The organism is Bradyrhizobium ottawaense, assembly GCF_900099825.1.
GTDB classification, from domain to species: Bacteria; Pseudomonadota; Alphaproteobacteria; order Rhizobiales; family Xanthobacteraceae; genus Bradyrhizobium; species Bradyrhizobium ottawaense_A.
Map to the genome: position 1 here is coordinate 2506784 of NZ_LT629693.1, position 110607 is coordinate 2617390.

At 63.8% G+C, this 110607-nt stretch carries 118 protein-coding genes, 1 pseudogene and 1 riboswitch (1 of these 120 running past the window's edge); of the genes and pseudogenes, 56 read left to right on the forward strand and 63 right to left on the reverse strand.

The genetic code is table 11. The features are described 5' to 3' along the window. Positions 1 to 128: 128 nt before the first annotated feature. Complete coding sequence (locus BLR13_RS11650) at positions 129 to 308, reverse strand: hypothetical protein (protein WP_143039745.1); 180 nt, start codon at positions 306 to 308, stop codon at positions 129 to 131. A gap of 499 nt (positions 309 to 807) precedes the next feature. Between BLR13_RS11650 and BLR13_RS11655 the strand changes: the two genes are divergently transcribed. The 3 genes from BLR13_RS11655 to BLR13_RS11665 are packed head-to-tail and all read left to right on the forward strand — an operon-like array spanning position 808 to position 3853. Next, complete coding sequence (locus tag BLR13_RS11655; protein WP_074831631.1) at positions 808 to 1737, forward strand: DMT family transporter; 930 nt, start codon at positions 808 to 810, stop codon at positions 1735 to 1737. Between the two features lie 51 nt (positions 1738 to 1788). After that, the gene (locus BLR13_RS11660; RefSeq protein ID WP_074824152.1) at positions 1789 to 2598 is read left to right on the forward strand and encodes an MlaD family protein; all 810 of its coding nucleotides are present in this window, start codon (positions 1789 to 1791) and stop codon (positions 2596 to 2598) included. A gap of 37 nt (positions 2599 to 2635) precedes the next feature. Next, positions 2636 to 3853 carry an alpha-hydroxy acid oxidase gene (locus BLR13_RS11665; protein ID WP_244525159.1) on the forward strand — a complete coding sequence of 406 codons (1218 nt, stop codon included), beginning with the start codon at positions 2636 to 2638 and terminating at the stop codon, positions 3851 to 3853. A gap of 159 nt (positions 3854 to 4012) precedes the next feature. Here the strand turns inward: BLR13_RS11665 and BLR13_RS11670 are convergent, their stop codons facing one another. Further along, a complete protein-coding gene (locus BLR13_RS11670; RefSeq protein WP_074824149.1) occupies positions 4013 to 4414 on the reverse strand; it encodes a DUF1330 domain-containing protein in 402 nt (133 codons plus the stop codon). A gap of 99 nt (positions 4415 to 4513) precedes the next feature. Here BLR13_RS11670 and BLR13_RS11675 point away from each other — a divergent pair, with 99 nt between their 5' ends. After that, entirely contained in the window at positions 4514 to 5449 is a 936-nt protein-coding gene (locus BLR13_RS11675; RefSeq protein ID WP_074824147.1) for a DMT family transporter, read from the forward strand. 102 nt (positions 5450 to 5551) lie between these two features. Continuing rightward, positions 5552 to 6523, forward strand: a complete 972-nt coding sequence (locus BLR13_RS11680; protein ID WP_074824143.1) for a Bug family tripartite tricarboxylate transporter substrate binding protein — start codon at positions 5552 to 5554, stop codon at positions 6521 to 6523. A 161-nt stretch (positions 6524 to 6684) separates the two neighbouring features. On the opposite strand, the gene BLR13_RS11685 is transcribed toward BLR13_RS11680, so the two are convergent. Then, the gene (locus BLR13_RS11685; RefSeq protein WP_074824141.1) at positions 6685 to 8370 is read right to left on the reverse strand and encodes a methyl-accepting chemotaxis protein; all 1686 of its coding nucleotides are present in this window, start codon (positions 8368 to 8370) and stop codon (positions 6685 to 6687) included. A gap of 263 nt (positions 8371 to 8633) precedes the next feature. On the opposite strand from BLR13_RS11685, the gene BLR13_RS11690 reads away from it, so the two are divergent. From BLR13_RS11690 to BLR13_RS11710, 5 genes are all read left to right on the forward strand, one after another. Beyond that, positions 8634 to 9677 (forward strand): C-terminal binding protein, encoded by a 1044-nt coding sequence (locus BLR13_RS11690; RefSeq protein ID WP_074824138.1) that lies wholly within the window; start codon positions 8634 to 8636, stop codon positions 9675 to 9677. A gap of 68 nt (positions 9678 to 9745) precedes the next feature. After that, positions 9746 to 11080: an ABC transporter substrate-binding protein gene (locus BLR13_RS11695; RefSeq protein WP_074824132.1), complete on the forward strand. Its 1335-nt coding sequence runs from the start codon at positions 9746 to 9748 to the stop codon at positions 11078 to 11080. A 110-nt stretch (positions 11081 to 11190) separates the two neighbouring features. Beyond that, on the forward strand, positions 11191 to 12147 hold the full coding sequence (locus BLR13_RS11700; RefSeq protein ID WP_074824130.1) for a carbohydrate ABC transporter permease: 957 nt from the start codon (positions 11191 to 11193) through the stop codon (positions 12145 to 12147). A 49-nt stretch (positions 12148 to 12196) separates the two neighbouring features. Then, positions 12197 to 13039 carry a carbohydrate ABC transporter permease gene (locus BLR13_RS11705; protein WP_433994280.1) on the forward strand — a complete coding sequence of 281 codons (843 nt, stop codon included), beginning with the start codon at positions 12197 to 12199 and terminating at the stop codon, positions 13037 to 13039. A 155-nt stretch (positions 13040 to 13194) separates the two neighbouring features. Beyond that, positions 13195 to 14547, forward strand: a complete 1353-nt coding sequence (locus tag BLR13_RS11710) for an esterase-like activity of phytase family protein (RefSeq protein ID WP_074824119.1) — start codon at positions 13195 to 13197, stop codon at positions 14545 to 14547. A 196-nt stretch (positions 14548 to 14743) separates the two neighbouring features. On the opposite strand, the gene BLR13_RS11715 is transcribed toward BLR13_RS11710, so the two are convergent. Both BLR13_RS11715 and BLR13_RS11720 read right to left on the reverse strand, forming a co-directional pair. Beyond that, complete coding sequence (locus BLR13_RS11715) at positions 14744 to 16414, reverse strand: mucoidy inhibitor MuiA family protein (RefSeq protein WP_074824115.1); 1671 nt, start codon at positions 16412 to 16414, stop codon at positions 14744 to 14746. A 161-nt stretch (positions 16415 to 16575) separates the two neighbouring features. Continuing rightward, positions 16576 to 17220 carry a response regulator transcription factor gene (locus tag BLR13_RS11720; RefSeq protein ID WP_074824112.1) on the reverse strand — a complete coding sequence of 215 codons (645 nt, stop codon included), beginning with the start codon at positions 17218 to 17220 and terminating at the stop codon, positions 16576 to 16578. Positions 17221 to 17447: 227 nt separating this feature from the next. Here BLR13_RS11720 and BLR13_RS11725 point away from each other — a divergent pair, with 227 nt between their 5' ends. Then, positions 17448 to 18473 carry an AraC family transcriptional regulator gene (locus BLR13_RS11725; RefSeq protein WP_074824109.1) on the forward strand — a complete coding sequence of 342 codons (1026 nt, stop codon included), beginning with the start codon at positions 17448 to 17450 and terminating at the stop codon, positions 18471 to 18473. Between the two features lie 20 nt (positions 18474 to 18493). Here BLR13_RS11725 and BLR13_RS11730 read toward each other — a convergent pair whose 3' ends face one another. The 11 genes from BLR13_RS11730 to BLR13_RS11780 form a co-directional block, all read right to left on the reverse strand. Next, the gene (locus BLR13_RS11730; RefSeq protein WP_074824105.1) at positions 18494 to 20467 is read right to left on the reverse strand and encodes a methyl-accepting chemotaxis protein; all 1974 of its coding nucleotides are present in this window, start codon (positions 20465 to 20467) and stop codon (positions 18494 to 18496) included. A gap of 191 nt (positions 20468 to 20658) precedes the next feature. After that, complete coding sequence (serA, locus tag BLR13_RS11735) at positions 20659 to 22248, reverse strand: phosphoglycerate dehydrogenase (protein ID WP_074824102.1); 1590 nt, start codon at positions 22246 to 22248, stop codon at positions 20659 to 20661. An 18-nt stretch (positions 22249 to 22266) separates the two neighbouring features. After that, positions 22267 to 23031 carry an enhanced serine sensitivity protein SseB C-terminal domain-containing protein gene (locus tag BLR13_RS11740; RefSeq protein ID WP_074824098.1) on the reverse strand — a complete coding sequence of 255 codons (765 nt, stop codon included), beginning with the start codon at positions 23029 to 23031 and terminating at the stop codon, positions 22267 to 22269. Between the two features lie 62 nt (positions 23032 to 23093). After that, entirely contained in the window at positions 23094 to 24266 is a 1173-nt protein-coding gene (locus BLR13_RS11745) for a phosphoserine transaminase (protein WP_074824095.1), read from the reverse strand. A gap of 257 nt (positions 24267 to 24523) precedes the next feature. After that, positions 24524 to 24994, reverse strand: coding sequence for a GNAT family N-acetyltransferase (locus BLR13_RS11750; protein WP_433994265.1), 471 nt, complete (start codon positions 24992 to 24994; stop codon positions 24524 to 24526). Between the two features lie 20 nt (positions 24995 to 25014). Continuing rightward, the gene (locus BLR13_RS11755) at positions 25015 to 25605 is read right to left on the reverse strand and encodes a glutathione S-transferase family protein (protein WP_074824091.1); all 591 of its coding nucleotides are present in this window, start codon (positions 25603 to 25605) and stop codon (positions 25015 to 25017) included. Between the two features lie 67 nt (positions 25606 to 25672). Beyond that, the gene (locus tag BLR13_RS11760) at positions 25673 to 26497 is read right to left on the reverse strand and encodes an outer membrane protein (RefSeq protein WP_171944971.1); all 825 of its coding nucleotides are present in this window, start codon (positions 26495 to 26497) and stop codon (positions 25673 to 25675) included. Positions 26498 to 26709: 212 nt separating this feature from the next. Further along, a complete protein-coding gene (locus tag BLR13_RS11765; protein WP_074824088.1) occupies positions 26710 to 27540 on the reverse strand; it encodes an outer membrane protein in 831 nt (276 codons plus the stop codon). Positions 27541 to 27818: 278 nt separating this feature from the next. Beyond that, on the reverse strand, positions 27819 to 29090 hold the full coding sequence (locus tag BLR13_RS11770) for an MFS transporter (protein ID WP_074824085.1): 1272 nt from the start codon (positions 29088 to 29090) through the stop codon (positions 27819 to 27821). A 203-nt stretch (positions 29091 to 29293) separates the two neighbouring features. Next, the gene (gene glmM / locus BLR13_RS11775) at positions 29294 to 30640 is read right to left on the reverse strand and encodes a phosphoglucosamine mutase (protein ID WP_074824081.1); all 1347 of its coding nucleotides are present in this window, start codon (positions 30638 to 30640) and stop codon (positions 29294 to 29296) included. A gap of 213 nt (positions 30641 to 30853) precedes the next feature. Further along, complete coding sequence (locus tag BLR13_RS11780; RefSeq protein WP_074824077.1) at positions 30854 to 31033, reverse strand: hypothetical protein; 180 nt, start codon at positions 31031 to 31033, stop codon at positions 30854 to 30856. 99 nt (positions 31034 to 31132) lie between these two features. Here BLR13_RS11780 and BLR13_RS11785 point away from each other — a divergent pair, with 99 nt between their 5' ends. Beyond that, positions 31133 to 32269 (forward strand): alpha-hydroxy acid oxidase, encoded by a 1137-nt coding sequence (locus BLR13_RS11785; protein WP_074824075.1) that lies wholly within the window; start codon positions 31133 to 31135, stop codon positions 32267 to 32269. A gap of 9 nt (positions 32270 to 32278) precedes the next feature. Here BLR13_RS11785 and BLR13_RS11790 read toward each other — a convergent pair whose 3' ends face one another. Next, positions 32279 to 33001, reverse strand: a complete 723-nt coding sequence (locus BLR13_RS11790; RefSeq protein ID WP_074824072.1) for a CBS domain-containing protein — start codon at positions 32999 to 33001, stop codon at positions 32279 to 32281. Positions 33002 to 33241: 240 nt separating this feature from the next. After that, positions 33242 to 33979 carry a Crp/Fnr family transcriptional regulator gene (locus BLR13_RS11795; RefSeq protein WP_074831625.1) on the reverse strand — a complete coding sequence of 246 codons (738 nt, stop codon included), beginning with the start codon at positions 33977 to 33979 and terminating at the stop codon, positions 33242 to 33244. A 164-nt stretch (positions 33980 to 34143) separates the two neighbouring features. Between BLR13_RS11795 and BLR13_RS11800 the strand changes: the two genes are divergently transcribed. After that, a complete protein-coding gene (locus tag BLR13_RS11800) occupies positions 34144 to 34560 on the forward strand; it encodes a hypothetical protein (RefSeq protein WP_091976449.1) in 417 nt (138 codons plus the stop codon). 9 nt (positions 34561 to 34569) lie between these two features. Here BLR13_RS11800 and BLR13_RS11805 read toward each other — a convergent pair whose 3' ends face one another. The 4 genes from BLR13_RS11805 to BLR13_RS11820 form a co-directional block, all read right to left on the reverse strand. Continuing rightward, the gene (locus BLR13_RS11805) at positions 34570 to 35184 is read right to left on the reverse strand and encodes a hypothetical protein (RefSeq protein WP_074824068.1); all 615 of its coding nucleotides are present in this window, start codon (positions 35182 to 35184) and stop codon (positions 34570 to 34572) included. A gap of 157 nt (positions 35185 to 35341) precedes the next feature. Beyond that, positions 35342 to 35920: a hypothetical protein gene (locus tag BLR13_RS11810; RefSeq protein ID WP_171945052.1), complete on the reverse strand. Its 579-nt coding sequence runs from the start codon at positions 35918 to 35920 to the stop codon at positions 35342 to 35344. Between the two features lie 154 nt (positions 35921 to 36074). Further along, entirely contained in the window at positions 36075 to 36917 is an 843-nt protein-coding gene (locus tag BLR13_RS11815; RefSeq protein ID WP_074824062.1) for a shikimate dehydrogenase, read from the reverse strand. Positions 36918 to 36948: 31 nt separating this feature from the next. Next, complete coding sequence (locus BLR13_RS11820) at positions 36949 to 37587, reverse strand: YoaK family protein (RefSeq protein WP_074824059.1); 639 nt, start codon at positions 37585 to 37587, stop codon at positions 36949 to 36951. Between the two features lie 97 nt (positions 37588 to 37684). Here BLR13_RS11820 and BLR13_RS11825 point away from each other — a divergent pair, with 97 nt between their 5' ends. After that, positions 37685 to 37963, forward strand: coding sequence for a BrnT family toxin (locus BLR13_RS11825; RefSeq protein ID WP_074831620.1), 279 nt, complete (start codon positions 37685 to 37687; stop codon positions 37961 to 37963). After that, positions 37923 to 38213, forward strand: coding sequence for a BrnA antitoxin family protein (locus BLR13_RS11830; RefSeq protein WP_349517965.1), 291 nt, complete (start codon positions 37923 to 37925; stop codon positions 38211 to 38213). The genes BLR13_RS11825 and BLR13_RS11830 overlap by 41 nt, the downstream gene beginning before the upstream one ends. Positions 38214 to 38330: 117 nt before the next feature. Here the strand turns inward: BLR13_RS11830 and BLR13_RS11835 are convergent, their stop codons facing one another. From BLR13_RS11835 to BLR13_RS11850, 4 genes are all read right to left on the reverse strand, one after another. After that, entirely contained in the window at positions 38331 to 40379 is a 2049-nt protein-coding gene (locus BLR13_RS11835) for an elongation factor G (protein ID WP_074824055.1), read from the reverse strand. 162 nt (positions 40380 to 40541) lie between these two features. Then, the gene (locus BLR13_RS11840) at positions 40542 to 41024 is read right to left on the reverse strand and encodes a DUF992 domain-containing protein (RefSeq protein ID WP_074824051.1); all 483 of its coding nucleotides are present in this window, start codon (positions 41022 to 41024) and stop codon (positions 40542 to 40544) included. Between the two features lie 268 nt (positions 41025 to 41292). After that, positions 41293 to 41805, reverse strand: a complete 513-nt coding sequence (locus tag BLR13_RS11845) for a DUF992 domain-containing protein (protein ID WP_074824047.1) — start codon at positions 41803 to 41805, stop codon at positions 41293 to 41295. A gap of 166 nt (positions 41806 to 41971) precedes the next feature. Next, positions 41972 to 43174 (reverse strand): pyridoxal phosphate-dependent aminotransferase, encoded by a 1203-nt coding sequence (locus BLR13_RS11850; RefSeq protein ID WP_074831619.1) that lies wholly within the window; start codon positions 43172 to 43174, stop codon positions 41972 to 41974. Positions 43175 to 43379: 205 nt separating this feature from the next. Between BLR13_RS11850 and BLR13_RS11855 the strand changes: the two genes are divergently transcribed. The 4 genes from BLR13_RS11855 to BLR13_RS41070 all read left to right on the forward strand — a co-directional run bounded on the left by BLR13_RS11855 (position 43380) and on the right by BLR13_RS41070 (position 46106). After that, entirely contained in the window at positions 43380 to 44624 is a 1245-nt protein-coding gene (locus BLR13_RS11855) for a glycosyltransferase family 87 protein (protein WP_074824044.1), read from the forward strand. Between the two features lie 169 nt (positions 44625 to 44793). Beyond that, positions 44794 to 45447, forward strand: a complete 654-nt coding sequence (locus tag BLR13_RS11860; RefSeq protein ID WP_074824042.1) for a glutathione S-transferase family protein — start codon at positions 44794 to 44796, stop codon at positions 45445 to 45447. Positions 45448 to 45629: 182 nt separating this feature from the next. After that, a complete protein-coding gene (locus BLR13_RS41065) occupies positions 45630 to 45806 on the forward strand; it encodes a hypothetical protein (RefSeq protein ID WP_171944970.1) in 177 nt (58 codons plus the stop codon). A gap of 159 nt (positions 45807 to 45965) precedes the next feature. Then, positions 45966 to 46106 (forward strand): hypothetical protein, encoded by a 141-nt coding sequence (locus tag BLR13_RS41070; protein ID WP_171944903.1) that lies wholly within the window; start codon positions 45966 to 45968, stop codon positions 46104 to 46106. Between the two features lie 75 nt (positions 46107 to 46181). Here BLR13_RS41070 and BLR13_RS11865 read toward each other — a convergent pair whose 3' ends face one another. After that, a complete protein-coding gene (locus tag BLR13_RS11865; protein WP_074831617.1) occupies positions 46182 to 46532 on the reverse strand; it encodes a DMT family protein in 351 nt (116 codons plus the stop codon). A gap of 205 nt (positions 46533 to 46737) precedes the next feature. Here BLR13_RS11865 and BLR13_RS11870 point away from each other — a divergent pair, with 205 nt between their 5' ends. From BLR13_RS11870 to BLR13_RS11880, 3 genes are all read left to right on the forward strand, one after another. Further along, on the forward strand, positions 46738 to 47556 hold the full coding sequence (locus tag BLR13_RS11870; protein ID WP_074824039.1) for a PAS-domain containing protein: 819 nt from the start codon (positions 46738 to 46740) through the stop codon (positions 47554 to 47556). A 142-nt stretch (positions 47557 to 47698) separates the two neighbouring features. After that, positions 47699 to 48160: a GNAT family N-acetyltransferase gene (locus BLR13_RS11875; RefSeq protein ID WP_074824038.1), complete on the forward strand. Its 462-nt coding sequence runs from the start codon at positions 47699 to 47701 to the stop codon at positions 48158 to 48160. A gap of 283 nt (positions 48161 to 48443) precedes the next feature. Continuing rightward, complete coding sequence (locus BLR13_RS11880; RefSeq protein WP_074824036.1) at positions 48444 to 49382, forward strand: aldo/keto reductase; 939 nt, start codon at positions 48444 to 48446, stop codon at positions 49380 to 49382. A gap of 102 nt (positions 49383 to 49484) precedes the next feature. Here the strand turns inward: BLR13_RS11880 and BLR13_RS11885 are convergent, their stop codons facing one another. Then, positions 49485 to 50732: a DUF1501 domain-containing protein gene (locus BLR13_RS11885; protein ID WP_171944969.1), complete on the reverse strand. Its 1248-nt coding sequence runs from the start codon at positions 50730 to 50732 to the stop codon at positions 49485 to 49487. A gap of 5 nt (positions 50733 to 50737) precedes the next feature. Beyond that, positions 50738 to 52330: a DUF1800 domain-containing protein gene (locus BLR13_RS11890; RefSeq protein ID WP_074824034.1), complete on the reverse strand. Its 1593-nt coding sequence runs from the start codon at positions 52328 to 52330 to the stop codon at positions 50738 to 50740. Between the two features lie 100 nt (positions 52331 to 52430). On the opposite strand from BLR13_RS11890, the gene BLR13_RS11895 reads away from it, so the two are divergent. From BLR13_RS11895 to BLR13_RS11905, 3 genes are all read left to right on the forward strand, one after another. Continuing rightward, positions 52431 to 52634, forward strand: a complete 204-nt coding sequence (locus tag BLR13_RS11895; protein WP_074824031.1) for a cysteine-rich CWC family protein — start codon at positions 52431 to 52433, stop codon at positions 52632 to 52634. After that, on the forward strand, positions 52631 to 53314 hold the full coding sequence (locus tag BLR13_RS11900; RefSeq protein ID WP_074824030.1) for an HAD family hydrolase: 684 nt from the start codon (positions 52631 to 52633) through the stop codon (positions 53312 to 53314). Before BLR13_RS11895 ends, BLR13_RS11900 begins: the two co-directional genes overlap by 4 nt. 270 nt (positions 53315 to 53584) lie before the next feature. Continuing rightward, on the forward strand, positions 53585 to 54085 hold the full coding sequence (locus BLR13_RS11905; protein ID WP_074824028.1) for a peptidoglycan-binding domain-containing protein: 501 nt from the start codon (positions 53585 to 53587) through the stop codon (positions 54083 to 54085). Between the two features lie 76 nt (positions 54086 to 54161). Here BLR13_RS11905 and BLR13_RS11910 read toward each other — a convergent pair whose 3' ends face one another. After that, positions 54162 to 54770, reverse strand: coding sequence for a TetR/AcrR family transcriptional regulator (locus BLR13_RS11910; protein ID WP_074824025.1), 609 nt, complete (start codon positions 54768 to 54770; stop codon positions 54162 to 54164). Between the two features lie 85 nt (positions 54771 to 54855). Between BLR13_RS11910 and BLR13_RS11915 the strand changes: the two genes are divergently transcribed. Next, on the forward strand, positions 54856 to 55647 hold the full coding sequence (locus tag BLR13_RS11915) for a crotonase/enoyl-CoA hydratase family protein (RefSeq protein WP_074824022.1): 792 nt from the start codon (positions 54856 to 54858) through the stop codon (positions 55645 to 55647). 146 nt (positions 55648 to 55793) lie between these two features. Continuing rightward, positions 55794 to 56396, forward strand: coding sequence for a hypothetical protein (locus BLR13_RS11920; RefSeq protein WP_074824018.1), 603 nt, complete (start codon positions 55794 to 55796; stop codon positions 56394 to 56396). A gap of 23 nt (positions 56397 to 56419) precedes the next feature. On the opposite strand, the gene BLR13_RS11925 is transcribed toward BLR13_RS11920, so the two are convergent. Then, the gene (locus BLR13_RS11925; RefSeq protein ID WP_074824016.1) at positions 56420 to 57115 is read right to left on the reverse strand and encodes a glutathione S-transferase family protein; all 696 of its coding nucleotides are present in this window, start codon (positions 57113 to 57115) and stop codon (positions 56420 to 56422) included. A 143-nt stretch (positions 57116 to 57258) separates the two neighbouring features. Further along, positions 57259 to 57966 (reverse strand): glutathione binding-like protein, encoded by a 708-nt coding sequence (locus BLR13_RS11930; protein WP_074824011.1) that lies wholly within the window; start codon positions 57964 to 57966, stop codon positions 57259 to 57261. A 222-nt stretch (positions 57967 to 58188) separates the two neighbouring features. Here BLR13_RS11930 and BLR13_RS11935 point away from each other — a divergent pair, with 222 nt between their 5' ends. Further along, entirely contained in the window at positions 58189 to 59304 is a 1116-nt protein-coding gene (locus tag BLR13_RS11935; protein ID WP_074824008.1) for an MBL fold metallo-hydrolase, read from the forward strand. A gap of 74 nt (positions 59305 to 59378) precedes the next feature. Beyond that, the gene (locus tag BLR13_RS11940) at positions 59379 to 59954 is read left to right on the forward strand and encodes an SCO family protein (RefSeq protein WP_074831614.1); all 576 of its coding nucleotides are present in this window, start codon (positions 59379 to 59381) and stop codon (positions 59952 to 59954) included. Here BLR13_RS11940 and BLR13_RS11945 read toward each other — a convergent pair. Together BLR13_RS11945 and BLR13_RS11950 are read right to left on the reverse strand one after the other, a co-directional pair. Then, positions 59935 to 60195: a hypothetical protein gene (locus BLR13_RS11945; RefSeq protein ID WP_074824004.1), complete on the reverse strand. Its 261-nt coding sequence runs from the start codon at positions 60193 to 60195 to the stop codon at positions 59935 to 59937. The two genes, BLR13_RS11940 and BLR13_RS11945, sit on opposite strands and share 20 nt — an antisense overlap. Positions 60196 to 60216: 21 nt before the next feature. Next, positions 60217 to 60978 (reverse strand): sulfite exporter TauE/SafE family protein, encoded by a 762-nt coding sequence (locus BLR13_RS11950; protein ID WP_074824001.1) that lies wholly within the window; start codon positions 60976 to 60978, stop codon positions 60217 to 60219. Positions 60979 to 61232: 254 nt separating this feature from the next. On the opposite strand from BLR13_RS11950, the gene BLR13_RS11955 reads away from it, so the two are divergent. The 5 genes from BLR13_RS11955 (at position 61233) to uvrB (ending at position 67094) form a co-directional block, all read left to right on the forward strand. Beyond that, positions 61233 to 62138 (forward strand): LysR substrate-binding domain-containing protein, encoded by a 906-nt coding sequence (locus BLR13_RS11955; RefSeq protein ID WP_074823997.1) that lies wholly within the window; start codon positions 61233 to 61235, stop codon positions 62136 to 62138. Then, a complete protein-coding gene (locus BLR13_RS11960) occupies positions 62128 to 63351 on the forward strand; it encodes an NAD(P)-binding domain-containing protein (RefSeq protein ID WP_074823994.1) in 1224 nt (407 codons plus the stop codon). The genes BLR13_RS11955 and BLR13_RS11960 overlap by 11 nt, the downstream gene beginning before the upstream one ends. Before the next feature lie 120 nt (positions 63352 to 63471). Further along, the gene (locus tag BLR13_RS11965) at positions 63472 to 63687 is read left to right on the forward strand and encodes a hypothetical protein (RefSeq protein ID WP_074823991.1); all 216 of its coding nucleotides are present in this window, start codon (positions 63472 to 63474) and stop codon (positions 63685 to 63687) included. An 11-nt stretch (positions 63688 to 63698) separates the two neighbouring features. After that, positions 63699 to 63914 (forward strand): hypothetical protein, encoded by a 216-nt coding sequence (locus BLR13_RS11970; protein ID WP_074823988.1) that lies wholly within the window; start codon positions 63699 to 63701, stop codon positions 63912 to 63914. Between the two features lie 180 nt (positions 63915 to 64094). Beyond that, positions 64095 to 67094, forward strand: coding sequence for an excinuclease ABC subunit UvrB (gene uvrB / locus BLR13_RS11975; protein ID WP_074823986.1), 3000 nt, complete (start codon positions 64095 to 64097; stop codon positions 67092 to 67094). A gap of 205 nt (positions 67095 to 67299) precedes the next feature. Here uvrB and BLR13_RS11980 read toward each other — a convergent pair whose 3' ends face one another. The 3 genes from BLR13_RS11980 to BLR13_RS11990 all read right to left on the reverse strand — a co-directional run bounded on the left by BLR13_RS11980 (position 67300) and on the right by BLR13_RS11990 (position 70446). Continuing rightward, entirely contained in the window at positions 67300 to 68907 is a 1608-nt protein-coding gene (locus BLR13_RS11980; protein ID WP_074823984.1) for an IS1182 family transposase, read from the reverse strand. A 903-nt stretch (positions 68908 to 69810) separates the two neighbouring features. Next, positions 69811 to 70002, reverse strand: a complete 192-nt coding sequence (locus tag BLR13_RS11985) for a hypothetical protein (RefSeq protein ID WP_074823982.1) — start codon at positions 70000 to 70002, stop codon at positions 69811 to 69813. Between the two features lie 198 nt (positions 70003 to 70200). After that, positions 70201 to 70446, reverse strand: coding sequence for a hypothetical protein (locus tag BLR13_RS11990; protein WP_074823980.1), 246 nt, complete (start codon positions 70444 to 70446; stop codon positions 70201 to 70203). Between the two features lie 286 nt (positions 70447 to 70732). Between BLR13_RS11990 and BLR13_RS11995 the strand changes: the two genes are divergently transcribed. The 6 genes from BLR13_RS11995 (at position 70733) to BLR13_RS41075 (ending at position 74359) form a co-directional block, all read left to right on the forward strand. Next, on the forward strand, positions 70733 to 71179 hold the full coding sequence (locus BLR13_RS11995; protein ID WP_074823977.1) for a nuclear transport factor 2 family protein: 447 nt from the start codon (positions 70733 to 70735) through the stop codon (positions 71177 to 71179). A gap of 192 nt (positions 71180 to 71371) precedes the next feature. Next, on the forward strand, positions 71372 to 71638 hold the full coding sequence (locus BLR13_RS12000; RefSeq protein WP_074823973.1) for a hypothetical protein: 267 nt from the start codon (positions 71372 to 71374) through the stop codon (positions 71636 to 71638). 199 nt (positions 71639 to 71837) lie between these two features. Then, on the forward strand, positions 71838 to 72272 hold the full coding sequence (locus BLR13_RS12005; RefSeq protein WP_074823970.1) for a nuclear transport factor 2 family protein: 435 nt from the start codon (positions 71838 to 71840) through the stop codon (positions 72270 to 72272). Positions 72273 to 72487: 215 nt separating this feature from the next. Next, positions 72488 to 73402, forward strand: coding sequence for a hypothetical protein (locus BLR13_RS12010; protein ID WP_074823968.1), 915 nt, complete (start codon positions 72488 to 72490; stop codon positions 73400 to 73402). Between the two features lie 173 nt (positions 73403 to 73575). Continuing rightward, positions 73576 to 73995 (forward strand): hypothetical protein, encoded by a 420-nt coding sequence (locus BLR13_RS12015; RefSeq protein ID WP_074823966.1) that lies wholly within the window; start codon positions 73576 to 73578, stop codon positions 73993 to 73995. Between the two features lie 226 nt (positions 73996 to 74221). Then, positions 74222 to 74359, forward strand: coding sequence for a hypothetical protein (locus tag BLR13_RS41075; protein ID WP_171944968.1), 138 nt, complete (start codon positions 74222 to 74224; stop codon positions 74357 to 74359). 69 nt (positions 74360 to 74428) lie between these two features. Here BLR13_RS41075 and BLR13_RS41080 read toward each other — a convergent pair whose 3' ends face one another. The 3 genes from BLR13_RS41080 to BLR13_RS12025 all read right to left on the reverse strand — a co-directional run bounded on the left by BLR13_RS41080 (position 74429) and on the right by BLR13_RS12025 (position 75649). Continuing rightward, positions 74429 to 74572, reverse strand: a complete 144-nt coding sequence (locus tag BLR13_RS41080; protein ID WP_171944967.1) for a hypothetical protein — start codon at positions 74570 to 74572, stop codon at positions 74429 to 74431. A gap of 130 nt (positions 74573 to 74702) precedes the next feature. Further along, the gene (locus tag BLR13_RS12020) at positions 74703 to 75185 is read right to left on the reverse strand and encodes a MaoC family dehydratase (protein ID WP_074823964.1); all 483 of its coding nucleotides are present in this window, start codon (positions 75183 to 75185) and stop codon (positions 74703 to 74705) included. A gap of 5 nt (positions 75186 to 75190) precedes the next feature. Next, positions 75191 to 75649: a MaoC family dehydratase gene (locus BLR13_RS12025; RefSeq protein WP_074823963.1), complete on the reverse strand. Its 459-nt coding sequence runs from the start codon at positions 75647 to 75649 to the stop codon at positions 75191 to 75193. A 202-nt stretch (positions 75650 to 75851) separates the two neighbouring features. Here BLR13_RS12025 and BLR13_RS12030 point away from each other — a divergent pair, with 202 nt between their 5' ends. Then, complete coding sequence (locus BLR13_RS12030; RefSeq protein ID WP_074823961.1) at positions 75852 to 76145, forward strand: DUF4282 domain-containing protein; 294 nt, start codon at positions 75852 to 75854, stop codon at positions 76143 to 76145. A gap of 93 nt (positions 76146 to 76238) precedes the next feature. Here BLR13_RS12030 and ychF read toward each other — a convergent pair whose 3' ends face one another. The 5 genes from ychF to BLR13_RS12055 all read right to left on the reverse strand — a co-directional run bounded on the left by ychF (position 76239) and on the right by BLR13_RS12055 (position 79864). Beyond that, positions 76239 to 77336, reverse strand: a complete 1098-nt coding sequence (gene ychF, locus BLR13_RS12035; RefSeq protein ID WP_074823958.1) for a redox-regulated ATPase YchF — start codon at positions 77334 to 77336, stop codon at positions 76239 to 76241. 39 nt (positions 77337 to 77375) lie between these two features. Then, the gene (pth, locus tag BLR13_RS12040) at positions 77376 to 77981 is read right to left on the reverse strand and encodes an aminoacyl-tRNA hydrolase (protein ID WP_074823956.1); all 606 of its coding nucleotides are present in this window, start codon (positions 77979 to 77981) and stop codon (positions 77376 to 77378) included. Positions 77982 to 78002: 21 nt separating this feature from the next. Continuing rightward, on the reverse strand, positions 78003 to 78770 hold the full coding sequence (locus BLR13_RS12045; protein ID WP_074823953.1) for a 50S ribosomal protein L25/general stress protein Ctc: 768 nt from the start codon (positions 78768 to 78770) through the stop codon (positions 78003 to 78005). A 210-nt stretch (positions 78771 to 78980) separates the two neighbouring features. Then, the gene (locus BLR13_RS12050; RefSeq protein WP_074823950.1) at positions 78981 to 79586 is read right to left on the reverse strand and encodes a YdeI/OmpD-associated family protein; all 606 of its coding nucleotides are present in this window, start codon (positions 79584 to 79586) and stop codon (positions 78981 to 78983) included. A 29-nt stretch (positions 79587 to 79615) separates the two neighbouring features. After that, positions 79616 to 79864 carry an accessory factor UbiK family protein gene (locus tag BLR13_RS12055; RefSeq protein ID WP_074823948.1) on the reverse strand — a complete coding sequence of 83 codons (249 nt, stop codon included), beginning with the start codon at positions 79862 to 79864 and terminating at the stop codon, positions 79616 to 79618. Between the two features lie 201 nt (positions 79865 to 80065). On the opposite strand from BLR13_RS12055, the gene BLR13_RS12060 reads away from it, so the two are divergent. The 6 genes from BLR13_RS12060 to BLR13_RS12085 all read left to right on the forward strand — a co-directional run bounded on the left by BLR13_RS12060 (position 80066) and on the right by BLR13_RS12085 (position 85427). Then, positions 80066 to 80800, forward strand: coding sequence for a dienelactone hydrolase family protein (locus BLR13_RS12060; protein WP_074823945.1), 735 nt, complete (start codon positions 80066 to 80068; stop codon positions 80798 to 80800). A gap of 13 nt (positions 80801 to 80813) precedes the next feature. Beyond that, on the forward strand, positions 80814 to 81644 hold the full coding sequence (lgt, locus tag BLR13_RS12065) for a prolipoprotein diacylglyceryl transferase (RefSeq protein ID WP_074831612.1): 831 nt from the start codon (positions 80814 to 80816) through the stop codon (positions 81642 to 81644). Positions 81645 to 81664: 20 nt separating this feature from the next. After that, positions 81665 to 82789, forward strand: a complete 1125-nt coding sequence (locus BLR13_RS12070; protein WP_074823942.1) for a class I SAM-dependent methyltransferase — start codon at positions 81665 to 81667, stop codon at positions 82787 to 82789. Continuing rightward, a complete protein-coding gene (pgeF, locus tag BLR13_RS12075; protein WP_074823939.1) occupies positions 82786 to 83553 on the forward strand; it encodes a peptidoglycan editing factor PgeF in 768 nt (255 codons plus the stop codon). The genes BLR13_RS12070 and pgeF overlap by 4 nt, the downstream gene beginning before the upstream one ends. A gap of 127 nt (positions 83554 to 83680) precedes the next feature. Further along, positions 83681 to 84301, forward strand: coding sequence for a hypothetical protein (locus BLR13_RS12080; protein WP_074823936.1), 621 nt, complete (start codon positions 83681 to 83683; stop codon positions 84299 to 84301). 172 nt (positions 84302 to 84473) lie between these two features. After that, positions 84474 to 85427 (forward strand): ribose-phosphate pyrophosphokinase, encoded by a 954-nt coding sequence (locus BLR13_RS12085; protein WP_074831611.1) that lies wholly within the window; start codon positions 84474 to 84476, stop codon positions 85425 to 85427. Between the two features lie 250 nt (positions 85428 to 85677). On the opposite strand, the gene BLR13_RS12090 is transcribed toward BLR13_RS12085, so the two are convergent. The 11 genes from BLR13_RS12090 to BLR13_RS12140 form a co-directional block, all read right to left on the reverse strand. Next, on the reverse strand, positions 85678 to 86193 hold the full coding sequence (locus tag BLR13_RS12090; protein ID WP_244525161.1) for a phosphatase PAP2 family protein: 516 nt from the start codon (positions 86191 to 86193) through the stop codon (positions 85678 to 85680). A gap of 223 nt (positions 86194 to 86416) precedes the next feature. After that, a complete protein-coding gene (locus BLR13_RS12095) occupies positions 86417 to 87226 on the reverse strand; it encodes an SDR family NAD(P)-dependent oxidoreductase (protein ID WP_074823931.1) in 810 nt (269 codons plus the stop codon). Between the two features lie 66 nt (positions 87227 to 87292). Beyond that, positions 87293 to 87751: an SRPBCC family protein gene (locus BLR13_RS12100; protein ID WP_074823928.1), complete on the reverse strand. Its 459-nt coding sequence runs from the start codon at positions 87749 to 87751 to the stop codon at positions 87293 to 87295. Positions 87752 to 87760: 9 nt separating this feature from the next. Next, a complete protein-coding gene (locus BLR13_RS12105; protein WP_074831609.1) occupies positions 87761 to 88597 on the reverse strand; it encodes an XdhC family protein in 837 nt (278 codons plus the stop codon). Positions 88598 to 88608: 11 nt separating this feature from the next. Then, entirely contained in the window at positions 88609 to 89823 is a 1215-nt protein-coding gene (locus tag BLR13_RS12110; RefSeq protein WP_074823926.1) for a vWA domain-containing protein, read from the reverse strand. Beyond that, positions 89820 to 90692 (reverse strand): AAA family ATPase, encoded by an 873-nt coding sequence (locus BLR13_RS12115; RefSeq protein ID WP_074823924.1) that lies wholly within the window; start codon positions 90690 to 90692, stop codon positions 89820 to 89822. The genes BLR13_RS12110 and BLR13_RS12115 overlap by 4 nt, the downstream gene beginning before the upstream one ends. Positions 90693 to 90826: 134 nt before the next feature. Beyond that, a complete protein-coding gene (locus BLR13_RS12120) occupies positions 90827 to 93247 on the reverse strand; it encodes an aerobic carbon-monoxide dehydrogenase large subunit (RefSeq protein ID WP_074823922.1) in 2421 nt (806 codons plus the stop codon). Beyond that, positions 93244 to 93744, reverse strand: coding sequence for a (2Fe-2S)-binding protein (locus tag BLR13_RS12125; RefSeq protein WP_074823919.1), 501 nt, complete (start codon positions 93742 to 93744; stop codon positions 93244 to 93246). The genes BLR13_RS12120 and BLR13_RS12125 overlap by 4 nt, the downstream gene beginning before the upstream one ends. Positions 93745 to 93756: 12 nt before the next feature. Further along, on the reverse strand, positions 93757 to 94620 hold the full coding sequence (locus BLR13_RS12130) for an FAD binding domain-containing protein (protein WP_074823916.1): 864 nt from the start codon (positions 94618 to 94620) through the stop codon (positions 93757 to 93759). A gap of 354 nt (positions 94621 to 94974) precedes the next feature. Next, the gene (locus BLR13_RS12135) at positions 94975 to 96183 is read right to left on the reverse strand and encodes an MHYT domain-containing protein (RefSeq protein WP_074823914.1); all 1209 of its coding nucleotides are present in this window, start codon (positions 96181 to 96183) and stop codon (positions 94975 to 94977) included. A 239-nt stretch (positions 96184 to 96422) separates the two neighbouring features. Next, positions 96423 to 97019: a 6,7-dimethyl-8-ribityllumazine synthase gene (locus tag BLR13_RS12140; protein WP_074823911.1), complete on the reverse strand. Its 597-nt coding sequence runs from the start codon at positions 97017 to 97019 to the stop codon at positions 96423 to 96425. A gap of 75 nt (positions 97020 to 97094) precedes the next feature. Next, positions 97095 to 97260, reverse strand: a riboswitch (FMN riboswitch). Positions 97261 to 97539: 279 nt separating this feature from the next. On the opposite strand from BLR13_RS12140, the gene BLR13_RS12145 reads away from it, so the two are divergent. After that, positions 97540 to 98517 (forward strand): Bug family tripartite tricarboxylate transporter substrate binding protein, encoded by a 978-nt coding sequence (locus BLR13_RS12145; RefSeq protein WP_074823908.1) that lies wholly within the window; start codon positions 97540 to 97542, stop codon positions 98515 to 98517. A gap of 22 nt (positions 98518 to 98539) precedes the next feature. Here BLR13_RS12145 and BLR13_RS12150 read toward each other — a convergent pair whose 3' ends face one another. After that, on the reverse strand, positions 98540 to 99346 hold the full coding sequence (locus BLR13_RS12150) for an LON peptidase substrate-binding domain-containing protein (RefSeq protein ID WP_074823905.1): 807 nt from the start codon (positions 99344 to 99346) through the stop codon (positions 98540 to 98542). Between the two features lie 510 nt (positions 99347 to 99856). On the opposite strand from BLR13_RS12150, the gene BLR13_RS12155 reads away from it, so the two are divergent. Further along, positions 99857 to 100357 carry a YbjN domain-containing protein gene (locus BLR13_RS12155; protein ID WP_074823902.1) on the forward strand — a complete coding sequence of 167 codons (501 nt, stop codon included), beginning with the start codon at positions 99857 to 99859 and terminating at the stop codon, positions 100355 to 100357. A 166-nt stretch (positions 100358 to 100523) separates the two neighbouring features. Next, entirely contained in the window at positions 100524 to 101378 is an 855-nt protein-coding gene (gene proC, locus BLR13_RS12160; RefSeq protein ID WP_074823899.1) for a pyrroline-5-carboxylate reductase, read from the forward strand. Between the two features lie 136 nt (positions 101379 to 101514). Here the strand turns inward: proC and BLR13_RS12165 are convergent, their stop codons facing one another. The 3 genes and pseudogenes from BLR13_RS12165 to hisS all read right to left on the reverse strand — a co-directional run. Next, a complete protein-coding gene (locus BLR13_RS12165; RefSeq protein WP_074823896.1) occupies positions 101515 to 101910 on the reverse strand; it encodes a thioesterase family protein in 396 nt (131 codons plus the stop codon). A gap of 152 nt (positions 101911 to 102062) precedes the next feature. Then, entirely contained in the window at positions 102063 to 102266 is a 204-nt protein-coding gene (locus BLR13_RS12170; RefSeq protein ID WP_025590867.1) for a tautomerase family protein, read from the reverse strand. A gap of 246 nt (positions 102267 to 102512) precedes the next feature. Further along, positions 102513 to 103896: pseudogene (hisS, locus tag BLR13_RS12175) on the reverse strand (histidine--tRNA ligase); the annotation flags it as partial. Between hisS and BLR13_RS40105 the strand changes: the two are divergent. Continuing rightward, positions 103895 to 104068 carry a hypothetical protein gene (locus tag BLR13_RS40105; RefSeq protein WP_154070836.1) on the forward strand — a complete coding sequence of 58 codons (174 nt, stop codon included), beginning with the start codon at positions 103895 to 103897 and terminating at the stop codon, positions 104066 to 104068. The pseudogene hisS and the gene BLR13_RS40105 overlap by 2 nt on opposite strands. Here BLR13_RS40105 and BLR13_RS12180 read toward each other — a convergent pair. Next, complete coding sequence (locus tag BLR13_RS12180) at positions 104052 to 105131, reverse strand: branched-chain amino acid aminotransferase (protein ID WP_074831608.1); 1080 nt, start codon at positions 105129 to 105131, stop codon at positions 104052 to 104054. The two genes, BLR13_RS40105 and BLR13_RS12180, sit on opposite strands and share 17 nt — an antisense overlap. Positions 105132 to 105573: 442 nt before the next feature. Between BLR13_RS12180 and BLR13_RS12185 the strand changes: the two genes are divergently transcribed. The 3 genes from BLR13_RS12185 to BLR13_RS12195 are packed head-to-tail and all read left to right on the forward strand — an operon-like array spanning position 105574 to position 108270. Continuing rightward, positions 105574 to 106122 carry a MarR family winged helix-turn-helix transcriptional regulator gene (locus tag BLR13_RS12185; RefSeq protein ID WP_074823890.1) on the forward strand — a complete coding sequence of 183 codons (549 nt, stop codon included), beginning with the start codon at positions 105574 to 105576 and terminating at the stop codon, positions 106120 to 106122. Between the two features lie 9 nt (positions 106123 to 106131). Continuing rightward, positions 106132 to 106866, forward strand: coding sequence for a response regulator (locus BLR13_RS12190; protein ID WP_433994266.1), 735 nt, complete (start codon positions 106132 to 106134; stop codon positions 106864 to 106866). Between the two features lie 18 nt (positions 106867 to 106884). Then, on the forward strand, positions 106885 to 108270 hold the full coding sequence (locus BLR13_RS12195) for an ATP-binding protein (protein ID WP_074823885.1): 1386 nt from the start codon (positions 106885 to 106887) through the stop codon (positions 108268 to 108270). 235 nt (positions 108271 to 108505) lie between these two features. Here BLR13_RS12195 and BLR13_RS12200 read toward each other — a convergent pair whose 3' ends face one another. After that, positions 108506 to 109051, reverse strand: a complete 546-nt coding sequence (locus BLR13_RS12200) for a DUF3617 domain-containing protein (protein ID WP_074823883.1) — start codon at positions 109049 to 109051, stop codon at positions 108506 to 108508. Positions 109052 to 109106: 55 nt separating this feature from the next. Continuing rightward, a complete protein-coding gene (locus BLR13_RS12205) occupies positions 109107 to 109397 on the reverse strand; it encodes a hypothetical protein (RefSeq protein WP_074823880.1) in 291 nt (96 codons plus the stop codon). A 167-nt stretch (positions 109398 to 109564) separates the two neighbouring features. Here BLR13_RS12205 and BLR13_RS12210 point away from each other — a divergent pair, with 167 nt between their 5' ends. After that, complete coding sequence (locus BLR13_RS12210; protein WP_074823877.1) at positions 109565 to 110032, forward strand: hypothetical protein; 468 nt, start codon at positions 109565 to 109567, stop codon at positions 110030 to 110032. A 146-nt stretch (positions 110033 to 110178) separates the two neighbouring features. Further along, positions 110179 to 110607, forward strand: the 5' portion of a protein-coding gene (locus BLR13_RS12215) for a ribonuclease T2 family protein (protein ID WP_074823873.1). It continues 267 nt past the right edge of the window; the window shows 429 of its 696 coding nt (coding positions 1-429); it begins with the start codon at positions 110179 to 110181; its stop codon lies beyond the right edge, outside the window.

The window sequence follows — 110607 nt, forward strand, 5'->3', positions numbered from 1 at the left end:
ATAGCCACACACTTTCCGTCATGCCCGGGCTTGTCCCGGGCATCCACGTCTTTTACTAGCCGATATAGCTAGGACGTGGATGGCCGGGACAAGCCCGGCCATGACGAGAGACTATTTCTGAGTTCAGACTAAGGCTGCGTCTGCGCCCACAGCATCGCCTCGACGATCGCCTCGCGCAGTTTCGGGCGCAGATCGTCGTCGCATTCGATGAACGCCAGAATGGAGCTGGCACGAACCGCGAAGCGGTGACGCTTTTCGGCTTCGGCCTCTTCGGCCGACAATGGTTCTTTCAAAAACGGTTTTTTCAACAATTTGTCCCATCCGTTGCCAAATCCGACCGCACGAAAAACGAACTGCGAGATCCGCAATCGTCCCAAATCCGTGGTCCACCGGTCGAACGGACACTCAATTCTTCAATTCAAAACGCGAACTCGATAGCTCAACTCAATTGTTACGCATAATGCCTGTATTACGCATAATGCCTGCGCCTCCCGCTTGTCTCCCAAAAAATCGGGTTGGTACACCCTTCCAAAATCACCTCTAGATTGCATACTCGCCCCCTCCGTGGCAACCCCGAAGCGCCATGGCGCGCGCCGCGCCCGGCGTTTCGAGCCGCGCATGGTCGCGATGCATCTGCCCCATTGATGAAGCCGTCAAATCCGTGTCTGTGGCTTGAGCCGGGCGATCATTCCGGCCCGGCCACCCGCGCCGGGCGGGGCCGCGGCGCCATGAACCGGGCCCTCTTGTTTGACGCGTTTTCTCAAGCGCGAACCGGTTTCCACCTCGCTCGAAACCGCGTTGGACCGAATGTCCGCTTCCGAACCGACGTCAAGCGCTCCGGCAGGCAACTGGCTCGCCAACCAGCCTTATCTGCTGCTCTCGGTCACCGCGATGTGCTGGGCCGGCAACGCCATCGTCGGCCGGCTCGCGGCCGGGCATATCGCGCCGGTCACGCTTTCCTTCCTGCGCTGGACGTTCGCGTTTCTGATCATCCTGCCGTTTGCCTGGAAACATCTGGCGCGCGACTGGCCCGCGATCCGCGGCCGCCTCGGCATCATGATCGTGCTCTCGATCACCGGCATCGGCGCCTTCAACACCCTGCAATACTGGGCGCTCGAGCATACCCAGGCGCTCAACACGCTGCTGCTGCAATCGGCGGCACCTTTGGTGGTCGCAATATGGTCTCTGCTGCTGCTCGGCGTGCGGTTGACGCTGGCGCAGGCGTTCGGCGTGCTGCTGTCGCTGTGCGGCGTGCTGGTGATCCTGCTGCATGGCGACCTCACCACGCTGTCCAAGATCGATTTCAACAAGGGCGACCTGATCTTCATCGTCGCGCTGGTGATCTTCGCGCTGTATTCGGTGCTGTCGCTGAAGCGCCCGAATATCCACGCGCTGTCGTTCGTCGCCTTCACCTTCGGCGCCGGTGCGGCCTGCCTGATCCCGCTGTTCATCTGGGAACTGTTCGCGCGCCCGCCGATGGAATTCAACACCGCCAACCTGCTGACGCTGGTCTATGTCGTGGTGTTTCCCTCCACCCTCGCCTATCTCTGCTTCAATCGCGGCGTGCAGTTGATCGGCGCCAACCGCGCCGCGCCGTTCTTTCATGTGGTGCCGGTATTCGGCACCGTGATGTCGATCGTGTTCCTCGGCGAACATCCGCAGGCCTTCCAGCTCATCGGCTTTGCGCTGGTGCTGACCGGCGTGTTTGTGGCGTCGCGAAAGCAGCAAAGCGCCTGACTTGCCGGATCAAATCCGCTATCGTTCCGGAATGCTTTGCAAGGCATTGAAATGAGAGCGCGCGCCAGCAACCTGATGATCGGCACCCTGACCCTGGCGTTGATCGCCGGGTCGCTGGGCGGTTTCCTGACCTACCGCAAGATCGCCGGCATCCGCCAGCAGGTGCCGTTCCGGGTGATTTTCGAGGGTTCCGCTTCCGGCCTGCGCAAGGGGGGCAGCGTCAATTTCGCCGGCATCCGGGTCGGCGAGGTGGTGTCGCTGAAGCTCGACCATCCGCGCCGCGTCGTCGCCCTCACCATGATCGACGGCGCCACGCCGGTCCGCAAGGACACCCAGGTCGGCCTCGAATTCCAGGGCCTCACAGGAATTGCGGCGATCTCGTTCACCGGCGGCTCGGACGGCGCGCCGCCGCCGCCCAAGGGGGAGGACGGCATTCCGGAACTGACCGCCGATGCCGAAGGTACGCTCGGCCTGCAGGAGAAAATCCGCCGAGCGCTGCGCAACGTCGACAAGGCGATCACCGACAACGAGACGGCGGTCAAGGACACGCTGCTGAATTTCGAAACGTTTACCGCCTCGCTGTCCGGCAGCGGCGAGCGGATCACCAATGTCATCAACACGGCGGACGCCGGCATCAGCAGCGTCGACAATGCGCTGATCAAAACCCAGAATTTTCTCGGCGGCCTTGCCAGCGACAAATATGGCGGCGAGCTGCTGCCGACCGTGGCCTCGATGCGCGAGCTGATCGAGAGCTTTGACAAGAAATCCGACAAGGCGTTGAACGATGCCCGAAAGATGCTCGGCGAGCTCAGCCAGTCCATCAACAGCAGCAAGTTTGGCTCCAGTCCGGCGAGACGATAGGCTGACGCCGCAATAATAATCAAAACAGGGAAACGCCGTGCTCGACAAATCCGCCACCGTAACGCCGCCGCCCACCACCGTCACCCGCGCCGAAAACACCGTGCCGCGGAGCTTGAAGAAGTATCTGGCGCTGGACGATTTCGAAGCGACGGCGCGCCGGAGAATTCCGAAATTTCTCTACGGTTACATTTCCGGCGGCGCCGAGAGCGACGCCGCGGTGCGCGACAACCGCAAAGCCCTCGACGAATACGGTTTCGTGCCGCGCGTGCTCAACGACGTTTCCGGCCGCGACCAGACCGCGACGTTGTTCGGCAAGAGCTGTGCCTCGCCGTTCGGGATTCCGCCGATGGGCTCCTCGGCGCTGTGCGCCTATCGCGGCGACATCGTGCTGGCGCAGGCGGCGCGCGCGGCCAACGTGCCGATGATTCTCAGCGCCTCGTCGCTGATCACGCTGGAGGACGTGCGCCGCGCCAATCAGGACGCGTGGTACCAGGCCTATCTGGCCGGCGTGCCGGAACGGATCGAGCCGCTGGTCGACCGGGTGGCAGCGGCCGGCTACGACACCTTCGTCGTCACCGCCGACGTGCCGGTGCCGCCGAATCGCGAGAACAACATCCGCAACGGCTTTCAGGTGCCGCTTGCGATCACGCCGCAAGTCGCCTGGGATGTCGCGACCCATCCGCATTGGCTGTTCGGCACCTGGGCGCGCACCGTGATGAACCACGGCATGCCGCATTTCGAGAACATGGATGCGAAGCGCGGCCCGCCGGTGCTGGCAAAGAACCTGATGCGCAATATCGGCCATCGCGACCAGCTCGCCTGGAAACATGTCGAACTGATCCGCCGCCGCTGGAAGGGCAAGCTCGTGGTCAAGGGCCTGGTCTCGCCCGCGGATGCCAGGATCGCGCGAGAGAGCGGCGTCGACGGCCTGATGCTCTCCAACCATGGCGGCCGCCAGCTCGACTACACCCTATCGGGCCTGCGCACGCTGCCGGAGATCGCCGCCGAGGCCAAGGGTATGACCATCATGGTCGACGGCGGCATCCGCCGCGGCACCGACGTCATCAAGGCTTTGGCGCTCGGCGCCCATTTCGTCTGGATCGGACGCCCGTTCCTCTATGCGGCGATCGCCGGCGGCGAGGCCGGCGTGGCGCGTGCGATCACGCTGCTGCAGGCCGAGATCGACCGCGACCTCGCGCTACTGGGGATTCGCAGCCTCAGCGAGATCACGCCGGATCTGGTAAGGCGGTTTTGAAGCGGCCTGCTTGAACCTCGCCCCGCTTGCGGGGAGAGGTCGGATTGCGAAGCAATCCGGGTGAGGGGGTACAGGTCTATTCACGCGCATCGAATTCGCGGAGAGAGCCCCTCACCCCAACCCTCTCCCCGCAAGAGCGGGGCGAGGGAGCAGACTGTCTCACCCCACCTTGAACTTGCTGTAGGCTTCCTTGGTCGCGATGATGACATGCTCGGCGCAGCCGTTGGTGCGGTGCGGGTCGCAGCGGGTCTCATAATCGGCCGACGTCATCATGTCGATGAAGGCGGCCACGGTTGGATAATACACCAGCGCCAGATAATCCCACTGGTTGCCGGCCTCGACGCCGAGCGCGACCGCCTTGGCGTCCCCGGTCCACAGCAGCGTGCCGCCGCGCGCCTTGATCATCGGCACCGTCAGCGCGCTGTAGCGCAGATAGGCATCCCAGCCCGAGCCGTCGCCGTCGAGCGAGCGCTCGCGAAACCGCATCAGGTTCACCATCACGACCGGCGCCTGAAGCTCCATCGCCTCAAGACCCCTGACATTCAACAAATTCACACCCATCACCTGCTCCGGCGGTATCAGACAAAGCCAACACATTGTAGCATTGCAGGCGCGGGACTTGTCGCGTGATATGATTCCGGCGCAACTTCATCCGAGATCATGTCCCAGCCCGCACCAGCGCCTTCCGCCCTCGATCCGGTCCGGTGGCTCAACAACCAGCCCTATATCCTGCTGACCCTGACCTCGCTGTTCTGGGCCGGCAATATCGTGCTGGCGCGTCACGTCGCCGGCCACGTGCCGCCGCTGACGCTGTCCTGTCTGCGCTGGATCGGCACGTTCCTGATCCTGCTGCCGTTTGCCTGGCCGCACCTGAAGCGCGACTGGCCGATGCTGCGGGCGCATCTGCCGCTGATGCTGCTGCTGTCGGCGCTCGGCTTTGCCTACAACAACGCGATTTCCTACTGGGCCATGCAATATACCGAGGCGCTGAACGCGCTGCTGATCCAGTCCGCCGGCCCGCTGTTCGTGGCGCTGTGGTCGCTCGCCCTGTTCGGCGTGCGGCTGACCGGCGCGCAACTCTCAGGGATCGCGATCTCGCTGGCAGGCGTGCTCACCATCATCCTGCGCGGCGACTGGAGTGCGCTCGCCAGCATCAGCTTCAACCGGGGCGACCTGATGTTCGGCAGTTCGCTGGTGGCGTTCGGGCTGTACTCGGCGCTGATGCCGCGCCGGCCGGTGACGCATCCGCTGTCGCTGATTTCGTTCACCACCTGCTGTGGCGCCATGATGCTGGTGCCGTTCTCGATCTGGGAATTTTCAACCGGCGTGACGCTGAAACTCGATTCGATTTCGATGGCGACGCTGGCCTATGTCATCGTGTTCCCGTCGACGCTGGCCTATCTGTTCTTCAATCGCGGCATTGCGCTGATCGGGCCCAATCGTGCGGCGCCGTTCTTCCATCTGGTGCCGGTATTCGGCTCGGCGATGGCGATCCTGCTGCTCGGCGAGCAGTTGCGGCTGTTTCACCTGGCCGGCTACGCGCTGGTGCTGGCCGGCGTCGTGATCGCGTCGCGGCGGGCCTCGGCGAAGGCTTAAGGTTTGCGGGCTGCGGCGTAACGCCTGACCGGCTTCCGCTTTCGCAGCCGACAGGCTAGTTTCGCCCCAATCCGCCAAGAAATTCATTTGAGGAAACGTACTATGATCGCATTGTCGAAACCATGCCGGCTCGTCACACTCGCTCTTTCGCTGGCGTTGACTTCGGCGGCCTCCGCGCAGGCGCCCTATCCGAACCGCAACATCACGCTGGTGCTGCCATTCGCCGCCGGAAGCGGCACCGACACCACCACCCGCCTGATCGGAAAGGAACTCGGCGTGGCGCTGGGCGTCAACACGGTGATCGACAACAAGGCCGGCGCCAACGGCTCGATCGCGGCGAGCTACGTCGCCCGCTCGGCGCCCGACGGCTACACGCTGTTCGTGACCACCAACACGACGCATTCGGCCAACCCGTATCTGCTGAAGACCATGAGCTACGACCCGGTCAAGGATTTCACCCCGATCGCGCGGACCGGCGACCTGCCCTTCATGCTGGTGATCAATCCGGAAATCCCGGCCAATTCGGTTGCCGACCTGATCGCGTTGGCGAAGAAGGAGCCGGGCAAGTACTCCTATGCCAGCGGCAGCTCGTCGGCGATCGTCTCGGGCGCAACCTTTGCCCGCCTCGCCGGCGTCGATCTCCTGCACGTTCCCTACAAGAGCTCGCCGCCGGCGCTGACCGACGTGATCGCGGGGCGGGTCTCGATGATGTTCGTCGACGTTCCGACCGGCCAGCCGCACGTCAACGGCAAGGCGCTGAAGGCGCTTGCGGTCACCACCAAGCAGCGCTCGGCGCTGTTGCCGGAGCTTCCGACCATGGACAACACCGTGAAGGGTTTTGATATCACGTCGTGGCAGGGCTATCTCGGCCCGGCCAACATGCCAAAGGACATCGTCGTCAGGCTGAACGCGGAAATCCGCAAGATCGTCGAGCGCCCGGACATCAAAAGCCAGCTCGCCGAGCGCGGCATGGAAGCCTTCTCCGGCCCGCCGGAAGAGTTCGACGCATTCCTGAAGGAACAGCTGGTGCTGTGGGAGAAGCTGATTACGGCCGCGGGGATTGAGAAGCAGTGAGGCCCCACTCTCTCGTCATGGCCGGGCTTGACCCGGCCATCCACGACTTACTTCTTTGCGCTATCCCTAAGAACGTGGATGCCCGGGACAAGCCCGGGCATGACGTCTTTCTTGCCGCGTCGGTGGGTTACGGCTGCGCCTAACCCACCCTACGACACCGTTTAGGCCGCGCGGACCTTGGCCAAAAATTCGTCGACCGCGCTGCGCAGCATGCCGGACTGGTTGTCGAGTTCGCGGGCGTTCGACAGCACCTCGGATGCGGCCTTGCCGGTGGCGGCGGCTGCCGTGGTGACGCCGCCGATATTGGCGTTGATCTCGCTCGATCCGGCCGCCACCGACTGGATGTTGCGCGCGATCTCGCGGGTGGCATCGCCCTGCTGATCGATCGCGGCCGAAATGCTTACCGTGATCTCGCTCATCTGCGCGATGGTCTCGGTGATGCCGCCGATCGAGATGACGGCTTCGCTGGTGGAGGCCTGCATCGCCGCGACCTGCGCCGAGATTTCCTCGGTTGCCTTGGCGGTCTGGTTGGCGAGCGCCTTCACTTCGGAAGCGACGACTGCGAAACCGCGGCCGGATTCGCCGGCGCGCGCGGCCTCGATGGTGGCGTTGAGCGCCAGCAGGTTGGTCTGTGCGGCAATCGAGTGGATCAGCTTCACCACTTCGCCGATCTTCTCGGCGCCGGTCGAGAGGGCGCCGACCGTGGCGTTGGTGCGTTCGGCATCGCCGACCGCCTTGCTGGCGATCTCGCTGGAGCGCGCCACCTGGCGGGAAATCTCGCCGACCGAGCTGGATAGTTCCTCGGCAGCGGCGGCAACGGTGCCGACATTGTTCGACGAGCTTTCCGATGCGGCGCTGACAGTGGCCGCGCGCGAACTGGCATCGCTCGCGGTCGCCGTCATCGACTGCGCCGTGCTCTGCATACCGGCGGCCGCGGTCGATACCGAGCGGACGATGCCGGTGACGCTGCGCTCAAAGTCGCCAGCGATATTCTCCATCGCGGCGCGGCGATCGGCCACGGCACGGGCCTGGGTCGCAGCCTCGGCCTCTTCGAGCCCGCGGATACGGACCGCATTGTCCTTGAAGATCTGTACCGTCGCCGCCATCGCGCCGACTTCGTCGCCGCGGCCGAGGCCGGGGATCGCGCCGTCGAGCTTGCCGTCGGCCAGTGCCTGCATGCGCGCGCCGAGTTCGCCGAGCGGCTTAGAGATGCTGCGGCCGATCATCCAGGCGATGCTGCCCGAAATCACGCCGATCCCGAGAATGGCGAGCCCCAGCAGCCAGGCGATCGGCTTCATCTTGGCGTCGAGATCGTCGAGATAGGCGCCGGTGCCGAGGTACATGTCGAAGCCGGGAACGTTGACGGCGTAGCCCATCTTGCGGATCGGCTTTTCTTCGCCGGGCTTCACGTATTCATAGAACAGCAGGATCGAGCCGTTGGCCTTGACGCCGTCCATCAGTTCCACGGACAACTTGCGGCCGTTGGTCACGACGTCCATGCGGTTGGTGCCGACCTGCTTGGGATCCGGCGCCAGCACCGTGATGCCGTTATAGGCGGTGCCGAACAGGTAACCCGCCCCCTTGTCGTAGGTCAGGGAATTGGCGCGCTTTTCGAATTCCTTCAGCGCGGCCTCCTTGGTCATTTCGCCGGCATCGACCTGCTTCTTCAGGCCGGCGGCCAGATTGAGGCCCATATCGACAATCGCTTTGGTCTGGTCGAGGCGCGCGTTGAACATCTCGCGCTGCATCAAATAGCCCGCGAGGGCGCCGGCGGTGCAGAGGCCGAGCAGGGTCACACCCACCAAAATACCGAGTTTGGGGGTGATCTTCATATTTGTCAGCTTCACAGGGGGATCTCCGGTAACGGGTGCGCGGGGATGCGATTGGCGGATTGATTCAGTGCACGATATCGTGAGACCCTTTAGAACTCTGTTAAGCGTCCTCCGTAGAAGTCCTGACCAGGCAACAAAAGGCAGGACCCCTCGGCGCGAACGGGAATGGGACGGAAAACGGCCAAGACCGAGTGAGAAGGCCGCGTGAAAGATGAAGGCGGCGCCGCTTTGTCGCCGCTACAACCAACACCGAAGAGTCAAATCGGGGAGAACAGGAAATGCCGAAGTTCAGGATTTTGACGCCGAAGGGCGCGAGTTTCACCGTTGCCGGCAGCAATTACGATTATGAAAAGGAGGCGCTCGATCCGATCGGCGCCGAAATCATCGAGGCGCCCGCCAATGAAGCCGAGTTCATGGCGGCGGCCAAGACCGCCGACGCGATCTATGCCAAGGGCATGCCGATCACCAAAACGGTGATCGACGCCCTGGAAAACTGCAAGGTCATTACGCTCGGCAGCGTCGGCGTCGACAGCGTCGACGTCAAGGCCGCCACCGCCCGCGGCATCCCCGTCACCAACATCCCCGATACTTTCATCGAAGAGGTGGCCGATCACGCCATGATGCTGCTGCTGTCAGGCTTCCGTCGGCTGGTCGAGCAGGACAAGATGGTGCGCACCGGCCGCTGGGCCGAGGGCCGCCCCGCACTCCTGAAGATTCCCCGGCTGATGGGCCAGACGCTCGGCTTCATCTCGTTCGGCCGGGTGGCGCGCGCGGTCGCCAAGCGCGCCGCCCCGTTCGGCCTGCGGATGATCGCCTACGATCCCTTCATCCAGGAGACCCTGATTTCCGACCATGGCGTGATCCCGGCAACCCTGTCGGAAGTGCTGTCGCAGTCCGACTTCCTGTCGATGCATGCCCCTGCCCGGCCCGAGGTGCACCACATGCTCGGCGAGAAGCATTTTCGGCAAATGAAGAAGAGCGCGGTCTTCATCAACACCGGCCGCGGCGCTACCGTGGACGAGGAAGCGCTGATCAAGGCGCTGCAGGAGGGCTGGATCTCGCATGCCGCCCTCGACGTGCTGGAAAAGGAACCGCCGTCGCACAACAACCCGATGCTATCCATGGAAAACGTCACCCTGACCGCCCATGTCGCCTCGGCATCGGCACGTTTCGACGAGGCGCGCAAGCGCCGTGTGGGCTACGAATTGTCACTGGTCCTGCAGGGAATGTGGCCGGTAAGCTGCGTCAATCCGTCGGTACTGCAGAACACCACGCTCCGCCGCTGGCAACCCGTCAGCATGGATCGCGGGCCAAACAGCTAAGCCAAAGCGTTTCCGAACCAGTTCACCGGCGATTCAACGCCGGGAACCAGAAAAACAGGGAGTAGACCATGAAGAACGACATCACCCGTCGCGATGCGCTCGCGCTTGGCGTTTCCGCCGCAGCCCTCGCGGCCACCGGCACGTCGGCGCGCGCTGAAATCAAGGCCGCCGATGTTCCGGCGCCGGCGCTCCCGATCGAAAAGGGCGCGACGCTGCGCATGCTGCGGCCGGTCCGGTTCGTCCCGGCCGACGAAGAGGTGTTCCGCGCCAACGCCGAGAAATTCACCGCCAAGACCGGCGTCGAGGTCAAGGTCGACTTCGTCGGATGGGAAGACATCAACCAGCAGACCGCGGTGACGTCCAACTCGGGCGCCGGCCCCGACATCATCATCGGCTTCGGCGACTCGCCGCACATTTATGTCGACAAGCTGGTCGAATTGACCGACGTCGCCGATTATATCGGCAAGCGCTACGGCGGCTGGCTGGCGCTCGCCCAGAAGTACGGCAAGAAGGCCAAGAGCAATTCCTGGATCGGCTTGCCGTTCGGCGCCAGCGGCGGCCCGCTGGTCTATCGCAAGTCGATTCTCAAATCGGTCGGCTTCGACCGGGTTCCGGAAGACCATGCCGGCTTCCTCGACCTCTGCAGGAAGCTGCAAAAAGCCGGCAAGCCCGCGGGCTTCGCGCTCGGCAATGCCGTCGGCGACGGCAACGGCTTTGCAAGCTGGCTGCTGTGGTCGCACAACGCCGCCCTGCTCGATGAAGAAGGCAACGTCATCATCAACAGCAAGGAAACCATCGCCGCGCTGAAATACCTCAAGGAACTCTACCCGACCTTCATCGCCGGCACGCCGTCGTGGAACGACGTCAGCAACAACCGCGCCTACTCGTCCGGCGAAATCTCGCTGACCGCGAACGGCGTCTCGCTGTATTTCTCGCTGAAGAAAGATCCGGCGACGGCTGCGATCGCCGAGGATACCGAACACCAGTTGCTGATCAAGGGACTGGCCAAGGTCTCGCCGATGTCGGGGCTGACGCTGAACGCCATGGTGTTCAAGCACAGCCCGTATCCCAACGCCGCAAAGGCCTTCCTGCAGTTCATGCTGGAGAAGGAACAGTACGAGCCCTGGCTCAACGCCAACAGCGGCTACTGGGCGCAGCCGCTGGCGGCCTACGCCGATGCCGCGGTGTGGTCCGGCGATCCCAAGGTCGCGATCTTCAAGGACACCATGAAGAGCAACTACTACAACGGCTACAACGGACCGATCTCGACCGCCACCGGCGCCGTCAACGCCGACTACGTACTGGTGCAGATGTGCGCGTCCGTCGCCACCGACGCCGCGACGCCGGAAGCCGCCGCCGCCGAAGCGGAGCGCCGGGCGAAGCGGTATTTCCGCAGGTCGTAAAGGAACCGTCATTCCGGGATGGTGCGTGAGCACCAGACCCGGAATCTCGAGATTCCGGGTTCGCGCTAACGCGCGCCCCGGAATGACTGGCTACTAAGGACGAACACCTGATGTCCGTGACCACACTCCCATCGCGGCGAACAGTACAGCAGCAGCCGGGCTGGCTGGTGCGGCTGTTCGACTACAAGCCGTTCCTGATCACGGTCTGCCTGGCGCCGGCGATCGGCCTGCTCGCGGTGTTCCTGACCTATCCGCTCGGCCTCGGCGTCTGGCTCGCTTTCACCGACACCACCATCGGCCGCCGCGGCGTGTTCGTCGGCTTCGAAAACTTCCAGTATCTGCTGAGCGATCCCCTGTGGTGGAACGCGGTGTTCTACAGCGTGGTCTACACCGCGATCGCGACCTTCGGGAAATTCGCGCTCGGCTTCTGGCTGGCGCTGCTCCTGAACAACCATTTTCCGTTCAAGAGCCTGCTCCGTGCCATCATATTGCTGCCCTGGATCGTCCCGACCGTGCTGTCGGCGCTGGCGTTCTGGTGGATCTACGATCCCCAATTCTCGATCATCTCCTATCTGCTGGTCGACGTGCTGCATATCCGCACCACCAATATCGACTTTCTCGGCACGCCGTGGCCGGCGCGCTTCTCGCTGATCGCGGCCAATATCTGGCGCGGCATCCCGTTCGTGGCGATCTCGCTGCTGGCGGGCCTGCAGACCATTTCGCCCTCGCTTTATGAGGCGGCGATGCTGGACGGCGCCTCGGCGTGGCAGCGTTTCCGCTACATCACCTTCCCGATGATGATGCCGATCCTGGCGATCGTGATGACGTTCTCGATCATCTTCACCTTCACCGATTTCCAGCTGGTCTACGCCATCACCCGCGGCGGACCGGTCAACTCGACGCATCTGCTGGCGACGCTGGCGTTCCAGCGCGGCATCGCCGGCGGCGAACTCGGCGAAGGCGCGGCGATCGCGGTCTCGATGATCCCGTTCCTGGTGTTCGCTACCTTGTTCAGTTACTTCGGCCTTGCCCGCCGCAAATGGCAGCAGGGAGAGAGCAATGACTGACGCTGTCGCACAACCATCCACCAACGTCGCCAGCGCCACGCCGGACACGATGGCGTGGGATTCGCGGGCGCGGCGGGTGATGATGATCTACCTGCCGCTGTCCTGCTTCGTGCTGATCCTACTGTTTCCGTTCTACTGGATGGCGATCACCTCGTTCAAGCCGAACGCGGAGCTGCTGAATTACAAGGAACACAACCCGTTCTGGATCACCTCGCCGACCATCGACCACATCCGGCATTTGCTGTTCAACACCGCCTATCCGCGCTGGCTGAAGACCACGATGTTGGTGGCGATCGGATCGACGACGCTGTCGTTGTTCGCTTCCACGCTCGCGGCCTACGCGATCGAGCGGCTGCGCTTCCGCGGCAGTCCCTATGTCGGCCTCGGGATCTATCTCGCTTATCTGGTGCCGCCGTCGATCCTGTTCATTCCGCTCGCTACCGTCGTGGTGCAGTTCGGCCTGTTCGACAGTCCGCTGGCGCTGATCCTGGTATACCCCACCTTCCTGGTGCCGTTCTGCACCTGGCTCCTGATCGGCTATTTCAAGTCGATTCCCTATGAGCTCGAGGAATGCGCGCTGGTCGACGGCGCGACGCGGCTGCAGATCCTGTGGCGGATCACGCTGCCGCTGGCGGTGCCGGGCCTGATCTCGGCCGGCATCTTCTCCTTCACGCTGTCGTGGAACGAATTCATCTACGCGCTGGCGTTCATCCAGAGCAGCGCCAACAAGACCGTCCCCGTAGCGATCCTGACCGAACTGGTCTCCGGCGATGTCTATCAGTGGGGCGCGCTGATGGCGGGTTCGCTGCTCGGCTCGCTGCCGGTCGCGGTGTTCTATTCGCTGTTCGTCGACTACTACGTCTCGTCGCTGACCGGTGCGGTGAAGGAATAGCTTTCAGCCGCAGACCATGCGGCCGATTGCCGTGCGGTGACGGCATAAGGCCGCACACTTATCCAACGCCGTCACGCGCTTTTCACAAAACCGTCGGCCGGCTGTAACGACCTCTCCGCAAGACACTGCGCATCGCCACCTAAAGGAGATCCGCCATGCGCTTGTCATTGCTCTGTTCCGTCGCCTCCGTCTTTCTGATCACGGGCGCCTATGCGCAAAGCGAAGGTGAATTTCCAGCCGCGCTGAAGGGCCATGCTGTACTGCCGGCGCAGAGCTTCATCGATGCACCGGCCGACGCACCTGACGATCTCAAGACCTCGGGCAAATACACCACCGGCCGTCGCGTCGATGCGCTCGGCACCGTGATGGGTAAATCCTATGAACGGCCGACCGGCGTGTTGCTGCCGTTCAAGGGCCAGCCGCTGCAGGGCCATTCCGGCATCAAGGTGATGCCCGACGGCTCGTTCTGGGTGATTACCGACAACGGCATGGGCTCGCGCTACAACTCCGCGGATTCGATGCTGTATCTCAACCGCCACAAGATCGACTGGACCACCGGCAAGATCGACCGCCAGGAAACCGTGTTCCTGCACGACCCCGACAAGAAGGTGCCGTTCCGCATCGTGCACGAGGATACCGCCAAGCGCTATCTCACCGGCGCCGACTTCGACACCGAGGGTTTTCAGGTCATCGGCGATATCTTCTGGATCGGCGACGAATTCGGTCCTTACGTCATCAAGGCCGACCGCAACGGCAAGGTGCTTGGCGTGTTCGAGACCGTGGCCGACGGCAAGCCGGTGCGCTCGCCGGACCACTGGGCCGTGCAGTCGCCGGGCGCCCCGGGCGCGAGCTATACCAACGTCAATCTGCGCCGCTCCAAGGGCTATGAAGGTTTTGCGTCCTCCAAGGACGGCAAGTTCCTGTACGGCCTGCTCGAAGGTCCGATCTGGGACGCCGAGAAGAAGGACTGGGAGCGGGTCGACGGCAAGGAAGCCTCGCGAATTCTCGAATTCGACGTCGCGGCGGAAAAATTCACCGGCCGCTACTGGCAATATGTGTTCGAGCAGAACGGCAACGCCATCGGCGACTTCAACATGATCGACGCCACAAGCGGCCTCGTCATCGAGCGCGACAATGGTGAAGGCACCGCCGACAAGGCCTGCGCGCCGGGCGTTCACGGCGAAAACTGCTTCCCTGACGTCGCCAAGTTCAAGCGCGTCTACAAGATCGAGCTCAATGACGGAAATGTCGGCAAGCCGGTCCGCAAGATCGGCTTCATCGACCTCTTGAAGATCCGCGATCCCGACAAGAAGGCGCGCAAGCCGCTCAACGACGGCGTGCTGGCATTCCCGTTCTTCACCATCGAGAACGTCGACCGCGTCGACGAGACCCACATCATCGTCGGCAACGACAACAACCTGCCGTTCTCGTCGAGCCGCGATCCCAACAAGGCCGACGACAACGAATTCGTGCTGCTGGAAGTCGGTGATCTCCTGAAGGCGAAGTAGCGCTATTCCCTCTCCCCGCTCTTGCGGGGAGAGGGTCAGGGTGAGGGGCTCTCTCCGCGGACTCGACTCGCGGAGAGTCCCCCTCACCCGGCGCTTCGCGATAGCCGAAGCTTTGCTTCGGCGTTCTTGTTAAGAACGGCCGCCGAAGGCGGCCTACGCTCTCCCCGCAAGCGGGGCGAGGTGATCTTCGCCGCCTCTAGCCCGACGGAATGATCACGACGCCCTTGTCCTTGGGCCAGCGCACCCGCCAGGCGAAGGCGATATCCCTGACCTCGCCGGGCTTGGCGTCATAGGCCCATTCCAGCACGCCGCGCTTGTCGCGCAGATTGGTCGCGGTCGGCGGCGTGGTGGCGGGAAGCATTTCGACCTGGATTTCCTCGTTCTCGCTGACCGGCAACTGGTCCTCGATCGCAATTTTGATCGGGAAGTCGTGGCCGTTGCGCACCGTGGTCTTGAACGAACGTTCGTCGGTCTTCGAGGTCGTCACGATCAGGCCGGCCGAGCCCTCGTTGCGTTCGACGACGGCGCGCTCGATCTTGATCTTGTCGTCGGCGCCGAAGCCGAGCCGCACCGTCTCGTCCTTGCTGGCGGCGGCCATCTGGCCGCGGCCGACAAAGCTGTCGTCGCGATAGATCGAGACCCGGCCCGGCAGCAGCGGCGCGTCCTCGTTCTGCTTGAAGCTGGCTTCGAGGAACGCGGTCGGATCCTTCACCGGCACGGCGCGTACCGCCAGATCGGGCGCCAGCGTCACGCTCGAGACGCGCAGGCTCTTGGCGCCTTCGCTGGCGCCAAGGCTGACGCGGCCGGGAATTTTGAACATCACCTGGAAGCCGCCGACGTCGGCAACGGCCTGTTGCTCGTCGGCGCGCTCGGGAGGCGGCTCCGCCAGCTTGGCGAGCCCGCCGCGGGCATATTGCCGCACGCTGTCCATCGCCCCGATGCTCGCGGCGGGCGCGGCCGGCATCGGGCGCTGCAATTGCGGATACTGCACGATCAGCGAGTTCAGATCCGGCGCATTGCCGCCGCGTGCGGTACGCACCGTCGAGACCGACAGCGCGACATTGGACCAGTCCTCGCCGGTGTTTTGGGTGATTTCGGCGCGGCGCACCAGTTCGAGCGCAGGCTTGCGGTCCATCGTGCCGGTGTCGAGCCTCGCATCGTACAGCGGCGTCCAGCGGGCGTTCCTGACGGCATAGGTCACCCGCAGCGTCGCTTTGGTCGCGGCCGATGCCGCCAGATCGATCCGGACTTCGAGCTTGCTCGGCGGCTTCTGCGCGCGGTCCTGTTCGAGTTGCGCGATTTGCCGGTCGAGTTCGCGCTGCTTGCGTTCGGCGTCGCGGATCGCGGTATCGGCGGAGGCTACTTCCTCCGCGACCGCGGCAAAGGCGGCGCGCCATTCCGAAATCGGGCGCGCCTCGCCCTTGTCGCCGATGCCGGCCGGAGAGCTTTCGGCAAAACGCTCGGCAAATTTGCGCCGGGCGCCAGCGGCATCGACCGCGCCCTGCAGGTTGGCGCGCTCGTCCTTGAGCGCCTCGATCCGCTTGTCGAGTTCGGGCAGATAGATCGGGGGTGCCGCGCGCGGTGGCCGGGCGTCGATCGCGCCGATGGTGAGTTTCGTCCCCGCCTCGCCTTCGACCCGCAGCGAGGACGGATCCAGCGTCAGCGGAAAATCCTTCAGCACCGCCGAATTGTCGCCGGCCGGAAGATCGAGCGTGATGACGCGCGTGACGCTGGCGCCGTCGGGATAGACGGTGACGGCGTCGACCGCCGAACTGGCGTCGAGGTCGGCCGCCTGGGCTTGGGCGGCGGCGAGCCCGGCGAGGACGACGAGACTGGTCGTGACAAGACTGTTGGCAATCGATCGCATGGATTCCCTCCTTAGATCCGTCGTTAAGACGGCAGCGCGCAAAAAGCCCACCACCCCTGGTGATGAGACGCGGCGGGGAAGCAACCGGTTCGATTGGGGTTTCCATATGGCTCGCCGGCGGCGGGACCGCGGCGAAAGCGCGCGGCAACGTTGCGGCCCTGTCAGGGATGGCGTTCCTGATGGCGGCTCTGGCCGAACACGCGGCGGAGCAGCTCGGCCGCGGTACGGGCGCCGACCTTGCGCATGATGCCGGCCCGATAGCCTTCGACCGTCCGTGCACTCAGGCCGAGATACCGTGCGATTTCCTTGTTGGTCTCGCCGATCACAAGCCGCGCCAGCACCTCGCGCTCGCGGGCGGTGAGCGGCGCGCAGCCGGGAATGTAGAGCGATTGTCTCGAAACATTGTCCGGCGATGTCCTCTCGGAATACGCACCGCTGGCTTCCTCCAGCCGGTCGACAACCTCGCTGATGCGGACCGGCTTGACGATGAAATCGAACGCGCCGCTGCGGATCGCATCGACCGCCAGCGGGATGCCGCCATTGGCCGAGGTGACGAAAATCGGCGCCAGACAATTTTCCGAACGGAGTTTCTTCAGCACCTCGAGTCCCGAGCGGTCGGCCGCGTCGACTTCGATGAAGACGCATGCCGGCGTACGGGTTCGCGCATAGGACAATAGCGCGGCACCATCCGCGAAGCTGATGACGTCGTAGCCGTTTTCCTGCAGGCCGTTCGACAGCGCTTCCCGCGTCCTCGCGTCATCGTCGATGACGAATACCTCACCCCTGGACGTCGCATTCCACGGCATAGCAGTACCCCGGCAAAGTGATTTTGGTCGATATGGCGTTGGGTGATCGCCGGCAGGTGATCGAAATAAATGGGTCGATATAACTGTGCTGCGATCCGATGAGCCCGGCGTTCACGCGCGCCGGCGTCTCCGTATTACGGTCGCGTCTTTATACGCAATCGGGCCGTGACGTTTGACCGATGGGGACAAATATTTTACATTTCGGGACATTCGTTGAAGGCTAAAGCATGACCGATCTGATCCGGAGCGCCAGCCTGACGCATTATGCGGAAATTGCCCGATCCGTGGGCATCGACCCGAAGGCGATGCTGAAACAGGCACGGCTTCCGCTGCATTGCCTCGAAAATCCTGACCTGCGCATTGCCGTCGCCGGCGTCCGCCGCCTGCTGGAAGATTCCGCCAAGGCCTCCGGTGCCGAGGAGTTCGGGTTGCGGCTGGCCGAGCGCGGCGGCTTCTCCACCCTTGGGCCGGTAGCGCTCGTGGTTCGCGAACAGGCCACTGTCGGTGCGGCGATCGAAGCGCTGGCGCGTTACATCCACATTCAGGACGAAGCGATGCGGCTGGAAATCGACCGGCGCGACGACCTGGTCACGATCGCGATGTTCCTGCGCGGCGGCCATCAGCGCGCCACGCGGCAGTCGACCGAACTGGCGCTGGGCCGCGTGCACCGGATCATCGCCATGCTGTTCCCCGAACAATGGCGGCCGCTCGAAGTTCATTTCGCGCACGCACCGCCGCGCCGCCGCACCTATCACCGCAAGTTCTTCGGCTGCGAGGTTACGTTCAATTCCGAATTCGACGCCATCGTCTGTCATGCAACCGACATGAACCGCGCGATCTCGACCGCGCAGCCGATGCTGGCGAGCTATGTCGAGAGCCGGATCAGGGAAATCGGCCCACGCCCGGAAGCCTGGGACGACAAGGTCCGCGAACTGGTGCGCGCGCTGCTGCCGGGCGGAAACTGCACGATCGAGACCATCGCCGAACATCTGGGCTGCGACCGGCGCACCATTCACCGCCGCCTCAGGGAATGCAGCACGACCTTCTCGGCCATCCTGGATGCCGAGCGTTCGGATATCGCGATGCGCCTGGTCGAGGACGGCAACCGGCCGCTGAAGGAGATCGCCGAACTGCTCGGCTTCTCGGCGCAGAGCGCGCTGGCGCGGTGGTTTCGCGGCAGGTTTGGCTGCAGCATCACCGGTTGGCGCGGCGGCAACCGGCAGCGGACGGTGGCGGCTGCCGCGCGGTGGTAGTTTCGAAAGGCGCGATCGCCTCAGGCCGCACGCACCGAGTTCAGGAATTTCCCGACTTCGAGCTTGAGGCGGTTGCTGTCACCCGACAGCGACTGGGCCGCCGACAATACCTGCGTCGAAGCCGATCCGGTCTCGCTGGCGCCCTGCCGGACGTCGGTGATGTGCGCACTGACCTGCGACGTTCCCAGCGCCGCCTGCTGCACGTTGCGGGAGATCTCCTGGGTCGCAGCACCCTGCTCTTCCACGGCGGCCGCAATGGTCGACGAGATTTCCGACAGTTTTGCGATCGTGCCGCTGATACCCCTGATCGAGCTGACGGAGTGTTCGGTGGCGGACTGGATGTCGGCGATCTGGCGGCCGATATCGCCGGTCGCCTTGGCGGTCTGCGCGGCCAGCGCCTTGACCTCGGAAGCCACCACCGCAAACCCGCGACCGGCCTCGCCAGCACGCGCCGCCTCGATCGTCGCATTGAGTGCCAGCAAGTTGGTCTGCCCCGCGATCGCATTGATCAGTTCGACGACGTCGCCGATGCGCGTCGCAGCCAGCGACAACTCGCCGACCCGATGATTGGTCTGCTGCGCCTGATCGACGGCCTCATTGGCGATGCGCGCCGATTCCTGCACCTGGCGGCTGATCTCGTTAACCGAGGCCGACAGCTCTTCGGAGGCCGACGCCACCGACTGGACGTTGGCGGCGGCTTCCTCGGAAGCGGCCTCCACCATGGTGGTGAGCTCCTGCGAGCGGGCGGCGGTCGAGGTCAGCACGCCGGCCGAAGCCTCCAGCTCCGTCGAGGCCGATGACACCGTCTCCACGATCTCGCCGACCGCGCCTTCGAAGCTGTCCGCCATCCTGATCATGTCGGCCTTGCGCTGTTCGGCCAGCAGCCGTTCCTGCCGGCTCTTTTCCTCGGCTTCCTCCCGCGCCTTTTGCTCGGCATTGACCTTGAACGTCTCGACGGCTTGCGCGATCTCGCCGATCTCGTCGCGCCGGCCGAGGCCGGGAAGCACGACGGCGAAATTGCCGTTGGCAAGTTCGATCATGGCCGTGGTCATGGCTTTCAGCGGCTTCGACACCGAGCGGCCGATGAACAGGCCGGCGCCCATCACGAGAACCGCAATCACGGCAATGGCAACGGCGATCAGACGCTGGATGCTTTCTCGTTCGGCCCGGTCCGACTGCTCGGCCTCGGCCCTGATCGCGGTGACCGATTTCGATACCGCCTCGATCACGGGCTCGACCGCCGCAAAGGCCTCCGACATCGCCTTGAGTTCGGCCGCCAGATTCAGCGCCTGCCCCATCCAGGCCTGGAAGTCGCGCTGATAGTCGGCGAGCTTCTGCTTCAGCTCTGCCTTGGCGGCCTCCGGAATATTCGCGCGCTCGAGGCCTGCGATAAATTCGGCGTTGCGCTTCTTCATGTCGTCGCCATACCTGGCGTCGCGCCGCAGCATGAAATCCTTCTCATGGCGCCGCATCGTCAGCATGGTGATCAGCAGCGACTGCTCCTGCAGCTGCTCGACCCGCGCTTCGATATCGTGGACCGAATTGCGCAGGCGTCCTTCAAGGCCCGATTTTTCGTCAAGGCCGAGCTCGCGCTTCTGTTCGACGACTGCGGTGAAATGCGCCTGATACTTCTTCAGCGACGCCTGCATCGCCTCGATCTGACCGGCGAGATCGGGTTTGCCGATCGCAACGACCTTGTCGTGCAGCCTGTCGATATCGGCGGCAACGGCCTTGCCGATCTCGACCTGGCTGTCCGCCTTCTTCGCGTCATTGCGCAGCAGAAAATCCTTTTCGGCGCGGCGGCCTTCCAGCAGCTCCACTTCGATCTGCCGGTTCAGTTCGGCGACGCTTCGCGCGCTTTCCGCAGCGCTGCGGTACACGGCCACCGCATCCTCGCCGTAGAGATGGATGCCGCCGACCAGCACGACGCCCATCAGGCCGATGATGCCGATCGCCGTGATCTTGTGAGTGAGACGCAATGAAAGAGACCGCATGCCGCCCCCTTTGGGGAATCGAATCAAAAATGGAAAAACCCGCGCATGCAGCTTTAACTTGGCTCCTCGAAAATTTAGTAAAACTTGCGGCACGTAGAATTACGTGCCCCTTGCGCAAATTGCAGGCAAACACGCGCTGACCCTCCCGTGAAGGAAGGGTCAGCGATCGAGATGCACGAAAAATAGGCGAACTAGAATACCAGCGCCTTGGCCTGCTTGACCTGCGGCAGCGCCTGCACCTTGCTAAGCACGTCAGCGGGCACAGCGCCGTCGACCTCGACCAGCGCAATGGCGTCAGCGCCCTGCTTGGTGCGGCCGAGATGGAAGGTCGCGATGTTGAGTTTGGCGTCGCCGAGCAGGCTCGCGAAAGCACCGATAAAGCCCGGCTTGTCCTCGTTGGTGACGTAGATCATCGACTTGCCGAATTCGGCGTCGATGCGGATGCCCTTGATGTCGACCAGCCGTGGCTTGCCGTCGTGATAGACGGTGCCCGAGACCGAACGCTCCTGCCGCTCGGTAGCGACGGTCACCGTAATCAGGCTTTCATAGTCGCTGTGCGCCGCGCGCACGATTTCGTCGACCACCATGCCGCGCTCCTTGGCGACAACCGGCGCCGAGACCACGTTGATCTCGCCCAGCATCGGCCGCAGCAGCCCCGACAGCACCGCCGAGGTGATCGCCTTGATCTTCATTTCAGCGACCTGGCCTTCATAGGTGATCTGCACCTTGGCGATGCCGGTCTCGGTGAGCTGGCCCGCGAACGAGCCGAGCTTCTCGGCGAGCTCGATGAACGGCTTCAGCTTCGGCGCCTCTTCCGCCGTGATCGACGGAAAATTCACCGCGTTCGAGATCGCGCCGGTCAGGAGGTAATCCGACATCTGCTCGGCGACCTGCAACGCGACGTTCTCCTGCGCTTCCGTGGTGGAAGCGCCGAGATGCGGCGTGCAGATCACGTTGGGATGGCCGAACAGCACGTTCTTGGTGGCCGGCTCCTCGACGAACACGTCGAAGGCCGCGCCCGCGACATGCTTGGAATTCAGCGCATCGACCAGCGCCTGCTCGTCGACCAGGCCGCCGCGGGCGCAGTTGATGATGCGCACGCCCTTCTTCATTTTCGCAATGGCCGCCGCGTCGATGATGTTCCTGGTCTTTTCGGTCAGCGGCGTGTGCAGCGTGATGAAGTCGGCGCGCTTGAGCAGCTCGTCGAGTTCGACCTTTTCGACGCCGATGTCCTTGGCGCGCTCCGGCGACAGGAACGGATCGAACGCGATCACCTTCATACGCAGGCCGAGTGCGCGGTCGGCGACGATCGCGCCGATATTGCCGCAGCCGATCACGCCCAAAGTCTTGGCAGTGATCTCGACGCCCATGAAGCGGTTCTTCTCCCACTTGCCGGCCTGGGTCGAGGCGTCGGCCTGCGGAATTTCGCGTGCCAGCGCCAGCATCAGCGTGATCGCGTGTTCGGCGGTCGTGATCGAATTGCCGAACGGCGTATTCATCACGATGATGCCCTTGGCGGTGGCGGCGGGAATTTCGACATTGTCGACGCCGATGCCGGCGCGGCCGATCACTTTCAGCCTGGTCGCCTTCTCGATGATCTTGGCGGTCGCCTTCGTCGCCGAGCGGATCGCCAGCCCGTCATAATTGCCGATGATCTCGGCGAGCTTGTCCTTGTCCTTGCCGAGATTGGGCTGGAAATCGACATCGATGCCGCGATCCTTGAAGATCTGCACGGCGGCGGGAGAGAGCGCGTCGGAAATGAGAACCTTGGGCTTGGACATCTGGGTCTACCTGAAAAGTTAATGGAGGGGGCCGCGCCTGGCGGCAGTGACGGGAATTCCGGTACGCAAGGTGGCAGCGAGCGAACTGCCTTCGAGCGGCAGGGCATCGAGCGTGCGCCCGCCGAGAATGTCGCCGGCCAACACGCGGCCGATCGCCTCGCGCACATCCGGCCATGGCCCCTGGTGATCGACGCCGAGTATCCAGCTTTGCTCCGACTGGCCAGGATACGTCGCCAGCATCAGCCAGGCGCCGCGCACCGACGGCAGGGCATCGAACTCGCGCGCGAGCGCCTCGATCAGCGCGGCCGGGATTTCCTTCGGATGCGCCAGCAGCACCTGCTGCGGCGACGACGCCGTCACGGTCTGCGGGCCGGAATCGTACTCGCCGGCCAGCAGCCGCGTGACTTCGGCCGGCGTGAAATCCTTGCCGTAATCCGAGTTCGGATTGAGCACGAACGGCGCACCCGGATGGCGCTCGAACAGATCGCGCGTGCGGTCGGGCGCGACGACGTGGTCGCCGGCGAACCAGGCCTTCGCCCGCGACGGCGACGTGAAGAACGGGATCAGCGTTTCCTGACCGCGCATCGCACCCGGCATGCTCAGCTTGGTGCCTTGGGGGATCACGGTCTTGCCATCGACTCCCGGCGGGATCCGGCCGCCTTCGGGGACCAGCACCACGAAGACTTCCGCATCCATCAGCGCGCGCGCGAAGCGCGGCCGCTCAGCCGGCTCCGCCGATGCATGCACCAGCAAGCGCTCGATATCGTTCTCGGGCTCGAACATGGGATGGCCTGTGGGTTGCCGTGCGGGAAAATCCGCACGGCCGAACTTCACGCTGCCTTACGTCAGGCCGCTTTCGGCAATGCCGCCTTGGTCTCGGCGAATGCCCAGTCGATCCACTGCGTCAGCAGCGCGACGTCGGACGCTTCCACGGTGGCGCCGCACCAGATCCGCAGGCCCGCAGGCGCATCGCGGTAATAGGCGAAGTCGTAACCGGCGCCTTCCTTCTCCACCAGCGCGACCAGCTTCTTCGAAAAGTCGGCCTGCGCGTCCGGGGTCAGCGAGGTGATCGCGGGATCGACGATCTTCAGGCACACCGAAGTGTTGGAGCGGATCGATGCATCCCTGGCCAGGAAGTCGATCCACGGCGTCTTCGCCTTCCAGTCGGCCAGCGCCTTGGTGTTGGCATCGGCGCGCGCGATCAGGGCCTTGAGGCCGCCGATCGATTTCGCCCAGTTCAGCGCATCGAGATAATCCTCGACGCACAGCATCGACGGCGTGTTGATGGTTTCACCCTCGAAAATGCCTTCGTTGAGCTTACCGCCCTTGGTCATGCGGAAGATCTTCGGCAACGGCCATGCCGGCTTGTAGGTCTCGAGCCGTTCCACCGCCCGCGGCGACAGGATCAGCATGCCGTGCGCGGCTTCGCCGCCCAGCGCCTTCTGCCAGGAGAACGTGACGACATCGAGCTTGGGCCAATCGAGCGGTTGCGCAAACGCTGCCGAGGTGGCGTCGCAGATGGTGAGGCCTTCGCGATCCGCCTTGATCCAGTCGGCGTTGGGCACCCGCACGCCCGAGGTAGTGCCGTTCCAGGTGAAGACGATGTCGGACGCCGGATCGGCCTTGGAAAGATCGGGGATATCGCCATAGCCGGCATGCAGCTTGGTGACGTCCTTGAGCTTCAATTCCTTGACGATGTCGCTGACCCAGCCTTCGCCGAACGACTCCCAGGCGATGGTGGTGACGGGACGCGCGCCGAGCAGCGACCACAGCGCCATTTCGACCGCGCCGGTATCGGACGCCGGCACGATGCCGATCTTGTAGCCGGCCGGCACTTCAAGCACTTCGCGCGTCATTTCGATCGCGAGCTTGAGCTTGGCCTTGCCGACCTTCGCGCGATGCGAACGGCCGAGCGCTGCGTCTTTGAGATTTTGGGGATTCCATCCGGGGCGCTTGGCGCAGGGGCCGGAAGAAAAATGCGGCACATTGGGCCGCGAAGCGGGCTTCGCTACAATCATGATCTATCCTTCCAGATAGTAAGCCTCCCGTTGGGGGGAGGTGTCCCGCCGCGGTACATAAGGTAAACGTGCCCGATCGTCAAGGAACTTGCGAATCGGAAATTGCACCGAGATCACGGGCGATTGATCTGCCCTGCTCTACGGATGGCGCCGGTTGCCGCTGCAACAATTCGGCGGCATCGGTGACCAGCTTGGCTGCCCGCCGCCGGCTGGGCCGGAGGCGCATCGCAACTTTGCGGATAGTCGACGTCAGCGCGTCAAAAACGGACGGTCATGCCGACATGGCTGCGCGCAAAGCCGAGCCGCTCATAGAACCGCTGCGCATCGACGCGGGTGTGGTGCGTCAGCAGTTCGACCAGCTTGCAGCCTTTGCCGCGCGCTTCCGCCACGGCCCATTGCACCAGCTGTTCGCCGATGCCGCGGCTGCGGCAATGGCTGGCGACGCGGACGTCCTCGATCAGGCCGCGCGAGGCGCCCTGCGAGCTCAACCCCGGCAGGATGCACAATTGAAGGCAGCCGACCACGGCGCCGTCGCCGTCCTCGGCGACCACAAGCTGGATATTCGGATCGCGCTCCAGCGTCTCGAACGCCTTGAAATAAGATGGCGGCAGCGGGTCTTCGATCCGTTCGCGGGCACCGCCGAGCGGATCGTCCGCCAGCATGCCGACGATGATGGCAACGTCCGCACGACGGACGGGGCGGATGGTGACTTTCGACATGACAGCCATGGCTCTTTCCAGATCAGGTTTCAGCGCGCCGGCGCCAGGCCGAGAACTTTCTCGGTCGCGCCGATCCAGCGGCGCACGGAAGGATAGTCGCCGAGATCGAAGCCGCCTTCATGCGCCACGCGCGTATAGGCCAACAGCGAGACATCCGCGAGCGAGACCGCATCGCCGACGAAAAACGGCGTGACGGCAAGCTGATGCTCCATCCGCGTCAGCGCCGCATGGCCACGCCTGACCTTGTCGGGATCGAGATCGGAAGCCGGCTTGCCCAGATAGAGCATCTGGAAGCGGCACACCGCGATATAGGGCTCGTGGCTGTACTGCTCCCAGAACAGCCATTCGTCCATCTTGGCCTCGGCGAAGGCATTGGCGGGAATGAGGTCGCTGCCGCGGGCGAGATAGCGGATGATGGCATTGGACTGCGCCAGCATGCGGCCGTCGTCGAACGCGACCGCAGGCACCTGGCCGGCACTGTTGAGCTTGAGAAATTCCGGCGTCCGGGTTTCCTGCTTGAGCGTATCGATCGCCACCCAGATGTAGGGCAGCGCCAGACGATCGCACACCCATTTCACCTTCAGGCAGTTGCCCGAATTGATATCGCCGTAGATTTTCATGCCCGCCGTCTCTTGGGAGACGGCAGAGCAGCAGGCGGGAACAATTCTGTCAACCAGCGGGGCCGGATCAGAACTTGTAGCCGAGGCCCGCGCGAACGGTATTGATGCTAGTGTCTACCGCCGATGTGAACCGGACGTATTCCCATTCGGCGCGCATGAAGAGGCCGCCGATCAGATTGACATCGACGCCGAGGCCGCCCGAGTAGCCGTAGACGAGGTGGTTGTGCTGAACTTGCGTTGCGGTCAATGTTCCCAGCGGAGTGAACGGTCCGTTTATCGTGTTGCTGACGGCATCGTGGACGACCACGGTGCGCGATATGTCGGCATTGCCGAGCGCGACTCCCGCGAACGCATATGGCAGGAAACAGCCCCATGCGTAGGCCGCCCTCGCACGGAGCGTCGCCATGTCCGAAATCGCGATCGCCGCCGATGAATTAACCGCCACGTCATGGAAGAAGCCGTCGGTCAATGCGGTGCCGCTCACCAGCTCTTTCGACGCTTGCGACATACCCCCGAACGAACCGTGCAGGTAGCTTGCTTCAAGTCCGATGACGACGTCAGTCCATTGCCAGTTGTAACCGGCGAAGCCGCCATAGGCCGACGAGCGCGACGATTGCTTTCCGAGGCCGAGATTCCAATTTGCGACATCCATCTGCTGGATGACGTTATGGTCGAGCAAGGCCGCAAGCATGTTCGCGTTCGAGCCGGAGAAATTCTCGTCCGACGAACCATAGCCGCCCTGTCCGCCGACGTAGAAGCCCTGCCAGTTCACTTGGCTGGTGGTCATTCCGTCGGTGACGGCGCCGCGGAGTATCGGCAGATCGGAGAGATCGGCGGCGTGCGCTCCGGCCGCTACCCCGCACATCATCGCTGCCAGCAAGATCAAACGCATCACAACGCTCCATCGCATACTCTGAACTTGCGCTGATCATCGCCTGTTAACCTTAACCAATCGTTCTCGCGGGGCGCCGATTGGCGCGATCTTGCCGAAAAGCCGCCGCATATTTTGCGTCGGCCTCAGCGCATGTCCGGCGCGCCGGCAAAAGCAAAACGGCGCGGGAAGATCCCGCGCCGTCTGCAATCGTTAACCGATGAAAGGCCGAATTAACCCTTGCGAACCAGCGGCTGCTGATAGACCGGCTGCGGCTGGTCGAAGTTCCAGCGCACGCCGAGCTTCAGGTCATGCGAGGTGATGTTCTTGAACGTCGTCGGGTTGACGATGTTGTTGGTGCCGTCGAAAGTCTTGAGATCGCCGGTCAGGCCGTCGCCCATGTCGAGATAGCGATAGGCGAGTTCGACGGTGAAGTTCGGCGAAACCTTGTAGGCGACACCCGCGTGCAGCGCCCAGGCCAGATTCCACTTCGAGACGTTGTCGCCGTAGGCCAGACCCGGCAGCGCGGGGCCACCTTGGTTGGCAAGGCCCGCATCGGTGAAGCCGTTGATGGCAACCCGCGCGCCGCCGACGCCGGCGCCGATGAACGGGGTCATGCACCACCAGGTGCCGAGATCGACATAGGCGTTGGCAAGAACGACCCACTCGTTCTTGGTGGCGTGATAGGTGTCCATGCCGACACCACCCGGATAGGTGATGCGGTCAGATCCGTTGAACTGCGAATTGCCGCGATATTCACCGGTGACGTCAGCGCGGAACCAGTTGTTGACCCTGTAACCGACGCCGAGGCCGTAGATGCCGGCGGTGTTGAAGTTGAGGTTTTGAACCGACGAGGTATTGTTGGCATCGAGCACGTTGTTCAGACGGTTGACGCGCTGATTGCTGAAGCCGATGTCGCCGCGCAGATACCAGCCGCCGAAGTCCTCGACCACCGGGGGCGCGTACATCTGCGGGGGCGGCGCGATCGCCATGTCTGCGGCAAACGCCGCGTGCGACAATAAAGTGGCCGCTCCGGCGGCGATGATGAACTTAACGCTACGCATTGGCTTCGTCCTTTGTCCGGTGAGGGCTGACTACGGAGGCCTCACTTCAAAAACTCACGGCCGGACGATGCCATCAAATGCTTAAGCGGCGCTTAACCCTAATTTTTAAGGTTGATAATCTCTGACGATTTTCCTGTTCGCGTGTTTGCAGCTCATAATTTACTGCATTTGAGCCGCCGAAAGCGGCAAAACCGCCATACATCCTAACGATGTATTGACGAAGCGAAGCGCGCGACCGCGTTGTTAATATCTTCTTGACGGACGAAGCCGCGCCGCGCTCAACGCGCGTGTCTTGGCATCTTCGGCAGGAACACCGCGAGCAGCCCGAGCGCCGGCAGGAAGGCGCAGACGTGATACACGAACGCGATGCCGGTGTGATCGGCGAGCTTGCCGAGCACCGCAGCACCTAGTCCGCCGATCCCGAAGGCGACGCCGAAGAACACGCCGGAGATCATCCCGAAGCGGTGCGGCATCAGTTCCTGCGCGAACACGATGATGGAAGACGTCGCCGACGACAGGATCAGGCCGATGATCACGCTCAGCACGGCCGAACCGAACAGGCCGGCATAGGGCAGCGCCAGCGTGAACGGCAGTGCGCCGAGGATCGAGAACCAGATGATGTATTTGCGGCCATAGCGATCGCCGAGCGGTCCGCCGAAGAATGCACCGGCCGCGTTGGCGGCAAGGAAGATGAACAGATAGAGCTGCGCGGCCTGGGTCGAGACCCCGAACTTGTCGATCAGATAGAAGATGTAATAGCTCGACAGGCTCGACACATAGAGCTGCTTTGAAAACAGCAACGCGACCAGCACCAGCAGCGCGATCTTGACGCGGCGCGCATCCGGGGCATCCGGATGGCGTTCAACCACGGCGGTTTTTTTGGTCGCGATCTGCGGCTGGTACCAGACGCCGATCCGCCACAGGATCACGATTGCCAGAAACGCGATCGAGGAAAACCAGGCGATGCTCGGCTGGCCGAACGGCACCACGATCAGCGCCGCCAGCACCGGACCCATCGAGGTTCCGAAGCTGCCGCCAAGCTGGAATATCGACTGCGCAAATCCGTAACGACCGCCCGAGGCGAGGCGCGCGATCCGCGCCGACTCCGGATGAAACACCGCCGAGCCGAGGCCGACCAGCGACGCTGCGATCAGAATGATTCCATAAGAGCCGGCGATGCTGAGCAGCAGCAAGCCGAAGAAGGTAAAGCCCATGCCGATCGCCAGCGAAAACGGCTGCGCCTTCTTGTCGGTGAAATGCCCGACCAGCGGTTGCAGCAGCGACGCCGTAAACTGGAACGCCAGCGTGATCATGCCGATCTGCCCGTAGTCCAGCGCGTAGGCGTCTTTCAGGATCGGATAGACCGAAGCAATCAGCGACTGCATGGTGTCGTTGAGGAAATGCGAGAAGCTGATTCCGGCCAGCACCACATAGGCCGGCCCTGCCGCGGCGGCCCCGATAGCTCCCTTGGCCGCGAGGCCGGGCGTCACGTCCGGCACCGGCACGGGCGCTGCCAGCGCTTCTTCGGAGACGGTGACGGGCTTGTTCAAGGGCGCATTCCCTCAGCGCAGATCGCAATGCAGGATTTCTACGACGCACACGCGGGTCCGACCAGCAGCAATAGCCGATGGCTGCGATGCGTCAGGGTACGCTGGATATAGCGGCAGAGCCTGTTGTCTTGACGCGTTTTCTTTACGCGAACTGGTGTCCACCCACGGATCAAGTCCGAGGGCATGCTTCGCTGGAAAACGCTTTAGGCCGCCGCGGCGTGACCGAGCGCGTCGCAGATCTGATCGACGACTTGCTCGACCAGGATGCGGTCGTCGCCCTCGCCCATCACCCGGATCACCGGCTCGGTGCCGGAGGAGCGGACCAGCAGGCGGCCGTGGCCGTTGAGGCGCCTTTCGCCGTCGACGATCGCCGACTGCACCCCGGCATGGTCGAGCGGCTTGCCGCTGCGGTAGCGCACATTCTTGAGGATCTGCGGCAGCGGATCGAAACGATGGCAGACTTCCGACACCGGACGGCGAAGCTTTTGCACCACGGCAAGTACCTGAAGTGCTGCGACGAAGCCGTCGCCGGTGGTGGCATAGTCGGACAGGATGATGTGGCCCGACGGTTCGCCGCCGAGATTGTAGCCCTGCTTCAGCATCTGCTCGAGCACGTAACGGTCGCCGACCGGCGTGCGCACCATGCCGATGCCCTGGCCTTCGAGAAAGCGTTCGAGCCCGAGATTCGACATCACAGTGGCGACGATGCCGGGCTTGGCGAGACGGCCGTCTTCCTTCCAGCTCTGCGCGATCACCGCCAGCAGCTGGTCGCCGTCGACCACATGGCCGCGCTCGTCGACCAGGATGACGCGATCGGCGTCGCCGTCGAGCGCGATGCCGATGTCGGCCCGCATCTCGCGCACCTTCTTGCTCAGCGCTTCCGGCGAGGTCGAGCCGCATTCCTTGTTGATGTTGAAGCCATCGGGGTCGACGCCGATCGCGATGACGTCGGCCCCCAGTTCCCACAGCGCTTCCGGCACCACCTTGTAGGCGGCGCCGTGGGCGCAATCGATCACGACGCGCAGGCCGTCGAGCGACAGCTCGCGCGGCAGCGTGCGTTTGGCGAATTCGATGTAGCGGTCGTGGACGCCGTCGATGCGGCGGGCGCGGCCGAGGCTGGCGCTCTGCGCCAGATGGCGATCGATCGGCTCGTCCATCAACTGCTCGATCTGCTTCTCGACGTCGTCGGATAGTTTGAAGCCCTGCGGGCCGAACAGCTTGATGCCGTTGTCCTCGAACAGGTTGTGGGATGCCGAAATCATCACGCCGAGATCGGCGCGCATCGACTTGGTCAGCATCGCGACCGCCGGCGTCGGGATCGGGCCAAGCAGCAGCACGTCCATGCCGACCGAGGTAAAGCCGGCCACCATGGCGTATTCGATCATGTAGCCGGAGAGCCGCGTGTCCTTGCCGATGACGACGCGGTGGCGGTGATCGCCGCGCTGAAACACCAGTCCGGCCGCCTGCCCCACCTTGAGCGCGAGCTCCGGTGTGATGAGACCATTGGCGCGGCCCCGAATCCCGTCGGTACCGAAATATTTGCGACTCATATTACCCCCAGCCCGTTCAGGGTTTCCCGGCCATCCTGGTCCAAGAATCCCCGAACGCCCTCCATCATAGCGTGTGGGCGGTTATAATCCCTCAGCCGTTCAAATGGCTTCAAAAAATATGATGAATCATTACGGCCATCGGCGGCCAATAAAATAGATAACCAGTTGTTATAACTTGGTATTTTACGATTCGGCGGTGCTGCCGCCAGGATGTCAGCCGACCCGTTTGACGTTACGGTCGCCCTTCGAGGGCGCCGGCTGGGTCACACTGACCGAGTCGGACCCCGGAAAAGTCTCTTCCAGCCCCTCCTCCAGGGCGTCGTCCAGCCGGCGCTTTTCGGCCTGTTTTTCGGCGGCGCTGGCGGCTTTGGAAACGGTACGCGGTGCAGACATAGCATCTCCTCCCGCGGGCTTTGCTCCGCGATTTGGCTCGGGTACCAACCATGCTAGATGACAACATAGCCAAGAAATTCAAGAAGGGCCGGAACGTCCATGAAGCACATCACCTGCATTGAGGATCTGCGCTTGCTGCACCAGCGCCGCGTGCCGAAGGCGTTTTTCGACTATGCGGACCGCGGCTCCTATACCGAGGACACGCTGCGCGCCAACCACGACGACCTGCAGCAGATCAAGTTCCGCCAGCGCGTCCTGGTCGACGTCTCGAAACGCGATCTCTCGACCACGATTCTCGGCGAGCCTTCCGCGATGCCGCTGATCCTGGCGCCGGTCGGCCTGCTCGGCATGCAGCATGGCGACGGCGAAATTCACGCCTGCCGCGCGGCGCAGGCCGCCGGCATTCCCTTTACCCAGAGCACGATGTCGATCTGCTCGATCGAGGACATCGCGGCCGCCGTCGACAAGCCGTTCTGGTTCCAGCTCTACGTGATGAAGGACCGCGGCTTCATCAAATCGCTGATCGAGCGCGCGATCGCCGCCAAGTGCAGCGCGCTGGTGCTCACCGTCGACCTGCAGGTGATCGGGCAGCGCCATCAGGACATCAAGAACGGCATGACGGTGCCGCCGGAATGGTCGCTGTCGAAACTGATCGATTTCGCCACCAAGCCGGCCTGGGTCTCCGGCGTGCTGCAGGGCAAGCGCCGTACCTTCGGCAACCTCGCCGGCCATCTCAAGGTCAGCGACGACATCACGTCGCTGTCGACCTGGATCAATTCGCAGTTCGACACCTCGCTGAACTGGAAGGACATCGACTGGATCCGCAGCATCTGGCCGGGCAAGCTGATCCTCAAGGGCATTCTCGACGTCGAGGATGCCGAGATCGCCGCCAAGACCGGCGCGCAGGCGATCGTCGTCTCCAACCACGGCGGCCGTCAGCTCGACGGCGCGCCGTCGTCGATCGAGGTGCTGCCTGAAATCGTTGACGAGGTCGGCTCGCAGGTGGAAATCATGTTCGACGGCGGCATCCGCTCCGGCCAGGATGTGATGCGCGCGCTGGCGCTGGGCGCCAAATCCTGCATGATCGGCCGCGCCTATGCCTACGGGCTCGGCGCCGGCGGCGAGGCCGGCGTCGCCAAGGCGCTCGACATCCTCGCCAAGGAACTGACCACCACGATGGGCCTGTGCGGCGTCAACACCATCGCCGAAATCGACGATCGCGTGCTGGCGATTTAGAGAAATCCGCTAGCTGGCAGCACGCTGATCCTTGGTGGGCTCGACATAAAACCCCGAATAACTGTCGACCCAGCAGAGACGATCATGCACCTCTTTCACGCCGGCGGTATTTTCGGCAGCGACGATGGTCGCCTGGCGTGAGCGCTCGTCGACGATGATGCCGTGGAGATGAACAATTCCATTTCGTACCGTCGCCTGAAATCCGATCGGACGCCAAAGCGCCCGTGATACCGTGCGTGCAATCCGCTCCCGGATATGGTCGTCGTCGGCCGTCGGATCAGGAACCTCGCGCGCCATGCTGGCGACGGCCCGCAACAGATTGGCCCGGCTGACAATGCCGGCAAGCGCATCCCCTTTCAACACGGGCAGTCGCTTGACGTTGTTCTTCTCCATCGTCCGGACGATGTCGTCGAGCGAAGCGTCCTCCTGGAGGGTGACCGGATTGCGCGTCATCACTTCGCCTACCTTGCGTCCGTGTTCGCGGACGAAATCGGCTCCTTCTCTTCCCGGACCAAGTAGAAACTGAAGGCATCTCGCGCGTTTGCGTCCCGTGCCGATTTCGGCGCGATGCAGAAAATCGCTCTCCGTCAGGATGCCGACCAGCCTTTTCGTATCGTCCAGCACCGGCAAACCGCTGATGTGATGCCTCAGCATCACGTCAGCGGCTTCAGCGATCGGGGTATCGGGCGTCACCGTGATGACGTCGCGCGTCATGATTTGATGGGCACGCATCGAACCCTCCTGACTTCTGTTCAGAACGGGCGCCGCGGCGTGCGCGTCTGGCGGTCGCCCCAACCGAGGACGATGGCGAAGGTCGCGAACATGGCGGTGACGGCGATGACAACCAGGATCGTGTCGAGGGGCATTGCGGTTCTCCATGCTTGATGGAGAAGAGCTAAATCGAAACGGCTCGCGCGTGCCTTGACGTGAATCAAGTTTGGACGGGAATCAAGTTCGCAACGCCCGCGTCGACTACGCGGCAAGTTGCTCCAGCGCGGTGACGCTCAGCAGCCGCACGCCGTCGGGCACGATCACCAGCGCCTTCTTGCGCACGAGCTTCGTCAAGGTGCGGCTGACGGTCTCGATGGCGAGGCCGAGGTAGTCGGCAATATCCTGGCGGCTCATCGGCAATGGCACATTGACCGAGGTCGTGCCAATACGGCCGTAGCGGGCCTGCAGGTTCAAAAGGAAAGCTGCGACCTTTTCCTCTGCCGTCTTGCGGCCGAGCAACAGCATCTGATCCTGCGCGAGGCTCAGCTCATGGCCGGCAAACTCGTGGAGACGCCGGAGCAAATGCGGCCGGTCGTCGACATAGGCGAGAAACGCCGAGCGCGTGAACCGGCATGCCCGGACTTCGGTCACAGCCTCCGCCGCGACGCTGTAGCGGTCCATCAAGGCAAGGCCGAGAAAATCGCCGGCAAGCGCAAAGCCCACGATCTGACGCCGTCCGTCGGGCAAGGACTTGCAGAGCCGCACGACGCCCTCGGTGACATTGAAGACGCTGCCCGCCAGCGCGTCCTGCTCGAACAAGGTGGCCTTCGGCGCAAACGTCCTGACCTGGCTGATCCGGTCCAGTTCATCGAGTTCCGAAGACGCCAGGGCGCCGCACACACTGAACAGGCGAACCTTGCAATCGTCGCAGCCATTCGCGCTGCGTCCATGCTGGCAACTGCTCGCTTCCGGTCCGGCGCAAGCTGCGAGGGATGTCATAAGATGGCCCGCCTTCGGATTTGCCCTGATCTTTAGCAGTTTGATCTCAATCAACCAAAGCGGTCCTTGATCCAGATCAATGCCCAAATGCATGGCCGCCGCGATGATTGGATCCTATGGGCGCCGGCATGAACGAGCAATTAGAACAATTTCAAGCCATTCCAATGAGTTGGCAACGCGCGGCCGCAGCCTATCCGCTGGTGCGCCTGCACGATGCCAGTGTCTCGCTCGACAAATGGTTGCGCTTCGTCCGACGTCATTGCGGACCGGCGCACCCGCGCGCCGGACTGATCGCGATCAGGGATTGCCGCGACATCGTCCACGCGCTGTTCAGCTACCGGGTCGATTTCGACCTGCACAATCGCAAACGGCTTTGCGTCGCCAACCTGATCGTCGCGCATGTGCCGGGATCTCAGATCGACGAGGCGGTCGCCGCCAGCACCCGCAACATCTCGGCCGAACTCGGCTGCCACACCATCAGCGCTGAGCAGCCCTTCCGTCCCGCAACCGGGCCTTGGAAGCGATGCCCGACTGCCGAAGCGCTGACGCGGCGTATCGGCCAGAACGGCCGATTGCATTGACGCTTCGCCTCACATCGGCGGCGTAATCCCGTCGCGGCCGACATTGACGCGGTTGGCTTCGAGCGTGCCGTCGTCCTTCTTCACCGCACCGAAGATGATGATCTTGGCGCCGGCCTTCAGTTCGGACTTGTCACCGGCGACAAAGGTGACGATCGGCGTGCCCGGCGGCACCAGGACTTTCTTTTCGCCGTCCTTGTACTTGACCAGGATGTTCTGGCCGTCGGTGCCCTTCACGGTCTGGGCGACGGTGGCGTTGGTCATGGTCGAGTTCGGGCGCTGATCCCAGGGCCGAAAGCCTTCGGCGGCGCCGCGCTGGCTTTCAGGAAAAATATGCACCGCGACCGCCTTCTGGGTGCCGTCCGGTTCCGGCATCGCGGTGACGCCGATGTAGGAACCTTCCTTGATCTCGGACAATTCGGTCTTGGCAACGCCGAACACCGCCACATTGTCCGTCATCCGCACTTTCATGTCGGCGCCCTCGCGGGACTTGATCGACAGCATCGATCCGTCGACGGCCTCGATGGTGCCGCGAATGCGTACGGTCGGTGGCGTTTGCGCCGATGCCGCCATGGCGACCACGGAAACAATGGCAAGCGAAGCGATCAACGAGACGAGTTTCGACATGATGTCCCTCCCTGGGCCGTCTGTGCGGCCGATCCTTCGCAAACCCCGGAAGGAAGGGCCTATTCCACCGTCATTCCGGGATGGTCCGAAGGACCAGACCCGGAAGTTCGAGATTCCGGGTTCGATGCTGCGCATCGCCCCGGAATGACGCTTCGCGTCACATCGGCGGCGTCAGGCCGTCGCGGCCGACGCTGACGCGGTTGGTCTCGAACGAACCGTCCGGCAGCTTCTTCATGAAGGCGATTACCTTGGCGCCGGGCTTGAGGTCCGACTTGTCGGCGGGAACATAGGTGACAACCGGCGTCTCCGGGGAAACCAGCACTTTCTTCTCGCCGTCCTTGTACTTGATGTTCAGGGTGTGGCCGTCGTTGCCGACCACGGACTGTTCCACGGTCGCATTGGTCATGCTGCTGTTGGGTTTGAGATCGTAGGGCCGCGAGCCCTCGCCGGTACCGCGCATGTTTTCCGGAAACACATGGACCTCGACCGCATTATTAGCTCCATCCGGCCCCGGAACCGTGGTGGTGCCGATGAAGGAGCCGACCTTGATGTCCGTGAGCGCGATCCTGGTGATGCCGACGACCTTGATGTCGCCGGTCATGTGCAGCTTGACGTCCTCGCCGGCGCGCGACTTGACCGCCAGCAGGTCGCCATCGACGGCCTCGATGGTGCCGCGAACCCGCGACGGCGACGGCGGCTGCTGGGCGACGGCATAGATCGTGGAAGCCGCGACCATCGCGACGGCGAAAAGCGGGCGAACGAGTTGATAGCTACGGGCGGACATGCGGGGAATCTCCGGGGGGAGCGCGGCACTGGTAGTGCCGTGCTGACCTAACCATTGACCCCGGCTTTTCGAAAATATTCCGGCTCAAATACCCGCGATCAGCCGATCATGTCTTCGTGAGATCGGCCTCGACCAGCGCGCGTAGTTCCGGTGTCACCTCGGGGCGCCGGCCGAACCACAATTCGAAGCCGCGCACCGCCTGGTGCAGCAGCATGCCGAGCCCGTCGGCGGTCTTCAGTCCGCGGCCTTGGGCGGCGGCAAGCAGCGGCGTTTGCAGCGGTACGTAGACGAGGTCGGCGACCACGGCATTTTGCGGCAGCAGGCCGGCATCGAGTTCGAGCGCGGGCTGGCCATGCATCCCGAGCGAGGTCGTATTCACCAGCAGGCCTGCGCGCGGCAAGAGATCGCCGATCGAATCCCATGCGACAGGCGCGACGCTCGCGCCGAACTGATCGGCCAAAGCGCGGGCGCGCGACAGGGTCCGGTTGGCGAGATGCACGCGCTTGATGCCGCGCTCGATCAATCCGAACAACACCGCGCGCGACGCGCCGCCGGCGCCCAGCACCAATGCCTCCTCGGCCCCGTCCCATCCGGGCGCGCAGGCGTCGAGATTGTTGATGAAGCCTTCGACGTCGGTATTGGTCGAGCGCAGCTCGCCGTCGCCAAACCACAGCGTATTGGCGGCCCCGACCGCGCGGGCGCGATCGTCCGGCTTCGACAGCGCCAAGGCACGCTCCTTGTGTGGAATGGTGACGTTGGCGCCGACGAAGCCACGAACGGAAAGCCGCAGGACAAAATCCCCGAACTCGCCGGGCGGTACTGCCTCGATGACATAACCGCCCTCGATGCCGAGCGTGCGCAACCAGTAATGATGGATCAGCGGCGAGCGCGAATGCGCCGCCGGCCATCCGATCAGGCACGCGGCGGGGGATTTGGTTCCACTTGTCATGGCCGTCAAATCGGGCAAGCGGAGCTCAGAGTCAATGCTTCCGCGCGGTTACAGCAACGATGCCGCTCAGGGCCAGCGCCGCGGCGGAGGCAAACCAGATCGCGGCGAGGTTGATCCAGGCATAGGCCAGCGCGCCGAGCACCGAGCCCGCGACCAGCGCCGCCCACAGCAGCAGATTAGGCGCCCAGGCCCAGCGCGACCCGCCGGTTAGCGCCTTCGCCATCAGCTGACCGACCTTGACCAGCGCGCCGGTGACATAGGTCAGGCCGAGACCGGCGCCGCCATGGATCTGGAACACGGCGTTCTCCAGTCCCATTGCCAGCACGATCGCTGCGACCGCGAGGCTCGGCTGGCCGAATGTATAAGCGAGCGCGGCGGCGGCCAGCAGCAAGGCCTCCGCCAGCAGCACCAAGGGCTGGCGATGTGTCCCGTGCCCGAGCACGATCAGGCTGCCGGCAGCAGCCCCGGCCACGAACAGCGCGATCAGTCCAAGCGCCTCCGCCGCGGTCTGCCAATGCGCATCGGCAATGGCGACGCCCATCCGGGTCGAATTGCCGCTCATGAAGGAAACGAACAGGCCGCCGAGCTGCAGGAAGCCGATGCCGTCGACATATCCGGCCAGCGCGCTCAGCGCGCAGGCCAGGACAATGTTGCGGCGTGAATCAAGCAAACAGACATCCCATTCGTTGACGCCCCCTTCGTACGCCTCGTGACAACAGCCGTCAAAAGCCGTTGACATCCCTAATAACTGGGGGTACATTTAATTGGTGAAAATCACGTTTGATCCGGCAAAACGTCAAGCCGCCCTCAGCGAGCGTGGTTTGAATTTTACGGATGCATCTACCGTCTTCGCCGGACCGACGATCACGGTGCAAGACACGCGCCGGGACTACGGTGAGGCGCGTTTCCAGACCGTGGGGTTTCTTGCCGATCGAATGGTGATGGTCGTCTGGACACCGCGCAATGACGCCCGGCATGTCATCTCGATGAGAAAATGCATTGACCGTGAGAAAGCGATCTATCAAGAGCGATTTAGCCAGGGTTGATGCCCATCGCATCACCAAGGCCGAATATGACGAAGCTCCGGAACTGACAAAGGAGATGCTGGATCGCGCGGAAATTCGTCACGGCGATAAGGTCATCAAGCGCGGCCGGCCTCCGCTCGAAAATCCAAAGGAAGCCGTGAAGCTGCGTCTCGATCACGACGTTCTTGCCGCCTATCGCAAGACCGGCAGAGGATGGCAGACGCGCATCAATGCCGACCTCCGAAAGGCGGCTCGAAAGCTGGCGAGCTAACGAAAGTCTGCTTCAACAGGGTTGAACCAGACTCTTCCGTTTCCGTTCGGAGCATGAACTTTCGGAAAACCGGACTCAACGTTTCGTTAGCGCTGCGCTTCGGATCCTGTTCATGCTCTACGCCGCCACCCGGTGCGCGGCGATGATCTGGTCGGCGGCGCGGCCGGTAACTTCGGCCATGCGGTCGAACTGCCGCGTAAAACTGCCGGCACCGGCGGTGGCCGACCGCAATTCCACGATCAGGTCGCCGATCTCGGCTTCCGGCATAGTGGCGCGGACGCAATCCCATCCCGGCCAGTTCTCGCGGGTGTCGAAACCGAGAATCTGGCCGCGCCGCGCCGACAGGATGGCGTTGATCTTCGCCGTGGCATCGGTCGGGCAGACGATCTCCACCATATGGATCGGCTCCAGCAGCACCGGCTGGCACTGCGGCAACGCCTCGTTCATGCCAAGCCGCGCCGCGGTGCGGAAGGCGAGATCGGAGGAGTCGACGCTGTGATAGGAGCCGTCCGTCAGCGTGACATGAAGGTCGATGACGGGGAAGCCGAGCGGGCCGCGCACTAACCCGTCGACCACGCCCTCCTCCACTGCACCGATATAGTTGCGCGGCACCGCGCCGCCGACGACCTTTTCGTGGAATTCGAAGCCCGATCCGCGCGGCATCGGCTTGACCTCGAGCACCACGTCGCCGAACTGGCCGTGACCGCCGGACTGCTTCTTGTGGCGGCCGCGCTGGGTGATCGGCTTTCGGATCGTCTCCTGATAGCCGATCGCGGGCGCCTGCGATTTGACGTTGACGCCGAAGCGGTCGCGCAACCGCTCCAGCGCGACGCGCAAATGCATCTCGCCCTGCCCCCACAGCACGATGTCGTGGGTCTGCGGGTTCTGCACCATGGTCAGCGACGGGTCCTCCTCGTTCAACCGCGCCAGCGCCTGGCCGAGCTTGACGTCGTCCTTGCGGTCGGTCGCCGCCAGCGACATCGCCAGCACCGGAGGCGTCGGCTCGACATGCGCGAGCGCCGACGGTGCGGTCTTGCCGCTCGACAGCGTATCGCCGGTCTTGATGGCGTCGAGCTTGCCGAGCGCGATGGTGTCGCCCGCTTCCGCCGCGGCGCGCTTGCTGTCATAGGCGCCGTTGACCGCGAGGATGCCGGAGACCCGGCCGGCTTCGCCGGCAGAGGATTGCAGCGTTGCGCCATCATCGAGGTGACCGGCGAGCAGCCGCGTCAGCGACAGCTTGCCGCCGTGCTGCAGATGCACGGTCTTGAGCACATAGGCCAGTGCGTCCTTCGGCGACGCGGCGCCGAGCCGCTTGGCGGTCGCGGTGACATCGGGCGCCTCATGCCGCAGCGCCTTCATCAGCCGCAGCACGCCGTTCTCGCGCGTGGCAGATCCGAGCAGCACCGGGCAGATCAGGCCTTCGCGCAATTCGCGCGCGAGATCGTCGAACACGGCGTCGCGCGGGGGCTGGATGTCTTCCAGCAGCTGCTCCATCAGCGCGTCGTCGTGATCGGCGAGCTTTTCCAGCATCGAGAACCGCGCTTCCTTTTCGCGGTCAAGATTGCCGCCTTCGAGATTCATGACCTCGGAAGGCTTGTGCTCGCGGTAGACGAAAGCGCGTTCCAGCGCCAGATCGACGAAACCTTCGATCAGTTCGCCGTTCCAGATCGGAATCTGCCGCAGCACCAGCGGCACGCGCGACGCCGGCTGCAGGGTCGCGAGCGTTTCACGGATGCGCTTGTTGGCGCGATCGATCTTGTTCAGGAACAGAAAGCGCGGAATGCCGAGATCTTCGAGCTCGCGCAGGATGATCTGCAGTTGCGGCAGCTTCTTCTCGTCGGCTTCGCAGACCACGACCGCGGCATCGACGGCCGGAAGTGCGGCGCGCATGTCCTGCGCGAACTCGATCGAGCCGGGACAATCGATAAAAGTGTAGGTGTCGCCCATGAAGCTGGTCGTGGCGGCGCTGAGGCCCACGCCCATCTTGTGGTGGCGCGCTTCGGGACTGGAATCGCCGACTGAAGTTCCGGCATCGACGCTGCCGGCTCGGGGGATGGCGCCCGTGCGCGCCAGGATGGCTTCAAGAAGTGTGGTTTTACCGCTCTGGAAAGGGCCCACCAGCGCAATGCACCGTGGACCGCGGGGACTTCTGACGTCCTGTCCCATTGCCGCCTCCTCATTTGGAGCTCGGCCCGTGATTGGGTCGGCAAATCAGATGCTCCGCCCGGGCGTGCGTTTTGGCAAGCGGGAAATGTCGCTGCGCTGCATCGTGATGCGCGCCGGCTTTACCTCTCGCCCCCAAGCGGGGGCGAGATGACAAAACAAGGCTTACCTACCCGGCCGCAGTTCCAGGCTTTCCAGTCCGGCGGCGACGCTGACGCCGACCTGGCCCTGCACGCTCAGCGGCTGCAACGCGATCGAATTGTTGGATCCGCCGACCAGCACATTGCCGCCGACGCCGACGCCGAGCGTCGCGCTGCCCTGGGCGCCGGCGTAAGAGCCGGAGAGGTCGCCCGGCCCGAGCCGCGCCACCGGTGCGAACACGCCCCAGGCCAGCGCCGATTCCTGGGTGATGCCGAGATCGAGCCCGACCTTGCGGATGGTGGCGATGTAGCGATCGTCGGGAACGCCATCGACGCGCAGCACGCAGCCGAGGTTGGTCACGGAACCGACAACGAAGCCGACGCTGGCGCCGCCGCGGCACTCAAGAACGCCAACCTGCACGCGTGCCGGAGCTTGCGCGTTGGCGCCGGCGATGGATGCGGTCAGCATGGCAAGTGCGGCACCGGCAAGAATGAGGAAGCGACGCATGAAGAAGTCTCCGGCTGAAAAATTGTGATGCGAGCAGAAAACAGAAAAGCGCGCCGTGCCCACGGCGCCTGGCGATCTATGCCACAACATGGCGGGCGGTGCCAGATTTGGAGCGTCATTCCGGGGCGATGCGTCAGCATCGAACCTCAGGGGTGCAATTGCACCCCGGGGACTCTCGAGACTCCGGGTTCGCGCTTTGCGCGCCCCGGAATGACAACCACAAAAAAAGGCCCGCTTGCGCGGGCCTTTCCCTAAATCGTAATCAATCTCAGCCGCGCCGATGGCGGTGATAGTGCCGGCGCGGAGCGTGGCCGCGGAACGGCTGCAGCTCGATATCGGCGATCCCGGCCGCGACGTTCAGGCCGGTCTGGCCCTGCAGGCTGATCGGCTGTAGCGCATAAGAGTTCGCAGGGCCCCCGACCAGGAAATTGCCGCCGCCGCCGATGCCGACCGACGCGTTGGCGCCGACGCCGCCGTAACTGCCGGCGAGATCGCCGCGGCTGATCCGGCTGTTCGGCGCATTCACCGCCCAGGCCAGTTGCGTCTGCGCGGTGATGCCGAGATCGAGGCCATAGCGGCGCACGGTCGCGATATAGGGCTCGGGACGCCGCCCCTCGCTCTGGAACACGCATTCGAGGCTGGTCACCGAGCCGACCACGAAGCCGACGTTCTGGCCGCCCTGGCATTGCAGGATGCCGGCGCGAACCGGCGGCAGCGCGTTGGCGGCAGCGAGCGGCGCGACCATCGCCGCTGCGGCAAGGGTCAGTGTCAGGAATCTCATGTCTCTAAATCTCCGCAGGAGGAAAGTGGATTTGCGGAGCGGACAGGAAGGAAGCGCCGTGTTCAAAACAAGGCGCTTCCCAAAGAAGACTTCAAAACATCAAACGTGCGGCGCGTGATGTGATTTGACACGTCATTATTTGACGCGTTTTCCGACGCGAAACGCTCTACCGCAAATTGCCGCAGAAGCGCTGGATGCGCTTGCAGGCGTCTTCGAGATCGGAGGTCTTGGTCGCGTAGGAAATCCGGAACGCCGGTCCAAGCCCGAACGCCGAACCCTGCACGACGGCGACGCCTTCGGTTTCCAGCAACTCGGTGACGAAGTCTTCGTCGTTGGCGAGCACCTTGCCGGACGGCGAGGTCTTGCCCATGGTGCCGGCGCAGGACGGATAGACGTAGAACGCGCCCTCGGGCCGCGGGCATTCGATACCCTTGGCCTGGTTGAGCATGGACACCACGAGGTCGCGGCGTTCCTTGAACACCTTGTTGTGCACGGGGATGAAATCCTGCGGACCGTTGAGCGCCTCGACCGACGCCCACTGCGAGATCGACGACGGGTTCGAGGTCGACTGCGACTGGATCGTCTGCATCGCCTTGATCAGCTCGGCCGGGCCGCCGGCATAGCCGATGCGCCAGCCGGTCATGCAATAGGCCTTGGAGACGCCGTTCACGGTCAGCGTGCGGTCGTACAGTTTCGGTTCGACCTGCGCCGGGGTCGCGAACACGAAGTCGTCATAGACGAGGTGCTCGTACATGTCGTCGGTCATCACCCAGATGTTCGGATGCTTCACCAGCACGTCGGTGATCGCCTTCAGCTCGCTGCGCGAATAGGCGGCGCCGGTCGGGTTCGACGGCGAGCACAGGATGATCCACTTGGTCTTCGGCGTGATCGCCTTTTCGAGATCTTCGGGCCGCAGCTTGAAACCGCTCGACGCCGGGCACACCACCGGCACCGACTCGCCGCCGGCCAGCGCCACCATTTCCGGGTAGCTCACCCAGTACGGTGCGGGGATGATCACCTCGTCGCCGGGATTGATGGTCGCCATCAGCGCATTGTAGAGCACCTGCTTGCCGCCGGTGCCGACGATGATCTGGTTCGGCTTGTAGGTCAGGCCGTTCTCGCGCTGGAACTTGCCGATGATGGCTTCCTTCAGCTCGGGAATGCCGCCGACATCGGTGTATTTGGTCTTGCCGGCCTCGATGGCGTGGATCGCCGCCAGCTTGATGTTGGCGGGCGTGTCGAAATCCGGCTCGCCGGCGCCGAGGCCGATGACGTTGCGGCCCGCCGCTTTCAGCGCGCGTGCTTTATCCGTGACCGCGATCGTCGCGGACGGCTTCACACGGGCGAGCGCAGCGGACAGGAAGGTCATCATTATCTCCTGATTATTTCTTGGCAAACGTCGTGAATTCACAAGGATTCCACGACTCTTTCTGATGGGATCGGTGCACCCTAAGGCGCTGCGCGCTGCATCGCAAGAAGCTTGGCCGGTGGGGGCCAAACTTTAGAGAACGTTAAAGCAGGCTCGGTACGGTCGGAGCAATATCAGCGCAATATTCGGCAAATTCCGCGACGAAATGACAAATTTCCGGCAAGGGCTGCGATCGGGCGAGTGGCTGACGGCGGCACGGATCCGCGGCTATTGCCTGATCATGATCGGGCTCGGCTGCCTTGCCATCGCAGGTTGGATCGCGCTGTCGCATAGCCTCGTCGACCCAAACGGCAAGCCGATCGGGACCGATTTCTCGAGCTTCTACGCCGCCGGATCGCTGGCGCTGCAAGGCAATGCGGCCGAGGCCTACGACATGGCCGCGCACCACACGCGCCAGCAATTGTTGTTCGGGCCTGATACGCCCTATTACGGCTGGCTGTACCCGCCGAATTTCTTCTTGCTCGCGGCACCCCTGGCCCGAGTGCCCTACCCGCTGGCGCTGGCCGTCTGGCAGGTCTGCACGTTCGCGCTCTATCTCGGTGTAATCGGTGCAATCCTGCGCGACGCACGGCGTGACAGCAGCCCCCTCGCAAGCCTTTGGCTGCTCGCGGCCGCGGCTTTTCCCGCGGTCTTCATCAATCTCGGCCACGGGCAGAATGGTTTCCTCAGTGCCGCATTGCTGGGAGGCGCGCTCGTCATGTTGCCGCGGCGGCCTGGGCTCGCAGGCGTGCTGTTCGGCCTCCTCGCCTACAAGCCGCAATTCGCGCTGGTCGTGCCGTTCGCGCTGCTCGCGAGCGGACAGTGGCGAACGATCGTCACGGCAGCCGTCACCGTGATTGCGGTCGCGGGCGCGTCGCTGTTCCTGTTCGGCGCCGACGCCTGGACCGCGTTCTTCGCCTCCACCGAGACCTCGCGCAAATTGCTGCTGGAAGAAGGCGGTGTCGGCTTCGAGAAGCTGCAGAGCGCGTTCGCGGCGATCCGCGTGTGGGGTGGCAGCGTGACCCTTGCCTATCTGGTTCAGGCCGTCGTCGGCGCTATTGCCGTGTGCTGCACCGCCTGGGTCTGGCGCTCGCAGTGCGACGCCAACGTCAAGGCGGCGCTGTTGATCGCCGCGACCGCGGTCGCCTCGCCCCACATCCTCGACTACGACCTGATGCTGCTCGCGCCTGCGATGGCTTTCCTCGTTGCGACGAGAGCCGGCGCGCCGTTTCGCGATTACGAAATCAGCTTGCTCGCGGCGGTCTGGATCGCGCCACTCGTCGCGCGCGCGTTCGCCGGCGCGACTGGCGTCCCGCTCGGCTTCCTCGCCGGCGCGACGCTGTTCACGCTGATCGCGGGCGGCGCGATCGGCAAACCTGCCGCTGGATCGCTGCGAGTCGCGCAAGCGTGATCCGAGTTGTTCTTGTGTGTGGATAGAATCGTTCTGCGCGCGTGCAGTGCGGTAGACGTTTCGACTTTTTCCACGGCCCAGGGCTTGCGACGCACCCCCATCGGCATCATTATTTAGGCCCCGCAGTCTTCTTGCGATCTGTCTCCTTGGCCGAGTGAACCCCGACACGATGTACAAGCTCTATTCGATGCAGCGCTCCGGCAACAGCTACAAGGTCCGCCTTGCGCTGGCGCTGCTCGGTGCGCCGTATCACGCCATCGAAGTCGATATTTTGCGCGGCGAAAGCCGCACGCCGGATTTTCTGGCGAAGAACCCGAGCGGCCAGGTGCCGCTGCTGGAAGTCGCCGAAGGACGCTACCTCGCCGAGTCCAACGCCATCCTCTGGTATGTCTGCGGCGGCACCTCGCTGGCGCCGGAATCACGGGTCGAACGCGCCGAAGCGCTGCAATGGATGTTCTTTGAACAGCACGCGCTGGAGCCCAATATCGGCGCGGCCTATTTCTGGCTGTCGCTGGTCAAAGGCGGCCGCGACCTGCAGACCCATGCGCTGGAAGACTGGATGGAACGCGGCTATGCCGCGCTGCAGGTGATGGAAAATCACCTCAAGAGCCACAGCTATTTTGCCGCCGGACAGCTCACGGTCGCCGACATCGCGCTGTACGGCTACACCCATGTCGCCGACCGCTGCGACTATGATCTCGCAACCTTTCCGGCGATCCGCGGCTGGCTGCGGCGGGTCGAACAGACCCCCGGTTTCGTCGCCATGGACTGGCAGCCCGGAGCTGAGGTCGAGGATCCCGCCCGCATCGCCGCCGGCGCCTGACCGCCCGAGCACTTCACATTCGCGCGAGAACACGCCCAAAGGTTAACAACCAGGGGGCACCCGTTAACGCTTGCGGCGGTTTCGCCGTTTTCGCGCGGGAAATGCCGCAATGTTGCCGGCGGATTCTGCGAGATTTCCTGATGTTCGCCGGTGATTCGCCGGCGTCTTGAAGGATTTGGACCATGATACGGTCGCCCGGCACGGCAGGCTTTGTGGGCCGCCATGCACCCGTTGCTTCTTCGCGATTGACCAACGCCATCGCCGCTACACTGGCGATCGGCGCGCTCTCGCTGTGCCTTGTCGTCGCGCTGACCGTGCTGTCGATCAGGGTCTCGATGGCGATGCCGATCCCGGCGTAATCACGGCTTTTCCGTTTGCATCATTGTAGCGTTTTCGAGCGAAGTGGACGCCGGTTCGCGTCAGGAAAACGCGTCAAAACAAAAAGGATAGAGCCCGGTTCTGATTCAATCAGAACCGGCCTCTGGCTAGCATGCGATGATCTCGATCGCGATCGGACCATGATGAAAACACCTGTTGGACTGGTGGCCGTCGCGCTGACGGCAGCGATCCTGCTTGCGGCGTCGCTCCTGATCGTCACCGGCACCCGTGGCGAAAATCACGCCCCTGCGGTGCGGATGCTCTCCCCCGCCGCAAGGTGATGCGCCGCTATGGGCTTTTGCTTGACGCGTTTTCTCCACGCGAGCCGGTGCCCACCTCGCTCGAAAACGCTATCATCACCATTTGTGGAAAATGAAGAACGCGCCGGCGGCGATGAAGGCGAAGCCGAGCGCGTGATTCCAGCCCAGCGGCTCCTTCAGATACAGCACCGAAAATCCGGCGAACACGACCAGCGTGATCACTTCCTGCATGGTCTTGAGCTGTGCCGCCGAATAGACCGCGCTGCCCCAGCGATTGGCCGGCACCGCCAGCCAGTATTCGAAGAACGCGATGCCCCAGCTCACCATGATCACCAACGGCAGCGAGCTTTCCTTGAATTTCAGATGGCCATACCAGGCAAAGGTCATGAACACGTTGGAGGCAAACAGCATCAGAATGGGAAGTAGCGAGGGGGAGATCGTCGGCATTTTGTCCTCTTGAAATTTCCCGGCGCTAACGACCGGGCGCGGAACCCGGTTCCATGCGATTTCGATATCATTTGATTCCAAAACCGCAAAAGCGCGGCGCATCCGGGCAACGCCTTCTTAAGACTACATAAGGAAAGCCCGCCGCGATTGAAACTATCGGGCAGACTGGAGACCTTATTGTTTGTCGCCGGACAACGGATAGGGCATGCGGATCGACTGGCGCGCAATCTCAGGTCCCGCTTTGACGGCAGCAACGGCGTCGATCGCCTTCGTTGTCGACCGGCACTTCGTTGCCGTCCCCAATCCCGCCCCGCTGTTCGTCTGCATCGTCGCGCTTGCCGCTTCGATCAGCGGCATTACCTTGGGCCTGATCAGCGCGGCGATCGCGGTGGCGTCATCGGCGGTGTTCTTTCTCGGGCATCGCGCGGCGCCCGGCTACGACATGTCGGATCTGGCGCGGATGGGGCTGTTGGCGGCGACCGCGGCCGGCACCGCGGTCATCACCGGCGTGCTGCGGCAGAAATGGATCGACGCGTTCGCCTGGCAGGAGAAGCACCATGCGACCTCGGCGCGGCTGTCGGCAGCGCTCGATCAGGTCGATATCGGCATCGTGCTGCTCGGTCCGGACACCCGTGCGGAATTCATCAACCGCGCCTTCCGCGACTATTTCCAGCTCTCCGACGCGCAGGCCGACAGCCAGCCGCCGTTTATCGCGCTGATGTATCACGGCCGCGACACCGGCGCCTGGGAGCTGCCGGAGGACGAATTGGGCCACTTCATCGCGCGGCGCACCGAGGCGATGCGGGCCGGCGACTCCACGCCGATCAACATCAATCTCACCAGCGGCGAGGTGCTGCGCTTCAGCTGCACGGCGCTGCCGGACGGCGGACGCATGCTGAGCTATACGCCCGTCACCGACCTCGTCCGCCACAGCGACGACCCCGCGAATGCCGACTACTACCGCGCGCTGCGCGGCGGCGGCAGCGATCGCTACCTCGCGCGGCAGTTGCGCGCGGCGGAGTGAACCCGGCGCCGCGCCCGGTCGCCCCGGCGCCGCGCCCGGTCGCCACAGCGATTGATCCCGCTTCATCGCGAAGCTAGGAATGGTGCGCCCTCGCGCGCCGTCATGACTTTCCGCGCGACTTCCTGCAGAGAAGGAAACCCGCATGTCCGGCGATGTCACCATTCGCTCCGTCACCCGTCAGGATTACGCGCAGTGGCTTCCGCTGTGGGACGGGTACAATGCGTTCTACGGCAGGTCGGGCGCGACCGCGCTGGCGCCCGGGATCACGGCGATGACGTGGGCGCGTTTCTTCGATGGCTATGAACCGGTGCACGCGCTGGTCGCCGACCGCGACGGCGAACTGCTCGGGCTGACGCACTATCTGTTTCACCGTTCGACCACGGCGATCGAACCGACCTGTTACCTGCAGGACCTGTTCACCAGCGCCGCCGCGCGCGGCAAGGGCGTCGGGCGGGCGCTGATCAAGGGCGTCTACGCGCAGGCGCAACTGGCCGGTTCATCGCGCGTCTACTGGCAGACGCACGAGACCAACCACACCGCGATGCAGCTTTACGACAAGGTCGCGGAGAAGTCGGGTTTTGTGGTCTACCGCCGGATTTTCTGACCGGTCTGGCGCCCTCTTGAAGGCCCTGTGGATAAGTTTTGGTGTCACCGGCGCGTAACATAGCCCGGCTAGGTTGCGCCTGCGTTTGATCAGGCCCCCCGTCTCAGATCACGCGCCCCAAGCGGCTCCCGGTCAGTCGCCGCGTCTGACCGGGGCCGCATCTTTTTTTGCTTTATTCCTGCATTCCTGCCCAGCGCCAATCGCGGTAACACCGCACCTTGCAGGCAGACGGCACGCGGGCCACAATGTGCGCCCGTTCGTGTCACCCCCACAGGATTGATCCATGCAAATTCGCAATCTCGGCGGCTCCGGCCTGCGCGTGTCCGCCGTCGGCCTCGGCTGCAACAATTTCGGCCAGCGCACCGATCTCGAGACCTCGCGCAAGGTGATCCACAAGGCGATCGACCTCGGCATCACGCTGTTCGATACCGCCGACATCTATGCCGGAATGGGCGGCTCCGAGACCGTGCTCGGCCAGGTGCTCGGCGACCGCCGCAAGGACATCGTGCTGGCGACCAAATATTCCAAGCCGATGAGCAACGACGGCACCAAGCAGGGCGCGTCGCGCCGCTACATCATGTCCGCCGTCGAAGCGAGCTTAACGCGGCTGAAGACCGACTACATCGATCTCTATCAGCAGCATGACTACGATCCGCTGACGCCGATCGAGGAAACCCTGCGCGCGCTCGACGATCTCGTCCGCCAGGGCAAGGTGCGCTACATCGGCAATTCGAATTTTCCGGCCTGGCGGATTGCCGAAGCCGAACTGATCGCGCGGCAGATGAACGTCGGCCGCTTCGTCTCCTGCCAGGACGAATACAGCCTGGTGGTGCGCGGCATCGAAAAGGACCTGCTGCCGGCGGCACAGGAATACAAACTGGGATTGCTGCCGTTCTTCCCGCTGGCGAGCGGTCTGTTGACCGGCAAGTACCAGCGCGGCGCGGCGGCGCCTGCCGATACGCGCTTCGCCAAGGCGCCCGCCTTGAAGGACCGCTACGTCACGCCGCGCAACGAAGACATCGTCGAGAAGCTGCAGGCGTTCGCGCAAGCCCGCGGCCACAGCATGCTCGAACTCGCCTTCTCCTGGCTGGCCTCGCGCCCGCAGGTCTCCAGCGTCATCGCCGGCGCCACCCGCGTCGAACAGATCGAGCAGAACGTGAAGGCGATCGACTGGACGCTGAGCGCCGAAGAGATGGCGGAGATCGACGGGATCACGAAGTGACGAAGTCATTCCGGGGCGATGCGAAGCATCGAACCCGGAATCTCGAGATTCCGGGTCTGGTCCTTCGGACCATCCCGGAATGACGGCGCCTAATTCGCAAGGCTACCCCACCAATCCCTGCATCGGCTTCACCGCCGCGCTGTCCGGAAACACCGTCTCCGCCAGCACGCGTTCGGCCAGGCCGAACTGATCGTGCAGCAGACCTTTCATGACCGCGCGCAGGTCGGTGGTCGGCGCGAGGTCGCGGCCCTGGTAGAGATTGGCGTATTTCAACCCCGGCCAGTCCGCGATCACCCGGCCGCCCTTCACCGCGCCGCCCGCAAGCAGCGCGATGGTGCCGGTGCCGTGATCGGTGCCCTGGGTGCCGTTGATGCGCGCGGTGCGGCCGAACTCGGTGGCGACCACGACGACGGTTTCGCGCCAGCGTTCGCCGAGCCCGCTTTCGAATTCCGCCAGCGCGCCGTCGAGGCCGCCAAGCAGTTGCGCCAAACGTCCGACCGGACCGCCTTCATTGGCGTGGGTGTCCCAGCCGTCGAAGGCAAGTGCCGCGATCCGCGGGCCGTCATCGGCCGTCATCAGTTTTGCCGCCCCCCGCGCCACCAGCCGCATCGCTCCGGCGCCATTGGTGCCGGGCTTCGGCTTCATGTCGTCGCCCTGCGCCGCCTTGTCGAGCGCGAGCCCTTGCGTCAGCGCCGCCGCCAGCGCCGGATCGCGGTGGCTGTAGAGTTCGGCCAACCGCGTCGCGGTGTCGTCGGCGACCTGCGGCAGCGCGACCGGCGCCCAGCCGACCGTTGGTGCTGTGCCGCGCAACACCAAAGGCGTGGTCGGACCGACGGCGAGCGCACTCGTCACCCGCTCGCCTCGCGGCAGCGATTCCAGCGCCCGGTTGAGCCAGCCGGACTGGACCCGGCCGGGCCCGGCAAAACCGCTTTCGAGCACGTCCTGTCCGTCGAAATGCGAACGGTCGCGATAGGACGTCGCCACCGCGTGAACCACCGCGGCCTTCTTGTCACGGTACATCCGCGCGAATTCGGGCATCGACGGATGCAGCGCGAAGAACGAATCCAGCGGCAGCGCCGCGTTCGGGCCTGATGACGTCAGCGCGATCGCGCCGTGCAGGCCGGCATAATCGGGGTCGCCGATCGGGGCCACGGTGGCAAGCCCGTCCAGCGCGCCGCGCAGGATGATGACCACCAGCCGCGGATCGCGCCCGTCGGCGGCCCGCGCGAATTTCGGCAAATAGGCCCAGGCCGCAAACGACGCGCCGCCGAGCAACAGCGCGCGCCGCGACGTGATTGAAGCTCTGAGGCCTTCGCAGCAATTCATGGTTTCCGTCGGTGTGGTTTCCATGGGTGTCATCTCCTCTGGAATTCCGGCGACATCAATAACAGCGCCAGCGCCTGCTGCCGCGATTCCGCGCGCTCGATGGTTCGCCGCGTCTCCTCGGAGGCTGCGTCCGCGGCGGCGAGTTCGAGCAGCGCGCGGGGATCGATGCCGTCGGCCAGCCGCGAGGCGATCTGCGCCGAGATATCGAGCCGCAGCTTCATGCCCTCGGGTGCGGCCCATGCCGCGTTGCTGTCGGGAAAGCCGTTCGGCCCGGCGGGCGCCCATAGCGGCTGCCCCAGCACATTGAGGGCGCCGAGATAGCGGGCGGGATCGCCGGGAATTTGTGCCAGCAGCCGGCCGCTGGCGACCAGGAATTCGTAAGGCGAGCGCATCTTGGTCAGCGGCGCCTGCCAGGCTTCGTCGGAATCCACCAGCGCCGTCGCCAGCGCCTTGAGATCGCCGTCGGACTTGACGAAGACGTCCGTCAGCCGCGCCACCAGCGCAGGCGGCGGATCGTCGGCCACGAAGTGCCGCGCCAGTTTGGTGGCGATGAATTTCGCGGTCGACGGGTGCCGCGCGATATCAGCCAGCACCGCCTCGCCCTGCGCCACGCCGTTGGCTTCATAGATCTTGCCCATCACGCGCTGCGCGCCGGGCTGATGCGCATTGGCGTTGAACACGAAGGTGCCGGACGTACCGAGCTGGCCCAGCCGTCCCGCATAGGTCCAGCCGGTGATGATGCGCGCCAGCGAGGTCACGTCGTCCTGCGAATAGCCGCCGCCGACGCCGAGCGTATGCAGTTCCATGATCTCGCGGGCGAGATTTTCGTTCAGGCCGCGGTTGCGGTTCTGCCCGGCGCGGGAGTCCGGGCCGAGCGACTGCTGGTTATCGAGAAAGAACAGCATCGCCGGATGCTGCTCGACCGCCTTCAACATGTCGGCGAAGCGGCCGAGCACATGGGGACGGATCGCCTCGCGCTCGAACGAGCCCGCCCACATTCGCGCCAAGCCTCCTTTACCGGCGGAGATGCAGAAGTGATTGGACCAGAACACCACCAGCCGCTCGGCGAATCCGCAATCGGCCATGGTGGCGCGCTGCAGCCGCGCCAGCGCCTCGGTGCGAAACGTCTTCTGGATGATGTTGAGCTGTTGCGGCGGCGGTTTTGGCGCATTGGGCTGCATGGTCTCGGCAGACTTACCTGAAGGATCGGCCATCGTCACATTGGCGCCGTCGCCAGCCCTTGCCTGCGATTCTTTGGCCTGCGGCTCCTTTGCCGTGATGTCCATGGCGATGCTGCTGAGCGACAGGTTTCGCCGTTGCGATTTCGCATCCGGCGACGGCGGTTGCGCAGGCGCTTCGGTCCCAGCGGCGGGTGCTGCCTTGGCGGCGGCGTCACGGGCCTGCTGGATCTCGAACTGATAGTCGAACACCGCCTTGCCGAGCGCCGGCGTCGACTGCAATCCGGGAACTTCGAGCAACTCCCCGCTGGGACGGAGAAGCTCGGCCTTGACGAAGCCGCGCGGATCGGATGCGGCGTTGACGAAATCGCCGGAGGCCCCGCCCCGCGCACCGAAGCCGAAGCGATTGAGCGCAACGAGGGCTGCTTGCGAATCGCGGGCCATCCGATTTCCCTTAAGCATTTCCGGGCGTATATTGGGCGGGATTATACCGCCGTTCGAGCTGAACCCGAGATTAATTCCGTGTAGGAATGCCGCCCCGTTCATGACAAATCGGTCAGAAATCCAGCCCGCACGCCGCCTCGCCTGCGCCGGCTGCGGCGCCGAGTTCGGCTGCAACCTGTCGGGACCGTGCTGGTGCATGGACGAAGCCTACCGGCTGCCGATGCCGTCGGACGGCGGCGATTGTCTCTGCCCGGATTGCCTGCGCAAGGCGGCCACGCGCGCCGCAGAAGCGGCATCAACATGACCGCTACATGGAACGTCAGTGCCGTCCTGCTCGACATGGACGGCACGCTGCTCGACACCGAACGGGTCTATTTCGACAGCCTGGTCGCGACGCTCCATGCACATGGCTATACCGACGACGTCGTCACGCTCTGCCATGCGATGGTCGGTCTGCCGGGGCCGGAATGCGAGGCCATGCTGCACGCGCGCTACGGCGACAACTTTCCGCTCGCCGACATCAACAAGGCGTTCATCGCAAGGCGGGATGAGACCTTCGAAGCCGGACTGCCGTTGAAGCGAGGTGCGGTCGAACTGCTCGACGGGCTGCAGGCGGCCGAATATCCGATGGCGATCGTCACCTCCTCGTCGCGGCGGACGGCGGACGCGCATTTGCGGCTGGCCGGCATCCACGACCGTTTTCATGCGATCCTGACCCGCGACGACGTCGTCAAGGGCAAGCCGAGCCCCGAACTCTATCTGCTGGCGGCATCACGATTTGGCGCAAAGCCTGAATCCTGCGTGGCGGTGGAGGATTCCAACCACGGCGTCACCGCGGCGCTCGCCGCCGGCGCGATCACGATCATGGTGCCCGACATGGTGCCGCCGACGGACGCCTCGCGCGCGAACTGCGCGGCTGTGGTGCCCGACCTCGGCGCGGTGCTCGACATGCTGCGAACAAGGTGCCGGCTCGAGCGGCGTTAGCTCGGACGTATACCGTAAGTGCGGGCGACACCCGCTTCGGGACTAAAGCCGACATGCACCCCGACGCTCTGGATGTGCAATGCAGCGCAACAATCGACGCGCGATACGGAACAAGTGATCCGGACAACAGTTGACCAGCGAGGAAGCTGAAGTTGGCCTTTGATGGGACGCCGCTCGCCGGACGTTCGCGTTTGGCGGCGGCGCGCTTGAATCGACGCGGACTTTCAATGCGAAATCATTGAGACTTCAAGATCAGGGAAGAATACACCCATGCGTGTCTCGATCCTCGCACTTTTTGTCCTCGGAATTCTCGTCAGCGCAAATGTTGCCAAAGCCGGTCCGAGTACGACCGACCGCGACCTGCAGGCATCCGCCGATCCGGCGATCTTTGCTGACGAAGCAACTCAGGAAACCGAAGATCAGATCGGCCTCGACAAGGCAAGGCGTCGCGACGTGCAGCGCCGAATGACCCGCCTCGGCTTCGACACCAAGATCAACGGAAAGTTCGACGATCGGACCCGCGCCGTTATCGCGCGCTGGCAGGCGGCACGAGGCTATCCCAAGACCGGCTACCTCAACACGCTGCAGCATCAGGCGCTACTGACCGAGTCCGTCTCGGTGGCGAACGCCAGCATCGTTGACAGCGACAAATCCGATGGCGACCGTCCGGCCCGTCGTCACGGCGGAGGTGGGGCTCACCACCACCGCGGCGGTGGCGGTCCAGGTGGGCTGATTGGCGGCGTGGTGGGTGGACTGTTCGGGCGCAGGTGACCCCGCGCGCGAACTGCGCGGCCGTGGTGCCCGACCTCGGCGCCGTGCGCGAGATGATGCGAACGCGCTGCCGGTTCTAGCGCCCCCGCCTCGCCGAGGATTTCGCACGCGCCGGAAGTGCTGCCGCCGTCAATGATCGCGCGGCCTCGCCGGCGGTTTCCATGTAGCTGGGATCACGGTGCAGCAGGACGACGGCGAAGGAGCCGTCGAGCAGCAGCAGGATCTGGCGCGACAGTTTTGACGCCTCGGCAATTCCGGCCGCCGAGAACGTCGCGCGCAGCCACTCCTCGAACTTCTTCTTGTGGGCGGCGCCGATCCTGATCGCGGGATGTCCGGGCAGGTTGGCGAGTTCGGCCGAGGTGCGCAGGAAGCCGCAGCCCTTCCATTTCGGATGCCGCGCCGCGCGGGCCAGGTTGCGAAAGATTCGCTCGACCTGGGCCGGCAACCCATCGTCCTTCTCGGCGAACCATTGCTTGAACAATGCGAGATTGGGCTGATCGCGGCCGGCGAGATAGGCCGCCACCAGATCGTCCTTGCTCCTGAAATGATAATACAGCGTGCGCTTGGTGATGCCGGCCTTCGCCGCCACCGCGTTGACGCTGACGCCCCTGATGCCGTCATTATAGAACAGCGCACTCGCCGCCGAGATGATGCGCTCGCGTGTCGGAATTGCCGATCGTGCCATGACCGTGATGTATACTAACCAGTGAATATACTCAATCCGGGCCCGCTCCTATGCTGCGCGCACCGCTGCACCGGAGACGACCCGAATGTCCGACACCATATTGCTCGAAATCAAGGACGGGATTGCGCTGATCACGCTCAACCGGCCAGACAAGCTCAACGCACTCAATTACGAACTGATCGACCGCCTGATGGCCGCGGTGGATCAGATCGAAGTCGAAACCAGTGCGCGCGTCGTGGTGCTCACGGGCGCCGGCGAACGCGCGTTTTCCGCCGGCGCCGACATCCACGAATTTTCCGGTAGTGTTCGCGAGGGCGCCACTATCGCGGTGCGCGACTTCGTCCGACGCGGACAGGCCATGACCGCACGGCTGGAAGCGTTCAAAAAGCCGGTCATTGCCGCGGTCAACGGACTGGCGTTCGGCGGCGGCTGCGAGATCACCGAAGCCGTCCATCTCGCCATCGCCAGCGAGCGCGCCTCCTTTGCCAAGCCCGAAATCAATCTCGGCATGCCGCCGACGTTCGGCGGCACCCAGCGGCTGCCGCGGCTGGCCGGGCGCAAACGCGCGCTGGAAATGTTGTTGACCGGCGCCCCCTTCTCGCCGGCCCGTGCGCTCGAAATCGGACTCGTCAACAGAGTGGTGCCGCACGAGGAATTATTGCCGGCGGCGCGCGAACTCGCCGGACGCATCATGCGGCACTCGCCGCTTGCGGTCGGCAGCATCCTCACCGCGGTGACCCGCGGATTGAACATGGCCATCGGCGAAGGCCTGCAGGCCGAAAGCGAGCAGTTCGCCGCGATGGTGCCGACCGGCGACCTCACCGAGGGCCTCGCCGCGTGGCGAGAGCGACGGTCGCCGAACTATACCGGCCGCTGACGCCGGCATTCGCTCAAAGTTTAGCTGAAAACTTAGCGATGCGTTTGTGATCGCATGAACGTCATGGGCGGACGGAAACCGGCAATGGCCGGTCCGTTAACAGGTTGCATTTAAACTGCAGAAGCATCCTGGGATGAGTCGGGTCGATGAAACGAATCTACCCCTATGTGGCCATGGCTTTCGTGGCCTCGTTTGCCGGCGTATCATGGGCCGCGCGCGGCTTCCCCGTCGGCATCGGCGCGTGGCAGACGGTATTCGCCACCGGCGATCACGGTGTCAGGGATGACCAGGACAAGAAGCGGGAGAACGAGCGTATCATGCGCTCGCTCGATACGATCAAGAACGAAGCACTGCAGGCCGCGACCGGATTTGCGCTGTCGCCGTGCGACAGCACCATGAAGCAAAATCTCGTCGAGGCGCTGACGGCCTATGTCCATGCCTGGCAGATCAAGCTGGACTGTCCGAGGCTCGCGAACATGCCGATCGTGTGCAGCCAGGAAAAGCTGAAGGCCGCAGTCGCCACCTTTTCGACGCCGCTCGACCAGCGCGTCACGGACGCTGTCGCGCAGGCATTCGACCAGCCCGGCATCACAATCGCGGACTTTCCGGAGTCAATTCGCTACGACATGCTGCGGTTCGGCGGCCCCGCCCTCCGGCCGGGATATCTGCCGGCCTGCCAGACCCAGGCACCTGTTTACAGAACCACTCGAGCGTCCAGGCCCGCGCAGACGCCAACAGCCAATCGCTGACGGTGCGCCGGCTGAACGCCTGCTTATGCCGGATAGCCCGGCGACTTCCGCGCCATCCCGTCGAACGCATCGAACAGCCGCTCGCGCCAGGCGTGGACCGGATCGTCTTCGGCCAGCAGTCTGAATGGCGACACCACGCGCGCCCACTGGAACGGCCCGAACACGATATAGTCGGCGTAGTTCGGCGCGGCGCCGCCGAGAAACGTTTGCGTCTTCAAGGTCAGCCGCAGCGGGTCGAGCGATTTGCGAAAGCCTTCGACCGCCTTGTCGCGGCCCGCCATGATTTCTTCCAGCGGCCTGCCGAAGCGCGCTTCGCGGCTTTTGCGGAAATAGGCCGCGTCGACCGGCTTCAGATTCAGCGGAATATCGGCAATGATCAGCGGAAAGATGCCGCCAACGATGCTCAGATCGCCCCACCAGTTCAGCATCCGCGCGATGGCGCGGCCGCCCTCACCGCCAAACAGCGACGGCCGGTCCGGATAGCTGTCTTCCAGATAATTCGCGATCGCCCAGGAATCGACCACCGACGTTTCGCCGTCGAGCAGCACCGGCACCTTGTCGGACTTGTGCGGCGCGATCGCTTCCTTCTCGGTAAAACACCACGGTATCGTTTCCGCCGACAGCCCCTTATGCGCCAGCGCCATCCGCGTCCGCCAGCAGAACGGGCTGAACGGGCGGCCGGCGTCTGATCCAACGAGTTCGAAGAGTTTGAGTGACATGGAGTTGCCCCGCACTTGTCCGTCATTGCTGGGCACAGTAGTCTGCTTTGCGCAGACTACGTAAACTTGTCTGCGCTCCCGGCAATCCATCTTTTCGAGAAGATGGATACGCGGGTCAAGCCCGCGTATGACGCGCTAGCGCGTCACTTCACCACCGCTGCGGTTTGCCCGAACAGCAGCTTGCGCTCTTCCTCGGTGCGGATCGCGGGCTGGCCGAAATTCGGGTTGACCTCTTTCGCCTTGGCATAGGCGCGCTCCGTCGCAGGGCGGGCGCCGATGGTTTCCATCCAGCGCTTGAGATGCGGGAAGTCGTCGATGTTCTGGCCCTGGTTCTTGTAGGGAACGATCCAGGGATAGCTCGCCATATCAGCGATCGAATAATCGCCGGCGATGAATTCGCGGTCGGCGAGCCGCTTGTTGAGCACGCCATAGAGCCGGTTGGTCTCATTGACATAGCGGTCGATGGCGTAAGGCAGCTTTTCCACGGCGTAATTGCGGAAGTGGTGGTTCTGCCCGGCCATCGGGCCGAGCCCGCCCATCTGCCAGAACGTCCACTGGATCGCGTCGTAGCGGCCGTAGAGGTCGGCGGGGAGGAATTTTCCGGTCTTCTCCGCTAGGTACAGCAGCATCGCCCCGGACTCGAAGATCGAGATCGGTTTGCCGCCGCCCTTCGGCGCGTGATCGACCATCGCCGGGATCCGGTTGTTCGGCGCGATCGCCAGAAACTCCGGCTTGAACTGATCGCCCTTGCCGATGACGACCGGGAAAATCTTGTACTCCAGGCCGGCCTCTTCGAGGAAGATCGTTATCTTGTGGCCGTTCGGCGTGGACCAGTAATGGAGATCAATCATCGGCGTTGCTGTCCCTGTGCGCATCTCGAAAAGGATGCGGATGCATGGATTTGAGCGGGATCGGCATCCCCTGTCAATGCCGCCGCCACGGTCGCGCGCGAATGTGATGAGAAGTTTGGTGTGCCGGCTTGTTGAGCGGACGCGCGATTGCACATAAGCTCGCCGCGGCAGCTTGCCGTGACACTTGGCGAATTTCACGACACATCATTTGGAGGATATCCGATGACCGAGAACCTCGCCCGCCGCGATTTTCTGAAAGCGTCCGCCGCCTTCGCCGGCATCGCAGCCACCAGCGCATTTTCCTGCGTCGAGATCGCAAGCGCCGCACCGATCGCGGTCCCGACGGTGGACAAATTGTCGATCAAGGTGCTGGTCGATTCCAGCTTCGACCAGTTCTTCCGCCCCAAGCAGGCCAGCGGCGTCGCGATCACGCCGGCGCCAAGGGGCGCCGATTTCCGCAAGCCGCTGCACAGCGAATGGGGCCTGTCGCTGTGGCTGGAGTCGGAGGCCGCGGGCAGCCAGCGCACGCTGATGCTGGACTACGGCTATACGCCCGAGGTTCTGATCAACAACATGGAGCTGGTCGGGGTCGATCCATCCAAGATCGACGCGCTGATCGTCAGCCACGGGCATTACGATCATTTCGGCGGCCTGCTCGGCTTCCTCGACAAGTTCCGCGACAAGCTTCCGGCCGACGTCAAACTCTATGCCGGCGGCGAGGACAATTTCTGCCATCGCGTCAACGCCACGCCGACCAAAGGCCAGTTTACCGACTTCGGCGCGCTCGACCGCCGCCAGCTCGCCTCGCAGAAGGTCACGACCGTCTTGTGCGAAACGCCGACGGTCATCGCGGGGCACGCTTTCACGACCGGCAAGATCACCCGCCGCAGCATTGAACGCGTGCTGCCGCAGACCTGGGTCGAGTTTGGCATCAAGGACGGCCTCGGCTGCAACATCGGTCACTATTTGCCGGCCGAGATGGAAGGCAAGATCGTGCCCGACGAGCACATCCACGAGCATGCGACCTGCTTCAACGTGCGCGATATGGGCCTCGTGGTGATCTCCTCCTGCGGCCATGTCGGCATCGTCAATTCGGTCAAGCAGGCGCAGGAAGTCTCCGGCATCCAGAAGATTCACGCCATCGTCGGCGGCTTTCATCTCGGACCCGCGCCGGCGGACTATCTCAAGCAGGTCGTTACCGAGATCAAGGCGCTGGAGCCCGATGTGCTGATCCCGATGCATTGCAGCGGGCTGAATTTCGTCCAGGAGGCGACCGCGCAGATGGGCGACAAGGTGCTCGTGACCACCACCGGCAGCCGCCTCACCTTCGGAATATGAGCTTTGGCCGTGATCTGATCTTCGGGCATGTGATCTGCCGCGCCGCCTGCCGGATCGGCATCGGCCTGTGGCTGATGTTGATGCCGGCCGTCGCCGCCGACGCGCCGGCGCGCTCGGCGGCGGAGATCATGGACATCCTGATGTGGAACAGGGAGCCGGTCGGCGGCCCCTTCGAACTCACCGACCACACCGGCAAGCCTCGCACCAACAGCGACTTTCGCGGTAAATTGATGCTGGTCTATTTCGGCTTCACCTATTGTCCCGATGTCTGCCCGGCCGACCTGCAGGCGATCGGCCTGGCGCTCGACAAACTCGGCGCCGAGGCTGACAGCGTGCAGCCGCTGTTCATCACCGTCGATCCCGAGCGCGACACCGCGCAGCATCTCGCCGAATATGTGCCGATGTTTCATCCGCGCCTGATTGGCCTCACCGGCAGCGCCGAGGCGATCCGCAAGGCCGCCGACGCCTACAAGGTCTATTACGCCCGGGTCGAGGCCAGCAAAGATCCGGCCGACTACACCGTCGATCACACCGCCTACATCTATCTGATGGACCGCGACGGAAACTATCTAGGCTTCTTCCCGCCGGGCACCTCGGCCGACCGCATGGTGGAAATCATCCGGCCGCGCCTCACCGAACCGGCGCGGTAGGATCCCGTTGCATGAAGCGGCCGTGCTCGCGCAGGAATTTTTCACCGCCCTCGGTAATGGCGACCCGCAGTCCTTCCACGGTCGGCCGGCGCGCGACATAGCCGCGGTCGATGGCGTCCTCCCAGATCGTCAGCCTTGGACAGGAAGTTCGCCAGGTCTCGATTACTTCTGAATAGAGCCTGGGCTCGCGCGCCACCCATTCGACGAGATCCAGCACCAGCGGGTCTGATGGATCGGTCATCGGACGTTCTCCTCTCCTGTATCAAAAGGCAAAGGCGCTCGAACGCGACAGCAGCAGCCAGCTTCCATAGAGAATGTAATAGCCGGCGACGGTGGTGATCAGCCGCCCGGCCCAGGTGCGAAACTGCTGGTCGCTCATGGCTTCCAGGATGCGCCGCGCCAGCGTGGTGCCGAGCATCGAGGCCGCGATCGCCACCGCCGCCAATACTGGATCGAGCGTGGCGGCCTGGTCGATGATGCCGCCGAAGTAGATCAGCTTGGTGAAATGGCTGGCAACCTGGCAGGTCGCCTTGGTCGCGACGATCTCGCGGCGGCCCAAATTGCCGCCGAGAAAGAACGTGTCCATCAGCGGGCCGGACACCCCGGTCATCAGCATCAGCCCCATGCAGACGGTGCCGTAGAAGGTACCCTGCCAGATGCTGTCCGGATTGGGTTTGATGTCCTTCGGCATCAGCCGCGCCATGAATGGGGTGACGCCGAGCAACAGCAGCGCGATCGGCTTGTCCGGCACATAGCGGGTGAGCGACCACAGGCCGAGCGCGAGCGCGCAGCCGATCAGGTAGACCGAGACCGGCCGCCAGCGGATATGCGCGCGCCACAGGAAGGCGCGCCAGCCGTTCGACGCCATCTGCGTGATCGCGTGCAGCACCATCGCAGCCGGCAGCGGCATGAAGGTCAGGAGCACGCCGATCAGGATCATGCCGCCGGCCATGCCGAACAGGCCCGACAGGAACGCGGTCGCGACCATCAGCAAGCCCAGTGCGGCGATCAGAAGCGGCGTCATTGGATTCCCCCTATCTCCTTTTTGCCGCGCTTGGACCGGGGGCGCAAACTGAGTTATCTTGCCCTGGCATCAGTTTTCCTGAGGCTAGTGGAGCGTATTTGACATTCGCCCGCCACCTCGCCGCAGGACCTCGATGCGAATGTCAAATCCAGAGGCTCCACTAGATTCTTTATTTTCTAATGGTCCTTTGCTTCCAGCATTCGCAAAAGAATGCGGTGCTGAAAGAGTGCGAATGCTGGAATCGGACCATTAGTATGCGGCGGCTGCTCTTTCTCAACGGCATCAAGGCATTCGAGGCAGCGGCGCGGAGCGGCAGCTTTGCCGCGGCCGGCCATGAGCTCAACGTATCGGCGGCCGCGGTCAGCCGCATGGTGCATTTGCTGGAAGAGCGGCTCGGCGTCGCTTTGTTCGAGCGCAAGGCCAACCGTCTCGCGACCACGGCCGCAGGGCGCGCCTATCAGAGCGGGCTCACGCCGATCTTCGACGCGCTGGCGAGCCTGACCGCGCAGGTGACGGCGCCGTCCGGCGCGCGGGTCTTGACCATCGGCGTCGGGCCGACCTTTGCGATGCGCTGGTTTATCCCGCGGCTGGCGGATTTTCGCAGACAGGAACCCGACATCGAGGTGCGCATCACCACCGGCGGCGCGGCAGCACCCTTCGGCGACGACTGGAGCTGCGGCATCAAGCTCGGTGACGGCGAGTGGCCGGGCCTGATCGCCGAGCCGTTATTCGCCGCCGACCTGACGCCGGTCTGCGCGCCGCGGCTTGCCAACGCGCTGAAGCGCCCGGGCGACCTCAAGGGCCCGACGCTGCTGCGCGTCGCGCATTCGCCTGACGACTGGCCGTCCTGGCTGAAGGCCGCCGGCGTCGCCCGCGTCACCGCGCGCGGACCGGAGTTTCAGTTCTACGGCCAGGCGCTGCAGGCCGCCGTCGACGGGCTTGGCATCGCGATGGGCATCCGCCCCTATATCGACGACGACCTCGCCGCCGGGCGGCTGGTGGCGCCGTTCGATACCGGAGTGCCCAAGGGCATGCGCTGGTACCTGGTCTATCGCAGCTTCCGCACCGAGCAGCGCGACTTCGCCGCGTTCCGGCGCTGGATCATTCGCGCGGCGGCGGAGCCCGCCGCGCGCCGCAAGGGCGCGCGCCATGCCGGTTGAACGCGTCGACACGCTTGTTATCGGCGGCGGCCAGGCCGGCCTCGTGATGAGCCACCGGCTCAAGCAGCGCGGACTGTCTCATTTGGTGCTGGAACGGCAGCGCATTGCCGAACGCTGGCGCAGCGAGCGCTGGGACGGCCTGACATTCCAGTTTCCGAACTGGTCGGTGCGGCTGCCCGATTTTCCGTTTCCGCACACCGACCCGGACGCCTTCGCGTCGACCGCCGAGATCATCAAATTCATCGAGGCCTATGAGGCGTTCGTCGCACCGCCGATCCGCTGCGGCGTCGAGGTGACGCGGCTGCGCCGCCGCGACGGCGCGTCGGGCTTTATCGCTGAAATCGCCGGCGGCATCATCGAGGCCGGCAATGTTGTCGTCGCCACCGGCCCCTATCAGCGCGCATTGATCCCCGATCTGCTGCGCGATCATCCGGTGTTTCAGGTCCATGCCTCCCGATACCAAAATCCAGAACAGCTTCCGTCAGGCGCGGTGCTGGTGGCCGGCGCCGGCGCGTCGGGCGCGCAGATCGCCGAGGAGCTGCAGCGCGCCGGACGCCGCGTCTATCTTTCGGTCGGAACCCACCGCCGGCTGCCGCGCCGTTACCGCGGCCGCGATTTGATCTGGTGGCTCGCCGAGATGGGCATCGACCAGACCCCGACCGCGCAGCGCGGCGCGTCGGCGTTGGGACCGGTAATCTCGGGCGCCTATGGCGGCCAGACCATCGACTTCCGCCGTTACGCGGCCGACGGCATGACGCTGCTCGGACATCTGCAGTCGGCGCGCGGTGGCGTGATCGAAATCGCGACGGGTCTTGCCGAAAGCCTCATAGCCGGAGACCTCGTCTTCACCACCTTCCTCACCATGGTGGACGGATTCGTGAAACTGCGTGGCCTGGACCTGCCCGACGAACCCGAAGCGCGGACGACGCTGCCCAACCCGCCTTGCGTCACCGCCCCCCTGCAGCACCTCGATCTCGGCGCTGCAGGCATCGGCGCGGTGATCTGGGCCACCGGTTACGGCCTCGATTTCAGCTGGATCGATATTCCGGTCAAGGATGCCAACGGCGATCCCCTGCACCGCAATGGCATTACCGAGGTGCCCGGGCTGTATTTCCTCGGCCTGCCCTGGCTGTCGAAGATGAATTCCTCGTTCCTGACAGGTGTCGGCGACGACGCCGCCGCGCTCGCCGACCATATTACCGCCCGCGGCTGATTTCCGACGCGATCGCCCCAGCCACCCCCGGAAATAGTGCTGACGATGTGAACTCGTTCACATCGGCTCTTGCCGCGCCGTGTTTTTCTATCTGCGAGCAAAAATCCGGGGAGATTCGCCATGATCTATGGCGGTTTTGAAATTCAGTCGTTCGAGGCGGGGAGAGGCCTGTGGCACGCCAGGATTCAACGAGCAGATCAGGAACCGGTCGTGATCGATGGCCTGTCGTTTCCGACGCTCGAAGTCGGCTTCGCCTGGCCGGATCCGGAGGCGGCGATCGCGGATGCAATAGCCCATATCGACCGCTTCAAGCCGCGGTTCGCGGCGGCGTCCTAGCACGTCCGAAAATGCCGGCGCCCCAGACCGCGGCCGAACCGTCGGCGCAGCCCTCCCGGCTGACCAACTGCCCGGATTGCCAGGCCGACCTGACGGTGCTGCGCATCATCCCCGGCCGCGCCGACACCGAATACTGGACCATGCGCTGCACGCGATGCGGCGGGATTCATCTCGACGTCGTCGGAGCCAGCAAGGTCGCGCAGGGTTCGGACGATCTGCAGGCTTAGCTGCTCCGTCATCTTGAGAACTTTCCGTCATGCCGGGCATGACGGGGTGGGCAGTGCAGAGGAGATCGAGTTCCTTCTCGCCTTACTGACATCTACTGACAACCAAAACACGTCAGCAGCGCGCCATCCCCACACCCCTTTGCCCTTTTCTCAGCCCCTGACTCGCCCCATATTCCCGCTATGGCGAAGAACCCCGGCACTCCCAAAAAACCCGCGAAAACCCCGAAATCCAAAGCACACCGGCCCGACGTGCAGCCGATCGGCCCGGCGCTGGCGGAACTGCTCAATCCCGCACTCAACCGCGGCGATGCCGGCATGGGCTCGGGCACCGGCCTGCAGCCGCCGCCGGACAATTCCTGGGATCGCCGCGCCGGCGGCGAGGCCGCCGCGCACCGCGCGCGGGCTTCGACGCGGGGAACCAACGAAGGTGTCGCCAAGCGCGATGCGCAAGGTTTTGACGAGGCGCCGCAAAGCGAATTCAAGTCGCCGAATTACGGGACGTCGGCGACGATCCCGACGCTCGACCCCGAACTGGCGCGGCAGCTGGGCCTGCCGACCGCGGAGGACGATGACGAGGCGCTGGCGCGCCCCCCGCGCAGCAAGATGGAAGCCTTTGGCGTCAAGGCCACCGCCGACGCGCTGGAGAATTTGATCCGCGACGGCCGCCCGGAATTCAAGGGCGACGACGGCCAGGTACGAATCTGGACGCCGCACCGGCCGCCGCGCCCGGAGAAATCCGAAGGCGGCGTGCGCTTCGTGATCAAGTCCGAATACGAGCCGAAGGGCGACCAGCCGACCGCGATCAAGGAACTGGTCGAGGGCATCGCGCGCAACGACCGCACCCAGGTTCTGCTCGGCGTCACCGGCAGCGGCAAGACCTACACCATGGCCAAGGTGATCGAAGCGACGCAGCGGCCGGCCATTATTCTGGCGCCGAACAAGACGCTGGCGGCGCAGCTCTATGGTGAGTTCAAGAGTTTTTTCCCCGACAATGCGGTGGAATATTTCGTCTCCTATTACGACTACTACCAGCCCGAGGCCTATGTGCCGCGGACCGACACCTATATCGAGAAGGATTCCTCGATCAACGAGCAGATCGACCGCATGCGCCACTCGGCGACGCGCGCGCTCTTGGAACGCGACGACGTCATCATCGTCGCCTCGGTGTCCTGCATCTACGGCATCGGCTCGGTCGAGACCTATACCGCGATGACGTTCGCGCTGAAGAAGGGCGAGCGCATCGACCAGCGGCAACTGATCGCCGACCTCGTCGCGCTGCAGTACAAGCGAACGCAGGCGGATTTCACCCGCGGCACCTTCCGGGTCCGCGGCGACGTCATCGACATCTTCCCGGCGCATTATGAAGACCGCGCCTGGCGCGTGAACCTGTTCGGCGACACCGTGGAGAATATCGAGGAGTTCGATCCGCTCACCGGCCACCGCCAGGACGATCTCGAATTCATCAAGATCTACGCCAACTCGCACTATGTGACGCCGCGGCCGACCCTGGTGCAGGCGATCAAGTCGATCAAGGGCGAGTTGAAGCTGCGGTTGGACGAACTCAACAAACACGGCCGCCTGCTGGAAGCGCAGCGGCTGGAACAGCGCACCACCTTCGATCTCGAAATGATGGAAGCCACCGGAAGCTGCGCCGGCATCGAAAACTATTCGCGCTACCTCACCGGCCGCCGCCCCGGCGAACCGCCGCCGACCCTGTTCGAATATGTCCCCGACAACGCGCTGGTGTTCGCCGACGAAAGCCATGTCACGGTGCCGCAGATTGGCGGCATGTTCAAAGGCGACTTCCGCCGCAAGGCAACGCTCGCCGAATACGGCTTTCGCCTGCCCTCCTGCATGGACAACCGTCCGCTGCGCTTTGAAGAGTGGGATATGATGCGCCCGCAATCGGTCGCGGTGTCGGCGACCCCGAGCGGCTGGGAGCTGAACGAAAGCGGCGGCGTGTTCGTCGAGCAGGTGATCCGCCCCACCGGCCTGATCGATCCGCCCGTCAACATTCGCCCCGCGCGCACCCAGGTGGACGACCTCGTCGGCGAAGTCCGCGCCACCGCGCAGGCCGGCTACCGCTCGCTGGTCACGGTGCTGACAAAGCGGATGGCGGAAGACCTCACCGAATACCTGCACGAGCAAGGTATCCGTGTCAGGTACATGCACAGCGATATCGACACCATCGAGCGCATCGAGATTATCCGGGATCTCCGGCTCGGCGCATTCGACGCGCTGGTCGGCATCAACCTGCTGCGCGAAGGCCTCGACATTCCCGAATGCGCGCTGGTCGCGATCCTCGACGCCGACAAGGAAGGTTTTTTGCGCAGCGAGACCTCGCTGATCCAGACCATCGGCCGCGCCGCGCGCAACGTCGACGGCAAGGTGATCCTCTATGCCGACCAGATGACCGGCTCGATGGAACGCGCCATCGCCGAGACCGACCGCCGCCGCGAAAAGCAGGTCGAATACAACACCGCGCACAACATCACGCCGGAGAGCATCAAGAAGTCGATCGGCGACATCATGAACTCCGTCTACGAGCGCGACCACGTGCTGGTTGAGATCGGCGACGGCGGCATGGCCGACGACGTTATCTCGATCGGCCACAATTTCGAGGCGGTGCTGGGCGATCTCGAAACCCGCATGCGCGAGGCCGCCGCCGACCTGAACTTCGAGGAAGCCGCCCGTCTGCGCGACGAAGTCAAACGCCTGCGTGCGACAGAACTCGCCGTGGTCGATGATCCCACCATCAAGCAACGCGGCGTCGCCGCCAAAGCCGGCGCCTATGCGGGGACGAAGAAATACGGCGACGCCGCGAATTTGCCAGCGAGCGCGATGAAGAAGAAGGGCGGGTTTTCTTCACCCTCCCCTGGAGGGGGCAGAGGCGAGCAAAGCTCGCTCTCGGGGTCGCGCGCCGCAGGCGCGCGGGGTGGGGTGAAGGGCGCGGGTGGTCCATCGACCTCCAAAGTCCACAAACCCCATCTCGACGAAATGCACGGCCCGGAGTCCCTGCCCTTCCGTCCCGAAGGCGCCAAGCCGCGCAAGCCAGAACTCGGTGGCGGCAGCAAGATCTTCCAGCCGACGGACTCGCGGCAATCAGGCCCCGAGTTCGGCCCGACGCCGCGCTCCAGCGGCGGCGCGCCGGGGCATCGCGGCGGATGGAAGAAGCGGTAGCGCTGCACAGAGCCAGACCTCCGATACAAATTGCGCATACGCTCATCTTGGGATTCCCCGATGCGCAATAGTGCATCTGAGGTTCGCGCTTCGCGCGCCCCGGCAGGACGAGGTGGAAGCTCGGTAAACTCACTCCACCACCCCCAACCGCTTGTGTTGCCCGACGAGACTGAGCAAGAAGTCGTTGCTAGTCGGACAGCTCGGTTTAGGACAATCGGACAGAGAGACTTGGGACGATTTGCGCCCAGAACGGCTCCAGGGTGCGCTGTAGGACATTCATGACCGCGCCAAAGGGGCGTTTGCGCGACGTGAGTGCCTTTACCACGGCTGCAATGAAGCCTTCGAAGCCGAGAATGTTGAGCACGCGGGTCAAGTTGTAGCAGAGCGCCATCAGGCTCCATTCACCGCGGACCTTGTCGAAGCCGCGGACCAGGAAGTGACGATAGCCGGCGCGGCATTTGATGGTGCCGAAGGGATGCTCGACAATCCCCGAGCGACGGCGCATCAGCTCGCGGCTACCTTGCATCCGCGCGCGATGACGTTCGAGAACATCTTCGTGCTCCCAACGACCGATGGTCCGCCGAGATGCTTTCGGACTCAGACAACGGGCCTTTAGCTGGCAGGCCCCGCAGGTCTTGGTGCTGCTCGCATAGCGGATCTCGGTCCGGCCACTGGCGTTCTGCCAGCGGCCCTCCATCGGACGCAGCAATTCGCCGGCCGGACAACGGTAAGCATTGCCTGCGGGATCGTAGCTGAACTCCTTGAGGCTGAAGCGGCCTTGCTTCTCGAGCCGCCCGTTGCCCTCCGGCACCGGTACATAGGCCGTGATGCCGTCATCCTCGCACGCCTTCAGTTCGAGACTGCTGTAATAGCCCTCGTCGGCCAACGCCTGCAGAGCCTCGGCTTCAAGGGCGTCTTTTGCCGCCTTTGCCATCGCGTGAAGCTGGCCGACATCGCTGCTGGCGTTCACCACTTCGCTTGCGACAATGAGCTTGTGTTTGTCGTCGACGGCGCTCTGCACATTGTAGCCCGCAACGGCCTGACCGTTCTTGACCAGAAGCCGGGCGTCCGGATCGGTCACGGACAACTGCGTCTCGCCGCTTGCTTCTAGCCGAGCCAGATCGGCCTCGGCGCGCGAGCGCTTCGCCATCAGCGCCGATACTTTGGCGCCGATATCGCCGGCGTCCCCTCCGCTGCCAGCACCTGGACCGTCGGCGCGATCCTTCTTTGGTTCGTTGGCTTCCGCTGCATCATTGTCTTCGATCGACCTGCCGTAAGCCTCGATCTCCAGGTCCAGCCTGGCGATCTGTTCGGCAAGCCTCTTGCGCGTAAAGATACTCGTCTTGCTGGCATCGCCGTGGAAGAACGAGCCGTCGATCGCTACAACACTGCCGCCGACCAGTCCAAGCTCGCGAACCAGCAGCACGAAGCCGCGGTTCACCGCCTTCAGCGCCGCCCAGTTCTCCTTGCGGAAGTTGGCGATCGTTCGATAACCAGGCCTCAGGTTACTGAGCAGCCAGATCAGTTCCAGATTGCGGCTCGCCTCTCGCTCCAGCCGCCGAGACGACCTGATCTGGTTGATATATCCGTAAAGGTAGAGCTTCAGCAGATCGCCCGGATCGTAGGGCGGCTGCCCCATTGCTTCCGCGCCTCGGTCAGCATGACGGAAGCCCAGCTTTGCAAGGTCCAGGGCGCAAACGTAGCTCTCGATCGCTCGGACCGGATTGTTTGGTTCAACATAGTCTTCCACCCGCGGTGGAAGCAGGCTGGCTTGCTCCCGGCTCTCGCCGGTCTTGAATGGGCGATTCGTCATAAACCGAATCGTACATCAAATCCCAAAAAGGCCGAGTTCTTGCTCAGTCTCGACGGGCAAATCACGCTTGGTCTCGGTCGAGTCCTCCGCGCGAAAATATTCTTCTTTTCGATTCCCCCAAATCACGCCTAGAACTCCGCCATCCCGTCCCACATGAGGGGCGTATCCGGATCGTCAGAAACGCGGGGCGGGATGCGGTGGACGCGGCAGCGTCGGCGTGAACGGGGATGGCAGGGCGGGCTTGGCCTGTGAGCGATCACGCACATGCAGACGAACGGCGCCAATGCCCAGTTGAAGCTTGCGGTATGAGTCGGGCGTGCCCGGCGAAGCCTTTAGGCGAAGACGGGGCCGCTGCGTACGGCAAAACCGTGTGGGCCTGGCATCCGTTGCTGATGTCAAGCTGGCGGAGGCGACGTCGGCCCGACCGGGTTCGATCAGCCATAATCCGTCAGCGACGGTGACAAGAACGAATTCGTCGCCGGGGCGAGCACGGCATAAGCCGTCAAACCATTGCGCAGGGAAAGTCGGAGTGCCTCCGCTGAACCTGTATGCTCGTGTGCGCTTTTGCTTTGTGCATCATGCACGCGAGACCGCGGGTGCAGCGTGTACCCGGCTTTCCCTGCGCCCCTCATTTTCGAGGGACGAGATTTCAGCCAACACTCGGGCGCATCGCGCCGCGAGAACATAGATTCATGTTTGGAGATAATTTCCGTCGTCCCGGCCCACGCGCCGGGACCCATACCGCGTGATCTCTCGATCGACGCGATATGCTAGTATCGCCCGTAACAACAAAGCCGGTGGTTATGGGTCCCGGCGCGTAGGCCGGGACGGCGATAGAACTGAAGCTTGGCTGTTTGAAACGTGAATCCGAAAAGCGTTTTCAGGAAAACGCGAACGACGCGCTCACCCGGAGCGGCGATGGCTGGTGTTCTGCACGAGATTGCCGTGCGCGGCCTGCTCGCGCATGTTGTGCTTCTCGTCGTCGCGGTGGCCCCTGGTGGTGTCGAGGGGAACGGCGGGCGCGCTGCCCGGGCCCTTGTGGCTCTGGTTGTCGTCGGGGACCGGCGTGATGGCTTTGGTCAGCGGCTTTGTCATGCGGTTCTCCGTTGTTCACGGAGAGGGACAATGCGGATAGTGGGCGGGTGGTTCCGGAAGAAACCATCAGCGTCATTGCGAGGAGCGAAGCGACGAAGCAATCCATTCTTTCTTGCTGCGGCAAGATGGATTGCTTCGTCGCGGAGCCTGTCATCGGGCGCGCATTCGCGCGACCCGTTGAATCCTAATGACGAAGGCTTAGAGCTTCTCCTGCCCGGCCGGCGCCTGGGTCTGGCGCTGCTGGTCCCGCGGGCGGTTCTGTTCGTTGGCGCGGTGGCGGCCATAGGCGCAGCCGGCGATGGCGCCGAGCATGCCGTGGTGCCCGGCATAATGACCGGCGACGCCGCCGACCGCGGCGCCCTTCAGGCAGCCCTTGGCGTCGGCCGGCGAGGCGGCAACGATCGCCAGCGTGGCGATGGCGAAAATGGCGGCGGGGGTTTTCATGGCGCGATGTCTCCGGGATGGATGTCACATTGATAACGGCGGTTGCGGAATGAAGTTCCCCACATCCACAAGGACCATCGCCCGCCGCGCGCCCAACCCGTCATCCGCGGGCTTGACCCGCGTATCGGCGAAGACATTATCGAAAAAGTACACCTAACGGCCGTTAACCGTTTTGGGCCGGCCGCACCGCCGCCATGATTACCTTTGCGGAATGATCGCCGTGCTATTCCACCGATCAAGAAGCCGGCCGCAAGAGTCGGGCCCAACACCTGCGGAGAAAAAGCGGATGACCGCGGAGCTCAACCGTAAGCGCGTGCTGAATTTCCTCGAAGTGTTCTATTCCGCCGACATCGACGGCGCGCTGGCGCGCTGCACCGACGACATCGAATTCACCGCCAACGCCCCGGTCGATTTGCTGCCGCATATGGGCCATCGCCAGGGCAAGGCCGCGATGCGCGAGATGTGGACGGCCGTTCACGGCAGGTATTCCGAGATGCGCTGGGAGGTTCCGACCCTGGTCGCCGAAGGTGACAAGGTGGCTGCACATATTCGCGTGTTCTTCCGCAAGCGCAGCAACCGGCGAATGGTGCAGTTCGACATCGCCTCCTTTTTCACGCTGCGCGATGGCCTGATCGCCCAGATCCGGGAAATCATCGACACCTTCGATCTGATCGAACAGGTGCTGGAGCGCGACGTGTCGGCGGTGCTGACCGGGAAGACGGAAGAGATCTAGCGGTTCTAGGTCACGTCATTCCGGGGTGATGCGAAGCATCGAACCTCAGGGGTGCACCCCGGGGAAGTTCGAGATTCCGGGTTCGCTTCGCGCCCCGGAATGACAACCATCAGTAATTTCCCCTCACCCCCATTGAACCTCGCTGCCTCCGCCGCGACACACCACAAGGCTGTTTCCGGACAAGAAGCACATATGAAGATCGCGTTGCTGGCTCTGCTGGGTTTGGCGTTGGGGGCCCTCGGGGGTGCAGCGCTCGGGATCGGGGCGGATCTCGCCTGGGTGGAAATCTTTAAAACCACGAGTTTTGAAGGCTATAGCGGGATGCTGGTGTTCTTCACCTTCATGCCGCTCGGCGCCGCCATCGGCGGTATCGGCGGCGCCCTGCTGTTCGGCGTGATCGCCATCCGCGACGCCGAAATCGCCATCGAACGCGAGCCGGTAGGCCGCCGGGACCGCTAAACAAGCGCTTAACGGCCCCTGATCACACGCAAATGACTGAAACCATTGCATTTGTGCAATGCAAAAACGTCAATTGTACTTTGGCAAAGAGCTCCTATTGTTAGTGCACTAATGAATTAAGCCATCCCGCCCGGCGTCGATGACGACGCTTATTTGGGCGCGCTCGCTGTTTTTGAAATCCAGTTCAGGGACCACCCAAATGACAGAGCACAGTCTCTGGCGTTTCTCACGCGCGTTGCATCGCGCGATCAACGAGCGCCAGCCTGCCGACCTCGAAGCCCTGCTCGACGACGACGTCGATTGGGCGATCTATGGCCCGATCGACATGTTTCCGTTCTTCGGATCGCGCCGCGGCAAAGCGGCCGTGATCGAGGTGATCCGGCAGATCTCCGAGAACGTCCGCGTCCATCGCTTCGACCGCGAATCGATCATGCTGGGGGTGGATTCGGCAGCCTCGATGATGCGCTATTCGTTGACGGCGCTGGATTCCAACAAGCCTATCAGCCTGCGGATCGCGCATTTCGCGCAGTTCAGGGCCGGCCGGCTGACCAATTTCCGCGTTCTGGTCGACACCTTCGACCTGGTCGAGCAGACCGTCGGCTACCCGATCCACCTGCCGCGCATGGCGGTCTAGGGACCGCGTCTCTCTCGTCTTCCTCTTGCCCGGTCACCGCTGCCTGCCTTGTGCGGACGGCGGCGACCTGTCGGCGACGCCGGACATCCACGTCTTGTCTTTTCCAGCCCCAAGACAGACGTGGATGGCCTGGCGATTCGGCGCTCCGGCGCCTTCGCCATAATTTCGCGCCAGAGTGAACGCATTCTTGGCGCTACTTGGAATGCAGGCGGGCAATGATTCCCACGACACGATATCGCCGGACGAGGCTGCTGACGCTGGTGGCCGGCTTCAGCCTGCTTTCTGTACTGGCAGCAGCAGCGCAGACGCCCCCTGCCGAAGACGAGGCAGAGATGCCCGCGGCGGAAGAGGCCGCCGCCGCCGCCCCTGATGTCAACGACGCCGACATCATGAAGGACATCGACGTCAGCAAGCTCGACTGGAGCCAGCTCAATGTCGATGCCTCGACCTTCACCGGGCCGGCTCCGAAAGGCCGCGCCGCGCCGAAGGGTAACAATGCGGACGCCACCTGGTCGAACAACGCCAAGCCGAACGGCGCGGCAGCGGTGTCGGTCAAGCAATCCGTCACGCCGTTCTGGGACGCGCGCGTCGGCGCCGACATGACGGTCGCGCGTCAGGGCACCCTGACCGCGTCCGAAGCGCTGTCGGAAAAGCTTTCGAATGGCGGCAACCTGCAGCAATCCTCCGGCACGGCCTGGGCCGCGATCACCGCGCCCGGCGTGGCCTCGATCTGGGACAAGACCGCGGTGGAAGCCCGCGTCGATCCCGGGCAGGAACAGTCCAAGCTCGGCACCTCCCTGAGCAAATCGCTGCCGCTCAGCGAGCAATATTCGCTGACGTTGAAGAACGACTACAATGTGATCCAGCAGGGCATCGTGCCGGTGCCCGGCATCGTCGGCCACCCGGCGCGCTCGTATGAAACCGACCAGTCGGCGAAGGTGAGCGTCACCGATACCGGCACCAGCTTCGTGGCGGGACAGACGCTGTCCAGCAACGACGACAAATGGCTGCGCAAGGTCGGCGCCGAGCAGAAGCTGTTCGACGGCGTCACCATCTCGGGCTCGATCGGCGAGACCTCGACCGGCGCCGTCAACAAGAGTCTCAGCGCCGGCTTCAAGCGCAGCTGGTAAGCGCAGCCCTTCCTGCTGAAATCGTTCCCTTTTCCGGCAATCCCCAGGAATGATCCAGCATTGCCGCATATTGGCCCAGATGCGGTCAAAATCGGCAGACCAGATGGCGCCGTACCACTTCGTCGTGCGGGGGACGTCCGCGCTCGCTTGAAAGCGAAACAGAGGAATAGCCGATGAACGCTACCATTCGTTCCGAAGAAATTGAATCAAACACCGAAGTCGACAGCGATCTCGCCGCGGTGTCCGAGGTCGAAGCCGGCATTCGCGACTTCGTCCGCAACGACATTGCCTATCTGCGCCGTCCGTCGGTGCCGAGCCCGGAAACCGTGCCGCTCGACGCGACCGCCGAGGCCACCGTCAACAGTGTCAACTCGCTGATCCAGCGCGTCGCCGGAACCTCGCTTGCGGAAATCGAGAAGCTGATTTCGGAACTCGAAAGCCTGCGTGACCTGCTGCATGCCGAAGGCCAGCGTGTTCAGCGCGAGATCTCGGGCTATGCCCAGCTCAGCCAGGCCGCGATGAAGTCGACGCGCATGATCGCCGACAACGTCACGCAGTGGAAGCGCGCCGCCGACGGTCTGCGCAACAGCTAGCCGCCACTAGGTCAAGACTTGACCTGCCGCCGCCTCCTGCTAATGGAGCGCGGCGGTTTTGATTTGGGCGTTTCCGGGTGAAGCGAATAGCGCTTCACGTCGAGAAAGCGCGTCAAAACAAAAGACTGCCAAATCGATTTGAACTTGCCGGCTGTGAGCTGCGACCAACAGCAGGCGCCCTCGCCTCACGATGGGGATCTGGGCTGGAATTTTGGGGATATTCTTGATGGAAAGCGTCCGGCCGGATAACGCAGATCCGATTCCGTTGCAGCGTTCACAGCACAGCATGGCCAGCATCATGATCCGGTTTGTCGGACTGCTGCTGATATTCGTGGTGGTGATGGGATTGCTCTGGAGCCACTGATGGTCCGGCGGAATTTTCTCGCCGAACCCGATCCCGCGAGTCGATGCCTGTGGTCAGCGAATTCTCAGACTACCGGCTGGCGATCGCGCTGCTCTCGAGCGAGTAGCCGCCGTCGGCATAGGTTTTCACCACCATGGCGGTGGTCAGCATCACCGCAAGGGTGATGGTTGCGAAGATAAAGCCGACGAATTTCAGGCCGCTGCGATCTGCCATGGTCATCCCCTCGGTGTTTTCCCTGGGACCGATATGGCAGGGATAAGTTCATAATGCGTTAGCGAAAAAACCGTTCCACGGATTCATCAATACCAATCCATTAACGGCGCAATTCGGTAACCATGTTGGCTCAGGCGCCGGCGTTCCGTCGCGGCACGAAGGCGGTCGCAAGGAACGAATAGACAAGCTCGCCGCGCTGGTTGGTGCCGGTATTGCGGGCCTGCAGGATGCCCCATTCGGGACGCTTCTCCGAAGTGCGCTTCGCTTCGATGACGCTGGAAAAGCTGATGGTGTCGCCGGCCAATACCGGCTTGATCCAGCGCAGCTCGCGAAAACCCGGCGACGGCCCCCAGACCGCGATCTCCTCGCCGCGCGCGGCCGCTTCCTTGCTCATGCGCTGGCCGTCGGCCACCATCAGCTTCATGCACACCGATCCGACGTGCCAGCCTGACGCGGCCAATCCGCCGAACAGGGATTTCCGGCCCGCCTCCTCGTCGAGGTGAAAGGCCTGCGGATCGAATTGCGCCGCGAATTTCTTGATCTGTTCGGCGGTGAAGGTGAACGATCCCACTTCGCGCCGCACGCCGATTTCCATATCCTCGAAGAAACGCATCGGGGCTACTCCGCCGCCGCATCGGCGCGGCGCACGATGATCGGCGACACCATCTCGCACAGCGTCACGCCGGCCGCGTTGCGGACCACACTCTTGAACGTTACGATGCCGGTATCCGGGCGGCTGCGCGAAACCCTGGCTTCCGCCACCTCGATGTCGGCCATCAGATCGTCACCCGGCCGCAGCGGCGCCAGCCAGCGCAATTCGTTGACGCCGGGCGACCCCATCGACGCGGTGCGGCTGATGAAGCCGTCGAACATCATCCGCATCAGCAGCGAGCAAAGGTGCCAGCCCGAACCGGACAGGCCTTTCAGCATCGACGCCTTGGCGGCCTCTTCGTCGAGATGCATCGGTTGCGGGTCGTATTCCCCGGCGAAAGCCAGAATCTCCTCGCGCGTCACATGGCGCGGACCGTACGTGCCGAAGTGGCCGGGCTTGAAGTCTTCGAAGGTGAGCGTTGTCATGACCTGAGATTTTGGATCGCGGATTCGGATTGCGGATTTAGGGCGGAGAAGCCCGATTGTGGCCGTTATTTGCAGCAATCTCAACCCGTCCGCGCGCATGGCTCGTTCGCGCGCTTGCTCAAGGCCCTTTTCGGAGCTAGCCCTGTGCTGTCACGAACCAGGCTGGACACGAATCATATTTGGATCGCCGGGAGAACCACCGATGTTCGATTTTCAGGATCTGTTTCAGTGGGACCGCTTCATCACGCCCACGATCATCAAGACGTTCTACTGGCTGGTGATCGGATTGATCATCCTGTTCGGCATCTCCGGAATTTTTTCGGGCCTGGCCGCGATGGCGATCAGCCCGTTCGGCGGCTTCATCCTGCTGCTGTCCTCGATCGCCGGCGTCGTGGTCGGCATCGTGTTTTCGCGCATCGCCGCGGAGTTCATCCTGATCGTATTCCGCATCAACGAGCATCTCGGCGCGATACGGGATCAGGGGCAGATGCGGTGAATTGGTCATTCCGGGGCAATGCGCAGCATTGAACCCGGAATCTCGAGATTCCGGGTTCACGCTTCGCGTGCCCCGGAATGACAGCACCAACAATCAGGTATTGAACCGGAAGTGCATCACGTCGCCGTCCGCGACGACGTATTCCTTGCCTTCCAGCCGCAGCTTGCCGCCGTCGCGGGCGCCGGCTTCGCCGCCGAGCGCGACATAGTCGGCATAGGCGATGGTCTCGGCGCGGATGAAGCCCTTTTCGAAATCGGTATGGATCACGCCAGCCGCGGCCGGGCCCTTGGTGCCGCGATGGATGGTCCAGGCCCGCGCTTCCTTTGGACCGACGGTGAAATAGGTGATGAGGTCGAGCAACTGGTAGCCGGCGCGGATCAGGCGGTCGAGACCGGCCTCTTCCAGGCCGAGCGTGTCGAGGAAATCGGCGCGTTCCTCGCGTGACAGCGTCGCGATTTCGGATTCGATCTTGGCCGAGATCACCACCGCGACCGCGCCCTCTTTCTTGGCGTGTTCGAATACCTGCTTCGAAAAATTATTGCCGTCCTTGGCCGAGCCTTCCTCGACGTTGCAGACGTAAAGCACCGGCTTGGACGTCAGCAGGCCGAGCATGCCGAAGGCGCGCTCTTCTTCCGGCTTGCGTTCGAGAAACCGCGCCGGCTTGCCCTCGCGCAGCAGCACCAGCGCGCGGTTGACGAGATCGAGCTGTTCCTTGGCGTCCTTGTCGTTGCCTTTCGCCTTCTTGGCGAGGTTGTCGACCCGCTTCTCGAGGCTGTCGAGATCGGCGAGCATCAGCTCGGTCTCGATGGTCTCGATATCGGCCAATGGCGCGATCTTGCCTTCGACATGGGTGATGTCGGAGTCCTCAAAACATCGCACCACATGCGCGACCGCATCGACCTCGCGGATGGTGGCGAGGAACTGGTTGCCGAGGCCTTCGCCCTTGGAGGCGCCGCGCACCAGCCCTGCGATATCGACGAAAGTCAGCCGCGTCGGGATGATCTGCGCCGACTTGGCGATATCAGACAGTTTGTCGAGCCTGACATCCGGCACCGCGACCTCGCCGACATTCGGCTCGATGGTGCAGAACGGATAATTCGCCGCCTGGGCCGCAGCCGTCTCGGTCAGCGCGTTGAACAACGTCGACTTGCCGACATTGGGCAGTCCGACGATACCGCATTTGAATCCCATAATGTGTCCTGAAGTCGGTTGCGGGCGGTCGGCGGCGCGTTACACGGCGCCGTCATCGCCCTTCTCGAAAAATCCCCTGGCCTGCAGCGCCAGATGCACCTTGTTCTGAAACGTCGAGTCGCGGCCGGTGGTGAGCAGCGCAGCAGCGTCGGCAACCGCCTCGCACAGCGCCTCGACCCAGGGCCGATCGCTCTTGGCAAAATCCGACAGCACGTGGCTGTGCACCAGTTCCTTGACGCCGGGATGACCGATCCCGAGCCGCACCCGGCGATACTCGTTGCCGATATGCGAGGAGATCGAGCGCAGCCCGTTGTGGCCGGCAATGCCGCCGCCGATCTTGACGCGCACTTTCGCCGGCGGCAGTTCGAGTTCGTCCTGAAACACGGTGATCTCTCCGGCGGAGAGCTTGAAGAAGTTCGCAGCTTCCTGAACCGCGCGCCCGGACTCGTTCATGAAGGTGGTCGGCCGAAGCAGAACGACCTTCTCGCCATCGAGCGTGCCTTCGGACGTCTCGCCCTGAAAACGGCGGCGCCATGGTCCGAAACCATGACGCCGCGCAATTTCATCGACGGCCATGAACCCGATGTTGTGGCGGTTGTTCGCGTACTTTCCGCCGGGATTACCAAGACCAACAAACAGGCGCATGACGCGGCATCCCGCGCAAGCTTACTTCTTCTTGTCGCCGCCACCGGCAGGCGCCTTGGCACCAGCCGCCGGGGCCTTCGCACCAGCCGCAGGGGCCTTCGCACCCGCTGCCGGAGCAGCACCCGCTGCGGGCGCAGCCGCAGCACCGGCCGCCGGAGCAGCACCAGCCGCCGGAGCAGCACCACCTGCCGCGGCAGCCGCAGCCGCCTTGATTTCTTCGGCGTAACCGGACGGCGGCACGATGGTCACCAGCGTCGCGTCTTCACGCGACAGCGACTTCACGCCGGTCGGCAGCTTGATGTCGGACAAATGCAGCGAGTGGCTGATTTCCAGCGTGCCGGCGTCGGCCTCGATGTACTGCGGAATGTTGTCGACCGAGCATTCCACGTCGATGGTGTGGGTGACGACGTTGACGGTGCCGCCGCGTTTGACGCCGGGGGAGGCTTCGCCGTTCACGACATGCAGGGGAACGCTGACGCGGATGGTCGCGCCTTCGCCGAGCCGCATGAAATCGACATGGATCGGGAAATCGCGCACCGGATCGAGATGGAAGTCGCGCGGAATCACGCGATGCTTCTTGCCCTCGAGATCGATGTCATAAATCGTGGTGAGGAACCGGCCGGCCAGAATGCGCTGGCGCAGTTCGGCATCGTCGACCGAGATCGGCGTGGGGGGCAGGTTGTTACCATAGATCACTCCGGGAACTCTCCCGGCGCGACGCTCTGCCCGGGCGGCCCCCTTGCCGATCTTCGGACGCGCGGTCGCCTTCAATTCCTTGACGGTCGCCATTGTCGTAAGTCCTTGTTTTCTAAAAAGTTAAAGGCCGCATCGCGGCCCATGGGCGTCCTACAGCAAGCCTCCAGGGGTGCGGGGGCTGCGGACGTGGCGGGCTTTTAGCCCCAAAGGGGCAAAATGACAAGGAAATGAAGGGATTTTTCTGCTTCCCTTCCCCCTGAATCCCGGATGCCAAACGGGACGCCGGGCGCCGAATCCGGTCGGTTAGACCTGTTTTCGGGCCTTCAAGGGATGGATCGTCTTGCCCTCGGCCAGCATCGCGACGAACTTCTCGATCCGCGCCGCCCGGGTCTCCGGCTTCTTGGCGGTGTGGACCCGGTAAAGGATCGCGTAACGGTTGGCGCCGTCGAGCGTTTCGAAGAAGCTTTTTGCTCCCTTGTTCTTCGAAAGCGCGGCGCGGAGATCGTCGGGCACCTCGGCCGTGCTCTGCGGCGCATAGGCGGCGTCCCAGCGGCCGTCTTTTTTGGCGCGGTCGATCTCTCGCAATCCCGCGGCATGCATCCGCTTCAGCTTGACGAGTTCAAGCGCCCGCGCGCGGTTCTTCTCGGACCACTTGCTGGCGGATTGACGGGGCGTGAAGCGGATTAGCCAGAACTCGCCGTCGAAGGCGTCGAGCTGGCCATCGATCCAACCATGGCAGAGCGCCGTATCGATCGCTTCCTGTCGTGAAACGCTGGCAATTCCGGACGATTTCTTAGCCAGCTTGAGCCACAATCCCTTGGAATCCGCAGGCTGCGACGCCAGCCATGCTTCCCAGGCCTGTTGCGATCTGAACGCAATGACCGGCAGATCGCGCTTGGCTTTTACCATAAGGGGGCCCCGCGGCCGTCAGCCGTTCGTCACCCGAGCTTGGCTTCAAGGGCCGCGATCCGGGTCTTCAGCGCCTCGTTTTCCTCGCGCGCCAGGCGCGCCATGTCCTTGACCGCGTCGAACTCCTCGCGCTTGACGAGGTCGAGGTCGCGCAGGATCCGCTCGGCCTGGTTGCGGACCACGGCATCGACCTCGCGCTTGACGCCCTGGGCGGCGCCGGCGGCGTCGTTCATCAAGCGGCCGATCTCGTCGAAAAACCGATTGTTGGTCTGGGTCATCTGGAACGCTCCGGTCGCTGCACGTTTTCGCTTAAGCAAAACTTCACGCAAGACAATGGTGATGCCAAGGAAAAGATCAAGGGAAAGGTCAAGGTCGCGGCCCAAGGAGTGAGGGCCGTTTACCTTGTCATGCTCCGGTTTCCTTGCAATCGTATTCAGCGCCCAATCAGAAACCAGAATCAAGACAGGCAAGAAACGCCCATGATCGACCAGCAAATCGACATTGCGACCAAGGACGGCAAGACCACCACGTTCATCACCCACCCCGAACGCGGCGGGCCGTTTCCGGTCATCATTTTCTACATGGACGCGCCGGCGATCCGCGAAGAGCTGCGCGACATGGCGCGGCGGCTCGGCACGGCAGGCTATTACGTGATGCTGCCCAATATGTATTACCGCGCCGGCGTCATGGAGCTCGGGCCGATCAATCCCGATCCGGAATCGCCCGAGCGCAAGAAGATGTTCGAGCTGATGCACTCGCTCACGATTCCCCTCGTCATGGAAGACACCAAGGCCCTGCTCGCTTATGCCGGAACCCAGAAGGCGGCGAACACCGGCATTGTCGGCACCGTCGGCTACTGCATGAGCGGGCGTTATGCGGTCAACGCAGCGACGCACTTCCCCGATCGCGTCAAGGCGGCGGCATCGATCTACGGCGTGCAACTGGCGACCGATCAGCCCGACAGCCCGCATCTCGCCGCTGATAAGACCAAGGCCGAACTCTATTTCGGTTGCGCCGAGACCGACGTCTATGCACCGCCCGAGATCGTCGAGAAGGTCAAGGAAGGCATGAAGGGAACCAAGAACGAGGTCGAGCTCTATCCCGGCACCCATCACGGCTTCGCGTTCCCGAAGCGGCCGATCTACGACCGCGATGCCGCGGAACGGCATTGGGAACGGCTGCTGGCGCTCTATCGCCGCAACCTCGTCGCCTAGACGTCGACGCATGATGCCGTTCCTCACCATCGCCTTTCCCGTGTTCAATCCGATCGCGCTGCAGATCGGGCCGATCGCAATCCGCTGGTATGCGCTGGCCTATATCTGCGGCATCGTGCTCGGCTGGATCTACGCGCGGGCGCTGGTCAAGAACGAGAAGCTGTGGGGCGGACCGGCGCCGATTTCGCTGGTCCAGCTCGACGATTTCATCCTGTGGGTGACGATCGGCATCATTGTCGGCGGCCGCACCGGTTACGTGCTGTTCTACAATCCGGCTTTCTTCATGCAGCATCCGGCCGAGATCTTCGAATTGTGGAAGGGCGGCATGTCGTTTCACGGCGGCTTCCTCGGCTGTGTCGCCGCGGTGATGCTGTTTGCCCGCAGCAACGGGATCTCGATCCTGTCGCTCGGCGACATCACCACCGCGGTCGGCCCGATCGGGTTGTTTCTCGGACGGCTCGCCAACTTCATCAACAGCGAGCTGTGGGGCCGGCCGGCAGACGAGAGCGTGCCCTGGGCGATGGTATTTCCCAACGGCGGGCCGCTGCCGCGGCATCCCAGCCAGCTCTATGAAGCAGGGCTCGAAGGCATCCTGCTGTTCACGATCCTGGCGGTCATGATTCGGATCGGCGCCCTGAAGCGTCCCGGCCTGATCCTCGGCAGCTTCATCGCGATCTACGCTTTTGCGCGCATTACGGGCGAATTCTTCAGAGAACCCGACCCCCAGCTCGGATTTTTGTGGGGCGGCCTGACTATGGGTATGCTGCTGTCGGTGCCAATGATCGTTGCCGGAGCCATCCTGATTGTGATGGCATGGCGCCGAAAGACGCCGGAACATACTTAGAAGTCAATTTAAGGCAGGCCGTGACAGAATTTTCGCCGCTGCAGTCGGAAATCAACAAGCTGATCAAGTCGTCGGGGCCGATGCCGGTCTGGCGCTACATGGAGCTGTGCCTGCTGCATCCGGAGCACGGCTATTACGTGTCGCGCGATCCCTTGGGCCGCGAGGGCGACTTCACCACCGCGCCCGAGGTGAGCCAGATGTTTGGCGAACTGCTCGGATTGTGGGCGGCTTCGGTCTGGAAGGCGATCGGTTCGCCGCCGATGCTGCGGCTGATCGAGCTCGGTCCCGGCCGCGGCACCATGATGGCGGATGCGCTGCGTGCGCTTCGGGTGTTGCCGCCGCTCTATCAGGCGCTCAGCGTGCATCTCGTCGAGATCAATCCGGTGCTGCGCGAGAAGCAGCGGGCGACGCTGTCGGGCGTTCGCAGCATCTCCTGGCATGACAGCATCGACGAGGTGCCCGAGGGCCCCGCGGTGATCTTCGCCAACGAGTATTTCGACGTGCTGCCGATCCATCAGGCGGTCAAGCGCGAGACCGGCTGGCACGAACGCGTGGTCAACCTCGACGCCAATGGCCGGCTGGTGTTCGGCGCCAGCGCCGAACCGATACCGCGCTTCGAGGTGTTGCTGCCGCCGCTGGTGCGCGCCGCCCCGGTCGGCGCGGTGTTTGAATGGCGGCCCGACTCCGAGATCATGAAGATCGCCACCCGCGTCCGCGACCAGGACGGCGCGGCGCTGATCATCGATTACGGCCATATGCGCAGCGATGCCGGCGACACCTTCCAGGCCATCGCCCGCCACAGTTTTGCCGATCCCCTGAAGAATCCCGGCCAGGCCGACGTGACCGCCCATGTCGATTTCCAGGCGCTGACGCGCGCGGCGGAAGATCTCGGCGCGCGGGTCCACGGCCCGGCGACGCAGGGCGACTTCCTCAAGCGGCTCGGCATCGAGACCCGCGCCGTCACGCTGATGGGCAAGACCACGCCGGAGGTTTCCGCCGACATTTCCGGCGCGCTGAAACGACTGACCGACAGCGGCCGCGGCGGCATGGGCTCGATGTTCAAGGTGATGGCAATCACCGAGCCCCATCTCACCTCGGTCGCAGGCCTCAGCGACGAGCAGGCGCCGGGGCCGAGTACGCCATGACCTTCGGCTCGTCATTGCTTTCGGCCATTCCCGGCCTGCGCCACGCCTTCTTCAGCCGCGAGGGCGGCGTCTCCGGCGGAATCTACCAAGGGCTCAATGGCGGCCTCGGCTCGAACGACGATCCGGCCCACGTCATCGAAAATCGCCGGCGAATGGCGGAGCAGATGGGAGTTGCCCCCGAGCACTTTCTCAGCGTGCACCAGATCCATTCGCCCGATGCCGTGGTCGCGACGGGCCCGTGGCCGACTGAGGCGCGGCCGCGCGCCGACGCCATCGTCACGCGGACCGAGGGCATCGCCATCGGCGTCACCACGGCCGATTGCGGCCCCATATTATTTGCCGATCCCGCGGCGCGGGTGATCGGCGCCGCCCATGCCGGCTGGAAGGGCGCACTGACGGGGGTGCTGGAATCGACCGTCGATGCGATGGAAAAACTCGGCGCCGATCGCAGCGCGACGGTCGCGGCGATCGGTCCCCTGATCCGCCAGCACTCCTATGAAGTCGGCGGCGAATTCGTCGAACGCTTTCTGGACGCCGACGCCGACAATGCCGTCTTCTTCATTGCCTCGGTCCGGCCCGGCCATTCGATGTTCGACCTCGCCGGCTACATCCGGATGCGGCTGGAAAATGCCGGCGTGCTCATGATCGACGACATCGGCGTCGACACCTATGCCGACGAACGCTTCTACAGCTACCGCCGCTCGGTTCACCGCAAGGAGCCCGACTACGGCAGGCTGGTTCACGCAATCGCGCTGGAACCGTGATCTTCTGTCGGAAGTGCTTCAACTTTCACGAAAATTTCCAGATCCCGATGCCCCCTTCGCGTGGCGCATTCCGTTGCGGTTTCGTTGCCCTAGACCTTAATGCATTTTAACGATATCGCAGGGGACGATGAGGGACGTCATCAAAGCTCTGTGCCTGCGAATTCCGCGCGCGACGATCGCCGCGGCGCTGCTTGTGGTGTCCTGCGCGCTCGGCGGCTGCGCCGGCGGCAGTGCTGCGAGCGGCTCGTTCGCGATGGCGCCCGGTCCCAGCGGCAGCGGCTCCACCGTGGCCTTTGAATCGATCGACGGCCCGCCGCCGCAGGTGTTTGACCGCATGGTGGGCGTGCTCGACAGTGAATCGAAGCTGCGCAACCTGTCGATCGTCTCGCGCGAGGGCGGCGCGTCCTATCGCGTGCGCAGCTACCTCTCGGCGCAGGTGGTTCGCGGCAAGACCGTGATCGCCTGGGTCTGGGACGTCTATGACAACAACCAGCAGCGCGCGCTGCGGCTCTCCGGCGAGGAGCCCGCCGGCAAGGCAAGACGCGACGCCTGGGCGGCGGCCGACGACTTGCTGTTGCGGAAAATCGCGCAAGCCGGCCTGAGCGGGCTGAGCAACATGATCAACGGCACCCCGGACATGCCCCCCGCATCTGCCCCGGGCCGCGGCCCCGCGGTTGCGAGCGCGGAGCCAGTTGCACCCGCAGAGGGTGCATTTGGCGTCGCGGCGCTGGGCTTCAGCAGCCATTAACATACCCTCCGAATAGTCCCGTAACGGTCTATTTTTGACCGGGAAAACCGGGGCAATGGGTTGCCAGCCGAGGCCCCTGCCTGATATCTCCTCGCTCATCGAAACGCGCCGGTTCCGAGGATTTCTCGATATGCTGAACGTCGTATCCAGCAAGGCGCGGGGAGAAGCGTCAATGTCGGCCAAGAACGGCTCGATCAAGCTGGTCGCCGGCAACTCCAATCCGGTGCTGGCGCAGGAAATCGCCGACTGGCTGCATCTGCCGCTGACCAAGGCCAGCGTCCGCCGGTTTGCCGACAACGAGATTTTCGTCGAAATCCTCGAGAACGTGCGCGGCTCGGACGCGTTCATCATCCAGTCGACGTCGTTTCCGGCCAACGACCACATGATGGAACTCTTGATCATCACCGATGCGCTGCGCCGGTCGTCCGCGCGCCGCATCACCGCGGTGATCCCGTATTTCGGCTACGCCCGGCAGGACCGCAAGGTCGGCTCGCGCGCACCGATTTCCGCCAAGCTGATGGCCAACCTGATTACGCACGCCGGCGTCGACCGCGTCATGACGCTCGACCTGCATGCCGCCCAGATCCAGGGCTTCTTCGACATCCCGACCGACAACCTCTACGCCTCGCCAGTGATGGTGCGCGACATCAAGGAGCGCTTCGACCTCGCCAACGTCATGGTGGTATCGCCCGACGTCGGCGGCGTGGTGCGGGCGCGCGGCCTCGCCAAGCGCATCAACACCCCGCTCGCCATCATCGACAAGCGCCGCGAACGCGCCGGCGAATCCGAAGTCATGAACGTGATCGGCGATGTCGCCGGCTATACCTGCATCCTGATCGACGACATCGTCGATTCCGGCGGCACGCTGGTGAACGCGGCCGACGCGCTGATCGCCAACGGCGCTAAGGACGTCTACGCCTACATCTCGCACGGCGTGCTGTCCGGCGGCGCCGCCGCCCGCATCGCGGGGTCTAAACTGAAAGAGCTCGTGATCACCGACTCGATCCTCCCGACGGACGCGGTCAACAAGGCCGCCAACATCCGCACGCTGTCGATCGCGCCGCTGATCGGAGAAGCCATCAGCCGCACCGCGTCGGAAGAATCGGTCTCGAGCCTATTCGACTGAGCTGTCGTCGCCCGGCTTGACCGGGCGATCCAGTACGCTGCGCTCTATCGATTCAATCACTGCCGTCTCTGGAATATGGATCTGCGCAATTGCGCGCAAGCCGGGCGATGACAGTCTGTAGCCCGGATGAGCGTAGCGAGATCCGGGGCGGTGTTAGAGTTGTCCCGGATTTCGCTACGCTCATCCGGGCTACGAAGCTGTCGGATTGTACTCCTGGATTGCTGCCGCCCGCCGACGCGCGGGGGCGGTTTTACCTTTTGGCGAAGCCCGTAAACCTCCGCAGCGACCGTTCGAGCAGAACTCCAATCGCAAGACCGCATGCCACGTCGCTGGTCCAATGCGCGAGCAGCACGATTCGTGTGAGCAACAGTCCGCCGCCCAGGCCCCACACGGCGAGACGCTGGCGGCGCGGCAATTCGCTGGCGGCCGATGCGATGGCGCCGACGTGAATGGCGTGGCCTGACGGAAAAGCGTCGAGCGGCTTGCCCGAAATCGGAATGCCGTGCAGATGGCCTAGCACGGTAAGCCGGTCCGGCCGCCGCTGATTAAAGATGTCCTTCAAGAGATGCGGCAAGATCGTCGCCGCCACGGTGGTCAGCAGGACATGATCTGCTGCCCTTTGCTGGCGCGGCTGTCCGCGCGCGTAAATCCACCAAAGTGCCGCGGCGCCGCACAGGATGTGCTCGTCCGCTCCCCATGTCAGAAGCCCGGAAGCTCGCTCAATTCGCCAGTCCGTGTGACGCGCGACCGCACGCGCAATCTTCACGTCCGCCGATGTTGGCCGGATTGTAACAGGCATATGTCAGAAACGTTCTATCCGAACACCGGTTCCGACAGCCCCTCGGAGGATTCTGCCGACGGAAGCGCGTCGAACCTGTTCGACTGACTCCGTTGTAGGGTGGGCAAAGCGTAGCGTGCCCACCAACTCAGAACTCTGCCCGGAGAGAGGGGGCACGGCGTAAAGCGCCTTTTCCCACCCTACGGCCCCCTCATTCAAACCCCGGGCGCGGCACCAGGTTCATCAGCATCCGCACGAAGCCGCCGTCGACGGTGATCTCGTCGCCGCTGACATAGGACGAGCGGTCGCTGGCGAGAAACAGGATGGCGTCGGCAATGTCCTGCGGCATGCCGATCCGCCGCATCGGTACGACCGCCTTGCGGCGCTCGGTGACTCCCGGCGTGTCGTAGAACGACTGGCTCATCGGCGTGATCACGAGGCCGGGGCTGACGACATTGCTGCGGATACCGTGCGGGCCCCATTCATTGGCCAACTGCTGCGACAGCATGATCACGCCGGCCTTGCTGACGCTGTAGGCGCCGCTCTGCCCTTGCGCATGGCTTCCGGCGATTGACGACACATGCACGAGACTGCCGCGGCCCTGCGCGCGCATCTGCCGGCCGAAAATCTGCGCGCAGAGGAAATAGCCGGTCAGGTTGACCGCGAGAACCGCGTTCCATTCGGCCAGCGACAACGTGTCGAGCCCGCCGGGACGCAACACCGCGGCGGTGTTGACCAGCACGTGGCACGGGCCCAGCGCTTGCTCGATCTGCTCTGACGCCGCGGTGACGCTCTCGGCGCTCGAGGTGTCGCAAGGCGAAACGACATGGTCGCGCCCCAATTTTAGGAGTTCGGTGTGCGTGACGTCGAGGCCACGTTGGTCGCGATCGATCGCGGCCACCCTGGCGCCGGCCCGCGCAAAACTCAGGGCGACCGCGCGGCCGATGCCGCCGCCACCGCCGGTCACCACGCAGACGCGGCCTGACAGGCCGAGCCAATCGGAAGAGTCTTGCCCGGTCATGTCAGCCTGTTCCTCTGGTTGTTTTCGGCCAGCATAGCCGAAAGCCAACCAGGGGCAATTGCAGCGCTATGCCGCCGGCACCGTGCCTCCCACCACCTCGCCGAACGACGCAAAGAATTGCCCGGCGAGTTTCTTGGCGGTGGAATCGATCAGACGTGAGCCCAGTTGCGCGAGCTTGCCTCCGATCTGGGCGTCGACGTCGTAATGCAGCACGGTGACGTCGGGGCCTTCGGACTCAAGCCGCACGGTCGCCCCGCCCTTGGCGAAGCCGGCCACGCCACCAGAACCCTCGCCGGAAATGCGATAGCTGTTGGGCGGATCGAGATCCGACAAGGTCACCTTGCCGCCGAAGGTCGCCTTCACCGGGCCGACCCTGAACACGACGGTCGCGGTCATCTCGGTCGGCGACGACATGTCGAGCGCCTCGCAACCGGGGATGCACTGCTTGAGGATCAAGGGATCGTTGAGCGCGGCCCAGACCTTTTCCTTTGAGGCCGGGATATGCTGGCTGTCACTCATCTGCATGGTATGTCTTCAACTCCCTTGAGAAAAATTGCTGGCGCGCTGCCCTCGTCGGCGTTCGACGGTGATTTCGGCCAATATCGACATCGCGATCTCTTCCGGCGTGATGGCGCCGAGGTCGAGCCCGGCCGGCGCCTTGACGTGGTCGAGCGCTTCCGGCGACACGCCGCCCGCGACCAGCTTTTCGCGTAGCGCCGCCATCTTGCGGCGGCTGCCGACAAAGGCGCGATAGGCGGCTTCGGTCGCGACCGCCGCGCGCAACGCGGCCTCGTCGCCTTTGCCTTGCGTCGAGACCACGATGAAGCGTTTGGCGGGATGCAGTTCGCCGAGCGCGAAGCCGTCCACCAGCACATCGGCGTCGGGAACCACGGACAGATCGCCAGACGGCGCCGCCAGCGTGACGTGATAGCCGAGCTGCCGCGCCTGTGCCGCCAGCGACATCGCGACCGGGCTGGCGCCGAACACCACCAGCGACGGATGCGGCAACACCGGCTCGACGAAAATATCCATGGTTCCCTTGCTCGGGCACAGGTTGCTGGCGAAGCGGATGCCGTCGCGATTCTCGCCGGGCTTGACGCCGAGTTCGGCCAGCATGTCTTCCGGCTGCACCGACACCATGCGCGGCTCGCCGTCGGCCAGCGCCTCGCGCGCCGCTTTCAACACCGCGCCCCGCGCGCAGCCGCCGCCGATCCACCCCGCGACGATCGTGCCATCGGGCCGGATGATCGCCTTGGCGCCGGCCTTTGCAGCCGTCACCGACACCGTGCGCACGACGGTCGCGAGCACGAACGCCTGCTCGGCCGCCTTCATCTGCGCCACCAGGTCCATCACTTCGACATGAGCGGTCATCGGTCGCCCCATCAGAGTTTTGCCAGATACGGTTCGAGCGCGGTCAGGCTTTTCAGCGTGTTGGCCGGCGCGTAGAGATCGACATGCGGCAGCGCCGCCTTGATGCCGGCGGCCTCGGGCGCGTAGCCCTCCCACGCCATCATCGGATTGAGCCAGACGATGCGGCGGCAGCGGCGGCCAAGCGCGGCCATCTCGCGGCCGAGTAGTGCGGCGTCGCCGGTCTCGTAGCCGTCAGACACAATCATCACCACGGTGCGCGAATGGATCACGCGCGCGGCATGCCAGCGGTTGAAGGTCTGCAGGCTCTCGCCGATCCTGGTGCCGCCGCCGGCGCCCTGCGCCATGATCGAGAGACGGTCGAGCGCGCGGGCGGCGTCCTTTTCCTTCATGGCGTCGGAGACATGTGCGAGCCGGGTGTGGAACAGGAACGCCTCGGCTTCGCGAAATTCATCGAGCACGCCGTGGATGAAGCGCAGGAACACGCCGGTATACATGCTCATCGAACCTGACGCGTCGAGCAGCATCACCAGGCGCAGCGGCTTCTCCTTGCGCTGGCGTTTGACCAGCGTGATCGGCACGCCGCCATGGCTGATATTGCCGTGAATGGTCCGGCGCAGGTCGAGCCGATAGCCGCGCCGCCGCGCCAGGTCGCGCCGCGTCAGCCGTGTGCGCATGGTCTGCGCCAGCCGCGCGGCGGCGGCATGCGCTTCCTCGATCTGCGCGGGATCGGCCATCTTGCGGAAATCGATCTCGGCAAGCTGATCGGCCCGCGAGGCGCCCTCCATGCGGCCCTCGCCGGAACGGTCAATGTCATCCGCACCGTCGGCGGATGGAATCTGATCCATCGCGGTATCGCCGCCGGCGCGCGGTTCCGGCCGGGGATTCGGCAGGCTCTTCAGCGATGGATTCTTGGCAGACTTGGCCGAGCCTGTGGTCGTCGAGCGCGACCGCACCCGCTTGCCGAGCCAGAACGCGTCAAAAATGCCGTCGAACTTCTCCCAGTCGGATTTGCGCGCCGAGAACAGATGCTTGAATGCCGAACGCAACAGGCCGGGTTTGGCGACATAGCCCGCGGTCATCAGCGATGCCGCGTCCTGGCCTTCGGCGAGACCGACGGCAAAGCCGCTGCCGCGCAGGGTTTTCAGAAACGCCGCGAGCTTCGCCGAGACCAGGCGGGAGACCTCGTTCACTTCATTGATGTCAGGTGCAGCGCCGCAGCAGCTCATGCGACCCTCCCCAATAGCCGTTCGGTGACTTCGCGGCTCATCCGCGCTTTGTCTTCATGGGTCTTGAGCAGACACATCAGCGTTTCGTGTACGGTCTCGGGCGCCTCGTGCAGGTCACGGACGTCGAGGCCGACCAGAGCCGCCGCCCAGTCCAGCGTCTCGGTTACACCCGGCACCTTGCGCAATTCTTCCTTCCGGATGCTTTCGACCATGCGCGCGATCTGCAGCGACAGCGACGCGCCCGATCCCTCGATCCGCGCCATGATGATGCGCGCCTCACGGTCGGCGTCGGGATAATCGACATAGTGATACAGGCAGCGGCGGCGCAGCGCGTCGGAGAGTTCGCGGGTGCCGTTCGAAGTCAGCACCACATGCGGGATCGTGACGGCCTTGATGGTGCCGAGCTCGGGAATCGAGACCTGGAAGTCGGAGAGCAGTTCGAGCAGGAACGCCTCGAACTCGTCGTCGGCGCGGTCGATCTCGTCGATCAGCAGCACCGGCGGCCTGTTGCGGCGGATCGCGGCCAACAGCGGCCGCTCCAGCAGATATTTTTCGGAGAAGATCTGGTCCTCGACCGCATCGGGATTATCGCCGCGATGGGCCTGGATCGAAAGCAATTGACGCTGGTAGTTCCATTCGTACAGCGCCGCCGATTGATCGAGCCCCTCGTAGCATTGCAGGCGGATCAGTTCGGTCGCGTGCACGGAGGCCAGCGCCTTCGCCACTTCGGTCTTGCCGACGCCCGCCTCGCCTTCCAGCAGCAGCGGACGCCTGAGCAGGTGCATCAGCGAGATCGCGGTCGCGAGTTCGCCGTCGGCGATATAGCCGGCGACGGCAAGCGCTTGCGCGATCTCTTCACGGGTTTTCATTGCTTCTCCGGTGGCCTCATGGTTCGAGACGCGCGAAGACGCGCTCCTCACCATGAGGGTTCAACACTGGACCTCATCCTGAGGAGGCCGCAACGCGGCCGTCTCGAAGGATGAAGCCCCGCTCTACGAGCGCATTACGCAAACACTCCCAGATTCTTCGCCGCCTTCCAGTTGCGCCAGAAGTCGTGCGGCATCTGAATGTGCGTCGACCCCAGGAACGAGAAGGCATCATTGACCGCGTTGGAGAACGCCGGAACGCCGCCGACATTGGGGCTTTCGCCGACGCCCTTGGCGCCGATCGGGTGATGCGGCGACGGCGTGACGGTGAAGTCGGTTTCCCAATGCGGGGTCTCGACCGCGGTCGGCATGAAGAAATCCATGAACGAGCCGGTCACCACATTGCCTTCGTCGTCGTAGCGGATCTCCTGGCCCATCGCGATCGCGAAAGCCTCTGTCAGTCCGCCATGCACCTGGCCCTCGATGATCATCGGATTGATGCGGGTGCCGCAATCGTCCAGCGCGTAGAAGCGGCGCACCTTGTAGACGCCGGTATCGACGTCGATGTTCATGACGCAGATATAGGCGCCGAACGGATAGGTCATGTTGGGCGGATCGTAATAGCTGACCGCCTCGAGGCCGGGCTCCATGCCCGGCGGCACCGAATTATAGGCCGCCCAACAGATGTCCTTCATCGACATCGACTTCTCCGGCAGGCCCTTGACGCGGAAGCCGTCGATATCCCATTCGAGGTCGCCCTCGTGCACTTCGAGCTTGTAGGCCGCGATCATCTGCGCCTTGGCCTTGATTTTTCGCGCGGCCATCGCGATTGCAGCTCCCGCCACCGGCGTCGAGCGCGAACCGTAGGTGCCGAGCCCGTAAGGCGCGGTGTCGGTATTGCCTTCCTCCACCATGATGTCGTCGGCGGGAATGCCGATTTCGGTGGCGATGATCTGCGCCCAAGTGGTCTCGTGACCCTGGCCCTGGCTCTTGGTGCCGACGCGGGCGATGCCCGCTCCGGTCGGATGCATGCGGATCTCGCAGGAATCGAACATCGCGATCCCCAGGATGTCGCAATTCTTGGAAGGACCGGCACCGACGATCTCGGTGAAAAACGACACGCCGAGACCCATGATCTCGCGGGTCTCGCCGCGCTTGAACGCCGCGCGCTTTTCCGCCTGCTCCTTGCGCAGGCCGGCATAGTCGACCGTTTCCATCATCTTGCGCATCGCAGTATGGTAATCGCCGGAATCGTATTCCCACCCCAAGGCCGAGTGATACGGAAACTGCTCCGGCTTGATGAAATTCTTCAGCCGCAGCTCCGCCGGATCCATGCCGAGTTTCTGCGCCAAAATATCCATCCCACGCTCGATGCAATACGCCGCCTCGGTGACGCGGAACGAACACCGATAGGCAACTCCGCCCGGTGCCTTGTTGGTGTAGACGCCATCCACCGACAAATGCGCGGTCGGGAAGTCATACGACCCGGTGACGATGTTGAAGAAGCCGGCCGGCCATTTCGACGGATCGGCGCAGGCGTCGAACGCGCCGTGATCGGCCAGCACATGGACGCGCAGGCCGGTGACGTTGCCTTCCCTGGTGGCGGCGATCTCGGTGGTCATGTGGTAGTCGCGCGCGAATGAAGTGGCGGTCAGGTTCTCGATGCGATCCTCGACCCATTTCACCGGCTTGCCGGTGACGATGGAGGCGACCGCCGCGCAGATATAGCCGGGATAGGCGCCGACCTTGTTGCCAAAGCCGCCGCCGATGTCGGGGGCGATGACGTGGATCTTGTGCTCGGGAATCTTCGCGATCAGCGCCACCACGGTGCGGATCACATGCGGCGCCTGGAACGTGCCCCAGATCGTCAGCTCGCCCTTGATCTTGTCGAACGAGCAGACGCACTGGCAGGTTTCCAGCGGCGACGGATGGGTGCGGTGATAGGAGATCATCTCCTTGATCGTCACCTCGGCCTTGCGGAACGCGGCATCGGTCAGATCCTTGTCGCCGACGGTCCATTCGAAGATGTGGTTGTGATGCTTGCGCGGGCCGTGCGCACCGGTCATCTTGCCGGCGAGGTCCTCGCGCAGCACCGGCGCGTCCGCGTCCATCGCCTTGAACGGATCGATCAGCGGCGGCAACGGTTCGTATTCGACCACCACCTTGTTGATGCCGTCGTCGGCCGCGTAGCGGTCGGTCGCGACCACGAACGCGACTTCCTGATTCTGGAACAGCACTTTGCCGTCGGCCAGCACCATCTGGACGTCGCCGGCCAAGGTCGGCATCCAGGCGAGGTTGACGGTCTTCAGCGTTTCGGCGGTGATGACCGCGAGCACACCCGGCACCTTCAGCGCCTCTTCCGAATTGATCGACTTGACGCGCGCATGGGCGTGGGGTGAGCGGACGAAATCGCCATGCAGCATGCCCGGCAATTTGACGTCGTCGACGTAATTGCCCTTGCCTTGCGTGAAGCGGATATCCTCGACCCGCTTGCGCTTGCAGCCCATGCCTTCGAGTTTGGCTTCGCGTTGTTCCCGCGTGGGAGTCATATCGTTCATTCCGCAGCCTCCAGGAATTCAACGCCATTGATCTTGGCGGCGGCGTACTGGATCGCCCTGACGATGTTCTGGTAGCCGGTGCAGCGGCAGATATTGCCCGATATGCCCATCCGGATTTCGGCTTCGGTGGGTGACGGATTTTCCTGCAGTAGCCGCTGCGCCCGCAAAATCATGCCGGGCGTGCAGAAGCCGCATTGCAGGCCATGCATCATCCGGAAACCTTCCTGCAGCGCCGACAGCGTGCCGTCGGCATTGGCGACGCCTTCGATGGTCATGATGTCGGATCCCTGCGCCTGCACCGCGAACATGGTGCAGGATTTCACCGACATGCCGTCGATATCGACGGTGCAGGCGCCGCAATGGGTGGTTTCGCAACCGATATGGGTGCCGGTCAAAGCGAGATTTTCGCGGATGAAATGCACCAGCAGCGTGCGCGGTTCGACGAGGCCTTCGACCTCGGCGCCGTTCACCTTCATGGTGACGTGGGTTTTTGCCATTTTGTCTCTCCCCTAACCGGCTTTGGCCATGGCGCGCTGCAACGCCCGCATCACCATGATGCCGCCGACATGCTTGCGGTATTCGATGGGCCCGCGGGCATCCGCGGCCGGCGACATGATCGCGACCGCCGCAGCCGCAGCCTGCTTCAGCGCCGCAGCATCGAGGCTGGTGCCGATCACCGCTTTCGCCGCATCCGTCGCCAGCAGCGGCGTCTCGGAAAGGTTGGTGAGGCCGATCGCGCAGGTCGCGACCTTGCCGCCCGCCATCGTGAGAACGACGGCCGCGGCCGCGGTGGCGTAATCGCCGACCTTGCGCTTGAGTTTTTCGTAGGCGTAGCCGTGACCAGCGGCGGGGACCGGAATGGAAATCGAGGTCAAGAGTTCGCCGGGCTCAAGCGACGTGAAATAGGCGCCCTGGTAGAATTCGGTGGCCGCGACATCGCGGGCTCCGGACGTACCTTCGAGACGGTAGCTTGCACCGAGTGTCATCATCAGCGCCGGCATGTCGTTGCCGGGATCGCCGTTGGCGACGTTGCCGCCGATGGTGCCGCGGTAGCGCACCTGCGGGTCGGCGATCAGAAGCGCGGTTTCATGCAGGATCGGCAACGACTTGCCGATCTCGTCGGACGCCAGCAGTTCGTGCTGGGTGGTCATGGCGCCGATCACGACCGTGTTGCCTTTGCGAGAGATGCCCTTGAGCCCGGCCACACCGTGCAGGTCGACCAGATGCTCGGGTGTCGCAAGCCTGAGCTTCATCATCGGCACCAGGCTGTGGCCGCCGGCCAGCGGCCGGGCCTCGTCGCCCAGGGTCGACAGCAGTTTGACCGCGTCGGCGACCGTTGCCGGCCGGTGATAATTGAATGGTCCTGGGATCATTCGTCTCCTCCATTCGTCCTTGGTGCCTTTACGAGGCGGATGGACGTTGGAACGGAGGCTCACTCCCGGCGTTTTGAGCCGCAAGCCGAGGGGCACAAACTCGGGGAATTCGCACGAGATGCGGAGTTTCGCGCACGAATTGCGTCAGGCAGGGCGACCTACCGCGGAGACGGCGCGGCCTCCGCTCCCTCGCCCCGCTCTTGCGGGGTCGAGACGAGCGAAGCTCGCTCTTAGAGTGTTGGGGTGAGGGGCTCTATCCACGAGCTCGACTCGCTGAGAGTCCCCCTCACCCGGCGCTACGCGCCGACCTCTCCCCGCAAGCGGGGCGAGGTAAAGGCATCTCGCTTGTGAGCCTTACGCGTTCCGCCGGGCGAGACCCAGCCTTGCCTTGACCTCGGCGATCTTGGCGCGGCTGACCGGAACCCGGTGCGGCGACGGGCCGTCGAGTTCGACGATGGCGCCGTCGCCTTCCTTGCGCACGAGGGTGACGTGCGGGATCGCGACGATGTGGCTGCGGTGCACCCGGACGAACAGGCCTGGGTCGAGCTGGGCTTCGGCTTCCGAGATCGACCACGGGCACATCCGCTCGCGGGTGCCGTCATGCACCTTGGTATAGTGGGCGTCGGCCCGCACGCTCCTGACATCGGCGCTATCGATGAAGTGGGTACCGTCGGCGCCTTCGACCGGCATCCGTGGCGCGGGCGCCGCACGGGGCGGCTGGCCGATGCCGCCCAGCGGCGTCGGCCGCATCCGCGGACTGGTCGACGCCGCGCCGGCATCAGCCGGCGGGATTTCCGTGACAAGACTGACCGCCTGCGGCGTTGCGGCAGCCGCCGTCGCCCCGACCTTGTTACGCGGATCCGGCACCAGCGACAGCAGAAAGCCCGCGGCGATGACGAAGCAGAGCAGCGTCACCACCAGCGCCAGCATCTGCGACGACGCCGCCAGTCCCTCGATATGGTGATGCATTCCTTCCGACGGGGGAACCAGATGCATGCCGGCCATCGCCGTGTAGTGCATGCCGGATACGGCGACGCCGAACGCGACCGCGCTCAGCGCCAGTTGCACGCCGCCCTGGCGCGCCAAGAACGCGCGCAGACCGCCATAGGCCGCCGCGATCGCGATCGCGACCGACAGCGCCACCATGGCGTTGTCGTGCGTCATGGCGAAATCGCCGGACAGTCCGTGCATGCCGACATAATGCATGCTGGCGATCCCGACCCCGAGCAGCACCGCCGAGGACACCACGCGTGACACCGGCGGCTCGCCGACGCTGACAAAGAACAGGGAAATGCCCACGACCAGCGCGCAGATCAGGAACGAAATGATCGTCGGCAGCACCAGATAGACCGTGCCCGGCGGCAGCGGCGCCGCCAGCATGCCGACGAAGTGCATGGTCCAGATGCCGATGGCGAGAAAGAACGCCGCGCCCGCCAACAGCAGGCGATGACTGGCGTCCGGCGTCCCGCGGATGCGCGCGGTGAGGCCGAAGCCGGTGTAACCTCCCAGAATCGCGATCACCACCGAGAGCGCGACGAGATAGGGATCGTGTCCTTCGAACATGATCGTCTCGGCCGCCCGTCATCACGGGCTGGCCTCCTCCCGCCGCCGACTTTACAGGTGCGGCATCGGAAATGACAATCGTTCTAAGTTCTCCCTCGCCCCGCACTTTGCGGGGAGAGGGTTGGGGTGAGGGGCTGCTTCGATGACGTCCGAAGGAGCGGTACCCCCTCACCCGAAATTCGCTAATGCGAATTTCACCTCTCCCCGCAAGCGGGGAGAGGTGAAATAAGCGACTCTGGCTACACGATCCCCGCCGCGACCTGGCCCTTCAGCCGTTCCAGGCTATGCAGCGTGTTGGCGCAGGCTTCCGCGACTTCGATCCCCTTGATGACGAAATGTTTACGGAAGAAGTCGTGATGCACCGCGCTCTCGTGGAATTGCTGCGGCGTCAGCACCGCCGAGAACACCGGCACTTCGGTCTTCAACTGCACATCCATCAGCGCCTTGATCACGGTGTCGGCGACGAATTCGTGGCGATAGATGCCACCATCGACGACAAGCCCCGCGGCGACGATCGCGGTATAGCGCCGGGTCTTGGCCAGCAGTTGCGCATGCAGCGGGATTTCGAACGAGCCCGGCACCTCGAACAGATCGACCTGCGAACGCGAGATATGGCGCGCCTCGATCTCCTCAAGGAAGGCGATGCGGCATTCCTCGACCACGTCGCGGTGCCAAGACGCCTGCACGAAGGCGACCCGCTGCGGCTTGACGAAACGCGGATGGCTGGGTGCCGGCGGACGCACCGGCGTATCGGGCGCGTGACCGGCTTCGGAGGACTTAACTTGGGGAGTTTCGGTTTGGGATTTGACTTCAGGCTCTTGCAACATCTGATTCATGGCTTTCCTCTTTCAGGACCAGAATCAGGGCACACGGAACGACTTTGGCCACGCGCAAACGCGCGAGGCCGCCGCAACCGTTCTCTTTCATCCGGACTATAACCGTCGGCTTCGGAATCACACCGAATCTGCTGACCCTTCTTCCCGCCAGGAAAACCTGGCGACGAAGGAGGCGCTCGCGGGCTTGGGCTACGTCACCCTTACCGCCGGTGGGGATTTTCACCCCGCCCTGAGAACATCGGCCGCCCGGAATGGACGACCTGAGGCTGAATATGACCAAACGCCGACACGCGGGCAAGCATCTTTGGCATCGGGAATTGGCATGTCCCCATGCCCCCGGGGCAGGGCATGTCTATTTTTGACGCGCTTTCTTCACGCGAACCGGGATCCACCCTCGGATCAAGTCCGAGGGCATGCTTCGCTCGAAAACGCTATGGCCAGCCCGGCCGCCTTTACTCGGGTCGCGACAACTGGGATAGCCATTGCAAATGGCCTTGAAGCCAGCAGGGGGCACGCCAGCATGAAACTTCTCCGCCGCAATTTTCTCAAGCTCGCCGGCAGCGCGATCACAGCATCGACGCTTCCGCGGCTTGCCTTCGCACTCGATTATCCGACGCGGCCGACGCGCATCATTGCCGGCTTTGCCGCCGGCGGCGGCGTCGACATCACCGCGCGCCTGATCGGCCAGTGGCTGGCCGATCATCTCGGACAACCCTTCGTGGTGGAGAACCGCACGGGCGCCGGCGGCAATATCGGCACCGAAGCGGTCGTCAACGCGGCCGCCGACGGCTACACGCTGCTGCTCGCCACCGTGCCGAACGCGGTCAACGCCTCGCTCTACGACAATCTCAAATTCAATTTCGTGCGCGACATCGCGCCGGTCGCGGGCGTGATCCGGGTGCCGATGGTCGTGCTGGTCCACCCCTTGGTTCCGGCGCAGACGATTCCGCAATTCATCGCTTACGCCAAGGCCAATCCGGGCAAGGTCAACATGGCCTCGGCCGGTAGCGGCAGCGCGCCGCATATGGCCGGCGAGCTGTTCAAGATGATGACCGGCGTCGACATGGTGCATGTACCCTATCGCGGCCAGGGCCCGGCGATGACGGATCTGCTTGGCAGCCAGGTGCAGATCCTGTTCGCGGCGGCGCCCGGAACCGCGGACTATGTCAGGAGCGGCAAGCTGCGCGCGCTCGGGGTGACGACGGCCGCGCGCATGCCCGAGCTGCCGGAGGTTCCGACCGTCGGCGATTTCGTGGCGGGGTATGAAGCGAGCCAGTGGTACGGCTTCGCCGCACCGAAAAACACGCCGGCCGAAATCGTCGACAAGCTCAACAAGGAAATCAATACAGCGATCGCCGATCCCGGCATGAAGGCGCGGCTGGCCGCCATCGGCGGCGAGACCATGCCGGGCTCGCCAGCCGATTTCGGCAAACTGATCTCGGACGAAACCGAGAAATGGGGCAAGGTGGTCCGCACCGCCGGCATCAAGCCGGAGTAAAGCCGCGGCCACCCCTCCCCCGTCACGCCGCCTGCTGGCCGGCTTTCATCAATTCGAGAATCTTCTCGAGCCGCGTGACCACGTCACCGGTTTCCAGCAGTTGTTGCCGCTGATCGATGCCGGCCGACAGCAATGACGCCACGGTATCGGCCAGTTCGCCGGGATCGCCGATGCTGGGCAGCAGCAGGCGGGACGGAAGCGTCCATGGCAAGTTGGAGTAATCGACATTGGCATAGACCTGATAGGCATCGAGAACGGCGCGCGCCAGCGCGGCAGCTTCGACGGTCTGGCCGCGTGTCTCCTCGATCGGCGCGACCTCGGCCGCCAGGAAATTCTCCTCGACCGGTCTGAGCACCGACATGCGCGCCAGGCCCGAGAGCATCAGCTTGAGGGTTCCATCCACGATCGTCACGCAACTGACGATTCCCGCGCTAACTCCGACGGGGTAGAGCGCATCAAGGGCGGGATCGTCGTCAGTAGAACGCCGCTGCGCGACCACGATAATGCGGCGGTCCGTCGCCAAGGCGCGTTCAATGGCGCGCCGGGTTTTTTCGCGGGCGACGAAGACCGGCGCGACCATCTTCGGGAAAAAGACCAGGTCGCGGATCGCAAGGACCGGCACAACGGTTGCCGTCGGCACCGCGCTTGCCAGCACTGCCGGCGCCGGCTGGCTCGCCTGAATCCTCGCGGCCAGAAAATTCCAGTCGGGAAAACCAAAAGTCCTGGCGATCAGTTCCAGGCTCTCGCTGTGGGTCAGCGAAACGGATTTGGCCTTCAGAGCTTCGCGCAGGGTCTGCGCCATGGCTTTGGCATCGCGAAAGTCGCGCATCGGATATTCCTCTGCATGGGCGAACGAGAAATGTCAGGCGCTTGCGTTACTGACTCGTTCGCTTGGGCAAAGGGTGCCGGAAGCGGCTCGATACGTTCACCGTACCCTCCTGGAGGGCGCAAGCAGCGGGTCGTATCCACCCGGTCCAAAATATGCGCGCCGCCCAAAGCGGCTGTCAATCGAGGTTAAGGAAAAATTAACCATTGTGCCGGCACGCTCGCTCGTCGAACGCGTCGCCGGCGTACCGGATTCACGCTTCCGTGAATCCGATTCCGGTTTGTTCCAAAAGTTAACGTGTATGACGGTCATGAGCTGTGGACGACGGCGTTTTGGCCTGTGGACGGACTCCTGGGTGAGTTGCGCGGATTCCGCAAATCACATCACTTGAGCCCGGCAGCCCCCGGCACGATCAAGGCGATCAGGGGATTGCAGCCGGCCGCGACGTATCAGTTCAGCGCGTGCCGTTTCCCGTTGCGTATCAAAAGACTTCAAGAGCAAGGTCGAGACGGCATGTCCCTCCTCGAAGGCACTATCGATTCCAGGATCAATCCGCTCGCGGTGGTCGAGGATATCGCCGCGGATAACAACTGGGCGTTCGAGCGCTCCGGCGAAGACGAAGTCACGATCGTCTCCAAGGGCAGCTGGACCGACTACCAGCTCTCCTTCACCTGGATGGCCGAGATCGAATCGCTGCATCTGGCCTGCGCGTTCGACATGAAAATTCCGACGGCGCGGCGCGCCGAGGTGCAACGGCTGATCGCAGCGATCAACGAACAATTGTGGGTCGGCCATTTCGACATCTGGACCCACACCGGCATGATCATGCACCGGCAGGCACTGGTGCTGCCGGGCGGGCTGACCGCCTCGGCCGCGCAATGCGAGGCCATGCTGGTCGGCGCCATCCATGGCTGCGAGCGCTATTACCCCGCGTTCCAGTTCGTGGTCTGGGCCGGCAAGACCGCCGCGGAAGCCATGAGTGCCGCGATGTTCGACACCGAGGGCGAGGCGTAATCTTCCGTCGTCCCCGCTTGGTGCGCAATTGCGCACGGGGCGCGGGGACCCATACGCCGTGACCTCCGGGCTCAAGCAAACTGCTTGTGGCCTGTCCCTCGCTTCACTAGAACCGGCTGTGGTTATGGGTCCCTGCTTTCGCAGGGACGACGAGAGAGTGTTACGCATGTCGTCTTCAGTCGCTACCGCACAAGCCCTGAGAAACGTCCACGGCACCATCGCCCTTGCCGGCGCCGGCAAGATGGGTGGCGCGATGCTGACCGGTTGGCTGGCGCAGGGGCTCGACGCCAAACGCGTCGTGGTGATCGAGCCGCATCCGTCCACCGAAATCGGCGCACTGGCCGCTCAAGGCATCCGCCTCAATCCCTCGGTCAAGGACGCCGGCGAGGTCGACACGCTGGTGGTCGCGGTGAAACCGCAATCGTTCCGCGAAGCCGGCGCTTCGTTGAAACCCTTCGTGGGCTCGTCGACGCTGGTGGTCTCGATCATGGCCGGCATGACGATCACCTCGCTCGAGGCGGTCTTATTTGAGAAAGTCTCGGGCGGCAGCGTGGTGCGTGCCATGCCGAACACGCCGGCGGCGATCGGCCGCGGCATCACGGTCGCGGTCGCGGCGAAAAAGGTCAGCGCCGCCCAGCGCGCCGTCGCGGATGCGTTGCTGCGCGCCACCGGTTCGGTCGAATGGGTCGACAAGGAAAGCCTGATGGACGCGGTGACCGCGGTGTCCGGCTCGGGACCTGCCTACGTGTTCCTGCTCGCCGAAGAACTCGCCCGCGCCGGCGTCGCGGCCGGCCTGCCGGTGGAACTGGCAACGAAACTGGCGCGCGAAACCGTCGCCGGCTCCGGCGAGTTGCTGCATCGCTCGGAGCTGACCTCGACCACCTTGCGCCAGAACGTCACGTCCCCCGGCGGCACCACCGCCGCCGCGCTGGAAGTTCTGATGGGGCCGAACGGAATGCAGACGCTGCTGACGCGCGCGGTCGCCGCGGCGACGCAGCGTTCGAAGGATCTGGCGAAGTAGCTACTTCGTGCCTTCCTCGTCATTGCGAGGAGCGAAGCGACGACTTGTCCGCCGTAGCTCCTTGAGCGAAGGCGGAAGCAATCCAGACTTCCTTGCGGTCAGATGGATTGCTTCGCTTGCGCTCGCAATGACGCCGTCATTTCGGCTGCAGCCGCCTGGTAAAATTCTCGACATTGACGAGGCCGCGGGCGTGGCGGCCGTCGCCGATCTTGCGCTCGCCCTCGAAAGCCTCGACCTCGAAGCGGATCACGCGGCGTTCCACCGCGATGACTTTTGCCGTGGTCCGCACGGTTGAGCCGACCAGCGACGCCCCGAGATGACGGATATCGACCTCGGTGCCGACGGTGACCCAACCATCTTGCAGATGGCCTTGGATCGCATCGCCCGAGGCCAGCTCCATTTCCAGGATCATCATCGGCGTCGCATAGACCATCGGCATACCCGGCACGAAATGCCCAACCGTGCGCTCAATGGGCACCACGAGCCTACGCTCGGCGCTCATGCCGATCTTGATGACGTCGCGTGCGTCCATGGGGAGGTTCCGACAACAATAACGGCGTCGTCCCGGCGAACGCCGGGACCCATACGCCGCGGCCCTTCAATAAGGCAGGATGTCCGACGCCTGTCATTAACAACCGGCGCCGTGGTTATGGGTCCCCGCGTTCGCGGGGACGACGGAGAGTGCTACTTCTTCGCGGCTGCCGCGCGCTCAACGAACGTCTTGCCGCCCTTCATCTTGTGGGCCAGCGGCGCTTCGTTGATCTGGATCACGACCGCATCGGCATCGACGCCGAGGTTCTTCACCAGCGCCTGGGTGATGTCGCGCATCATGCCGGCCTTCTGTTCGTCGGTGCGGCCGGCGGCCATGCTCACGGTAATCTCAGGCATTCTACTACTCCCTTTGTTTTTGTTGACTTGCCACACCTGTCATTGCCGGGCTTGACCCGGCAATCCATCATTTTGAAGATGGATACGCGGGTCAAGCCCGCGTATGACGAATTCAACTTCCCCACTTCACGTCATGGCGTGCGAGGACCTTCTTGACCTCGTCGACCAGGCTGGCCTCATCGACCACGTACTGCGCCTCGGTCTGCCTCTTCAGATATTCCTCGCGGTCCTTGATCTCGGTCAAGCCGGCGCCGAGGATCAGGTCCTTGATCTGGATTTTGCCGTTGGCCTTCTCGTCGCTGCCCTGAATGATTGCGCAGGGCGAATTGCGGCGGTCGGCGTATTTCATCTGCTGGCCGAGGCTGTGCTTGGGATTTCCGAGATAAAGCTCGGCGCGAATGCCGGCGTTGCGGAGTTTGGCAACCATCTGCTGATAACCGGCTATCTCGCCGCCGAACACGGTCACCACCACCGGCCCGAACGCCGGCGTGGTGTCGAGCTTGCCGAGCATGGTCAGCGCGGCCTGCAGCCGCGACACGCCGATCGAAAATCCGGTCGCCGGCACCGGCTCGCCGCGAAAGCGCGAGACCAGGCCGTCATAACGCCCGCCGCCGCCGACCGAGCCGAAACGAACCGGGCGGCCCTTTTCGTCTTTTGTCTCCAGCGTGAGTTCTACTTCGTAGACCGGGCCGGTGTAGTATTCGAGGCCGCGGACGACGGAGGGATCGATTTTGATGCGATCCGGACCGTAGCCGGACGCGGTGAGCAGCTTGGCGATCTCTTCGAGTTCACTCACGCCGGCCTGGCCGACTTCGCTCTTGCTGAGATACGTGTCAGCCGCAGCAATCGCATCTTTCCAGTCATCGCGTTTTGCCGTGACAGCCAGAACGACATCGGCATCCGCCGAGCTGAGGTTAGCGCCTTTGGTGAAATCACCCTTGCCCTCTTCGCCACCGTCCCATCGACCGGGACCGAGCAACTTGCGAACTTCATCGGCGGAAAATTTGTCGAGCTTGTCGATCGCGCGCAGCACGGTCAGCCGTCGTCCGGCATTGTCCTCGCCGCCAAGGCCAATCGCCTCCAGCACCCCATCGAGCACCTTGCGGTTATTCACCTTCACGACATAGCTGCCGCGGGGAATGCCGAGCGCTTCCATGGTGTCGGCTGCCATCATGCACATCTCGGCATCGGCCGCAGGCGAGGCCGAGCCGACCGTGTCGGCGTCGAACTGCATGAACTGGCGGAAGCGGCCGGGGCCGGGCTTTTCGTTGCGATAGACGTAGCCGGCGCGGTAGCTGCGATATGGCTTCGGCAGCGAATCGAAATTCTCGGCGACATAGCGCGCCAGCGGCGCGGTCAGGTCGTAGCGCAGCGAGATCCACTGCTCGTCGTCGTCCTGGAACGAGAACACGCCCTCGTTCGGCCGGTCCTGGTCGGGCAGGAATTTGCCGAGCGCGTCGGTATATTCCATCGCAGGGGTTTCGACCGGCTCGAAGCCGTAGCGCTCGTAGACGTCGCGGATTTTCTCGACCATCTGGCGCGTGGCGGCGATCGCGGCCGGGCCACGATCTTCCAGCCCGCGCGGCAGGCGCGCGCGCAATTTCTGCGGTTTTTTGGGTTTTTCAGCCATGAGCGGCGTTTACCAGCCGACGCGCGAGGCGGCAACCGTGTCGCGGGGCCAACACCAGATCGTCATGGCCGGGCTTGACCCGGCCATCCACGACTTTCTTTGCCGCCAAGACGTGGATGCCCGGGACAAGCCCGGGCATGACGAAAAAGTGGAGATCAAAAAACCTTCTTGATCCAGTTGTGCGGGTCGGGCGCGCGGCCGTACTGGATATCGACCAGCTTCTTGCGCATGCCCATCGCGACCGCGCCTGCCGCGCCGCCGCTGATGAGGAAATCGCCGCTTGCCGAACACACCTTGCCGATCGGCGAGATCACGGCGGCGGTGCCGCAGGCGAAGGCCTCTTTCAGCTTGCCGCTGGCGGCATCGCTGCGCCACTGCTCGATCGTGTAGGGCTCCTCGCGCACGCGCATGCCGGAATCCTTGGCGAGCGCGATGATGGAGTCGCGGGTGATGCCGGGCAGAATGGTGCCGAGCGGCGGCGTCGAGAGCGAGCCGTCGTCGAACACGAAGAACACGTTCATGCCGCCGAGTTCCTCGATGTAGCGGCGCTCGACCGCATCCAGGAACACGACCTGATCGCAGCCGTGGTCGATGGCTTCGGCCTGCGCGCGCAGGCTCGCGGCATAGTTACCACCGCATTTGACGGCGCCGGTGCCGCCGATCGCCGCGCGGGTGTAGTTTTCCGACACCCAGATCGACACCGGCGCAGGTCCGCCCTTGAAATAGGAGCCGACCGGCGAGGCGATGACGGCGAAGATGTATTCCGCCGACGGCTTCACGCCGAGGAAGATCTCGCTCGCGACCATGAACGGCCGCAGATAGAGACTGCCCTCGCCGCCCGGGATCCAGGCGCGGTCGATCCGCACGAGCTGGTCGACCGCTTCGATGAACACGGCTTCGGGGATCGGCGCCATCGCCATGCGATCAGCCGAATTGTGGAAGCGTTTGGCATTGGCGTCGGGGCGGAACAGGTTCACGCCGCCGTCGTCGCGCTTGTAGGCCTTGAGGCCCTCGAAAATTTCCTGCGCGTAGTGCAGCACGGCTGCGGCCGGATCGAGCGGGAAATTGGCGCGGGATTCGACCCGCGCGCCATGCCAGCCCTTGGCCTGGTTGTAGCGGACGATCGACATGTGGTCGGTGAAGACCCGACCGAAGCCCGGGTCCACCAGCTTGGCCGCGCGGTCCTTCTCGGACGTCGGGGTCGCCGTCGGCTGGATGTCGAATTTCACGCTCATGGCCTTGCTTCCTGCTGCCGCGGTCTCTGGCGCCGGCATTTCCTTGAGGGCCTGCTGGGCCGAATTACTGTACGACATGGGCTCTCTCCCGGATTGGCGCGGAACGCGCGCCTGGCGTCTTGGCGCCGTTGAAGTAGCCTGGACCTCACCTGCACCGGCAGCTCTGACCTTTAAGAGCCAAGACCTTTTAGAGCCGTGACCTTTAAGGGCCTTGTCACCGGTGTCCATCGCCATCATGTCCATTGAGGACATGCTTTTGCGGAATGCCGAAGTCCAGTATGTTTGTCGAAATGCCGCTCGACAATTGCACGGTAGTTAAATTCGCGGCCGTTGCCGCCATTGCTGGCTTTTTCCGGCTGCCTGAAACGTCGCCAAGGTCGAAACGACTTAAAGTTTCGCCTTGGCTGGCGGTTTTGTAACATTGAACCCAAGATATGTCAACATGACTGACATAAATTTCACAAGGCCGTCCGGCGAGCCCGATTCGAAGGGTGCCGAGGGCGTGACCCCTTCCCCACGAACGGGCGAATTGCGCTGGGACATCATCGAATTGCTGTTCTTCGCCTATCGCGACTTCGTCGGCGACGCCGACCACGAGCTTGAGGCTTTCGGCTTCGGCCGCGCCCATCACCGGGTGATGCATTTCGTCCATCGCTACCCCGGCCTCAAGGTCGCCGACCTGCTGGATGTCCTGCGCATCACCAAGCAGTCGCTCGGCCGCGTACTCAAGCAATTGCTGGACGAGGGCTACATCGTCCAGAAGACCGGCAATAACGACCGCCGGCAGCGCCTGCTTTACGCCACACCGAAGGGCGAAGCATTGGTCGCAAAACTGGCCGGGCTGCAGACCGACCGCATCACCCGCGCGCTCGGCGGGATCGACCCCGCCGGCACGGCCGCCATCAACCAGTTCCTGCGTGCGATGATCGATCGCGACGACCCCGACAAGGTGCTGGAGGCGATCTTCGGAACCGGCGGCAAGAAACCCTAAGGAGTGATCGTGGCGCAAGCAGCAACCATCGCCTCAGCCACCACGCGCGCGCCGCTGAAGCCGGCCGACGACGCCCCGCATCTGCTGCTGGTCGACGACGACCGCCGCATCCGCGATCTGTTGTCGCGCTTTCTTTCCGGCGAGGGCTATCGCGTCACCACGGCGGCGAGCGCCGGCGATGCGCGCGCCAAGCTGCTCGGGCTTCACTTTGACCTGTTGATCCTCGACGTCATGATGCCCGGCGAAACCGGATTTGATCTCGCGCGATTCATCCGCACCTCCTCCTCGGTGCCTATCATCATGCTGACGGCGCGCCATGAGGCGGAGGCCCGGATCGAGGGCCTGCAGATCGGCGCCGACGATTATGTCGCCAAGCCGTTCGAGCCGCGCGAACTGGTGTTGCGGATCGGCAATATTCTCAAGCGCACCGCGCCGCCGCCGGTGGAGACGCTGGAGCAGATCGCCTTCGGGCCCTACATCTATCATCTGGAGCGCGGCGAATTGCGCCAGGGCGAGGAGATCATTCACCTGACCGACCGCGAGCGCGAAATGCTGCGCATTCTCGCCGTAAGCCCCGGCGAAACTGTGCCGCGCGCGGCGCTGACCGGCGGCGGCACCGTCAATGAGCGCGCGGTCGACGTGCAGATCAACCGTCTGCGGCGCAAGATCGAGAAGGATCCCGCCAATCCGCTGTTCCTGCAGGCGGTGCGCGGCATCGGCTATCGCCTGGTGGCGTCGCCGTGATGCGTTTGTAAACCCGACATGAGCACCCTCGACACCGGCCTGACCCTGATCCGCAATGCGTCGCAGCGCGTGTCCGCGGCCAATGGCTGGATGGGCAACGCGTTCAAGAGCTGGATGCCGACCGGCCTCTACGCCCGCGCGCTGCTGATCATGATCGTGCCGATGGTGATCCTGCAGACCGTGGTCGCGTTCGTGTTCATGGAGCGGCACTGGAATACGGTGACGCGGCGGTTGTCGGCCGCCGTGGTGCAGGACATCGCCAGCCTGATCGACGTCTACAAGTTCTATCCGCAGGACAAGGACCGCGCGCAGTTGCGCCGTATCGGGCAGCGGCTGCAATTGGTGGTCGATTTTCTTCCCGTCGGCGACATGCCGCCGCCCGGTCCGAAACCGTTCTTCTCGCTGCTCGACCAGACGCTCTCGGTGCAGCTCGGACGGCAGATCGGCAGGCCGTTCTGGATCGATACCGTCGGCCGTTCCAACCTGGTCGAGATCCGGATCCAGCTCGATGACGCCGTGATGCGCGTGTTTGCCCAGCGCAGCGCCGCCTACGCCTCCAATTCGGAAATTTTCATCTTCTGGATGCTGGGGACGTCCTCGATCCTGTTGATCGTCGCGGTGCTGTTCCTGCGCAACCAGATCAGGCCGATCCTGCGGCTAGCGGACGCCGCCGAAAGTTTCGGCAAGGGCCGCGAAGCGCCGAACTTCCGTCCCCGCGGCGCGCGGGAAGTGCGGCGCGCCGCCCAGGCGTTCCTGGAAATGAAGGCGCGCATCGAACGCTCGATCGAACAGCGCACCGCGATGCTGGCCGGCGTGTCGCACGATCTGCGCACCATCCTGACCCGCTTCAAGCTCGAACTGGCGCTGATCGGCGACAGCCCCGAAGTCGACGGCATGCGCAAGGACGTCGACGAGATGTCGGCGATGCTGGAGGCCTACCTCTCCTTCGCGCGCGGCGACTCCGGCGAGGTCGCACAGCCCACCGACATGACGATGGCGCTGGAGGAATTGCGTAGCGATGCCGAGCGCAACGGCCATGCCACGACCGTCTCGTTTCACGGCCTGCCTGTCGTGATCGTGAAGCCGGCCTCATTCAAGCGCTGCCTCGCCAACCTCGTCTCCAACGCGGCGCGGCACGCCAAGACCATTTCGATCACCGGCCACCGCGATCACCGCTATCTGACCGTCACCATCGACGATGACGGGCCTGGCATTCCCGTGAACATGCGCGAGGAAGTGTTCAAGCCGTTCCTGCGGCTCGACGACGCCCGCAACCAGGATGAAGGCGGCACCGGCCTCGGCCTCGCGATCGCCCGCGACATCGCCCGTTCGCATGGCGGCGACATCACGCTCGGCGACAGCCCGATGGGCGGATTGCGGGCGGCAGTAAGGGTGCCGGTGTAGGAGTTCATCTTCTCCCTCGCCCCGCCCTTGCGGGGTCGAGACGAGCGAAGCTCGCTCTTAGAGGGCTGGGGTGAGGGGCTCTCTCAACGACCTCAGTATGGCGTGAGACCTGTACCCCCTCACCCGGATTGCACTGCGTGCAACGTAGCCGAAGCGTGCTTCGGCGTTATTTTCTAAGAACGGCCGCCGAAGGCGGCCTATGCCTCTCCCCGCAAGCGGGGCGAGGTGGACACAACTACTTCGGCAGTTGCTTCGGGATCAAAGCCTTCAGCTTTTCCATGTCCTTGATGTTCATCTTCATGCCGCCGGGCATCATGATGTCGCCAGCCTTCTGGTCGGCCTTGCAGGCCCCCAGCCACTTCGCCTCGATCGTCGTGGTCGAATCGCGCGGCACGCCGGTGGGGCCGCGCTCCGAATGCGAGGTCGACTTCACCGTATAGGCGGAATTGAAGTCACCGATGATCTCGGAATGCGACGTGATCGACATGCCGGCGATGCCGCAGACGGAATCGCTGACGTAACCGGTCGCGGTCTTCTGGACATCCTGCTTGGAGCACATCTCCTTGGCCATCGGCGAGAACGAGGTGCTCATTTCCTTGTCGGTGGTCTCGTCGGTGCAATGCTGCATCGTCATGTCGGGCACCGACGAACCGGTGTGCAGCACCTTCATTTCCCACAGCCCGGCCTTGCGCACCGGCAACTCGACCGCGCTTGCCGTATTGGCAGGCAACAGCGCCAGCAGGCCAAGTGCAAAACCAAATGCGAGAGGATATCGCATCATGCTCGCGCTCCCGGCCTGTTGAGATTTGCCTGTTGAGGTTGAGGTGGGGCGCCGCTCAGTAGGCGGCGCGCAGCGGCCGTTCGTTGGCGCCATAGGGCACCCAGCGGCAGGCGAACGAGATATATCCGCCGTCATGGGGCTCGACCGAAAGGAACTTCACCACCTTGCCGTAACCGGCACAGTGGTCGACCGCGAGCTGCCGGACATCGATGGCATGCGCCGTCGAATAAGCGATAATGCCGCCGGTGTCGTTGCCCTTGAACGGCGGCACCCAATCGGCCCGCGCCGGAGCGCCCGCCAGCATTCCGGAGATGGCAACCAGGCACGCGGCCCCAATCATTCGCATCGCAGACTCCATTTCGCTCGAACCCCACCATAGAGTGCGCACGCGACCGTGAAAAGAATGGCGTGCGGCAGAAAGCCGACTTGTCCGCCGAGTGTTGCCGCGTTGCACTTGACCTTGCCCGGGCTTCACGGCACCGTCCCATGCATAGGCTGACCCGGCGGAATCCCATGCGAAACCTGTTCACACTCCTGAAATCGCTCGGCCTGGTGGCCGTTTTGGCTTCCGGCGGCCTTTTGGTATCCGGGTTGCCCACCCAGGCCGCCAATCCGCTCGAACTGAATTTCGGGCTGTTCGGCCCGCGATATGACGGCCGTGTGGCCGAATGCGAGCGAGCGCTGCCGACCATCACCTCGCAATTCCAGGAAAAGGAAAGCACCTTCTGGAATTCGTCGCTCACGATCACCGCTTACGGCCGGATCCACGAGACCGCCTTCCGGCCCTGGCAGTCCGACAACATTCCGCGCCGTTATTGCACCGCCGACGTCATGCTGAGCGACGGCAAGGTGCGTACCGTGCACTACGCGATCGTCGAGGACGGCGGCTTTGCCGGCTTCGGCCAGGGCGTCGAATGGTGCGTGACCGGGCTCGATCGCAACTGGGCCTATAATCCGAGCTGCAAATCCGCCCGCCCCTGATTCCTTTCTGATTCTCGGCCTGATCGCCGGCTGAATTGCCTGATAGCGGCGGCCGTTCCGGTCGATTTTGGCCCGGTCGCCATTTTTGTTCTTGAAATGTTCTTCCGCCCTGCTAGGCTCGAGGCAGTCGAGTAAAGGGGCGTTTGATGTTTCGAACAATCAGGATTTCCCGCATTATTTCCCGACTTCTCATTTCCCTGGTTCTCATGGTGGTCGCTGCCGGGATGGCGTTCGCCCAAGACCGCCGGCAAAACACCCCGGGCGAATTCGATTTCTACGTGCTGTCGCTGTCCTGGTCGCCCTCGTTCTGCGAGCAGGCCTCCGAACGCGGCAATGGTGGCCGGTCCGGGGCCCAGTGCGGCGGCCGGCCGTTCTCCTTCGTGGTGCACGGCCTGTGGCCGCAATATGAGCGCGGCTTTCCCGAATATTGTCAGCGGTCGGCGGAATGGCTCGATCGCAACATCATGACCTCGATGCTGGACCTGATGCCGGCGCCCGGCCTGATCTTCAATGAATGGAAGAAGCACGGCACCTGTTCCGGCCTCGGCGCGCGGGCCTATTTCGAGACCATCCGG

Bases quoted from the DNA above. Each gene is read 5' to 3' on its own strand.
- BLR13_RS11655 (WP_074831631.1), top strand. From the start codon at position 808: ATGTCCGCTTCCGAACCGACGTCAAGCGCTCCGGCAGGCAACTGGCTC.
- BLR13_RS11660 (WP_074824152.1), top strand. From the start codon at position 1,789: ATGAGAGCGCGCGCCAGCAACCTGATGATCGGCACCCTGACCCTGGCG.
- BLR13_RS11670 (WP_074824149.1), bottom strand. From the start codon at position 4,414: ATGGGTGTGAATTTGTTGAATGTCAGGGGTCTTGAGGCGATGGAGCTT.
- BLR13_RS11675 (WP_074824147.1), top strand. From the start codon at position 4,514: ATGTCCCAGCCCGCACCAGCGCCTTCCGCCCTCGATCCGGTCCGGTGG.
- BLR13_RS11680 (WP_074824143.1), top strand. From the start codon at position 5,552: ATGATCGCATTGTCGAAACCATGCCGGCTCGTCACACTCGCTCTTTCG.
- BLR13_RS11690 (WP_074824138.1), top strand. From the start codon at position 8,634: ATGCCGAAGTTCAGGATTTTGACGCCGAAGGGCGCGAGTTTCACCGTT.
- BLR13_RS11695 (WP_074824132.1), top strand. From the start codon at position 9,746: ATGAAGAACGACATCACCCGTCGCGATGCGCTCGCGCTTGGCGTTTCC.
- BLR13_RS11700 (WP_074824130.1), top strand. From the start codon at position 11,191: ATGTCCGTGACCACACTCCCATCGCGGCGAACAGTACAGCAGCAGCCG.
- BLR13_RS11705 (WP_433994280.1), top strand. From the start codon at position 12,197: ATGGCGTGGGATTCGCGGGCGCGGCGGGTGATGATGATCTACCTGCCG.
- BLR13_RS11710 (WP_074824119.1), top strand. From the start codon at position 13,195: ATGCGCTTGTCATTGCTCTGTTCCGTCGCCTCCGTCTTTCTGATCACG.
- BLR13_RS11715 (WP_074824115.1), bottom strand. From the start codon at position 16,414: ATGCGATCGATTGCCAACAGTCTTGTCACGACCAGTCTCGTCGTCCTC.
- BLR13_RS11720 (WP_074824112.1), bottom strand. From the start codon at position 17,220: ATGCCGTGGAATGCGACGTCCAGGGGTGAGGTATTCGTCATCGACGAT.
- BLR13_RS11725 (WP_074824109.1), top strand. From the start codon at position 17,448: ATGACCGATCTGATCCGGAGCGCCAGCCTGACGCATTATGCGGAAATT.
- BLR13_RS11730 (WP_074824105.1), bottom strand. From the start codon at position 20,467: ATGCGGTCTCTTTCATTGCGTCTCACTCACAAGATCACGGCGATCGGC.
- serA (WP_074824102.1), bottom strand. From the start codon at position 22,248: ATGTCCAAGCCCAAGGTTCTCATTTCCGACGCGCTCTCTCCCGCCGCC.
- BLR13_RS11740 (WP_074824098.1), bottom strand. From the start codon at position 23,031: ATGTTCGAGCCCGAGAACGATATCGAGCGCTTGCTGGTGCATGCATCG.
- BLR13_RS11745 (WP_074824095.1), bottom strand. From the start codon at position 24,266: ATGATTGTAGCGAAGCCCGCTTCGCGGCCCAATGTGCCGCATTTTTCT.
- BLR13_RS11750 (WP_433994265.1), bottom strand. From the start codon at position 24,994: ATGGCTGTCATGTCGAAAGTCACCATCCGCCCCGTCCGTCGTGCGGAC.
- BLR13_RS11755 (WP_074824091.1), bottom strand. From the start codon at position 25,605: ATGAAAATCTACGGCGATATCAATTCGGGCAACTGCCTGAAGGTGAAA.
- BLR13_RS11760 (WP_171944971.1), bottom strand. From the start codon at position 26,497: ATGCGTTTGATCTTGCTGGCAGCGATGATGTGCGGGGTAGCGGCCGGA.
- BLR13_RS11765 (WP_074824088.1), bottom strand. From the start codon at position 27,540: ATGCGTAGCGTTAAGTTCATCATCGCCGCCGGAGCGGCCACTTTATTG.
- glmM (WP_074824081.1), bottom strand. From the start codon at position 30,640: ATGAGTCGCAAATATTTCGGTACCGACGGGATTCGGGGCCGCGCCAAT.
- BLR13_RS11780 (WP_074824077.1), bottom strand. From the start codon at position 31,033: ATGTCTGCACCGCGTACCGTTTCCAAAGCCGCCAGCGCCGCCGAAAAA.
- BLR13_RS11785 (WP_074824075.1), top strand. From the start codon at position 31,133: ATGAAGCACATCACCTGCATTGAGGATCTGCGCTTGCTGCACCAGCGC.
- BLR13_RS11790 (WP_074824072.1), bottom strand. From the start codon at position 33,001: ATGCGTGCCCATCAAATCATGACGCGCGACGTCATCACGGTGACGCCC.
- BLR13_RS11795 (WP_074831625.1), bottom strand. From the start codon at position 33,979: ATGACATCCCTCGCAGCTTGCGCCGGACCGGAAGCGAGCAGTTGCCAG.
- BLR13_RS11800 (WP_091976449.1), top strand. From the start codon at position 34,144: ATGAGTTGGCAACGCGCGGCCGCAGCCTATCCGCTGGTGCGCCTGCAC.
- BLR13_RS11805 (WP_074824068.1), bottom strand. From the start codon at position 35,184: ATGTCGAAACTCGTCTCGTTGATCGCTTCGCTTGCCATTGTTTCCGTG.
- BLR13_RS11810 (WP_171945052.1), bottom strand. From the start codon at position 35,920: ATGGTCGCGGCTTCCACGATCTATGCCGTCGCCCAGCAGCCGCCGTCG.
- BLR13_RS11815 (WP_074824062.1), bottom strand. From the start codon at position 36,917: ATGACAAGTGGAACCAAATCCCCCGCCGCGTGCCTGATCGGATGGCCG.
- BLR13_RS11835 (WP_074824055.1), bottom strand. From the start codon at position 40,379: ATGGGACAGGACGTCAGAAGTCCCCGCGGTCCACGGTGCATTGCGCTG.
- BLR13_RS11840 (WP_074824051.1), bottom strand. From the start codon at position 41,024: ATGCGTCGCTTCCTCATTCTTGCCGGTGCCGCACTTGCCATGCTGACC.
- BLR13_RS11845 (WP_074824047.1), bottom strand. From the start codon at position 41,805: ATGAGATTCCTGACACTGACCCTTGCCGCAGCGGCGATGGTCGCGCCG.
- BLR13_RS11850 (WP_074831619.1), bottom strand. From the start codon at position 43,174: ATGACCTTCCTGTCCGCTGCGCTCGCCCGTGTGAAGCCGTCCGCGACG.
- BLR13_RS11855 (WP_074824044.1), top strand. From the start codon at position 43,380: ATGACAAATTTCCGGCAAGGGCTGCGATCGGGCGAGTGGCTGACGGCG.
- BLR13_RS11860 (WP_074824042.1), top strand. From the start codon at position 44,794: ATGTACAAGCTCTATTCGATGCAGCGCTCCGGCAACAGCTACAAGGTC.
- BLR13_RS41065 (WP_171944970.1), top strand. From the start codon at position 45,630: ATGATACGGTCGCCCGGCACGGCAGGCTTTGTGGGCCGCCATGCACCC.
- BLR13_RS41070 (WP_171944903.1), top strand. From the start codon at position 45,966: ATGATGAAAACACCTGTTGGACTGGTGGCCGTCGCGCTGACGGCAGCG.
- BLR13_RS11865 (WP_074831617.1), bottom strand. From the start codon at position 46,532: ATGCCGACGATCTCCCCCTCGCTACTTCCCATTCTGATGCTGTTTGCC.
- BLR13_RS11870 (WP_074824039.1), top strand. From the start codon at position 46,738: ATGCGGATCGACTGGCGCGCAATCTCAGGTCCCGCTTTGACGGCAGCA.
- BLR13_RS11875 (WP_074824038.1), top strand. From the start codon at position 47,699: ATGTCCGGCGATGTCACCATTCGCTCCGTCACCCGTCAGGATTACGCG.
- BLR13_RS11880 (WP_074824036.1), top strand. From the start codon at position 48,444: ATGCAAATTCGCAATCTCGGCGGCTCCGGCCTGCGCGTGTCCGCCGTC.
- BLR13_RS11885 (WP_171944969.1), bottom strand. From the start codon at position 50,732: ATGGAAACCACACCGACGGAAACCATGAATTGCTGCGAAGGCCTCAGA.
- BLR13_RS11890 (WP_074824034.1), bottom strand. From the start codon at position 52,330: ATGGCCCGCGATTCGCAAGCAGCCCTCGTTGCGCTCAATCGCTTCGGC.
- BLR13_RS11895 (WP_074824031.1), top strand. From the start codon at position 52,431: ATGACAAATCGGTCAGAAATCCAGCCCGCACGCCGCCTCGCCTGCGCC.
- BLR13_RS11900 (WP_074824030.1), top strand. From the start codon at position 52,631: ATGACCGCTACATGGAACGTCAGTGCCGTCCTGCTCGACATGGACGGC.
- BLR13_RS11905 (WP_074824028.1), top strand. From the start codon at position 53,585: ATGCGTGTCTCGATCCTCGCACTTTTTGTCCTCGGAATTCTCGTCAGC.
- BLR13_RS11910 (WP_074824025.1), bottom strand. From the start codon at position 54,770: ATGGCACGATCGGCAATTCCGACACGCGAGCGCATCATCTCGGCGGCG.
- BLR13_RS11915 (WP_074824022.1), top strand. From the start codon at position 54,856: ATGTCCGACACCATATTGCTCGAAATCAAGGACGGGATTGCGCTGATC.
- BLR13_RS11920 (WP_074824018.1), top strand. From the start codon at position 55,794: ATGAAACGAATCTACCCCTATGTGGCCATGGCTTTCGTGGCCTCGTTT.
- BLR13_RS11925 (WP_074824016.1), bottom strand. From the start codon at position 57,115: ATGTCACTCAAACTCTTCGAACTCGTTGGATCAGACGCCGGCCGCCCG.
- BLR13_RS11930 (WP_074824011.1), bottom strand. From the start codon at position 57,966: ATGATTGATCTCCATTACTGGTCCACGCCGAACGGCCACAAGATAACG.
- BLR13_RS11935 (WP_074824008.1), top strand. From the start codon at position 58,189: ATGACCGAGAACCTCGCCCGCCGCGATTTTCTGAAAGCGTCCGCCGCC.
- BLR13_RS11940 (WP_074831614.1), top strand. From the start codon at position 59,379: ATGTTGATGCCGGCCGTCGCCGCCGACGCGCCGGCGCGCTCGGCGGCG.
- BLR13_RS11945 (WP_074824004.1), bottom strand. From the start codon at position 60,195: ATGACCGATCCATCAGACCCGCTGGTGCTGGATCTCGTCGAATGGGTG.
- BLR13_RS11950 (WP_074824001.1), bottom strand. From the start codon at position 60,978: ATGACGCCGCTTCTGATCGCCGCACTGGGCTTGCTGATGGTCGCGACC.
- BLR13_RS11955 (WP_074823997.1), top strand. From the start codon at position 61,233: ATGCGGCGGCTGCTCTTTCTCAACGGCATCAAGGCATTCGAGGCAGCG.
- BLR13_RS11960 (WP_074823994.1), top strand. From the start codon at position 62,128: ATGCCGGTTGAACGCGTCGACACGCTTGTTATCGGCGGCGGCCAGGCC.
- BLR13_RS11965 (WP_074823991.1), top strand. From the start codon at position 63,472: ATGATCTATGGCGGTTTTGAAATTCAGTCGTTCGAGGCGGGGAGAGGC.
- BLR13_RS11970 (WP_074823988.1), top strand. From the start codon at position 63,699: ATGCCGGCGCCCCAGACCGCGGCCGAACCGTCGGCGCAGCCCTCCCGG.
- uvrB (WP_074823986.1), top strand. From the start codon at position 64,095: ATGGCGAAGAACCCCGGCACTCCCAAAAAACCCGCGAAAACCCCGAAA.
- BLR13_RS11980 (WP_074823984.1), bottom strand. From the start codon at position 68,907: ATGACGAATCGCCCATTCAAGACCGGCGAGAGCCGGGAGCAAGCCAGC.
- BLR13_RS11985 (WP_074823982.1), bottom strand. From the start codon at position 70,002: ATGACAAAGCCGCTGACCAAAGCCATCACGCCGGTCCCCGACGACAAC.
- BLR13_RS11990 (WP_074823980.1), bottom strand. From the start codon at position 70,446: ATGAAAACCCCCGCCGCCATTTTCGCCATCGCCACGCTGGCGATCGTT.
- BLR13_RS11995 (WP_074823977.1), top strand. From the start codon at position 70,733: ATGACCGCGGAGCTCAACCGTAAGCGCGTGCTGAATTTCCTCGAAGTG.
- BLR13_RS12000 (WP_074823973.1), top strand. From the start codon at position 71,372: ATGAAGATCGCGTTGCTGGCTCTGCTGGGTTTGGCGTTGGGGGCCCTC.
- BLR13_RS12005 (WP_074823970.1), top strand. From the start codon at position 71,838: ATGACAGAGCACAGTCTCTGGCGTTTCTCACGCGCGTTGCATCGCGCG.
- BLR13_RS12010 (WP_074823968.1), top strand. From the start codon at position 72,488: ATGATTCCCACGACACGATATCGCCGGACGAGGCTGCTGACGCTGGTG.
- BLR13_RS12015 (WP_074823966.1), top strand. From the start codon at position 73,576: ATGAACGCTACCATTCGTTCCGAAGAAATTGAATCAAACACCGAAGTC.
- BLR13_RS41075 (WP_171944968.1), top strand. From the start codon at position 74,222: ATGGAAAGCGTCCGGCCGGATAACGCAGATCCGATTCCGTTGCAGCGT.
- BLR13_RS41080 (WP_171944967.1), bottom strand. From the start codon at position 74,572: ATGGCAGATCGCAGCGGCCTGAAATTCGTCGGCTTTATCTTCGCAACC.
- BLR13_RS12020 (WP_074823964.1), bottom strand. From the start codon at position 75,185: ATGCGTTTCTTCGAGGATATGGAAATCGGCGTGCGGCGCGAAGTGGGA.
- BLR13_RS12025 (WP_074823963.1), bottom strand. From the start codon at position 75,649: ATGACAACGCTCACCTTCGAAGACTTCAAGCCCGGCCACTTCGGCACG.
- BLR13_RS12030 (WP_074823961.1), top strand. From the start codon at position 75,852: ATGTTCGATTTTCAGGATCTGTTTCAGTGGGACCGCTTCATCACGCCC.
- ychF (WP_074823958.1), bottom strand. From the start codon at position 77,336: ATGGGATTCAAATGCGGTATCGTCGGACTGCCCAATGTCGGCAAGTCG.
- pth (WP_074823956.1), bottom strand. From the start codon at position 77,981: ATGCGCCTGTTTGTTGGTCTTGGTAATCCCGGCGGAAAGTACGCGAAC.
- BLR13_RS12045 (WP_074823953.1), bottom strand. From the start codon at position 78,770: ATGGCGACCGTCAAGGAATTGAAGGCGACCGCGCGTCCGAAGATCGGC.
- BLR13_RS12050 (WP_074823950.1), bottom strand. From the start codon at position 79,586: ATGGTAAAAGCCAAGCGCGATCTGCCGGTCATTGCGTTCAGATCGCAA.
- BLR13_RS12055 (WP_074823948.1), bottom strand. From the start codon at position 79,864: ATGACCCAGACCAACAATCGGTTTTTCGACGAGATCGGCCGCTTGATG.
- BLR13_RS12060 (WP_074823945.1), top strand. From the start codon at position 80,066: ATGATCGACCAGCAAATCGACATTGCGACCAAGGACGGCAAGACCACC.
- lgt (WP_074831612.1), top strand. From the start codon at position 80,814: ATGCCGTTCCTCACCATCGCCTTTCCCGTGTTCAATCCGATCGCGCTG.
- pgeF (WP_074823939.1), top strand. From the start codon at position 82,786: ATGACCTTCGGCTCGTCATTGCTTTCGGCCATTCCCGGCCTGCGCCAC.
- BLR13_RS12080 (WP_074823936.1), top strand. From the start codon at position 83,681: ATGAGGGACGTCATCAAAGCTCTGTGCCTGCGAATTCCGCGCGCGACG.
- BLR13_RS12085 (WP_074831611.1), top strand. From the start codon at position 84,474: ATGTCGGCCAAGAACGGCTCGATCAAGCTGGTCGCCGGCAACTCCAAT.
- BLR13_RS12095 (WP_074823931.1), bottom strand. From the start codon at position 87,226: ATGACCGGGCAAGACTCTTCCGATTGGCTCGGCCTGTCAGGCCGCGTC.
- BLR13_RS12100 (WP_074823928.1), bottom strand. From the start codon at position 87,751: ATGCAGATGAGTGACAGCCAGCATATCCCGGCCTCAAAGGAAAAGGTC.
- BLR13_RS12105 (WP_074831609.1), bottom strand. From the start codon at position 88,597: ATGACCGCTCATGTCGAAGTGATGGACCTGGTGGCGCAGATGAAGGCG.
- BLR13_RS12110 (WP_074823926.1), bottom strand. From the start codon at position 89,823: ATGAGCTGCTGCGGCGCTGCACCTGACATCAATGAAGTGAACGAGGTC.
- BLR13_RS12115 (WP_074823924.1), bottom strand. From the start codon at position 90,692: ATGAAAACCCGTGAAGAGATCGCGCAAGCGCTTGCCGTCGCCGGCTAT.
- BLR13_RS12120 (WP_074823922.1), bottom strand. From the start codon at position 93,247: ATGAACGATATGACTCCCACGCGGGAACAACGCGAAGCCAAACTCGAA.
- BLR13_RS12125 (WP_074823919.1), bottom strand. From the start codon at position 93,744: ATGGCAAAAACCCACGTCACCATGAAGGTGAACGGCGCCGAGGTCGAA.
- BLR13_RS12130 (WP_074823916.1), bottom strand. From the start codon at position 94,620: ATGATCCCAGGACCATTCAATTATCACCGGCCGGCAACGGTCGCCGAC.
- BLR13_RS12135 (WP_074823914.1), bottom strand. From the start codon at position 96,183: ATGTTCGAAGGACACGATCCCTATCTCGTCGCGCTCTCGGTGGTGATC.
- BLR13_RS12140 (WP_074823911.1), bottom strand. From the start codon at position 97,019: ATGAATCAGATGTTGCAAGAGCCTGAAGTCAAATCCCAAACCGAAACT.
- BLR13_RS12145 (WP_074823908.1), top strand. From the start codon at position 97,540: ATGAAACTTCTCCGCCGCAATTTTCTCAAGCTCGCCGGCAGCGCGATC.
- BLR13_RS12150 (WP_074823905.1), bottom strand. From the start codon at position 99,346: ATGCGCGACTTTCGCGATGCCAAAGCCATGGCGCAGACCCTGCGCGAA.
- BLR13_RS12155 (WP_074823902.1), top strand. From the start codon at position 99,857: ATGTCCCTCCTCGAAGGCACTATCGATTCCAGGATCAATCCGCTCGCG.
- proC (WP_074823899.1), top strand. From the start codon at position 100,524: ATGTCGTCTTCAGTCGCTACCGCACAAGCCCTGAGAAACGTCCACGGC.
- BLR13_RS12165 (WP_074823896.1), bottom strand. From the start codon at position 101,910: ATGGACGCACGCGACGTCATCAAGATCGGCATGAGCGCCGAGCGTAGG.
- BLR13_RS12170 (WP_025590867.1), bottom strand. From the start codon at position 102,266: ATGCCTGAGATTACCGTGAGCATGGCCGCCGGCCGCACCGACGAACAG.
- BLR13_RS40105 (WP_154070836.1), top strand. From the start codon at position 103,895: ATGAGCGGCGTTTACCAGCCGACGCGCGAGGCGGCAACCGTGTCGCGG.
- BLR13_RS12180 (WP_074831608.1), bottom strand. From the start codon at position 105,131: ATGAGCGTGAAATTCGACATCCAGCCGACGGCGACCCCGACGTCCGAG.
- BLR13_RS12185 (WP_074823890.1), top strand. From the start codon at position 105,574: ATGACTGACATAAATTTCACAAGGCCGTCCGGCGAGCCCGATTCGAAG.
- BLR13_RS12195 (WP_074823885.1), top strand. From the start codon at position 106,885: ATGAGCACCCTCGACACCGGCCTGACCCTGATCCGCAATGCGTCGCAG.
- BLR13_RS12200 (WP_074823883.1), bottom strand. From the start codon at position 109,051: ATGATGCGATATCCTCTCGCATTTGGTTTTGCACTTGGCCTGCTGGCG.
- BLR13_RS12205 (WP_074823880.1), bottom strand. From the start codon at position 109,397: ATGCGAATGATTGGGGCCGCGTGCCTGGTTGCCATCTCCGGAATGCTG.
- BLR13_RS12210 (WP_074823877.1), top strand. From the start codon at position 109,565: ATGCGAAACCTGTTCACACTCCTGAAATCGCTCGGCCTGGTGGCCGTT.